The 115,343-nt window shown below is 72.3% G+C and carries 87 protein-coding genes, 1 tRNA gene and 2 pseudogenes (2 of these 90 only partly in view); 39 read left to right on the top strand and 51 right to left on the bottom strand.

The features are described from left to right. The 5 genes from ACFY3U_RS14500 to ACFY3U_RS14480 form a co-directional block, all read right to left on the bottom strand. On the bottom strand, positions 1–1,990 hold the 5' portion of the coding sequence (locus ACFY3U_RS14500) for a hypothetical protein (RefSeq protein ID WP_387200498.1). It extends 1,748 nt beyond the left edge of the window; only the first 1,990 of its 3,738 coding nucleotides appear in the window; the start codon lies at positions 1,988–1,990; its stop codon lies off the left edge, out of view. A 34-nt stretch (positions 1,991–2,024) separates the two neighbouring features. Further along, complete coding sequence (locus tag ACFY3U_RS14495; RefSeq protein ID WP_387200495.1) at positions 2,025–3,020, bottom strand: esterase/lipase family protein; 996 nt, start codon at positions 3,018–3,020, stop codon at positions 2,025–2,027. A gap of 167 nt (positions 3,021–3,187) precedes the next feature. Further along, entirely contained in the window at positions 3,188–3,583 is a 396-nt protein-coding gene (locus ACFY3U_RS14490; protein ID WP_387200492.1) for an SRPBCC domain-containing protein, read from the bottom strand. Beyond that, complete coding sequence (locus tag ACFY3U_RS14485) at positions 3,580–3,933, bottom strand: ArsR/SmtB family transcription factor (protein ID WP_387200489.1); 354 nt, start codon at positions 3,931–3,933, stop codon at positions 3,580–3,582. Before ACFY3U_RS14485 ends, ACFY3U_RS14490 begins: the two co-directional genes overlap by 4 nt. 12 nt (positions 3,934–3,945) lie before the next feature. Further along, positions 3,946–4,416, bottom strand: coding sequence for an SRPBCC domain-containing protein (locus ACFY3U_RS14480; RefSeq protein WP_387200486.1), 471 nt, complete (start codon positions 4,414–4,416; stop codon positions 3,946–3,948). 180 nt (positions 4,417–4,596) lie between these two features. Here ACFY3U_RS14480 and ACFY3U_RS14475 point away from each other — a divergent pair, with 180 nt between their 5' ends. Beyond that, positions 4,597–5,904, top strand: coding sequence for an aspartate aminotransferase family protein (locus tag ACFY3U_RS14475; protein ID WP_387200483.1), 1,308 nt, complete (start codon positions 4,597–4,599; stop codon positions 5,902–5,904). Between the two features lie 176 nt (positions 5,905–6,080). Then, entirely contained in the window at positions 6,081–7,571 is a 1,491-nt protein-coding gene (locus ACFY3U_RS14470) for a CoA-acylating methylmalonate-semialdehyde dehydrogenase (RefSeq protein ID WP_387200480.1), read from the top strand. Here ACFY3U_RS14470 and ACFY3U_RS14465 read toward each other — a convergent pair. Next, positions 7,543–8,940: an acyltransferase gene (locus ACFY3U_RS14465; RefSeq protein WP_387200478.1), complete on the bottom strand. Its 1,398-nt coding sequence runs from the start codon at positions 8,938–8,940 to the stop codon at positions 7,543–7,545. The two genes, ACFY3U_RS14470 and ACFY3U_RS14465, sit on opposite strands and share 29 nt — an antisense overlap. Positions 8,941–9,025: 85 nt before the next feature. Continuing rightward, positions 9,026–10,015, bottom strand: coding sequence for an N-acetylglucosamine kinase (locus ACFY3U_RS14460; protein ID WP_387200475.1), 990 nt, complete (start codon positions 10,013–10,015; stop codon positions 9,026–9,028). Between the two features lie 199 nt (positions 10,016–10,214). On the opposite strand from ACFY3U_RS14460, the gene ACFY3U_RS14455 reads away from it, so the two are divergent. Genes ACFY3U_RS14455 through ACFY3U_RS14435 form a run of 5 tightly spaced genes read left to right on the top strand, consistent with a single transcriptional unit; the run spans position 10,215 to position 15,210 of the window. Next, positions 10,215–11,162 carry a MurR/RpiR family transcriptional regulator gene (locus tag ACFY3U_RS14455; protein ID WP_387200472.1) on the top strand — a complete coding sequence of 316 codons (948 nt, stop codon included), beginning with the start codon at positions 10,215–10,217 and terminating at the stop codon, positions 11,160–11,162. Beyond that, positions 11,159–11,908 (top strand): sugar isomerase domain-containing protein, encoded by a 750-nt coding sequence (locus ACFY3U_RS14450; RefSeq protein ID WP_387200469.1) that lies wholly within the window; start codon positions 11,159–11,161, stop codon positions 11,906–11,908. The genes ACFY3U_RS14455 and ACFY3U_RS14450 overlap by 4 nt, the downstream gene beginning before the upstream one ends. Positions 11,909–11,934: 26 nt before the next feature. After that, the gene (gene ngcE / locus ACFY3U_RS14445; RefSeq protein WP_387200466.1) at positions 11,935–13,371 is read left to right on the top strand and encodes an N-acetylglucosamine/diacetylchitobiose ABC transporter substrate-binding protein; all 1,437 of its coding nucleotides are present in this window, start codon (positions 11,935–11,937) and stop codon (positions 13,369–13,371) included. Positions 13,372–13,391: 20 nt separating this feature from the next. Further along, positions 13,392–14,300 (top strand): carbohydrate ABC transporter permease, encoded by a 909-nt coding sequence (locus tag ACFY3U_RS14440; RefSeq protein ID WP_387200463.1) that lies wholly within the window; start codon positions 13,392–13,394, stop codon positions 14,298–14,300. A 1-nt stretch (position 14,301) separates the two neighbouring features. Further along, the gene (locus ACFY3U_RS14435; RefSeq protein WP_387200460.1) at positions 14,302–15,210 is read left to right on the top strand and encodes a carbohydrate ABC transporter permease; all 909 of its coding nucleotides are present in this window, start codon (positions 14,302–14,304) and stop codon (positions 15,208–15,210) included. 106 nt (positions 15,211–15,316) lie between these two features. Here ACFY3U_RS14435 and ACFY3U_RS14430 read toward each other — a convergent pair whose 3' ends face one another. Together ACFY3U_RS14430 and ACFY3U_RS14425 are read right to left on the bottom strand one after the other, a co-directional pair. Further along, positions 15,317–17,047 carry an ABC transporter ATP-binding protein gene (locus ACFY3U_RS14430; RefSeq protein WP_387200457.1) on the bottom strand — a complete coding sequence of 577 codons (1,731 nt, stop codon included), beginning with the start codon at positions 17,045–17,047 and terminating at the stop codon, positions 15,317–15,319. Continuing rightward, complete coding sequence (locus ACFY3U_RS14425) at positions 17,044–18,927, bottom strand: ABC transporter ATP-binding protein (RefSeq protein ID WP_387200454.1); 1,884 nt, start codon at positions 18,925–18,927, stop codon at positions 17,044–17,046. The genes ACFY3U_RS14430 and ACFY3U_RS14425 overlap by 4 nt, the downstream gene beginning before the upstream one ends. A gap of 136 nt (positions 18,928–19,063) precedes the next feature. Between ACFY3U_RS14425 and ACFY3U_RS14420 the strand changes: the two genes are divergently transcribed. After that, positions 19,064–20,740, top strand: a complete 1,677-nt coding sequence (locus ACFY3U_RS14420; RefSeq protein ID WP_387200451.1) for a bifunctional 3'-5' exonuclease/DNA polymerase — start codon at positions 19,064–19,066, stop codon at positions 20,738–20,740. 10 nt (positions 20,741–20,750) lie between these two features. Here ACFY3U_RS14420 and ACFY3U_RS14415 read toward each other — a convergent pair whose 3' ends face one another. Beyond that, complete coding sequence (locus ACFY3U_RS14415) at positions 20,751–21,488, bottom strand: L,D-transpeptidase family protein (protein WP_387200448.1); 738 nt, start codon at positions 21,486–21,488, stop codon at positions 20,751–20,753. Between the two features lie 217 nt (positions 21,489–21,705). On the opposite strand from ACFY3U_RS14415, the gene ACFY3U_RS14410 reads away from it, so the two are divergent. Both ACFY3U_RS14410 and ACFY3U_RS14405 read left to right on the top strand, forming a co-directional pair. After that, entirely contained in the window at positions 21,706–22,299 is a 594-nt protein-coding gene (locus ACFY3U_RS14410; protein WP_387200445.1) for an NTP transferase domain-containing protein, read from the top strand. Positions 22,300–22,376: 77 nt separating this feature from the next. Beyond that, on the top strand, positions 22,377–23,135 hold the full coding sequence (locus ACFY3U_RS14405; protein WP_387200442.1) for a hypothetical protein: 759 nt from the start codon (positions 22,377–22,379) through the stop codon (positions 23,133–23,135). Positions 23,136–23,202: 67 nt separating this feature from the next. Here ACFY3U_RS14405 and ACFY3U_RS14400 read toward each other — a convergent pair whose 3' ends face one another. The 5 genes from ACFY3U_RS14400 to ACFY3U_RS14380 all read right to left on the bottom strand — a co-directional run bounded on the left by ACFY3U_RS14400 (position 23,203) and on the right by ACFY3U_RS14380 (position 31,238). Then, on the bottom strand, positions 23,203–24,012 hold the full coding sequence (locus ACFY3U_RS14400; protein ID WP_387200439.1) for a metal-dependent hydrolase: 810 nt from the start codon (positions 24,010–24,012) through the stop codon (positions 23,203–23,205). A gap of 100 nt (positions 24,013–24,112) precedes the next feature. Beyond that, complete coding sequence (locus ACFY3U_RS14395; protein ID WP_387200436.1) at positions 24,113–25,774, bottom strand: serine/threonine-protein kinase; 1,662 nt, start codon at positions 25,772–25,774, stop codon at positions 24,113–24,115. A gap of 77 nt (positions 25,775–25,851) precedes the next feature. Further along, the gene (locus ACFY3U_RS14390; RefSeq protein WP_387200433.1) at positions 25,852–27,741 is read right to left on the bottom strand and encodes a serine/threonine-protein kinase; all 1,890 of its coding nucleotides are present in this window, start codon (positions 27,739–27,741) and stop codon (positions 25,852–25,854) included. Between the two features lie 78 nt (positions 27,742–27,819). Next, positions 27,820–29,151 carry a glycosyltransferase family 4 protein gene (locus tag ACFY3U_RS14385; RefSeq protein ID WP_387200430.1) on the bottom strand — a complete coding sequence of 444 codons (1,332 nt, stop codon included), beginning with the start codon at positions 29,149–29,151 and terminating at the stop codon, positions 27,820–27,822. 146 nt (positions 29,152–29,297) lie between these two features. Next, positions 29,298–31,238, bottom strand: coding sequence for an amylo-alpha-1,6-glucosidase (locus ACFY3U_RS14380; protein ID WP_387200428.1), 1,941 nt, complete (start codon positions 31,236–31,238; stop codon positions 29,298–29,300). A gap of 45 nt (positions 31,239–31,283) precedes the next feature. Between ACFY3U_RS14380 and ACFY3U_RS14375 the strand changes: the two genes are divergently transcribed. From ACFY3U_RS14375 to ACFY3U_RS14360, 4 genes are all read left to right on the top strand, one after another. After that, positions 31,284–34,043 (top strand): glucosidase, encoded by a 2,760-nt coding sequence (locus ACFY3U_RS14375; protein WP_387200425.1) that lies wholly within the window; start codon positions 31,284–31,286, stop codon positions 34,041–34,043. Between the two features lie 107 nt (positions 34,044–34,150). Next, positions 34,151–34,825, top strand: a complete 675-nt coding sequence (locus tag ACFY3U_RS14370; RefSeq protein ID WP_387200653.1) for an HAD family hydrolase — start codon at positions 34,151–34,153, stop codon at positions 34,823–34,825. Positions 34,826–34,847: 22 nt separating this feature from the next. After that, positions 34,848–35,636 carry a DUF4184 family protein gene (locus tag ACFY3U_RS14365; protein ID WP_387200422.1) on the top strand — a complete coding sequence of 263 codons (789 nt, stop codon included), beginning with the start codon at positions 34,848–34,850 and terminating at the stop codon, positions 35,634–35,636. A gap of 482 nt (positions 35,637–36,118) precedes the next feature. Next, the gene (locus ACFY3U_RS14360; protein WP_387200419.1) at positions 36,119–36,790 is read left to right on the top strand and encodes a L,D-transpeptidase; all 672 of its coding nucleotides are present in this window, start codon (positions 36,119–36,121) and stop codon (positions 36,788–36,790) included. 78 nt (positions 36,791–36,868) lie between these two features. Here the strand turns inward: ACFY3U_RS14360 and ACFY3U_RS14355 are convergent, their stop codons facing one another. The 3 genes from ACFY3U_RS14355 to ACFY3U_RS14345 all read right to left on the bottom strand — a co-directional run bounded on the left by ACFY3U_RS14355 (position 36,869) and on the right by ACFY3U_RS14345 (position 38,539). Beyond that, positions 36,869–37,144 carry a hypothetical protein gene (locus ACFY3U_RS14355; RefSeq protein WP_387200416.1) on the bottom strand — a complete coding sequence of 92 codons (276 nt, stop codon included), beginning with the start codon at positions 37,142–37,144 and terminating at the stop codon, positions 36,869–36,871. 47 nt (positions 37,145–37,191) lie between these two features. Beyond that, complete coding sequence (locus ACFY3U_RS14350) at positions 37,192–37,623, bottom strand: hypothetical protein (RefSeq protein WP_387200650.1); 432 nt, start codon at positions 37,621–37,623, stop codon at positions 37,192–37,194. Between the two features lie 337 nt (positions 37,624–37,960). Then, complete coding sequence (locus ACFY3U_RS14345; protein ID WP_387200413.1) at positions 37,961–38,539, bottom strand: DsbA family protein; 579 nt, start codon at positions 38,537–38,539, stop codon at positions 37,961–37,963. A gap of 235 nt (positions 38,540–38,774) precedes the next feature. Here ACFY3U_RS14345 and ACFY3U_RS14340 point away from each other — a divergent pair, with 235 nt between their 5' ends. From ACFY3U_RS14340 to ACFY3U_RS14325, 4 genes are read left to right on the top strand one after another with little or no spacing between them, the layout of a single operon-like run. Further along, on the top strand, positions 38,775–40,067 hold the full coding sequence (locus ACFY3U_RS14340) for an ABC transporter substrate-binding protein (RefSeq protein WP_387200410.1): 1,293 nt from the start codon (positions 38,775–38,777) through the stop codon (positions 40,065–40,067). Beyond that, on the top strand, positions 40,064–41,062 hold the full coding sequence (locus ACFY3U_RS14335; protein WP_387200407.1) for a carbohydrate ABC transporter permease: 999 nt from the start codon (positions 40,064–40,066) through the stop codon (positions 41,060–41,062). Before ACFY3U_RS14340 ends, ACFY3U_RS14335 begins: the two co-directional genes overlap by 4 nt. A 1-nt stretch (position 41,063) precedes the next feature. Next, entirely contained in the window at positions 41,064–41,900 is an 837-nt protein-coding gene (locus tag ACFY3U_RS14330; protein WP_387200404.1) for a carbohydrate ABC transporter permease, read from the top strand. Between the two features lie 9 nt (positions 41,901–41,909). Further along, entirely contained in the window at positions 41,910–43,115 is a 1,206-nt protein-coding gene (locus ACFY3U_RS14325; RefSeq protein ID WP_387200401.1) for an ABC transporter ATP-binding protein, read from the top strand. 77 nt (positions 43,116–43,192) lie between these two features. Here ACFY3U_RS14325 and ACFY3U_RS14320 read toward each other — a convergent pair whose 3' ends face one another. Continuing rightward, positions 43,193–44,290: a winged helix DNA-binding domain-containing protein gene (locus tag ACFY3U_RS14320; RefSeq protein WP_387200398.1), complete on the bottom strand. Its 1,098-nt coding sequence runs from the start codon at positions 44,288–44,290 to the stop codon at positions 43,193–43,195. A gap of 111 nt (positions 44,291–44,401) precedes the next feature. Between ACFY3U_RS14320 and ACFY3U_RS14315 the strand changes: the two genes are divergently transcribed. Both ACFY3U_RS14315 and wrbA read left to right on the top strand, forming a co-directional pair. Beyond that, positions 44,402–44,791, top strand: a complete 390-nt coding sequence (locus ACFY3U_RS14315; protein WP_387200395.1) for a hypothetical protein — start codon at positions 44,402–44,404, stop codon at positions 44,789–44,791. A gap of 254 nt (positions 44,792–45,045) precedes the next feature. Then, complete coding sequence (gene wrbA, locus ACFY3U_RS14310; protein ID WP_387200392.1) at positions 45,046–45,666, top strand: NAD(P)H:quinone oxidoreductase; 621 nt, start codon at positions 45,046–45,048, stop codon at positions 45,664–45,666. A 79-nt stretch (positions 45,667–45,745) separates the two neighbouring features. Here the strand turns inward: wrbA and ACFY3U_RS14305 are convergent, their stop codons facing one another. Further along, positions 45,746–47,662 carry a chorismate-binding protein gene (locus tag ACFY3U_RS14305; protein WP_387200389.1) on the bottom strand — a complete coding sequence of 639 codons (1,917 nt, stop codon included), beginning with the start codon at positions 47,660–47,662 and terminating at the stop codon, positions 45,746–45,748. A gap of 270 nt (positions 47,663–47,932) precedes the next feature. Between ACFY3U_RS14305 and ACFY3U_RS14300 the strand changes: the two genes are divergently transcribed. The 3 genes from ACFY3U_RS14300 to ACFY3U_RS14290 all read left to right on the top strand — a co-directional run bounded on the left by ACFY3U_RS14300 (position 47,933) and on the right by ACFY3U_RS14290 (position 52,383). Continuing rightward, positions 47,933–49,369, top strand: a complete 1,437-nt coding sequence (locus ACFY3U_RS14300; RefSeq protein ID WP_387200386.1) for an FGGY family carbohydrate kinase — start codon at positions 47,933–47,935, stop codon at positions 49,367–49,369. Between the two features lie 69 nt (positions 49,370–49,438). Beyond that, the gene (locus ACFY3U_RS14295; protein ID WP_387200384.1) at positions 49,439–51,964 is read left to right on the top strand and encodes a nitrate- and nitrite sensing domain-containing protein; all 2,526 of its coding nucleotides are present in this window, start codon (positions 49,439–49,441) and stop codon (positions 51,962–51,964) included. Positions 51,965–51,969: 5 nt separating this feature from the next. Then, positions 51,970–52,383, top strand: a complete 414-nt coding sequence (locus ACFY3U_RS14290) for a roadblock/LC7 domain-containing protein (RefSeq protein ID WP_387200647.1) — start codon at positions 51,970–51,972, stop codon at positions 52,381–52,383. 64 nt (positions 52,384–52,447) lie between these two features. Here the strand turns inward: ACFY3U_RS14290 and ACFY3U_RS14285 are convergent, their stop codons facing one another. Then, on the bottom strand, positions 52,448–53,935 hold the full coding sequence (locus ACFY3U_RS14285) for a GH1 family beta-glucosidase (RefSeq protein WP_387200381.1): 1,488 nt from the start codon (positions 53,933–53,935) through the stop codon (positions 52,448–52,450). 866 nt (positions 53,936–54,801) lie between these two features. On the opposite strand from ACFY3U_RS14285, the gene ACFY3U_RS14280 reads away from it, so the two are divergent. Continuing rightward, positions 54,802–57,699, top strand: coding sequence for a glycoside hydrolase family 48 protein (locus tag ACFY3U_RS14280; protein WP_387200644.1), 2,898 nt, complete (start codon positions 54,802–54,804; stop codon positions 57,697–57,699). Between the two features lie 375 nt (positions 57,700–58,074). Here the strand turns inward: ACFY3U_RS14280 and ACFY3U_RS14275 are convergent, their stop codons facing one another. Beyond that, positions 58,075–59,220 carry a polysaccharide lyase family 7 protein gene (locus ACFY3U_RS14275; RefSeq protein ID WP_387200378.1) on the bottom strand — a complete coding sequence of 382 codons (1,146 nt, stop codon included), beginning with the start codon at positions 59,218–59,220 and terminating at the stop codon, positions 58,075–58,077. 183 nt (positions 59,221–59,403) lie between these two features. On the opposite strand from ACFY3U_RS14275, the gene ACFY3U_RS14270 reads away from it, so the two are divergent. Continuing rightward, complete coding sequence (locus ACFY3U_RS14270) at positions 59,404–60,291, top strand: phosphatase PAP2 family protein (protein ID WP_387200375.1); 888 nt, start codon at positions 59,404–59,406, stop codon at positions 60,289–60,291. Between the two features lie 43 nt (positions 60,292–60,334). On the opposite strand, the gene ACFY3U_RS14265 is transcribed toward ACFY3U_RS14270, so the two are convergent. Next, the gene (locus ACFY3U_RS14265; protein ID WP_387200372.1) at positions 60,335–60,787 is read right to left on the bottom strand and encodes a YbhB/YbcL family Raf kinase inhibitor-like protein; all 453 of its coding nucleotides are present in this window, start codon (positions 60,785–60,787) and stop codon (positions 60,335–60,337) included. A 77-nt stretch (positions 60,788–60,864) separates the two neighbouring features. Between ACFY3U_RS14265 and ACFY3U_RS14260 the strand changes: the two genes are divergently transcribed. Then, entirely contained in the window at positions 60,865–61,560 is a 696-nt protein-coding gene (locus ACFY3U_RS14260; RefSeq protein ID WP_387200370.1) for a maleylpyruvate isomerase N-terminal domain-containing protein, read from the top strand. Between the two features lie 282 nt (positions 61,561–61,842). On the opposite strand, the gene ACFY3U_RS14255 is transcribed toward ACFY3U_RS14260, so the two are convergent. Together ACFY3U_RS14255 and ACFY3U_RS14250 are read right to left on the bottom strand one after the other, a co-directional pair. After that, positions 61,843–62,706, bottom strand: a complete 864-nt coding sequence (locus ACFY3U_RS14255) for a DUF1028 domain-containing protein (protein ID WP_387200367.1) — start codon at positions 62,704–62,706, stop codon at positions 61,843–61,845. Positions 62,707–62,776: 70 nt separating this feature from the next. After that, the gene (locus ACFY3U_RS14250) at positions 62,777–64,012 is read right to left on the bottom strand and encodes a low temperature requirement protein A (RefSeq protein WP_387200364.1); all 1,236 of its coding nucleotides are present in this window, start codon (positions 64,010–64,012) and stop codon (positions 62,777–62,779) included. A gap of 122 nt (positions 64,013–64,134) precedes the next feature. Here ACFY3U_RS14250 and ACFY3U_RS14245 point away from each other — a divergent pair, with 122 nt between their 5' ends. Further along, positions 64,135–65,109: an LLM class F420-dependent oxidoreductase gene (locus ACFY3U_RS14245; protein WP_387200641.1), complete on the top strand. Its 975-nt coding sequence runs from the start codon at positions 64,135–64,137 to the stop codon at positions 65,107–65,109. Then, a complete protein-coding gene (locus tag ACFY3U_RS14240; protein ID WP_387200361.1) occupies positions 65,106–65,912 on the top strand; it encodes an SDR family oxidoreductase in 807 nt (268 codons plus the stop codon). The genes ACFY3U_RS14245 and ACFY3U_RS14240 overlap by 4 nt, the downstream gene beginning before the upstream one ends. Positions 65,913–65,966: 54 nt before the next feature. Here ACFY3U_RS14240 and ACFY3U_RS14235 read toward each other — a convergent pair whose 3' ends face one another. The 5 genes from ACFY3U_RS14235 to ACFY3U_RS14215 are packed head-to-tail and all read right to left on the bottom strand — an operon-like array spanning position 65,967 to position 71,333. Beyond that, complete coding sequence (locus tag ACFY3U_RS14235) at positions 65,967–66,851, bottom strand: ABC transporter ATP-binding protein (RefSeq protein WP_387200358.1); 885 nt, start codon at positions 66,849–66,851, stop codon at positions 65,967–65,969. Then, the gene (locus tag ACFY3U_RS14230; RefSeq protein WP_387200355.1) at positions 66,848–67,711 is read right to left on the bottom strand and encodes an ABC transporter ATP-binding protein; all 864 of its coding nucleotides are present in this window, start codon (positions 67,709–67,711) and stop codon (positions 66,848–66,850) included. Before ACFY3U_RS14230 ends, ACFY3U_RS14235 begins: the two co-directional genes overlap by 4 nt. Beyond that, positions 67,708–68,655: an ABC transporter permease gene (locus ACFY3U_RS14225; RefSeq protein WP_387200352.1), complete on the bottom strand. Its 948-nt coding sequence runs from the start codon at positions 68,653–68,655 to the stop codon at positions 67,708–67,710. Before ACFY3U_RS14225 ends, ACFY3U_RS14230 begins: the two co-directional genes overlap by 4 nt. A 13-nt stretch (positions 68,656–68,668) precedes the next feature. Then, positions 68,669–69,658 carry an ABC transporter permease gene (locus ACFY3U_RS14220; RefSeq protein ID WP_387200349.1) on the bottom strand — a complete coding sequence of 330 codons (990 nt, stop codon included), beginning with the start codon at positions 69,656–69,658 and terminating at the stop codon, positions 68,669–68,671. Between the two features lie 52 nt (positions 69,659–69,710). Then, positions 69,711–71,333 (bottom strand): ABC transporter substrate-binding protein, encoded by a 1,623-nt coding sequence (locus ACFY3U_RS14215; RefSeq protein WP_387200346.1) that lies wholly within the window; start codon positions 71,331–71,333, stop codon positions 69,711–69,713. 266 nt (positions 71,334–71,599) lie between these two features. On the opposite strand from ACFY3U_RS14215, the gene ACFY3U_RS14210 reads away from it, so the two are divergent. Next, positions 71,600–72,907 (top strand): ROK family transcriptional regulator, encoded by a 1,308-nt coding sequence (locus ACFY3U_RS14210; protein ID WP_387200344.1) that lies wholly within the window; start codon positions 71,600–71,602, stop codon positions 72,905–72,907. 61 nt (positions 72,908–72,968) lie between these two features. Continuing rightward, complete coding sequence (locus tag ACFY3U_RS14205) at positions 72,969–75,428, top strand: glycoside hydrolase family 2 protein (RefSeq protein WP_387200341.1); 2,460 nt, start codon at positions 72,969–72,971, stop codon at positions 75,426–75,428. Between the two features lie 54 nt (positions 75,429–75,482). Here the strand turns inward: ACFY3U_RS14205 and ACFY3U_RS14200 are convergent, their stop codons facing one another. From ACFY3U_RS14200 to ACFY3U_RS14190, 3 genes and pseudogenes are all read right to left on the bottom strand, one after another. After that, the gene (locus tag ACFY3U_RS14200) at positions 75,483–76,481 is read right to left on the bottom strand and encodes an AAA family ATPase (RefSeq protein WP_387200339.1); all 999 of its coding nucleotides are present in this window, start codon (positions 76,479–76,481) and stop codon (positions 75,483–75,485) included. A 147-nt stretch (positions 76,482–76,628) separates the two neighbouring features. After that, positions 76,629–77,507, bottom strand: coding sequence for a hypothetical protein (locus ACFY3U_RS14195; protein WP_387200665.1), 879 nt, complete (start codon positions 77,505–77,507; stop codon positions 76,629–76,631). Positions 77,508–78,668: 1,161 nt separating this feature from the next. Beyond that, positions 78,669–79,055: pseudogene (locus ACFY3U_RS14190) on the bottom strand (tetratricopeptide repeat protein); the annotation flags it as partial. Positions 79,056–79,278: 223 nt separating this feature from the next. Here ACFY3U_RS14190 and ACFY3U_RS14185 point away from each other — a divergent pair. The 3 genes from ACFY3U_RS14185 (at position 79,279) to ACFY3U_RS14175 (ending at position 81,055) form a co-directional block, all read left to right on the top strand. Then, positions 79,279–79,365, top strand: a tRNA-Leu gene (locus tag ACFY3U_RS14185). A gap of 38 nt (positions 79,366–79,403) precedes the next feature. Further along, positions 79,404–79,979 carry a hypothetical protein gene (locus ACFY3U_RS14180; protein WP_387200336.1) on the top strand — a complete coding sequence of 192 codons (576 nt, stop codon included), beginning with the start codon at positions 79,404–79,406 and terminating at the stop codon, positions 79,977–79,979. After that, positions 79,976–81,055 carry a tyrosine-type recombinase/integrase gene (locus tag ACFY3U_RS14175; RefSeq protein ID WP_387200333.1) on the top strand — a complete coding sequence of 360 codons (1,080 nt, stop codon included), beginning with the start codon at positions 79,976–79,978 and terminating at the stop codon, positions 81,053–81,055. Before ACFY3U_RS14180 ends, ACFY3U_RS14175 begins: the two co-directional genes overlap by 4 nt. Here the strand turns inward: ACFY3U_RS14175 and ACFY3U_RS14170 are convergent. Continuing rightward, positions 81,052–81,903 carry a hypothetical protein gene (locus tag ACFY3U_RS14170; protein WP_387200330.1) on the bottom strand — a complete coding sequence of 284 codons (852 nt, stop codon included), beginning with the start codon at positions 81,901–81,903 and terminating at the stop codon, positions 81,052–81,054. The two genes, ACFY3U_RS14175 and ACFY3U_RS14170, sit on opposite strands and share 4 nt — an antisense overlap. A gap of 144 nt (positions 81,904–82,047) precedes the next feature. On the opposite strand from ACFY3U_RS14170, the gene ACFY3U_RS14165 reads away from it, so the two are divergent. After that, positions 82,048–82,509: a hypothetical protein gene (locus tag ACFY3U_RS14165; RefSeq protein ID WP_387200327.1), complete on the top strand. Its 462-nt coding sequence runs from the start codon at positions 82,048–82,050 to the stop codon at positions 82,507–82,509. Positions 82,510–82,592: 83 nt separating this feature from the next. Here the strand turns inward: ACFY3U_RS14165 and ACFY3U_RS14160 are convergent, their stop codons facing one another. From ACFY3U_RS14160 to ACFY3U_RS14125, 8 genes are all read right to left on the bottom strand, one after another. Continuing rightward, positions 82,593–83,807: a TIGR02679 domain-containing protein gene (locus tag ACFY3U_RS14160; protein WP_387200324.1), complete on the bottom strand. Its 1,215-nt coding sequence runs from the start codon at positions 83,805–83,807 to the stop codon at positions 82,593–82,595. After that, the gene (locus ACFY3U_RS14155; RefSeq protein ID WP_387200321.1) at positions 83,797–88,800 is read right to left on the bottom strand and encodes an SbcC/MukB-like Walker B domain-containing protein; all 5,004 of its coding nucleotides are present in this window, start codon (positions 88,798–88,800) and stop codon (positions 83,797–83,799) included. The genes ACFY3U_RS14160 and ACFY3U_RS14155 overlap by 11 nt, the downstream gene beginning before the upstream one ends. Next, positions 88,797–90,080 carry a DUF2398 family protein gene (locus tag ACFY3U_RS14150; protein WP_387200318.1) on the bottom strand — a complete coding sequence of 428 codons (1,284 nt, stop codon included), beginning with the start codon at positions 90,078–90,080 and terminating at the stop codon, positions 88,797–88,799. Before ACFY3U_RS14150 ends, ACFY3U_RS14155 begins: the two co-directional genes overlap by 4 nt. Next, positions 90,077–91,624: a DUF2397 family protein gene (locus ACFY3U_RS14145; protein ID WP_387200316.1), complete on the bottom strand. Its 1,548-nt coding sequence runs from the start codon at positions 91,622–91,624 to the stop codon at positions 90,077–90,079. The genes ACFY3U_RS14150 and ACFY3U_RS14145 overlap by 4 nt, the downstream gene beginning before the upstream one ends. A 319-nt stretch (positions 91,625–91,943) precedes the next feature. Next, the gene (locus ACFY3U_RS14140; RefSeq protein ID WP_387200313.1) at positions 91,944–92,858 is read right to left on the bottom strand and encodes an IS3 family transposase; all 915 of its coding nucleotides are present in this window, start codon (positions 92,856–92,858) and stop codon (positions 91,944–91,946) included. Further along, complete coding sequence (locus ACFY3U_RS14135; RefSeq protein ID WP_387200311.1) at positions 92,855–93,148, bottom strand: transposase; 294 nt, start codon at positions 93,146–93,148, stop codon at positions 92,855–92,857. Before ACFY3U_RS14135 ends, ACFY3U_RS14140 begins: the two co-directional genes overlap by 4 nt. A gap of 62 nt (positions 93,149–93,210) precedes the next feature. Continuing rightward, positions 93,211–93,729: a DUF6933 domain-containing protein gene (locus ACFY3U_RS14130; RefSeq protein ID WP_387200308.1), complete on the bottom strand. Its 519-nt coding sequence runs from the start codon at positions 93,727–93,729 to the stop codon at positions 93,211–93,213. 16 nt (positions 93,730–93,745) lie between these two features. Further along, entirely contained in the window at positions 93,746–95,542 is a 1,797-nt protein-coding gene (locus tag ACFY3U_RS14125; RefSeq protein ID WP_387200305.1) for a helicase-associated domain-containing protein, read from the bottom strand. A gap of 458 nt (positions 95,543–96,000) precedes the next feature. Here ACFY3U_RS14125 and ACFY3U_RS14120 point away from each other — a divergent pair, with 458 nt between their 5' ends. Together ACFY3U_RS14120 and ACFY3U_RS14115 are read left to right on the top strand one after the other, a co-directional pair. Continuing rightward, a complete protein-coding gene (locus ACFY3U_RS14120) occupies positions 96,001–98,142 on the top strand; it encodes an N-6 DNA methylase (RefSeq protein WP_387200302.1) in 2,142 nt (713 codons plus the stop codon). Further along, complete coding sequence (locus ACFY3U_RS14115; RefSeq protein ID WP_387200299.1) at positions 98,139–98,339, top strand: hypothetical protein; 201 nt, start codon at positions 98,139–98,141, stop codon at positions 98,337–98,339. The genes ACFY3U_RS14120 and ACFY3U_RS14115 overlap by 4 nt, the downstream gene beginning before the upstream one ends. 181 nt (positions 98,340–98,520) lie before the next feature. Here ACFY3U_RS14115 and ACFY3U_RS14110 read toward each other — a convergent pair whose 3' ends face one another. Both ACFY3U_RS14110 and ACFY3U_RS14105 read right to left on the bottom strand, forming a co-directional pair. Further along, a complete protein-coding gene (locus ACFY3U_RS14110) occupies positions 98,521–98,796 on the bottom strand; it encodes a hypothetical protein (RefSeq protein WP_387200296.1) in 276 nt (91 codons plus the stop codon). Between the two features lie 620 nt (positions 98,797–99,416). After that, complete coding sequence (locus tag ACFY3U_RS14105; protein WP_387200293.1) at positions 99,417–101,321, bottom strand: BTAD domain-containing putative transcriptional regulator; 1,905 nt, start codon at positions 101,319–101,321, stop codon at positions 99,417–99,419. Positions 101,322–101,616: 295 nt separating this feature from the next. Between ACFY3U_RS14105 and ACFY3U_RS14100 the strand changes: the two are divergent. Continuing rightward, a pseudogene (locus ACFY3U_RS14100) lies at positions 101,617–102,039 on the top strand (transposase); the annotation flags it as partial. A 79-nt stretch (positions 102,040–102,118) separates the two neighbouring features. On the opposite strand, the gene ACFY3U_RS14095 reads toward ACFY3U_RS14100, so the two are convergent. Then, positions 102,119–102,907 carry a hypothetical protein gene (locus tag ACFY3U_RS14095; RefSeq protein ID WP_387200290.1) on the bottom strand — a complete coding sequence of 263 codons (789 nt, stop codon included), beginning with the start codon at positions 102,905–102,907 and terminating at the stop codon, positions 102,119–102,121. 351 nt (positions 102,908–103,258) lie between these two features. On the opposite strand from ACFY3U_RS14095, the gene ACFY3U_RS14090 reads away from it, so the two are divergent. Together ACFY3U_RS14090 and ACFY3U_RS14085 are read left to right on the top strand one after the other, a co-directional pair. Then, positions 103,259–103,489, top strand: a complete 231-nt coding sequence (locus ACFY3U_RS14090) for a phosphopantetheine-binding protein (RefSeq protein ID WP_387200287.1) — start codon at positions 103,259–103,261, stop codon at positions 103,487–103,489. Beyond that, positions 103,486–104,178, top strand: a complete 693-nt coding sequence (locus ACFY3U_RS14085; RefSeq protein WP_387200284.1) for a response regulator — start codon at positions 103,486–103,488, stop codon at positions 104,176–104,178. Before ACFY3U_RS14090 ends, ACFY3U_RS14085 begins: the two co-directional genes overlap by 4 nt. On the opposite strand, the gene ACFY3U_RS14080 is transcribed toward ACFY3U_RS14085, so the two are convergent. The 6 genes from ACFY3U_RS14080 to ACFY3U_RS14055 form a co-directional block, all read right to left on the bottom strand. Further along, positions 104,107–106,056 carry an NB-ARC domain-containing protein gene (locus ACFY3U_RS14080; RefSeq protein ID WP_387200281.1) on the bottom strand — a complete coding sequence of 650 codons (1,950 nt, stop codon included), beginning with the start codon at positions 106,054–106,056 and terminating at the stop codon, positions 104,107–104,109. The genes ACFY3U_RS14085 and ACFY3U_RS14080 overlap by 72 nt on opposite strands. A 347-nt stretch (positions 106,057–106,403) precedes the next feature. After that, positions 106,404–107,717, bottom strand: coding sequence for an MFS transporter (locus tag ACFY3U_RS14075; protein ID WP_387200278.1), 1,314 nt, complete (start codon positions 107,715–107,717; stop codon positions 106,404–106,406). Positions 107,718–107,734: 17 nt separating this feature from the next. Further along, a complete protein-coding gene (locus ACFY3U_RS14070; RefSeq protein ID WP_387200275.1) occupies positions 107,735–108,301 on the bottom strand; it encodes a GNAT family N-acetyltransferase in 567 nt (188 codons plus the stop codon). A 43-nt stretch (positions 108,302–108,344) separates the two neighbouring features. Then, positions 108,345–109,559, bottom strand: coding sequence for a cytochrome P450 (locus ACFY3U_RS14065; protein WP_387200271.1), 1,215 nt, complete (start codon positions 109,557–109,559; stop codon positions 108,345–108,347). Next, positions 109,559–112,192 carry an acyl-CoA dehydrogenase family protein gene (locus ACFY3U_RS14060; protein ID WP_387200268.1) on the bottom strand — a complete coding sequence of 878 codons (2,634 nt, stop codon included), beginning with the start codon at positions 112,190–112,192 and terminating at the stop codon, positions 109,559–109,561. Before ACFY3U_RS14060 ends, ACFY3U_RS14065 begins: the two co-directional genes overlap by 1 nt. Before the next feature lie 6 nt (positions 112,193–112,198). Next, positions 112,199–115,343 carry the 3' portion of an amino acid adenylation domain-containing protein gene (locus ACFY3U_RS14055; protein ID WP_387200265.1) on the bottom strand. It continues 137 nt past the right edge of the window, so the window shows 3,145 of its 3,282 coding nt (coding positions 138–3,282); its start codon lies off the right edge, out of view — the gene reads right to left on this strand; the stop codon is at positions 112,199–112,201.

Raw genomic sequence — 115,343 nt, 5'->3', positions numbered from 1 at the left:
TGGCCGGCACCGCGGCCAGGAGGTCCACCCGGGGGGCGACGCGGGTGCCACCCAGCGGTTCGCCGGTCTCCGCGTACCAGATGGCGATGGTGCCGTCGTCGGCGCCGGCGGCCACCACCCGACCCTGGTCGATGACCGTGACCGCCCGGACCGCCACCTCCGCCAGCCGGTGCTGCCAGCGGATACCGCCGCCGGGTACCGCCCACGCCCTTACCATGCCGTCGCCGGCTGCGGTGACGGCCAGGCCGTCCGGGGTGAACACGACCCGATGGACGGACGTCCGCGGGTGAGGCAGCCGGTGCAGTCCGGGCAGGGCGCTGCGGCGACCCACCGTCCATACCGTGAACAAAGCGTCCATCTCCTGCCGGGTCAGCTCTGCGGCCAGCGTGTCCGCGAACGCCGTGGCCCCCGACAGCCGGGCCTGGAGGAGGAGTTGCTGCAACGGTCGACCGGGCACGGCGCTGAGCCCGGCGATGCCCAGGTGTCGCACCTGCAACCCGGTGATGAGGGTGACCTGGTCGATGTCCGGTTCGTTCTCGTCGCTTCCGTCGGCCAGCCGGTCCAGCTGGTGCAGGAGCCATTCTGCGCCCGCCCCGCGGATGACCCGGTCCAGGAAGGCCGGGTCGGTGGCCAGGCTGCGGGCGAGCGTACGGGCTGCCCGTGCGGGCAGGGCACCTGTGACATGGTCCAACAGGTGTCGCACCAGGTACGCCCGCTCCGTCGCCGGTTCGTCGGGCTGCGGCCGGCGCCAGCGCCGCGCGAGCGCAGTGGCGATGGCCAGATGGGACCGTTGCGGGTCGGTCGGTGGCTGCGCCAAGCCGTCCTGCTGCGGTAGTGGGGTGACGAGGAACTGGCGGAAGGAGTCGTGGTACGGGACGACCGCGCGGTCCGGGGACAGGGTCAGCAAGCCTCGGCACGCGTCGAGGGCGTCCTTGACGTCCCCCTCCGCCTGGTCGCGGGTAAGAGTCCTCAGCGCCTCTTCGACGATCCGCTGGGGTAGGCCTGCCGATCCCTGAGCCTGTGCCACCACGCCGAGCGCGTCCCAGAGTGCGCTGGCGAGCCGAGGGCGGTACTCGCTGCGCGCCTCGACGTACCGGCGGAGGCGGGTCTCGTACATCTCCGACAGAGAGACCGGGCGGCCGTCCGTGGGCGACGGCAACCCGTCGATGTCGTTGGCCGCGTAGTGGGCGACCAGTAGGTTGGTGCCGCTGAGCCGGGCCAGGTGCCGGATCCGTTCGGGGCTGTGGCCGTGCCGGGCCAGCCGTTGCCGCAGGTACTCCTCTACGTCGGCCCGCCCCGGCTCGCTATCCAGGTGAATCTGGTCCGCGTGGAGCAGCGGCCGGGTGATGCGCTGGCTGGTCACGATCAGCCGCAGTCCCGGCACATCGTGGATGCCTTCCAGGAGGATCTGGCTGAGGTCGACCCCGTTCCAGCCGGTAGCCTCGTCGATTCCGCTGAGCAGCAGGACCACTCCGTTCGAGGGCAGGGCACCGTGGGCGTCCAGCCACTTCAGCGGACGGACGAGGAGCCGGTCGAGGTACTCCTTCGGCTCGTCCAGCTGACTCATCCCCAGGCGGCCCACCATGGTGACGGTTGCCGCGTCCCCGACCGATCCGACCGACGGGTTGAGGTATGTGACGCGCGTTGTCTCCCGGCAGGCGAGCGTCGCGTCCGGGTAACCGTCCAGGCTGTTCAGCAACTGTTCGCTGAGTCGGCTCACGACGTCCTTGAACGACGCGCTCAAGCGGTCGGCACCGTAGAAGTGCGTGGCGTGGATCGGGACCGACGCAGCTCGGGGCGGGTCCTCGGTGCTCGCCAACTGCAGGGCGGCCCAGGTCTTGCCGGTGCCGGGCGGCCCGATCAGCGCCAGCAGCTTCGACGAGGTCTGCCACCAGGACTCGACGGCCGCGAAGAGCCACCGCCGGCTGACGAGCAGGCCAGCGTCCCGGTCGGTGCGTAGCGCCGCTCGGGCCGCCTCGACGGGAGCCAACCATTCGCGTGCACCCACGCTGCCGGGCAACGCGTCAGGCCTCCTCGATCACGATGATCTCGGTGCCGGGCCCCTCCGCCCGGCCGACATGGGCCTGGACGTCCTCCGCCCTGGTGATCTTGCGGATCAGTGTGGCGTGCGCGCCGTCAGCGACCACGTCCATCGTCGCGACGACCTTGAGCGTGGCGGCACCGGAACGGCCGCCGGCGGGACCGCCCTCTGCTGCTCTCGTCGTCGCGTGCCGCATGATGACGTACGAGATCCGGTCCAGCAGCCAGCGGTAGCCGACGTCGCTCGGATCCGTCGGCTGCACCAGCTCGCGGTGCGTCCGTTGGACGTGCTTGCTGCGGTCGCTGGGAACCGCCAGCGTCGCGCTGAGCGGGTCGACCACCCCGTCCGCCCCGCCCACCAGCGCATAGACCGGCAGCATTACCCGACCGTCGTCGCCCGGGTCGGTGGTCACCCGGTCCGCGAAGGTGGTGGCGATGCGGCGGGCGGTCGAGGAGTGGACATGCAGGACCTTGAAGTCGGGGGTCAGCCAGCTCAACCATCTCGGCACCTTGGTGCCGGCCTGCGGCGTGCCACAGTAGAACAATCCGGCAAGCTTCTCGTACGCCGGGCGGCCGTCCTGGGACTTCGTCTCCGAGTTGATCAGTTTCGTCACTGCCTCGCCGCACAGCAACCCGCCCATGCTGTGCGCGACCAGCACGACCTGACGGTACGGCAGGTCCCGGATCAGGTCGGCCAGATGCTGCGCCTCCAGGTCGATGCTGGTGCCCCGGCGTCGGTCGACCAGGCGCCGGACGCCGCTGGCGTAGTCGTAGAGGCCGAGGTCGGCCAGGGGAAGGTCGGCGAAGAGGTAGCCTGCCAGGCCCCAGGTGCCGTACCGGCTGCCGCCCCAACCGTGCACGAGGAGCACCAGGGTTGGCGGCGCGGCACCCGGACGGCCGTGTACGACCAGCGGATGCCGGGTCCGCTGGTCGGTGCGGGGCAGAGGTGCGAAGCTGTCCTGTTCCACCCTGTTGATCATCGATCGTCCGTCCTCATCCGTCCTGTGCGGCTGGTCGTGGTCGCTGAGCTGACGGTTGGCCGGCCGGCGAGAGCCGGGGTCGTCAAGGTGTCTGTCCACGGTAGATGCTGATGAGGGAGGCTGGTAGTCGGTTAGGTGACAGCCGATGGATCCCGCACCCCGCCGGGTCAGTGGACAGACGCGCCCAGCTGGCCGAGCCGGCGACCCCAGCCGGCGCGGTGGCTGTCCAGCCGGTCAGCCGGCAGGCCCCGGTGGGTGAGCACGACCAGGGTGTCGTCGCCGTCGGGGGTGAGCACCACCTCGACGGTCGAACCGCCGGCTGGCAACACCGCGTCGCCGGGGATGCCCCAGCTGAACACCAGCCGGTGTGGTGGTTCCACGACGAGGTAGGCGCCGTGGGCGGAGACCTTGCCCATGTCGAGCGCGAACACCCCGCCGGGGCGCGGGTCCAGCTCGGCCCGCTCGCACAGCCAGGTGGCGATCAGCGTCGGGTCGGTGAAGTACGGGAAGACGACCTCGGGCGGCGCCTTGATGTGCTCGGTCGCGACCACCGCGGGGTTCACGGGTTGCCCTCCGGGGGGCGGGGATGGGCCGTTTCGACGGCCTGCTTGAGCCGGTGCAGCGCGTCGGGCCAGAACTCGTGGAGGAGCTCGCGCACCGGGTCGAGCGCCTCCCGGCGCAGCGTGTAGAGGCGGCGGGTGCCCTCGCGGCGTTCGGCGAGCAGGCCGGCCTGCTTGAGTACGCCGAGGTGCTGGCTGACGGCCTGCTGGGTGAGGGGGAAGCTGGCCGCGATCCGGCCGGCGGGCAGCTCGGTGTGCCGGACCAGGCGCAGGATCTGCCGCCGGTGCGGGTCGGCGAGCGCCCGCAGCACCGCGTCGGGTGCCGCGGGCGTCGACTCGGTCCGCTCGGCCATGGCTCCAGTCTCTCAGGCGTCGCCGCCGCCCCACGGGGTGCCGGTGCCGGTCCGGGCGTACGACTCGATGCTGGCCATGAATTGTGCCCAGCCGTTGCTGCAGGCGTCCCAGCAGTCCAGGCGCGGGGTCAGCCCAGCGTGCCGGAAGCGCAGCCGAGTGCCCGTGTCGGTGGGCGCGATGTCGATCTCGATGGTGGTGCCGAGCCACTCCTGGGTGTCCTCGGTGGGCCTGGTCCCCGGCACGACGATCGGTTCCCAGACGACCCGGTCCGGACCGGCCTCCCGTACCCGTTGGGTGTGGACGCCGTACCTGCCGAAGTCCGAGACGAGGACGCCGCCGACGGTCGCGTCCCCCTCGGTCGGTCCCCACCAGCGGCTCACCCCCTCGGCGGAGGTGAACAGCTCCGCCACAGTTCGCGGGTCGGTGGGCAGGTCCAGGACGGCTTGGTAGTCGTGTGTGCCGGTGTCCGTGTTGCTGGTCATGCCGGTCTCCTCTCATCTACAAGCATTCGCCTGTACAACGTATCACTTGTGAAATGGATGGGAAGGGTCCTGACGCGCTGTCAGGTGCGACCGGTCAGCGGGCTACACAGTGACAGTTGTCCCTGCCGCGTCTCCGGTGAGAGCGTGCGGGAACGCCGACCGCCGCAGAAGGGTGCCCCGATGACCTCCGACGACCTGCTGGCCCGGCACCGGGCCGTGCTCCCCTCCTGGATGCCGCTGTACTACGCCGAGCCGATCGAGCTGGTCTCCGGCTCGGGGCGGCGGGTGACCGACGCGCAGGGCCGCAGCTACCTGGACTTCTTCGGCGGCGTGCTGACCAACATGATCGGCTACGACATCCCGGAGGTCCGGGAGGCGGTGCAGCGGCAGCTGGCCACCGGCCTGGTGCACACCTCCACCCTCTACCTGATCCGTCAGCAGGTGGAGCTGGCCGAGAAGATCGCCCGGCTCTCCGGCATCCCGGACGCCCGGGTCTTCTTCACCAACTCCGGCACCGAGGCCAACGAGGCGGCGCTGCTGGTGGCGACCAACTTCCGCCGCTCGCAGCAGATCCTCGCGGTGCGCAACAGCTACCACGGCCGGTCGTACGCGACGATGGGTGTCACCGGCAACCGCGGCTGGTCGGCCAGCGGCCTGAACCCGTTGCAGGTGGCCTGGTTGCACTCCGGTGAGCGGCTGCGCGGGCTGCTCGCCCGGCTGCCGGAGGCGGACCGGATCGACGCCGCGGTGGACGACCTGCGCGAGGTGCTCGACACCCAGACGGCCGGCGACGTGGCCTGCCTGATCGCCGAGCCGGTGCAGGGTGTCGGCGGCTTCGTCGCCCCGCCCGACGGGCTCTTCGCCGGCTGGAAGAAGGTGCTCGACGAGCACGGCATCCTGCTGATCTCCGACGAGGTGCAGACCGGCTGGGGTCGCACCGGCGAGCACTTCTGGGGCTACCAGGCGCACGGCGTGACGCCCGACCTGCTCACCTTCGCCAAGGGGGTGGGCAACGGCTTCGCGCTGGCCGGGGTGGTCGGCCGGGCCGACGTGCTGGAGTCGGTGCCGGCGATCAGCTTCTCCACCTTCGGCGGCAATCCGGTTTCCACCGCCGCCGGCAACGCCGTCCTGGACTACCTGCGCGACCACGACCTGCAGGCCAACGCCGCCCGGGTCGGCGCGATCCTCGCCGACGGCCTGCGGTCCGCGACGGCCGGCCTCGACGGCGTCGCCGAGGTACGCGGGAAGGGGCTGATGCTCGCCGTCGAGTTCGTCCGCCCGGGCACGACGGAGCCGGATCCGGCGCTGACCGCCCGGGTGTTCGAGGCGTGCCGGGCCGGCGGCCTGCTGGTCGGCAAGGGCGGCCTGTACGGCAACGTGCTGCGGATGGGCCCACCGCTGACCCTCACCGAGGAGGAGGCCCGCGAGGGGTTGGCCATCCTGGTCGACGCGATTCGGGCCGCGGCGGCGGCGGAGGTGGCGGCGTGAGCGCGAGGAGTGAGCCGGTTCTGCGAGCCCCGCAGTCGCGAATGGAAGGTGGCGGCGTGAGCGCGAGGAGTGAGCCGGTTTTGCGAGCCCCGCAGTCGCGAATGGAAGGTGGCGGCGTGAGCGCGAGGAGTGAGCCGGTTTTGCGAGCCCCGCAGTCGCGAATGGAAGGTGGCGCGGTGAACCGGATCGGGCACTTCGTCGACGGCAAGCGGATCACCGGCGGGTCGGAGCGGTTCGGGGAGGTCTTCGATCCGGCCACCGGGCGGCGTACCGGGAGCGTGGAGCTGGCCTCGGCGGCGGACGTCGCCCGGGCGGTGGAGGCCGCCGAGCGGGCCGCCCGGGCCTGGCGGGACACCTCGCTGGCCCGGCGGACGGCGGTGCTGTTCGCGTTCCGCGAGCTGGTGCACGCCCGCCGGGACCGGCTCGCCGAGGCGATCACCGCCGAGCACGGCAAGGTGCTCGCCGACGCCGCCGGCGAGGTGCAGCGCGGCCTGGAAGTGATCGAGTACGCCTGCGGCATCCCCTCGGCGCTGCGCGGCGGGTTCAGCGAGAACGTCTCGACCGAGGTCGACTCGTACAGCCTGCGGCAGGCGCTGGGTGTGGTGGCGGTGATCTCGCCGTTCAACTTCCCGGTGATGGTGCCGCTGTGGTTCGTGCCGGTAGCGGTGGCCTGCGGCAACGCGGTGGTGCTCAAGCCCAGCGAGAAGGATCCGAGCGCGGCGCTGCTGCTGGCCGAGTGGTTCACCGAGGCCGGCCTGCCCGACGGGGTGCTGAACGTGGTCAACGGCGACAAGGAGGCGGTCGACGCGCTGCTCGACCACCAGGCGGTGCGGGCGGTGTCGTTCGTCGGCTCCACCCCGGTGGCCCGGTACGTGCACCAGCGCGGGTCGCTGGCCGGCAAGCGGGTGCAGGCGCTCGGCGGCGCGAAGAACCACATGGTGGTGCTCCCGGACGCCGACCTGGACCTGGCCGCGGACGCGGCGGTGAACGCCGGGTTCGGCTCGGCGGGGGAGCGGTGCATGGCGATCTCCGCGCTGGTCGCGGTGGAGCCGGTCGCCGACGCCCTGGTGGCGCGGATCGCGGAGCGGATGGCGGCCCTGCGCACCGGCGACGGCCGGCGCGGCTGCGACATGGGCCCGCTGGTCACCGCCGCGCACGCGGACCGGGTCCGGTCGTACGTGGAGGCGGGCGTGGCGGCCGGCGCGGTGCCGGTGGTGGACGGGCGGGACGTCGTGCCGGACGGCGACGCCGACGGCTTCTGGCTCGGCCCGACCCTCTTCGACCGGGTCACCCCGGACATGTCGATCTACACCGACGAGATCTTCGGGCCGGTGCTGAGCGTGCTGCGGGTCGGCTCGTACGACGAGGCGGTGGAGCTGGTCAACGCCAACCCGTACGGCAACGGCACGGCGATCTTCACCAACGACGGCGGCGCCGCCCGGCGCTACCAGCACGAGGTCGAGGTGGGCATGGTCGGCATCAACGTGCCGATCCCGGTGCCGATGGCGTACTACTCGTTCGGCGGGTGGAAGGCGTCGCTCTTCGGCGATCTGCACGCGCACGGGGAGGACGGGGTGCGCTTCTGCACCCGCGGCAAGGTGGTCACCAGCCGCTGGCTCGACCCGCGGCACGGCGGGGTCAACCTCGGGTTCCCCACCCAGACCTGAGCAGCCGCAGCACGCCCGCCCCGGCCAGGTAGGCCACCAGCGCCGGGGCGGGCAGCCCCAGCGGCTCCGGCGCGGCCTTGCGGGTGAGGCTGTTCAGCAGCAGCCCGACGACCAGCCCGGTGTAGCCGGCGACGACGAGCACCAGGCGCGCCTGACCGTCTGGCTCGCCCGTCCGTGGTGTCCGGTTCCGATCAGCAGGCGGTGTGCCGTCGGCGGGCGGGTGGCCGCCCGGGCGCCGGGTGCGGGCCTCGATCGGGCCGAAGACCGCGACCAGGGCGGCGAGCAGCACCGTCAGGGCGAGCAGCCAGGGCACCCGCCACGCCCACCAGGCGCCCGTGCCGACCGTCGGCGTGGGCAGCACGCCGAGCCCGTCTAGCAGGCCTACCAGCAGCACGGCCGCGGTCAGGTGCCAGAGGAAGACGGTCAGCACCACCGCGTTGACCGCGATCACCGCCTGCCAGGGCCGCGTCCGTCGCAGCCACCGGGTGGCCGGCCCGCGCAGCAGCAGGATCAGGCCGAGCTGCGCGGTGGCAGCGGCGAGCAGCGCCACGCTCGGCGGGGCCGCGTTGTCGAGCCGCTCGCCGGGCACGTTCAACAGCGCCACCGGGTACGGCCCGACGACGGTCAGCAGCACCAGGGCGACCAGCCCGACGGCCAGCAGGGTCACCGCCGCGCGCCGGGACAGCGGCAGCCGCCGGCGTCGGGGCGTGGTCGGGGAGCGGGTGTCGTACCAGGCGAAGCCGAGCTGGTGCACGGCGAGCCAGCCGAACAGGTAGTTGCCGTCGGCCAGGCCGGCCGGCCCGAGCAGCCGGCCCAGGTCGCCGAGCGCGACCAGGCCGGCCAGCCCCAGCGGTACGGCCAGCCCGAACCGGCGGTGCAGCGCGTACATCGGTGGGGTGAGTGCCACGACGGCGAAGTAGGCGACCAGGAACCAGAGCGGGACGGTGGCGAACCAGACCACGGTGCGGACGGTGGCGGGATCGGCGCCCCGGAGGGTGGCGACCGCCGCGCCGCCGGCCAGCACCAGCACCAGCGCGGTGGTCGGCCGGACCAGCCGGGCGCTGCGCTCGACCAGCCAGCCGGTGGCGTTCCCGCCGCGGGCCCGGGCCGCGGCCAGCGAGGCGGCGTTGGCGTACCCGCCGACCAGGAAGAACACCGGCATGACCTGGGCCGCCCAGGTCAGCGGGTACGCCCACGGCAGGTCGCCCAGCGCGGAGTGCCCCGCCGGCCGCCCGGACGCGTCGTGGGTGATCACCGTGATGCCCCAGTGACCGAGAACGACCATGGTGATGGCGAGGGCGCGCAGCAGGTCGACGTACCGTTCCCGCCCGGCCGGGGTGCGCTCGGCGAGCTGGCGCAGGCGGCGCATGGGATCAGGCTATGCCAGCGCCGATCCGCAGGCGGCGACATCGGCGCCGTCGTCCGGTCGACTCACCGGGATGGCGCGGTGGCTCTCAGGCTGATCGCGGCACCAGCAGCGCGTGCGCGGCGGCGGGGTCGGCCAGCTCGGGCAGCTCCCGGGCGGCGAGCCAGGCTGCCGCGGCCGCCCCGTCGCCGGCGGGGCGCAGCGGCGCGTCCGGCCACCGCCGGGCCAGCTCCCGGCGGACGGCCACGGTCAGCGGGGTGCCGCCGGTGAGCAGGCCGCCGCCCAGGACCAGCGGCTCCGCGAGGCCGGCGGGTCGGATCCGGGCGGCGCTTGCGGCCAGGTGCCCGGCGGCCTGGTCGATCAACGCGACACCCACCGGCTCGCCCTCGACCGCGGCGGCCACCACCAGTGGCGCGAGCCGGGCCAGCTCGACCGGCTGGCGGCGGGTGACGACCTGGACGACCGCGTCCACCGTGTCGCGAGATCGGGTGGCGACTCCGGCGGAGCCGAGCAGCTCGGCGAGCATCCGGCGGCCCAGCGGCCCCGGCTCCTCGCCCGCGTCCAGGGCGGCCAGCAGCCGACGGACCGCCTGGCGGCCCAGCCAGTAGCCCGAGCCGGCATCGCCGAGCAGCCAGCCGTGCCCGTCCGCGACCCGGTCCAGCCGCAGGTCACGGACCTGGGCGGCGATCGCGCCCGTCCCGCTGATCAGCACGGTGCCGTTCGGGGCTGCGGTGCCCGAGACGTAGGCGATCAGGGCGTCACTGTGCACCGCGTACGGGCAGCGCAGGCCCGCCTCCTGCCAGGCCCGGTCGAACGCCGCCCGCCCGGCCGGGTCGGCCGACAGGCGAGCGGCCCCGGCCAGCCCGATCGCGCCGGCGCGTACCCGGGTGGGGTCGACCCCTGCGAGCGCCGCGCGCAGTGCGGTCAGCAGTTCGGCGGCGGCCGCGTCGGTGCCGTGGCTGGTCGGGTTGCCGCCGCCGGCCCGGCCGGTGCCGAGGCGTTCCCCGGCCAGGGTGAGCGCGACGGCCCGGGTGGACGTACCCCCGACGTCGAGACCGACCACGACGGTGTCGGACATCCGGTGCGCCCTCCCTGGTTCGGCATTGCGAGGCATTCATGCTGGTCGGCGCGGTGCCGCCGGGCAAGGCCGGCGGGGCGGGCGTGGGCGTGCGCCAGGTAACAGTTTGAAAACTTCACCCACACCCTTGACAGGAAGGGCCCTTCAGTAAGAACTTTTACCACTAACAGTTAACACTCTTTTCGGAAAGGCGTTCCCCATGGTTGATCACGAGGTGGACACCCCCGCGGGGACCGCGGTGGTCGACGCCGGACCGGTCGACCGGCGGGGCGCCGACGGGGTGCTGGCCCGGGTCCGGGCCGGGGCGGGGGAGCTGACCGGGGCGCTGCGCCGGGTCGCCGAGCACGTGCTCAGCGACCCGGAGGCGGCGGCCCGGGCCACCATCGTGGAGCTGGCCGAGCGCAGCGGCACCTCGCCGGCCACGATCACCCGGTTCTGCCGGGTGATGGGCTTCGACGGGTACGCCGACCTGCGGCTGGGCATCGCCGCGGAGACCGGCCGGGCCCGCTCGGCCGGCTGGACCGTCGACATCGGACGGGAGATCCAGCCCGGCGACCCGCTGGCGCGGGTGCTCGACCAGATCATGGCCGCCGACACCCGCGCCATGCACGACACCGCGGCCCTGCTCGACCTCGCCGAAGTGGAGCGGGCCGCCGTGGCGATCGCCGGCGCCAACCGGGTGAACATCTTCGGCGCCAGCGGCAGCGCGCTGGTCGGCGAGGAGATGCAGTTCAGCCTGCACCGGATCGGGGTGGCCGCCTGGGCCTGGAGCGACGTGCACGAGGGGCTGGCCAGCGCCGCCCTGCTCGGCGCCGGGGACGTGGCGCTCGGCATCTCGCACACCGGGCAGACCCGGGAGACCATCGAGCTGCTCGCCGAGGCCGGCAGCCGGGGCGCCACCACGGTCGCGCTCACCGGCTTCCCCCGCTCGCCGCTGGCCGAGCTCGCCGACATCGTGCTGGTCACCGCCAGCCAGGCCACCACCTTCCGGCCGGACGCGCTCTCCGCCCGGCACCCGCAGCTGGTCGTGCTCGACCTGCTCTACATCGCCGTCGCGCAGCGCACCCACGACCGCGCCCACGCGGCCTTCCGGCGTACCGCCCAGGCCGTCGACGGGCACAAGGCCGCGAAGGGGACCACGCCATGATCAGTGCCCGCGGGTACGCCGACGCCGTCCGGCCGGTCATCGACCGGCTGGTCGACGACCAGGCCGACGCCATCGCCCGGGCGGCCGACGCGATCGTGACCAGCCTGCGCTCCGGCGGGATGCTCCAGGCGTTCGGCGCCGGCCACTCCGAGGCGTTCGCCGCCGAGCTGGTGGCCCGCGCCGGCGGGCTGGTGCCGGCCAACCGGCTCTCCCTGCACGACCTGGTGCTGCACGGCGACGCCCCGCCCGACGTGCTCGCCGACCCCAAGCTGGAACGCGACCCCGCGGTGGCCCACCGGCTGTACGCGCTGGCCCGCCCGCAGCCGTCCGACGTGTTCCTGATCGCCTCCCAGTCCGGCATCAACGGCTCGGTGGTCGAGCTGGCGCTGCTGGTCCGGGAGCACGGCCACCCGCTGGTGGCGGTCACCTCGGTCGCGCACACCGCACGGGTCGCCCCCCGGCACCCGTCCGGGCACCGACTCGCCGATCTCGCCGACGTCGTGCTGGACAACGGCGCGCCGTACGGGGACGCACTGCTGCCGCTCTCCGGCGGCGGCGCGGTCTGCGCGGTCTCCTCGGTCACCGCCGCGCTGCTGGCGCAGCTGCTGACCGCGGAGGTCGTCCGGCGGTTCCACCAGGCCGGAGAGGTACCCCCTATCTATCTCTCCGCCAACGTCCCCGGTGGGGACGAGCACAACCTCGCCCTCGAGTCGCGGTACGCCGGGCGCCTCCGGCGCACCGCCTGACCCGCACACCACAAGGAGAGACGACGATGTCGATGACCCCTGAGAACCCCGGCGACCTGAGCCGCCGCACGCTGCTCCGCCGGGCCGCCGCGGTGGGGCTGCTCGCCACCCCCGCGGTCAGCCTGCTCGGCGCCTGCGCCACCAGCGGCTCCGACGAGGGCGCGAACAAGGCCGAGGAGGGCACCAAGAGCGCCACCAACCCGTTCGGCGTCAAGGAGGACGCCCAGCTGGAGGTGGTCATCTTCAACGGCGGCTACGGCGAGAAGTACGCCACCGACGTGCACGAGCCGCTGTACAAGAAGGCATTCCCGAAGGCGGAGATCAAGCACCAGTCCACCCAGGCGATCTCCACTGTGCTTCAGCCCCGGTTCGCCTCGGGCAACCCGCCGGAGTTCGTCAACAACTCCGGCGAGAAGCTGATCGACTTCGGCTCGCTGGTCGCCGACGGTCAGCTGATGGACCTCACCGAGCTGTGGGACGCCCCTTCGGTCGACGACCCGGCGAAGAAGGTCCGCGACACCGTCGTCCCGGGCACCGTCGAGGCCGGCTCGTTCAACGGCAAGCCGTACGTCCTCTACTACGTGTCGACGGTGTTCGGCATCTGGTACTCCGGCAAGTTGTTCAAGGACAACGGCTGGGCGCCGGCGAAGGACTGGTCGGAGTTCACCGCCCTGCTGGACAAGATCAAGGCCAAGGGCGTCACCCCGTACGGCTACGCCGGTGCGAACGCGGCCTACTACCAGTGGAACGTGATCCTCACCCACGCCGCCAAGATCGGTGGCACCGACGTGCTGAAGAACATCGACAACCTGGAGGACGGCGCCTGGCAGCAGGACGCGGTGAAGCAGGCCGCGCAGGCGTGGGAGGAGGTCGGCGCCAAGTACGTCGACAAGAGCTTCGAGGGGCTGAAGCACACCGACGTGCAGTTGCGGCAGAACCAGTACAAGCTGGCGCTCTACCCCAGCGGCGACTGGCTGGAGGGCGAGCAGAAGAAGGACACCCCGCCCGGCTTCGACTATCAGCTGATGCCGGTGCCGAGTCTGTCCGCCTCGGACAAGCTGCCGGGCACCGCGGTGCGGGCGACCGCGGGTGAGGGCTACTTCGTCTCGGCGAAGAGCAAGAACCCGCGGGGCGGCCTGGAGTACATGCGTCAGATGCTCTCGGTGGCCGGCGCCAAGGGCTTCACCGAGGTGGTCAAGGCGCCGACGGTGGTGACCGCCGGCAGCGAGGGCTACGCCTTCCCGCCGGGGGTCGCCAGCTCGCAGGCCGCGCTCAAGGCCGCCGGTCAGGACGTGTTCAACCTGTACTTCGACGGCTGGTACAAGGAGCTCGACACCGAGGCGCGAGCCGCCACCAACGAGCTGATGTTCGGACGGATCAAGGCGGATGCCTTCGTGGAGCGGATCCAGAAGCGGGCCGACGCCATCAAGAAGGACAGTTCCGTCGCCAAGTTCACGCGCTGACCGATCGGAGTAGCGGGATCATGCGGCACGGCAAGTATCCATTCGTGATCGGGTTCCTCCTCGCGCCCGTCACGCTGTACGTGGTCTTCGTCATCGCGCCGTACGCCCAGGCGTTCCAGATCTCGATGACCAACTGGCGGGGGCTGTCCGCCCCGCAGTGGGTGGGCTTCGACAACTACCGGCGGCTGCTCGACGACGGCAGCTTCTGGAAGGCCGTCCAGCACCACGGCGTACTGCTGCTTGCCCTGCCGCTGATCACCATCGTCATCGCCCTGTTCTTCGCCTTCCTGCTGAACGTCGGCGGGCGGAGCATCGGCGGCCAGCGGCAGGGGGTCCGGGGGGCGAAGTTCTACCGGGTGGTGTTCTTCCTACCCCAGGTCCTGGCCGTGGCCATCATCGCGGTGCTGTTCCAGATGGTCTACCGACCCAACGAGTCCGGTCTGATCAACGGCGTGCTGATGAAGCTCGGGCTTGACCCGGTGCTCTTCCTGATCCGGCCCAACCTGGCGCTCTGGTCGATCATCGCGGTGTTGGTCTGGCAGGCGGTCGGCTTCTACGTGGTGCTCTTCTCGGCCGGGATGGCCTCCATCCCGGGGGAGATCTACGAGGCGGCCGAGATGGACGGCGCGAGCAGGGTGACCCTCTTCTTCCGGGTCACCCTGCCGCTGCTCTGGGACACCCTCCAGGTGGCCTGGGTCTATCTCGGCATCGCCGCGTTCGACGCGTTCGCCATCGTCGCCGTCCTCTCGGTGGACAGCGGCGGCCCCGACGGCGCCACCACGGTGCTGGCCGTGGAGATCTACCGCAACGCCTTCGTCTACTCGAAGTACGGCTACGCCTCCGCGATGGGCGTGGCGCTCTTCTTCCTCACCATCACCTTCGCGGCGTTGACCTTGCGGCTGACCCGGCGGGAAAGCGTGGAGTACTGACATGACACAGACGACGCTGCCTCCGACGGGCGCCACCTCGCCGGCCACCCCGCCGACCGCCCGCCGCGGGCGCCAGCAGCACGAGGTACGCCTGCTCGCCCGCCTCGGGCACGTGGCGCTCGCCGTCTGGGCGGTGATCGTCATCGTGCCGATTCTGTGGACGTTCCTCGCCGCGTTCAAGAACACCAGCGAGATCTTCAGCAGCCCGTGGACACTCCCGGCCGAGCTGCGCTGGGAGAACTTCGGTCGGGCCTGGACCAAGGCGCACGTCGGCCGGTACTTCCTCAACAGCGTCCTCGTGGTGGGGTGCAGCACCTTCGGCACCATGCTGCTCGGCTCGATGGCCGCCTACGTGCTGGCCCGGTACCGGTTCTGGGGCAACCGGGCGATCTACTACCTGTTCGTTTCGGGGCTTGCCTTTCCGGTCTTTCTCGCCCTGGTGCCGCTCTTCTTCGTGGTGAAGAATCTGGGCCTGCTGGACACCCGCACCGGCGTGATCCTGGTCTACATCGCCTACTCACTGCCGTTCACGATCTTCTTCCTGACCGCGTTCTTCAAGACGCTGCCGAACTCGGTGGCCGAGGCCGGGATGATCGACGGCTGCTCGCACACCCGGCTCTTCTTCCAGGTGATGCTGCCGATGGCCAAGCCGGGCCTGATCAGCGTGGCGATCTTCAACATCATCGGGCAGTGGGCGCAGTACCAGCTGCCGCTGGTGCTGTTGTCGAACGCCAAGGACAAGTGGGTGCTCACCCAGGGCATCGCCGACATCTCGGTCAACGCCGGGTACGAGGCCGACTGGTCGGGCCTCTTCGCCGCGCTGACCATCGCCATCCTGCCGATGATCATCGTCTACGCCGTCTTCCAGCGGCAGATCCAGTCGGGCCTGACCTCCGGCGCGGTCAAGTGATCCGCCGTACCCGCCCAGCCCGATCCACGGGCTCGGCGCGGTGCGCCGGGCTCGGCCGGCGCGGGGGCGGCCGGGGGCTTCAGCGGTGCCAGGCCGCCGGAGGGCCTCAGTGGTGCCAGGAGCGCCAGAGGGCGGCGTAGGGACCGCCGGCGCGGACCAGCTCGTCGTGTGTGCCGATCTCGGTGACCCGGCCGTCGGCCAGCACCGCGACCCGGTCCGCATCGTGCGCGGTGTTGAGCCGGTGCGCGATCGCGATCACCGTCCGGCCGGTGACCAGGGCGGCCAGCGCCCGCTCGGTCCGCCGGGCGGTGGTCGGGTCCAGCGCCGCGGTCGCCTCGTCGAGGATCAGCGTGTGCGGGTCGGCGAGCACCAGCCGGGCCAGCGCGAGCTGCTGGGCCTCGGCGGCGCCGAGCTGGCGGGCGCCGTCGCCGAGCGGGGTGTCCAGTCCGTCGGGCAGTCTCGTGAACCAGTCGGCCCCCACCGCCACCAGGGCGGCGCGCATCCGGTCGTCGGTGGCGTCCGGGGCGGCGAAGGCGAGGTTGTCCCGGACCGAGCCGATGAAGACGTGGTGCTCCTGGGTGACCAGGGCGATCCGGCGACGACGCTCGGCCGGGTCGAGGTCGGTCACCGGGCAGCCGCCGATGCTGACCACTCCCTCGCGGGGCGCGTCGATCCCGGCGAGCAGCCGGGCCAGGGTGGACTTGCCGGCCCCCGACGGGCCCACCACGGCCAGCCGCTCGCCGGGGCGTACCTCCAGGTCGATGCCGTGCAGCACGTCGGGCCCGGCGGCGTACGCGAACCGCGCGCCGCGTACCACCAGTCGCTCGCCGGACGGCGCGGCGGCCCGGCCCGGCGGTTCGGTCGGCACCAGGCCCACCCCGAGCACCCGGGCGTACGACGCGAAACCCCGCTGCGCCTGCTCGGTCCACTGCAACAGCCGGTCCAGCGGCTCGATCGCCTGCTGTAGGTAGAGCGCGGCGGCGACGACCGCGCCGAGCGAGACCGACCCCCGGGTGAGCAGGTGACCCCCGACCAGCAGCACCGCCGCCACCGGCAGCGGGTAGCTGGCCTCCACCACGGAGAAGAAGACGGTACGCAGCCGCAGCGTCGCCCGGCGGGCCCGCCACACCCGGGCGATGTGCCCGGTGCCGTGGGCGACCCGCGTCTCGGCCAGCCGGAGCGCCTCGACCGTCCGAGCGCCCTCGGCGGTGGCGGTCAGCGCCCCGGTCAGCTCGGCGCTGGCGGCCCCCTCGGCCAGGTACGCGGGGCTGGCCCGCCGCAGGTACCACCGGGTCACCGCCGCGATCACCGGCAGCGCGGTCAGCGCGACCAGGCCGAGCAGCGGGTGCAGCAGGAAGACCGCCCCGAACAGCAGCGCCAGCTGCACCGAGGCGATCACGATGGTCGGCGCCACGTCCCGGACGGTCGTGCCGACGGTGGCGACGTCCACCGAGCTGCGGGTGGCCAGCTCGCCGGAGCCGACCCGCTCGACGACGGAGACCGGCAACCGTAGGGTCGCCCCGACGAAGTCCTCGCGCAGGTCGGCGACGGCCCGCTCACCGAACCGGTGGCCGGTGTACTGCGCGTACCGGGACAGCAGCGCCTGCACCAGCACGCAGCCGGCGATGGCCAGCGCCAGCCGGTCGACGGTCGCCACGTCGGTGCCTGCGGTGACCCGGTCGACGATCCGGCCCAGCAGCCACGGCGGGGCGAGCCCCGCGATCGCCGCGGCGCCCTGGAGCACCAGGACCACCGCGACCGACCCGCGGTGCCGGCCGATCAGTCCCCGCAGCGCCCCGCGGACGGCGGGCCGGTCGGCGACCGGCAGCCCGCTCACCGCAGCGCCCCCGCGGCGTCTCCGGGCCGTCCCGCGCCTGGCGACGGGCCGCCGGCCGTCGGGTCGGCTGCCGCTGTGCCACTGGCCGCGGGCGGTCCGCCGCTGGAAGTGCGGTCCGCCGGGTCGGCGCTGTCCCGGGACACCAGGCGTCGGTAGTCGGGGTCCCGGTTCAGCAGGTCGGCGTGCCGGCCGGTGGCGATGATCCGGCCGGCGCGCAGGTGGGCGACTGTGTCGGCCCGGCCCAGCAGCAGCGGAGACGTGGCCAGCACCAGCGTGGTGCGCCCGGTCCGCGCCGCGCGCAGCCGCTGCGCGATCCGGGCCTCGGTGTGCGCGTCCACCGCCGACGTCGGTTCCATCAGGATCAGCACCTCGGGGTCGGCCAGCAGGGCCCGCGCCAGCCGCACCCGTTGCCGTTGGCCGCCGGAGAGGGACCGGGCCCGGGTGTCGAGCAGGGTGTCCAGCCCGGCCGGGAGAGCGTCCACCACGTCCTCGGCGGCCGCGGCGTGCAGAGCGGCAGCGATCCGCTCGTCGTCGCCGGGCCGGGCGGCCTCGCCGGGCGGCCGGGGGAGCAGGACCTCGCGCAGCGGGCCGGCGAACAGGTACGAGTCGTGCTCGGCGACCAGGATGCGGGCCCGCACCTGCGTCAGCGGGATCCCGGCCATCGGCAGGCCGCCCCAGGTGACGTCGCCCGGGACGTACCGGCCGAGCCGGTCGGCCAGCGCCTCGGCGTCGGCCGGGTCGTCGGCGGCCACCACGGTCAGTCGGCCGGCACGGACGGTCAGTCCGGTGACCGGGTCGTGCAGCGCGGCGTCGGCGGATGGGACGGCCGGTGCCGGCCGCCGGGCCACCGGCACCGGCCCTGCGATGGGGGTGCCGCCCACGTCGTCCGGGGTCAACTCGAGCAGCGCGACGATCCGGCGGGCCGCGACCCGCCCGCGGATCAGCTCGTGGCCGCCCTCCAGCAGGAACCAGACCGGCACCACGAGGGTCGCCACGTAGCCGTAGACCGCGACCAGCTCGCCAATGCTGATCTCGCCGCCCACCGCCATCCGGGCGGCCAACCAGACCACCGCGGCGAGGAACAGCCCGGGGATGGCGACCGTCGCCGCGTCGATCCAGCTGTTCACGGCGCCGACCCGGTAGCCCTCGGCCAGCAGGTCCCGGGACCGGGCGGCGTACCGGCGGGCGAACAGGGCCCGCCCGCCGACGCCGGCGAGCACCCGCAACCCGGCCACGATGTCACCGGAGCGGGCGGTGAGGGCGCCCTGCTGCTGCCGGTAGACCGACTCGGCCCGGTCGAGGCGGCGCAGCAGCGGCGCGACGATCAGGCCGACCGCCGGGACGCCGATCAGCACGCAGAGCGCCAAAAACGGGGAGATCGACCAGAGCACGACGGCGATCACCCCGTACGCGGCGACCGCGCCGACCCCGGGCCCGGTCAGCGTGAGCACCTGGGCCGACCAGTCGATGTCGGAGCCGCCGACCGTGGCCACCTCGCCCGCCGCGACCCGACGGGGCAGCACCGCGCCGAGCCGGGACACCTGCCGCAGGACGAGGGTGGCCGAGCGGGCCTTGGCGTCCTCCCGGATGTAGGTCATCGTGCGGTGGCGCATGATGCCCAGGTACGACAGGGCCACGCCGGCCAGCACGATCGCCGTGACCCAGAGCCACAGGGCGCGGCCGTTACCGGTGCGCAGCCCCTGGTCGACCGCGCGGGAGATCAGCCAGGGCCGGGCCGACAGGCCGACCATCCAGGCGGTGCCCAGAAGACTCCCGCGCAGCACCCGCCCGGGCTGGCGGCGGACCAGCCAGCAGATGTACCGCAGTGGCCCGCGGAGGTCCGGAGTGCCGGGCTCGGCGTGGGGGATCTGCGGTGGCATCCGGTCACGCTACCGATCCGGCCGTCGACCCACCGCCCCGTTACTCGCCGGGCGGTGGGCGCCGCGCACGTCGCCGCGCTCTGGTCCTGACCCGGGCGCGGATTGGTTGTCGCACGGGCGAGGCAGAATCACGTCCGTGCTGGTGGCGGTGGTGGCGGACGAGCGGGGCGGGGGAGTGTTGCAGCCCCTCGACCCCGCCGGTCGCCCGACCGCGCCCGCCGAGCCGGTCACCGACCTCACCGCCGCGGTCGCCGCCCGGGAGGCCGCCGACCACCCACGCTGGGTCTGGGCCACCGGCGCGACGCTCTACCCGGCGCTGCTGCGCGCCGGGGTCCGGCTGGACCGCTGCCACGACGTCGAGCTGACCGAGGCGCTGCTGCTCGGCCACGCCGGTCGCTGGGGCGAGCCGCGGTCGCTCGCGGCGGCCTGGGCCCGGCTCACCGGCGCCCCGGTGCCGGCGGATCCGCCGCCCCGCCAGCCCGATCCGCCCGGGCACGCCCAGGGCGCCCTCTTCGACACCCCGTCCGGGCCGCCCGGTCCGGGCATCACGGCGTTGACCCGGGTGTACGCCGACCAGCTCGCCCGGATCGCGGCGACCACCCACCCCGGCCGATTCCGGCTGCTGGTCGCCGCGGAGTCGGCCGGCGCGCTGATCGGCGCCGAGATGGGCGCGGTCGGCCTGCCCTGGCGGGTCGACGTGCACGACGCCATCCTGACCGGGCTGCTCGGCGAGGCGTCCCCGGTCGGCGGCCCGCCGCGCCGGCTGGCCGAGCTCGCCGCCCGGATCGCCGAGCTGCTCGGCGTGCCCGGGCTGCACGCCGACTCGCCGGCGGAGCTGATCAGGGCGTTCGCCCGGGCCGGGGTGGAGCTGCCGAACACCCGGGCCTGGGTGCTGCGCGGCGTCGACCATCCGGCCGTGCCGCTGGTCCTGGAGTACAAGGAGCTCTACCGGATCTGGACGGCGCACGGCTGGGCCTGGCGCGACGCCTGGGTCTCCGGCGGCCGGTTCCGCCCGGAGTACGTGCCCGGCGGGGTGGTCTCCGGCCGATGGGCCACCCGGGGCGGGGGCGCGTTGCAGATCCCCAAGGTGATCCGCCGGGCGGTGGTCGCCGACCCGGGCCACCGGTTCGTGGTGGCCGACGCCGGCCAGCTCGAGCCCCGGGTGCTCGCCGCGGTCTCCGGGGACGCCCGGCTGGCCGCGGCCGGCGGGGCCGGTGACCTGTACGCGGCATTGGCCCGGGACGCGTTCGGCGGTGACCGGGCCCGGGCCAAGGTGGCCCTGCTCGGCGCGATGTACGGCCAGACCGGTGGGGCGGCGCTGCCCGCGCTGGCGGTGCTGCGGCACAGCTACCCGACCGCGTTCGGGTACGTCGAGGCGGCCGCCCGCACCGGCGAGGCGGGCGGCCTGGTCCGCTCGTGGTTGGGGCGTACCTGCCCGCCGGGTGGGGTGGCCGCCGGTGGTGACGACGGTGCTCCCGACCCGGACCTCGACGGTGGCCCGCAGTCGCCCCGGGCCCGGGCCGCCCGGTCACGCGGCCGGTTCACCCGCAACTTCGTCATCCAGGCCACCGCGGCGGAGTGGGCGTCGACGCTGCTCGCCACGCTCCGCGCCGAGCTGGCCGGCACCGCGGCGGAGCTGGTCTTCTTTCAGCACGACGAGGTGGTCGTACACTGCCCGGTCGAGCAGGCGGAGGCGGTGGCCGAGGGGGTGGCCCGCGCCGGGGCACGCGCCTCGGCGTTGCTGTTCAAGGACACCCCCGTCCGCTTCCCGCTGGACCTGTCCATCGTGGAGTGCTACGCCGACGCGGCCTGAGTGACCGGTGTCAGCGGTAGATGTGCACCGGCATGCCGACGCCGATCACCGACCACAGGCGGTTCATCGCCGGGATCGGCACCCGTACACAGCCGTGGCTGGCCGGGAAGTTCGGCACCGAGGTGGCGCCGTGCACCGCGTACCCGTTGTGGAAGTAGTTGGGCCGCCAGAGCAGGCCGAGTGAGCTCTGCCGCCACCCGTCGATCCGCCGCTGGATGGTGAAGTTCCCGGTCGGCGTGGGCGTACTGGACTTTCCGCTGGACGCGTCGAGGATGCGGACCACCGCGCCCTTGCGGGCCAGGTAGAGCACCTGGCGGTCGAGATTCGCCTCGACCGAGTAGCCGGTGTGGGTGTAGCGCGGCCGGGGGACCACCGGATGGGCCAGCGCCGCCCAGGTCCGCGGGCCGACGATGCCGTCGCGGCCGAGGCCGTTCACCTTCTGGAAGGCGACCACGGCGTGGAACGTGGAGCCGCCGAAGACCCCGTCGGCGGCGCCCACGTCGTAGTGCAGGGCGGCGAGCCGGCGCTGCAGGCTGGTCACCGCGGCGCCGCGGGAACCCTGCCGCAGCACCGGCTGGGACGTGGCCAGCGCCTGGCCGGCGAGGGGCGTGGCCGCCGCAGTCCACGCGGGTGCGGCGGACGCCGGCTGGGCGGGGGCGAACAGGCCGGTGGCGACCAGCACGGCCGCCCCGAGCGCCGCGCCGGCGCGGGGGTGTCGCCGGTGGGTGGTGGGTGGGACGGGAATCATCGCTTCTCCCTCCGAACTCCGAGATCTGAGCGTAGTTCGCGAAGGTGTCGCGCCGCTGCCCCGCCGAGGGTCCCGTCCGGGGCCAATTATCCGTTTCGCCCCGACACTCATCGTGCTGGTGCTCGTTGCATGGGGTGTGCGTACCAGGGGACGGAAGCGGCGTGCCGCCGCGGCGCGTGTCGACAGTGGAGGTGGCCCGCTGAGCCGGATCGCAGGGATGATCATCGCGGCCGGCGGGGGGCGTCGGATCGGCGGACCCGAGGCGTTGCTGCACCAGGGCGAGAAGCCGCTGGTGGACCAGATGATCGACACGATGACCGAGGCGGGCTGCGAGCACATCGTGGTCGTCCTGGGCGCCGCCGCCGACCAGGTCCGGGAGACCGCCGACCTGTCCCGGGCCACCGTGGTGGTCAACCGGGCGTGGGGCACCGGGGTCGGCTCCTCCATCCGGGCCGGGCTGGCCGCCCTCACCGACGAGGGGATCGAGGCGGTGGTGGTGGTGCCGGTGGACATGCCCGGCCTGACCGCCGGGGCGGTACGCCGCGTCGCCGCGCTGCCGTACCCGGACGTGCTGGTCTGCGCCACCTACGACGGGCTGCGCGGCTACCCGATGCTCTTCGGCCGCCGGCACTGGGCCGGCATCGCCACCCTGGCCAGCGCGGACGTCGGCGCCCGACCGTACCTGCTGGCGCACAAGGACCAGATCGTGGACATCTCCTGCGACTCGGTGGCCGACGGCAGCCGGGTCGACACGCCGGAGCTGATGGCGCTCTACGGGCTGACCGTCCCCCCGCAACGGGTCGGGGTCTGACCCGGCGAGTCAGTCCCGCGCCGTCCGCCGCGGTCGGGGGGCGCCACCAAGGCGGCCGAGCGGCGATACTCGTCGTCATGTGCCGACTCGCTGCCGCCCTGCTGTTCCTGGCCGCCCTGGCCGGCTGCGCCGAGCCGGGGAGCATCCCCGAGTCGGCCATCTCCACCGGTCAGCCCGAGTGGACCACCTCCCAGGCGGAGGTCACCGGGGTACGCGTCGCCGCGGACCCGCGCTCGCTGGTGCTCACCCTGGCGCTGCCCGGCGGCGCCGACGGCTGCTCCCGAGGCCCCCGGGTCACCACCGTCACCGAGGAGAACGGCCGGATCTACGCCAACGTGGTGCACGAGTCCCGCCTGACGCAGGTGGTCGGCGCCTGCCCCACGCACACGCCCGGCGAGGTGACGCTGACCGTCCCCGGTCCCGTCGGCGGCCGGACCCTGGTGCTCAACCAGGAGCCCTGGAAGCGCACGGGCGACACGTACGGGCGCTGCGACGCGACGTTCGGCTGCGACCCGATGCCGGCCGACCACTGTGACCCGGCCTGGATCAGCGTCGCGGTGGGCCACATGGACGTGTCCCGGCACTCCACCGGCTCCGTCGAGGGCTGCGACGGCAGGTGGTTGGTGATGACGGTGCCGTTCGATCCGGTGCCGTGCGGTGTCGAGGCGCGACCGAGCTGCGCCCCCACGGTCGACGTGCGCCGGTACTTCCTGCGCTGGAGGGGCGGCGACGGCTGGGTCACCGTCGCCGGCTCGACGCAGGTCGGCTGCGGCACCATCCGTACTGTGGAACCGGCCTTCCCTGCCGCGCTCTGCGCCCGGTTGCCACGACCCTGACCACCGGCCCCCACGGTCCCGGCCCGCGCGCCGGCGGCCCGGCCGCCGCAACGGAGCCGGTGCCCGGTCAGACCTCGATGTTGAAGCGGTGCAGCACCGACGGCGCGACCAGGCCCAGGGTGGCCAGCACCGACAGCACGGTGAGCGCGAGGCGCAGCCCCACCACCTCCGCCTTGCTGCCGGTACGCAGCGCGATGCTGTTCGGCAGGCCGATCATCGTCCACATCCGGCGCTTGATCGGGATCGGCCACAGCAGTGGCACCCCGGCCTTGGTGATCATGTCGCCGAGGATGTGGGTGAGGCAGCCGACCGCGACGGCGAGCCCGATCATCGGATAACCCCGGTCGCCGGGCAGCGTGGCGAACGTGTACCAGGCGGCCGCCGCCGAGGTCAGCGTGACGATCACCCAGCCGGCCCGTTCGGCCCACTCGTCGAACAGCCCGCGCAGCGCCAGCCCGATCATGAAGAACAGGATGCTCACCACCGCCCACTTGCCGTACGCGGCGCAGAGCGTGGTGGTGCCCCAGCCGACCAGGGCGGTGAACGGCAGGGTGTGGGTCAGCGTGCGGTGGCCGTTGTTGCGGCGCGGGTCCCGGCTGAGCTTGGTGGCGTAGTAGACGCCGAGCGAGATCTTCTCGATCACCTCGGCCACGAAGAGCGAGAAGACGCCGAACGTCCGGGCGACCGTCGCGCCACCCTGGTTGCGGGTGACCTTGCCGGACAGGTCCAGGTCGGGGAAGAGCGCGCCGCCCGCGCAGACCGCGGTGCCTACCGCCAGCGCCAGCGGTGACTGGTGGTAGTCGGCGAAGTGGTCCAGCGCCCACGACCCGGTGAGCCACACCGCCGCGCCGGACAGCGCGTGGGACGGTCCCATCATCTCGCTCGCCCCTCCCCAGGTTCTTGATCCACAAAAACTACGCCACTGTCTCAGAGGCGCCGGCGAGGGGCAATCACCCGGCCCTCCACTGCGGACGGAGTCAGGGCGTCGGGGGCCGGAAGCTCTGCCGGATCATCAAGAAGTATTCCCGGTTGACCTGCCAGTCGAATTGGTTTGTCAGCCATGAGACGGTGTACGCCCGGCCCGGCGCGACCGTCATGATCAGTCGGGCGGTCTGCACCCGGGTGCCCGCCGCGGTGGTCCACGCGCACTCCCACAGCGCCCCGCCGGCGAACATGTCCAGCGGGGTGATCGCCACCTGCTGGTACCCGGTCAGCTTCCCGTTGCCGGTCAGCCGCCGCTCCTCGCTCTTCCAGTAGCGCACCGGGTCGGCCGGCGCCGCTCCCGGCGTCACGCTGAGCACCCGCGACCCGCCCGGCTCGCGGAAACAGGTCGCCGCGCCGTCGGTGTAGCGCAGCCACCGCGTCGGGGCGGCGATCCGGAAGCCGGTCGGGTCCGTGTACCAGGTCCAGCCGTCGATCAGGCCGTAGCGCTCGTCGGGCGGAGGCGGCGCGGTCGGCACCGGGACGGCCTGCGGCGGAGCGGCGGCCGAGCACGCGAACGCGCCCGGACGCGGTGAGGGGGTGCCGGAGCCGGCGCCCGGCGAGGACGTGCCGCCACCGACGCCGGGTGAGGGCGGCAACGCCCGCTCCTCGCCCCGCTGGCTGAGCACGGCGCCACCGGCCGCCAGCAGTGCGACGGTGACGCCGGCCGCGACGAGGACTGCTCGCCGACGACCGGTCGAGCGTCGCACCGGAGCCGCCGGCAGGGCGGGTGGAGTCGGCCCGGTGTCCGGGTCCGCCGGGCCGCCGAGCGCCGGGCGGGTGATCCCACCGGGCCGCGGCGCCAGGTGCTCCGGCGGCCGCCCGGCCACCGGGACGGCGTCCCCCGCCGCGAGCGCGGCGCGCAGCAGCGACTCGGTCTGGGCGCCGTCGAGCCGCTGCGCCGGGTCGCGCCGTAGCAGGCCGGTCAGCACCGGGCCGAGCGGGCCGGCCCGGCGGACCGGGTCGGGCGGTTCGGTGGCCAGCGCGCTCAGTGTCGCCATCGAGCTGCCCCGGGCGTACGGGGACTGCCCCTCGACGGCGGCGTAGAGCGTGGCGCCCAGCGACCACATGTCGGTACGCGGGTTCGAGACGCCCTCGCGGGCCCGCTCCGGTGCGACGAACTGGGGCGAGCCGAGCACCATGCCGGGGCCGGTCATCAACCCGTCGCCGCCGTCGAAGGTGGCCAGCCCGAAGTCGGTCAGCACCACCCGGCCGTCCGTGGCGACCAGCACGTTGTGCGGCTTGACGTCCCGGTGCAGCACCCCGGCGGCGTGCGCGGCGCGCAGCGCGGCCAGCACCGACAGCCCGATCTCAGCGACCCGGGACGGGGCCAGCGGCCCGTCGGTGGTGAGGATCTGCTGCACCGAGCGGGACGGCACGTACTCCATGACGATCCACGGGCTGTCCTGGAAGTGCACCACGTCGTAGATGCGGACCACGTTCGGGTGGTTGAGCCGGGCGGCCGTACGCGCCTCGCGCAGTGTCCGCAGCCGCAGCTCCTCCCGCTCGGACTCGGCCAGCCAGTTCGGCGGGACGACCTCCTTCACCGCGACGTCGCGGTGCAGCATCTCGTCCCGGGCCAGCCAGACCCGGCCCATCCCTCCGGTGCCCACCAGATCGAGCAGCCGGTACCGCCCGGCGACCAGCAGCTGCTCCACGCGCTCCCCCTCGACTACCCCTGGTACACGATATCCAGGGCCGCCGGGCTTTTCATCCGCAGCGCACCCGGGGCGGGTCAGCTCGGGCCGACCCGCTCCGGGTCGGGGCCGCGCAGGCTCTCCCGTACCACGGCGAGCCGGTCCGTCGTGGCGGCCCACTGCGCGTCAGCGGTGGTCCAGCCGATCAGCAGGTCACCGAGGTCGCCGCCGGGCAGCAGCCGCAACGCCCGGTCCCGCTCACCGAACGGGGTCAGCCAGCTGCACTCCCACCGGACGCCGCCGGCGCCGGCCGGGCCGAGGGCGAGTTCGCGGTACTCGGGCAGGGTTCCGGCGGCCCGCTGCCGCTGCTCCTCGGCCCGCAGGTAGCCGGTCGGGTCGCCGCCGACGGCGGCCGGCTCGACGGTGAGCGTCAGACGGGAGGCCGGGTCCCGGAAGCAGTCCACCTCGTCCTCGCGGAAGCGCAGCCAGCCGACCGGCACGGCCAGCCGGTAGCCGGTGCCCGCGTACCAGGTCCAGCCCGGCGGGGGCCGGAACCCGTCGTCGTTGGTGGCCGGCGCGGCGGCGACCGGCTCGCCGGCCGGGTCGGGCCGCAGACAGGGGAACGGCGGCGGGGTCATCGGCCGGCCACCCTCCGGCGGCGGTGGCCGGTCCCGGTCGGGTTCGTGCCGGTCGGCCTGCTCCCACGGCTCGGCCTCGGCCGCGCCGGCCGTCGCGGCCGGCCGCTCGTCGGTGACCGCGAGCGCGGTGCCCACCCCCGCCGCGGCGGCGACCAGCAGCGCCAGGCCGACCAGCGCCCACCGCCGGACGGTCGCGCGGATGGTCCCGACGCCGCCCGCCCCCGCGCCGGCCGTGCCCGCCGTCATCGCCACGCCCGCCGCGCTCGTCGCGTTCGCCAGGCCGGCCGGTCCCGCCGTCGTTGCCGAGCCGGCCGCGCTCCTCGCGTTCGCCAGGCCGGGCATGCTGGCCGGGGCCGCCGGGGCGTGGCCGGCCCACCGGGGGTCCGCGGTGCCCGCGCCGTCTGGGCGGTTCGCGGGCCCGCTTAACGGGCTCACCGCCCCCGCGCCGGGGGACCGGTCGGCCGGGGCGGGAGCGCCGGGCCAGCGCGGTGGCGGCGGCACCGACAGCAGCACGGTCGGCGGGTCGGTGTCGGGCGCCGGCCGGGCGACCGCCGTCAGCCGTCGGGCCGCCTCGTCGTGGCCGATCCGCCGCCCCGGCTCCCGGCAGAGCAGGCCGGCCAGGACCGGTTCCAGCGGGCCGGCGTGCGGGGCCGGGTCCGGTGGCCCGGAGGCCAGCGCCGCCAGGGTGGCCATCGCGGTGCTGCGGGCGTACGGGGACCGCCCCTCGACCGCCGCGTGCAGGGTGGCGCCGAGCGACCAGAGGTCGGCCTCCACACTGGACACACCCTCGGCGGCGCGCTCGGGGGCGACGAACTGCGGTGAGCCGAGCACCATCCCGGGCCGGGTCATCAGCCCGTCGCCGCCGTCGAAGACGGCCAGCCCGAAGTCGGTGAGCATCACCCGGCCGTCGTCGGCGACCAGCACGTTCTGCGGCTTGACGTCGCGGTGCAGCACCCCGGCGGCGTGCGCGGCACGCAGCGCGGCCAGCAGCGCCAGGCCGATCTCGGCCGCCCGCACCGGGTCGAGGGGGCCGGTGGTGTCCAGCACGGTCTGCAGCGACCGGGAGGGGACGTACTCCATCACGATCCAGGGTTGGTCGTCGACCCGGATCACGTCGTAGAGGCGTACCACGTTGGGGTGGTTGAGCCGGGCGGCGGTGCGGGCCTCGCGCAGCGCGCGCAGCCGCAGCTCGTCGCGTTCCGACTCGGCCAGCCAGCGGGGCGGCACGACCTCCTTCACCGCCACCTCGCGGTGCAGCACCTCGTCCCGGGCCCGCCACACCCGGCCCATCCCACCGGTTCCGACCAGCTCGACCAGTCGGTACCGACCGGCCACCGTCACCTGCTGCACTGTGCTCCTCACCGTCGGCCGACCCACACGGTAGCCAACGGATCGAGCCGCACCCATCGGTCGTCAGGTCGGCCCCGGTCAGCAGGCGGCCCCGTCGAGCGCCAACAGGTTGCCCTCCGGAATGGTGATCCCCGCCCGGCCGCCGGCCAGTTGGGCGGCGGCGCGGCGGGCCTGGAACGCGCCGTGCTCCCGGCGGGCGGCCGCGTACACCCCGGCGGTACGGGCGGCGATGGTCGGCCAGCCGTAGCGCTCGCCGACCACGGCCCGGGCCCGGCGGGCCACCCGGCGGGCGAACACCTCGTCGCCCAGCAACTGGCCGACCGCTCCGGCCAGCGCGTCCGGATCGCTGTGCGGGAAGGTGACCCCGGTGACGCCGGGCTCGACGATCTCGGCCAGCCCACCGGTCCGCGCCACCGCCAGCGGCGCCCCGGCCGCCGCCGCCTCCAGGGCGATCATGCCGAACGGCTCGTAGAGGCTGGGCACCACCGTCGCGTCGGTGGCGCCGAGCAGCGCCGGCAGCTCGGTGGCGCCGAGGAAACCGGCGAACCGGACGGTGTCGTCGAGGCGCAGCCGGCGCGCCTGCGCCTGCAGCTCCTCCCGGTACGGCCCGTCCCCGGCGATCACCACCCGCAGTCCCGGGTGCCGGTCGCGCACCTGCGGCACGGCGTCCACCAGGTGCTGGACGCCCTTCTCGTAGACCAGCCGGCCGGCGTACCCGACCAGCGGCCCGTCCCCGGCGAACCGGGCGCGGGCCGCCGCGACCGCGCGCGGCCGGGCGCGCCAGGCCCGCTCGTCGACGCCGTTGGGCACCACGTCCACCCGGCCCGCCGGCACGTCGAACAGCCGGGCGACCTGCTCGCGCATGTACCCGGAGCAGGCGATCACCCGGGCCGACGCGTTGCTGATCCAATGCTCGACGCCGTGGATGGTGCGATTCATCTCGCCGGGCAGCCAGCCCTGGTGCCGGCCCGCCTCGGTGGCGTGGATCGTGGTGACCAGCGGCAGGTCCAGGTGCTCGGCCAGGGTGACCGCGGTGTGCGCGACCAGCCAGTCGTGGGCGTGGATCACGTCGTAGTCACCGGACTCGGCGGCCCGCAGCGCGGTCCGGGTCAGGGTGTGGTTGAACGCCATCGTCCAGGCCAGCAGCGACCCGGTGGCCAGCGGGAAGGCCACCGGGTCCTCCGGCGCGCGGAGCACCCGAACGCCGTCGGCGTACTCCTCCAGCGGTGCGCCGTCGGCGTGCCGGGTGACCACGGTGACCTCGTGGCCGGCCGCGGCCAGGGCGACCGAGAGGGCGTGCACGTGCCGGCCGAGCCCACCCACCAGCACGGGCGGGTACTCCCAGGACAGGATCAGCACCCGCTGGTGCCGGCCGGGGTGGATGTCGATCACGTCGGCGTCAGGTGACATGCGGCCCCCTTTTCAGTAGTCGCCCCGGGCGCGCGGCGAGGGGACACCGTGAGGGGTGTCAGGCGTGTCGTCCGGGGTCGCCGCCCATCCTGCTCCGGGCCGGATAACCAGCGGAGACGCCGTCGTTGCCGGTGTGTAACGCCCGCCTAGCGGATCCGCCGGACGCGCAGCAGCTCGGCCACCGACCAGGCCTGGAACGGGCAGCCGGTGGCGCCGTGCGGCGCGGCGCCGTCGGCGGTCTCGCTCACCGACCCCAGCCCGTGCTCACCCAAGTGGCCCTCCAGCCCGACCAGCAGGTCGTCGGCGGGCAGCCCGGCTTTCCGGTACGCCTCGACCAGCGGCCCGACCAGCCACGGCCAGACGGTGCCCTGGTGGTAGGCGGTGTCCCGCTCGGCCGGCCCGCCCCGGTGCCGGGGGGCGTAGCCGGGCGAGTCGGGGGAGAGGCTGCGCGGCCCGAGCGGGGTGAGCAGCCCGGCGGCCACCCGGCGCAGCGCCGCCGGGTCCGGCTCCAGCGGGGCGTACGGCAGCGACCAGGCGAGCAGCTGGTTGGGGCGCAGCAGGTCGTCGTCGTGGTGCGCCTCGCCGCCCAGCGGGTACGCCGGCGCCGGCCCGTCCACCACGTCGTGCAGCCAGCCCGTGGGGGCGGGGAACCGCTTGCGGAACGCGTCCCGGGCCCGGTCGTGCAGCCGCCACAGCTCGGCGGCGTCCTGCCCGGCCAGCTCGGTCAGCTCGGCGAGACCGGCCAGCCCGTTGATCCACAGCGCGTTGACCTCGACCGGCTTGCCGGTACGCGGCGTCACCGGCACCCCGTACACCCGGGCGTCCATCCAGGTCAGTGCGGTGCCCGGGGTGCCGCCCTGGTGGATCAGCCCGTCCGCCGGGTCGACCCCGATGCCGTACCGGGTGCCGGCCAGGTGCGCCTCGACCACCCCGTGCAGCGCCGGCAGCAGCTCGTCGCCGAGGTCGGTGTCCCCGGTGACCGTGACGTGCCGGCTCACCGCGTGCAGGAACCACAGCGTCGCGTCGACGGTGTTGTACTCCACCCGACCGGTGTCGGCGGTGTTCGCCAGCATCCCCTCGGACAGCGTCGCCGCGTACGAGCGCAGCAGCTCGCGCCCCTCGTCGGCCCGGTTGGTGCAGAGGAACAGCCCCTCGTACGCGGTCATCGTGTCCCGCGACCAGGCGCCGAACCACGGGTAGCCGGCCACCACGTCCGGGCCGGCCGGGGTGCGCACCACGAACGCGTCCGCGGCCAGCGCCAGCGTCGCCTCGACCGGGTCGGCCGGCTTCGCCGTGGCCACGACCGCCCGGTGCCGCCGCCGCGCGGCCGCCACCACCTCGGTCGCCGGCGGCGGCTCCTGCGCCAGGTCACCGGCCCAGGCCAGCACCGACACCGTGTCGCCCGGCCGGTCCAGCGCGCCGGCGAACCGGCCGGCGTGCCACAGGTCCTCCTCCGGGTGCAGCCCGCGGGCGGCCTCCTCCCGGTGGTACGCGCCGAGCCACCAGCCGCCCTCGGGGCGCCAGTCCGGCCCGGCGAGCCGGAACGCGCCGTCGACCACCGCGCCGCCGTCCACCGGCTCGAGCCGGGGCGCCGGCCCGTCGGCCCGCCGCTCGCCGTGCGCGTCCCGCCAGGTGCACGCGGCGGCCAGCTCCAGCCGGACCGGCCCGCCGGCGACCAGCCGGTGCACCACCGCCACCGCCGACCGGCCGTACGTCATGGCCAGCTCGCGCTCGATCACCACGTCGCCGATCCGCCACCGCCAGCGCGGCAGGCCGTCGACCAGGTCGAAGCGCTCCAGCAGCTCGAAGCCGCGCGGGTCGACCACGCCCGAGGACCACTCGTGCGCGCCGAGCCGCACGGTGGCCCCCGAGGGCAGGGTCACCGCCGGGTCCAGGCTCACCAGGCCCACCGTCCGGGCGGCCGGCGTCTCGCCGGGCACCACCAGCAGGCCGTGGTAGCGCCGGGTGCGCAGGCCGCTGACGGTGCCCGTGGCGTACCCGCCGAGCCCGTCGGTGACCAGCCACTCCCGGGTCGCCCCGGCGGCCAGGTCGGTGCAGACCTGCGGACCGAAACCGATCTCGATCAACTACTTTCCTTCCACGGCGGCGAGGTGTAACACGCCACGACGACAATGGCCGCTGTGGTGAAGTACCGCGGCGGCGTCGAAGATGTGCAGGTGTTCACCGACAGTTCGCCCTCCGACGCACCGTCTCCCGACGCCGAGCGGCTCCGGCTCGCCCAGGCCGATGCCGGGGAGCAGGACTGGCGCGCATGGGGTCCCTATCTGTCCGAGCGGGCGTGGGGGACGGTACGGGAGGACTACAGCGAGCACGGTACGGCGTGGGACTACTTCCCCCACGACCACGCGCGGTCCAGAGCCTACCGGTGGAACGAGGACGGCATGGCGGGCGTCTGCGACGACCGGCAGACCTTCTGTTTCGCGCTGGCGCTGTGGAACGGCTACGACCCGATCCTCAAGGAGCGGATGTTCGGCCTGGGCGGCGACGGCGGCAACCACGGCGAGGACGTCAAGGAGTACTGGTGGTACGAGGACTCCACCCCGACCCACTCCTGGATGCGCTGGCGCTACCACTACCCGCAGGCCGCCTTCCCGTACGACGAGCTGGTCGCGGTGAACGCGCTGCGCGGCCGGGACGACACCGAGTACGAGCTGGTGGACACCGGCATCTTCGACGACGACCGGTACTGGGCGGTGACCGTCGACTACGCCAAGGCCACCCCGACCGACCTGTGCGTGGTGGTGACCGTGGCGAACCGGGGCGACGAGGCGGCCACCCTGCACGTGCTGCCGACGCTGTGGTTCCGCAACACCTGGGCGTGGGGGCTGCCCGGCGCCGACCGGGTGCCCCGGCTGGCCGGCTCGGCCGCCGACGGCGGGGCGGGCGCCCGGCTGGTCGGCGAGCACGGGGTGCTCGGTCAGCTGCTGCTCGAAGGTGACGGCGACCCGACGCCGTTGCTGTGCGACAACGAGAGCAACGCCGAGCGGCTGTGGGGGCTGCCCGGGCGGTCGGCGTACCCGAAGGACGGCATCAACGACCACGTGGTGTCCGGCGCGGACACCGTCAACCCGGCGCGGGAGGGCACCAAGGGCGCGCTGCACTACGTCCTCGACGTGCCGGCCGGGGGGAAGCGGCAGATCCGGTTGCGGCTGACCCGCACCGCGCCGCCGCCCGGCGGGGCCGCGCCGCCGCCGGCCGACCTCGGCGCCGGCTTCGACGCGGTGGTGTGGGCCCGGCGGGCCGAGGCGAACCGGTTCTTCGCCGGGGTGATCCCGGCCGCGGCGAGCGCCGACGAGGCGCTGGTCGCCCGGACGGCCATCGCCGGCCTGATGTGGGGCAAGCAGTTCTACCACTTCGACGTCAAGCGGTGGCTGGAGGGCGACCCGGGCTCGACGCCACCGCCGGCCGGGCGCCGGCACGGGCGCAACAGCGCCTGGTGGCACATGACCAGCTTCGACGTGATCTCCATGCCGGATCCCTGGGAGTATCCCTGGTACGCGGCCTGGGACCTGGCCTTCCACTGCGTCACCATCGCCCGGGTGGACCCGGGCTTCGCCAAGGCGCAGCTGCTGCTCCTGCTGCGCGAGTGGTACCTGCACCCCAACGGGCAGATCCCGGCGTACGAGTGGGCGTTCGGCGACGTGAACCCGCCGGTGCACGCCTGGGCCGCGCTGAAGGTGTTCGAGATCGACGGCTCCCGGGACCACGAGTTCCTCGCCCGGGTGATGCACAAGCTGCTGCTCAACTTCACCTGGTGGGTCAACCGCAAGGACACCGGCGGCAACAACGTCTTCGAGGGTGGGTTCCTCGGGCTGGACAACGTCGGCCCGTTCGACCGCTCGGCCGCGCTGCCGGTGGCCGGCGTGCTGGAGCAGTCCGACGGCACCGGCTGGATGGCGATGTACGCGCTGAACATGCTGGACATGGCGATCCTGCTGGCCGAGCACGACCGGGCGTACGTGGACACCGCGACGAAGTTCTTCGAGCACTTCGCGTACATCGCGGCGGCCGGCTACTCCCAGGGACTCTGGGACGACGAGGACGCGTTCTTCTATGACGTGCTGCGGTTGGCCGACGGCAGCCAGGTGCCACTGAAGGTGCGCTCGGTGGTCGGGCTGCTGCCGCTGGCCGCCACCACCCGGATCACCGCGCACACCCTGCACCGGCTGCCCGAGCTGAACGCCCGGCTGCGCTGGTTCCTCAGCCAGCGCCCCGAGTACGCGGACGTGATCGGCGCCCGCCGGCTCGGCCCGGACGGCCGGCAGCAGCGGCTGCTGACCATGGTCGGCCCCGACCGGCTGGTCCGGTTGCTGGCCCGGATGCTGGACACCGACGAGTTCCTCTCCGAGTACGGCCTGCGCACGCTCAGCCGGGCGCACCTGGACAAGCCCTTCGCGGTGACCCTCGGCGGGCAGGAGTTCTGCGTCGGCTACGAGCCGGCCGAGTCGACCAGCGGGCTGTTCGGCGGCAACTCCAACTGGCGCGGTCCGATCTGGATGCCGACCAACTTCCTGCTGATCAGCGCGCTGCGCGACTACGCCGCGTTCTTCGGCGACGACCTGCAGGTGGAGTACCCGACCCGGTCCGGCCGCAAGTGCACCCTGGACCAGGTCGCCGACGACCTCTCCGTCCGGCTGATCTCGCTGTTCACCCAGGACGGCTGGGGTCGGCGCCCGATCTACGGCGCCGCCCAGCTCTTCCAGACCCACCCGGACTGGCGCGACCTGATCGCCTTCCCCGAGTACTTCCACGGCGACAACGGCGCCGGCCTGGGCGCCTGGCACCAGACCGGCTGGACAGCCCTGGTCGCCGACCTGATCCTCACCCTCCGCCGCCCCTCCGGCCCGCCGCCCCCCGCCGCGTCGATCTAGGGGTAAGTGCTGCTTGTCGATCTCTGGGCACAGCACTTGGCCCTAGATCGACGCGGGTGGGGGTGGGGGGTAACGTGCCGCGGGTGGGGGAGCGTGGGGATACGACGGTGTTGGTGTTCGACGCGGACGACACGCTGTGGGAGAACAACGTCGTCTTCGAGCGGGTGATCGACGACTTCCTGGCCTGGCTGGCCCATCCCACGCTGGACCGCACCGAGATCCGGGCGGTGCTGGACGACATCGAGCGGGCCAACGCCGCCGCCCACGGGTACGGCAGCAAGGTGTTCCTGCGCAGCCTGGCCGATTGCCTGGAGCGGCTGCGGGCGCGCCCGGCCACCGAGCGGGAACGCCGGGAGATCGACGAGCTGGCGGCGGCGCTGGTCGCCCACCGGGTCGAGCTGATGCCCGACGTGGCGGACACCCTCGACACCCTCGCCGGCCGGTACGAGCTGCTGCTGCTGACCAAGGGCGACCGGGAGGAGCAGCAGCGCAAGCTCGACGCCTGCGGCCTGCTGCACCACTTCGCGGCGGCGCACATCGTGCCGGAGAAGGACGCCTCGACGTACCGCTGGCTGGCCCGGGAGCACGGCTTCGACCCGGTCACCGCCTGGATGATCGGCAACTCCCCGCGGTCGGACATCCTGCCGGCCCGGGCCGCCGGGATGCGCGCGGTGTTCATCCCCAACGACAACACCTGGGTGCTGGAGCACGACGAGCTGGACCCGGCCGACGACGGGGTGCTGCGACTGGCCGGGTTCGGCGACCTGCTCCGGCACTTCTGAGCGGGACGGTAACGTCCGCTTCGTGCCCCTGACGTTCCCCTCCCACCTGGCGCCGGTGCTGCCGCTCAAGCTGTGGCGGCCGCACTGGTTCGACGGGGTGGCGCTGGTCACCGGGGCGGTGGCGCCGGACGTCGCGTACCTGCTCACCGGCACCCGGCTCCAGTTCGGCGTCCGGGCCCACACGGTCGGGGCGCTGCTGTGGTGGAGCCTGCCGGTGGCGCTCTGCTACGCCTGGATCGTGCGGCGCACGATCGCCGGGATCGCCGTGCACCTGCCCGGCCGGCGGGCGTTCGGCTGGTCGGACTACGCCGCGCTGGGCGCGGTCCGGCATCCGTGGCAGGTCACCGTCTGCTCCGCGTTGATCGGCGCCGCCAGCCACGTCGCCGCGGACCGGGTGACCCACAGCGAGCGGTGGTTGCTGGCCCTGGGCGTTGACTTCCACGCGGTCACCGGCATCTACTGGTGGTCCTTCGCCGACGTGGTCAGCAGCGCGCTCGGCGGGGTGTTCGTGGTGGGCCTCGCGCTGCGGGCCGCCCGCCGGGGGCAGATCTTCGCCGGCGTACGACCGCCGGCGCCGCCGGCCCGGCCGGTCGTCTTCTGGGCGACGGCCCTGGCGGTGACCGGGGTCGGGGCGACGGTGCTGCCGGTCCTGCCGGCGGCGACCGTCCCGGGCGCGGCCGGGGTGCGCCTGCTGCACCTGATGGCGCTCGCGTTGCTCGCCGGCGGATGGGCGGCGAGCCCACCGCCGCCGATGCCGCCCGCGGTCGCGGACACCGGGAGCCTCGACCACGAACAGCGCCGGGCCGGCTGACCGCGTTACGCCGAACCGCCGTTTTTCAGGATAGTCGTCAATCACATTCTCCGGGCGGCGGAAGTGCTTGTCCGACCAGTTCCCGGCTGCCTAACCTGATCGGGCGTTCACGGCTCTTCGGGGTGAGCCGGAACGTGCCGAAGTCCGGTAGTGGGCACCGTGGAGCTGAGTGCGGGCGGGTCGTACCGCTGCGCTGGGCCCGGCGTCGGCGTCGTGCCGCGCCCGCCGTGCCCGTGCAGGCGAATGCCGCTACCACGCCGGACGGCTGGTGGTCAGGGCCGGGGAGTTGCGGCCTCGGTCCTGACCCGCCGCCGATCATTCTCGCCGCCCCTCGAATTGGTGCGGCGTCCCGCGCTTGCGACGCGTTACACCGTCGCGCGGCAATTGCCGGTGGAGATCCGTCACCATTTCCGGGGCACCGGGAAACCATCCACAGTGCGATCATGCTCGGGTTGGAGTCCACACCTTTCACAGGGAGCGCCGTGCAAGCGTCGACGGGCCGTACCGGGCCGATCCCACCGCCGAACCGGGCCTCCCGGCTGACCACCCTGCCCGCCGCCACCCGGCAGGTCGTTCTCGTGACCGGCGCCAGCTACACCACCACGTACGCCACGCTGGAGACGTTCCACCGGGCCGGCGGCCACTGGGTGCCGGTGTCGGCCCCGCTGCCCGCCCGGGTGGGGTCGAAGGGCTTCAGCGACAACCACGTCGAGGGCGTGGCGACCACCCCCACCGGGGTCTTCTCGTTCGGCCCGACCATGTACGGCATCGCGGCCGACCCGGGCGTCCGCTTCCCCTACCACCAGCTGGTCCCCAACGACTGGTGGAACGAGAACCCGAACTCGACCGCATACAACGCCTTCCAGCACAGCACCAGCAACCCGGGCGGCTACAGCGAGGCGCTGTGGCAGGAGGTCCCGGCGTACACCCACTTCGGCGTGATCACGTACAACATGCCGCCGAACGTGGCGAAGCCGGTGCCCGACGCGGGCAGCGGCATCTTCCTGCACGAGTTCAGCACCGCCGCCGGCAACCCGACCGCTGGCTGCGTCAGCCTGTCGCACACCAACCTGGTGAGCGTGCTGCGCTGGCTGGACCCGGCGCTCTCGCCGCGGATCGTGATCTGCCCCGCGCAGAACCTCGGCCGCTACTGACCCCGCGCCGCCCGGCGGAACGCACGGACACGGCTCGACCGCGCCGGCACGGGCCGGCGCGGTCGAAAGGCGTACGGCTCAGGAGCCCCCGCCGCGGACGATCGCCACCGCCACCCGGCAGAACTCGTCCATGTCCGGGTTGAAGCCGGCGGCGATGTCCGGGTGCAGCCCGGATCGGGTCTCGTCCAGCAGTCGCTGGCAGACCTGCTCGACCGGCTCGCCCGCGTAGCTGGCGCGGACCCGTTCGGTGGCCGCCTGCAGGGCCGAGGTCAGCTGATCCTCCAGCGGCCCGCGCAGTTTCTGCTGCACGGGATCGAGCCCGCTCGGGTCGAGCGTGACATGTGGCTCCGACATCGGCGCTCCCTTCGTCGGCGTCCGCGATACCCCACCGCGGGCGTCGGTCAAACCCCGGCCGGCAGGGCGGCCACCCTTACCTGGTACGAGAAATCGTCCGCCGGCTGCTCCGCGTACGACAGCTTGCGGATCTGCCGGTCGTCGTCGTACAGCGCGACGTCGACGAGCACGCCGAGGTGCGCCAGCCCGATGCTGGTCACCCGCTTCTTGTCCTGCAACACCGCGCACACCCCGCCGAGCAGGCTGCTCGCGTCGGAGGTGCGGTGCCCCGGCGGGCAGTGCAGGGTGACGTCCACCTCGACCGGCCCGCCCAGGGGCGTCCAGCCGGTGCGCTGGGCGGCGGCGCAGGCCGCCTGCAGCAGGGCGCGGACCCTCGTCGCCTGCCGGTGGCCGGCGGCGAAGATGGACAGCGCCTCGGTCTTGACCGGTGGCAGGCCGCTCACCTGGAACGTCAGGGCGAGAGTGCGGGTGTCCTGCACCACGACGGCACCTCCTCGTGGGGACGATCCTGCCCAACCGGTGGACCGGCAGAGGGGTGTTCCCGCGAGAACCAACCGATCGGGCGGACTGTGGTCGGCCGGAGGCGGATCGACGTCGACGGCGACGCGCCGGCTGGCAGAGCACCCCAGAGGCTAGTGGACGTGGCAGTCCGTGACCAGACCGCCACGCTCACCAGATGGGAAGGTCAGGCCCGCCGGCGCCGGCTCGGCCAGAACCGGGCCAGCGAGCCGGCGTCCGCGGCGTCCATGCACAGATCCTTGAAGCGCGCGATCATCCGCCATCATGCCGGCCCGGTCCGACAGGATGGCGCCCTCGTCAGCGCCGGCCGCGCTTGATCTCGTGGAAGGTCGGCATCCGCAGCAGCGGCACCAACGAGTCCCAGAGGACCAGCGCGTCGTCGGTGCCCGGCACGTCGGTGACGATCGGCCCGTGGATGCCGCGCTCGGCGTCCGGCACCATCAGCACCGGCGAGCCGATGTCCGGCCCGGCGGAGGCGTACGACAGGGCGTGCGACTCGCGTACCGCCTGGTCCCAGCGCTCGTCGTCGAGCGCCGCCGCCGCGTCGCCCAGGCCGGCCGCCTCGGCCGCCGCGGCGACCAGGTCGGCGGAGAGCGGGTTGCCGGCGTCGTGGGTGCGGGTGCCGAGCTCGGTGTAGAAGCGGCCGGCATCCTCGGCGCGGCCCTCCGCGCGCAGCGCCTCCACCAGCCGCAGCGCCCGGTTCGACGCGGCCATCGCGTCGGCGAACTGCGGTGGGACGTTGCCGTCGTTGAGGATCGACAGGCTGAAGGCCCGCCACTCGACAATCAGCCCGCGGGCCTCGGCGACGGCGACCAGCCAGCGGGAGGTGCGCCAGGTCCACGGGCAGGCGGGGTCGAAGAAGAAGGTGGCATCCATCGGGCGAGCGTAGGCGGTGCCGGTCCGCGCCGCAGGGTGTGATCCAGCCCACGCAGCCGGCCGGCCGTTGCGTGTTTGACATGTTGCCGAAGGTTTCGTGACTTGGCAGGTCGGGCACTGTTCGCCGCACGAAACGTCCGGGCGGGGCGGATTTTCGCCGTTCCCGGGTCCGTCTCGCCGCGCGCCGGGGCGCGGGTGGCCTCCCCCGGTTCTCGCCGACGAAAGGGGGAGGGCGATGACGACAGACCCCGAAGCGGTCCGACATCGGCGCCGGCCCGGCGTCCGGCTGGGTGCGGCGGCCGCCGCGCTGGCCCTGGTCGCGCCGCTGGCCGCCTGCGGCTCCGATGGCGCCGGCGGTGGTACGCCGACGATCAACCTGTACTACCCGCCGGAGCAGAACCTGCAGAAGGTGGTGGACGACTGCAACGCCCAGGCTCAGGGGCGTTACAAGATCGCCTACCGGGTGCTGCCCCGGCAGGCCGACGACCAGCGGGTGCAGCTGGTCCGTCGGCTCGCCGCGCAGGACAGCGGCATGGACGTCCTCGGGCTCGACGTGACCTGGACCCAGGAGTTTGCCAGCGCGGACTGGATCCGGGAGTGGACCGGCCAGGACAAGGCCGAGGCGGAGCAGGGCACCCTGCCGGGGCCGCTGGAGACCGCCCGGTACGAGGACAAGCTCTACGCGGCGCCGAAGAACACCAACGTGCAGCTGCTGTGGTACCGCAGCGACCTGGTGCAGCAGGCGCCGAAGACCTGGGACGACATGATCAAGGTCGCCCAGGGGCTGAAGGGCGAGGGCAAGCCGTACCAGGTGCTCACCATGGGCGCCCAGTACGAGGGCCTGGTCGTCCTCTACAACACGCTGGCCGAGAGCGCCGGCGGCAAGATCCTCAGCGACGACGGCAAGCAGGCCGTGATGGACGCCGGCACCGTCAAGGCGCTCGACCAGCTGCAGCGCTTCGCCACGTCGGGCGTGACGTCGCCGTCGTTCAGCAACGCCACCGAGGACCCGGTACGCCTGGAGTTCCAGTCCGGCGCCGGCGCGTTCCAGGTCAACTGGCCCTTCGTCTACCCGGCGCTGCAGGAGGCCGACCCGGAGCTGGCGAAGAAGGTCAAGTGGGCGCGGGTCCCGGGGATCGACGCGAACACCCCGAGCAAGGTCACCATCGGCGGGGTCAACATGGCGGTCAGCGCCTACTCGAAGCACCCGACGGAGTCCTTCGAGGCCGCCCGGTGCATCCGTAACGAGAAGAACCAGAAGTTCTCCGCGATCAACGACGGCGTGCCGCCGACCATCGAGAAGGTCTACGACGACCCGGAGATGGACAAGGCGTACCCGATGAAGGACACCATCCTCGAGGAGCTGCAGGAGCCGGCGGTCCGGCCGACGACTCCCGCGTACCAGAGCATCTCCACGGTGATGTCGGCGATCCTGTCGCCGCCGTCGGGGATCAAGCCGCAGCAGACCGCGGACGAGCTGCGCAAGGCGATCGCCGACGCGCTGGAGTCGAAGGGAGTCTTGCCATGAGTGTGAACGCGACTCCCACCGGCGCGGACGTGGCGGCCGAGGAGACCGAACGGTCCTCCGGGCGGCACGCGGCGGTGCCGACGCAGCGCTCGTCCCGCCGGGCGAAGGCGCCGCTGAGCGAGAACAAGAAGGCCGAACGCCGGCTCGGCTGGCTGCTCTGCGCCCCCGCCGCGCTGGTGATGGTGCTGGTCACCGCGTACCCGATCCTCTACTCGATCTGGCTGTCGCTGCAGCGCTTCGACCTGCGCTTCCCCGACCAGCGCGAGTTCATCGGGCTGGACAACTACGTGACGGTGCTGAGCAACCAGTTCTGGTGGACGGCGTTCGGCGTCACCATGCTGATCACGTTGGTCACCGTGGCGATCGAGCTGGTGCTCGGCATGGGGCTGGCGATGATCATGCACCGGACGCTGGTCGGCCGCGGCATCGTCCGGACGGCGGCGCTGATCCCGTACGGCATCGTCACGGTCGTGGCCGCGTTCTCCTGGCGGTACGCCTGGACGCCCGGTACCGGCTACCTGGCCAACCTGTTCGACGGCAGCGCGCCGCTGACCGAGCGGGCCAGCTCGCTGGCGATCATCATGCTGGCGGAGATCTGGAAGACCACGCCGTTCATGGCGCTGCTGCTGATGGCCGGGCTGGCGCTGGTGCCCGAGGACCTGCTCAAGGCGGCGTCCACCGACGGCGCGACGGCCTGGCAGCGGTTCACCAAGGTGATGCTGCCGGTGATGAAGCCGGCCATCCTGGTCGCCCTGCTGTTCCGCACCCTGGACGCGTTCCGGGTGTTCGACAACATCTTCGTGCTCACCAACGGCGGCAACGAGACCTCGTCGGTGTCGATGCTCGCCTACAACAACCTGATCCGGGGTCTGAACCTCGGCATCGGCTCCACGATGTCGGTGCTGATCTTCATCACCGTGGCGATCATCGCCTTCATCTTCGTGAAGCTGTTCGGCACCGCTGCCCCGGGCAGCGACGACGGGGAGAGGCGCTGAGATGGCCGTCGAAACCACCACCCGGGCGAAGCTGCGCTGGGGCCTGCTGGACGTCATCGTCGTCGTCTTCGCGCTGATCCCGGTGCTCTGGATCGCCTCGCTGTCGTTCAAGACCCCGGCCACCCTCACCGACGGGAAGTTCTGGCCGCGGGAGTGGACGCTCGACAACTACCGGACCATCTTCGACACCGACCAGTTCGTCCGGGCCCTGGTCAACTCGATCGGCATCGCGCTGATCGCCACCCTGATCGCGGTGGTGCTCGGCGCGATGGCCGCGTACGCGATCAGCCGGCTGGACTTCCCCGGCAAGAAGCTGCTGGTCGGGGTCTCCCTGCTGATCGCGATGTTCCCGCAGGTGTCGCTGGTGTCCCCGCTGTTCGAGATCGAGCGGCAGCTCGGCCTCTTCGACACCTGGCCGGGGCTGATCCTGCCGTACATCACCTTCGCGCTGCCGCTGGCGATCTACACGCTGTCGGCGTTCTTCAAGCAGATCCCGTGGGACCTGGAGAAGGCCGCGAAAATGGACGGCGCCACCCAGGGGCAGGCGTTCCGGCGGGTCATCGCCCCGCTGGCCGCGCCCGGGCTGTTCACCACGGCGATCCTGGTCTTCATCTTCTGCTGGAACGACTTCCTGTTCGCCATCACGCTCACCTCGACCGAGCGGGCCCGGACGGTCCCGGTGGCGCTGTCGTTCTTCACCGGCGAGTCGCAGTTCGAGGACCCCACCGGGGCGATCTGCGCCGCCGCCGTGGTGATCACCATTCCGATCATCCTGTTCGTGCTCTTCTTCCAGCGCCGCATCGTCTCCGGCCTGACCTCCGGCGCAGTCAAGGGATAGGTGGTAACAGTGGCTGACATCGTGCTGGACAAGGTGAGCAAGTCCTTCCCGGACGGCACCGTCGCGGTGCAGGACGTCGACCTGGAGATCGCCGACGGCGAGTTCGTCATCCTGGTCGGCCCGTCGGGCTGCGGGAAGTCCACCACCCTCAACATGATCGCCGGGCTGGAGGACATCAGCTCCGGTGAGCTGCGCATCGCGGGGGAGCGGGTCAACGACAAGGCCCCCCGCGACCGGGACATCGCCATGGTGTTCCAGTCGTACGCGCTCTATCCGAACATGACGGTGCGGGAGAACATGGCCTTCCCGCTGCGGTTGGCCAAGCTGGACAAGGCCGAGATCGACCGGAAGGTCGACGAGGCGGCCAAGGTGCTGGAGCTGACCCCGCTGCTGGACCGCAAGCCGGCGAACCTCTCCGGCGGCCAGCGCCAGCGGGTGGCGATGGGTCGGGCGATCGTCCGGCAGCCCAAGGCGTTCCTGATGGACGAGCCGCTGTCCAACCTGGACGCCAAGCTGCGGGTGCAGATGCGCACCGTGGTGTCCCGGCTGCAGAAGCAGCTCGGCACCACCACCGTGTACGTCACCCACGACCAGACCGAGGCGATGACCCTCGGCGACCGGGTGGTGATCATGCGGGGCGGCGCGATCCAGCAGGTCGGCCCGCCGCAGGAGCTGTACGACCACCCGCGCAACCTGTTCGTGGCCGGATTCATCGGCTCACCGTCGATGAACTTCCTGCACGCCGCCGTGCAGGACGGCACGCTGCGCACCGCGCTCGGCGACGTGCCGATCGGCGACCGGATCCGCCGCGAGCTGGAGGCCGGCGACGCGCCGCGCGAGCTGATCCTCGGCGTACGCCCCGAGCACTTCGAGGACGCCGAGCTGGTCGACGAGGAGACCCGCCGGCGTGGCCTGGAGTTCGAGGCGCCGGTGGACATCGTCGAGTCGATGGGGTCGGACAAGTACGTCTACTTCACCATCGAGGGGGAGCGGGCCAGCGCCGCCGAGCTGGAGGAGCTGGCCGCCGACGCCGGTGCCGACTTCAGCGGTGGCGGCAGCAGCCTGGTGACCCGGCTGTCGGCCGAGTCGCCGGTGGTCGAGGGCCAGAACCGGCGGGTCTGGTTCAACCTGGAGAAGATCCACCTGTTCGACCCGACCACCGGGCGGAACCTGACCCTGCACGAGGGCCGCTCGGCGGGCGCGTTGGCTGACTGAGCACGAATTCCCGCGGAAGGGCCGGTGACGGTGGCGTCACCGGCCCTTCGCGCGGGTGCGGCCGGGGCGCCGCCGTCTCACCAGGAGTGGCGCAGCGGCAGGCCGAGGAAGTGGGCGTACCCCTCGAACGCCGCCTCGACCCGGGTGCGCAGCGCGGCGTCGATCGGGGCCAGCGGCTGCACCGTCGCGGTCACCCGGGTCTTGCCGAGCGTTCGTGTCCAGGTGCCGATCACCCGCCCGGAGCGCACCACGGTGGCCCGGAACATGCCGTTGTTGCCCGGCACCACCACCCGCATGGCCTGCGGGTCGAGCATCAGCGCGCGGTCCTTGAAGCCGAGCAGGTACTCGTCGAAGCCGGGCAGCACGAGCAGGTCGTCGACGGGGGCGCGCGGCGCGTCGAGCAGGGCCGGGTCGAGGTACGCCGGCACGCCGTCCACCCGCACCTCGGCGAGGTCGTCGCCGGCCACCGCGATGGCCCGCTTCGCGTCGGTGGCGGTCAGCCCCGTCCAGCCGGTGAAGTCCTGCCGGGTGGTGGGCCCGTGGCTGCGGAAGTATCGCCGGGCCAGGGTGCCCAGCGCCTCGTCGCGCTCCGGCCGGTGCGGGTCGGGCGCCCACTCGTCCAGCAGGGCGAAGGTCTGCTCGGTGCCGACGTGCGGGGCGATGCAGGTGACCCCACGCTGGCTCGCGTACCACAGCAGGTGGTAGCCGCGCTGGCCGGCGCTGTCGACGCCGGCGGCGGCGATCGTGGCCAGGCACTCGGCGCGGGTCAGCCGGCCGCCGCCGGCCAGCGCCGCGCCCAGCGCGTCGGCCGCCCTGTCGACGTCGGCCTCGGTCAGCCCGAGCAGGGCCCGGCGGGACGCCACCCCGGCGAGCGCGCGGACCCCGGTCAGCTCCAGCATCCAGCGGGCGTCGCGCGGCGGCACCAGGTGCACGGTGCCGCGCATCGGCCAGGTGCGCAGCGCCTCCCGCCGCTCCAGCGCGGCCTGCACGTCGGCCACGGTGTGCCCGGGCAGTCTGGCGCCGAGCGACCACAGCCCGCTGGCCGCGTCCTGCGCCTGCATCGCGCCGAACCACTCCACCACCCCGGCCACGGTCTCCGGCCGGCCCCGGGGATGGGCCCGCAGCAGCAGGCTGGTCATCCGTAGGGCGAGCGCCTCGGCGCCGGTCAGCTCCATGCCGCCATCCCCTCGTCGCGCACCCGGCGAGCATAGGAGCCGCCGCCGACAATCCGTACGCATGACGGCGCGAGCAGCGGGGAAGCGGCGCGGGACGAACGGAGGTTCTCCATGACCGCGTCCAGCGAACCGGCCCGCGGGGCCGGCATGGCCACCGGCCGGCGTACCGCCGCGCCCGCGGCCAAGACCAGCGCCGCCGCCACCTTCGCCCTGGTGTTCGGGGTGGCCGGGCTGCTCAGCGTGCTGACCGCCATCCTGGCCTGGATCGGCCTGGTGCTCGGCATCGTCGGGATCGTGCTCGGCATCGTCGGCCTGCGGATGGCCGCCCGCCCGGGCGTCACCGGCCGGGGCGTGGCGATCGGCGGCCTGGTGCTCAGCGTGCTCGCCGTCCTGCTCGGGCTGGCGCTGGCCGCCGGGATCACCACGTTCGTCAACAACCAGGGCGCGGTGGACCGGATCCAGAGCGGCGTCGACGACCTGCGCGACAAGCTCGGCAAGTGAGCCGGCGGCCGGTGCCCTGATCGCGCCACGCCGGCCGCCTCGCCGGCGTCGCGCGATCCCCCCGTGCGGGTTCCCCCCGGAGCCGGCGGTGGCCTCGTTCCCCCCGACGCCGTGCGACCAGGATCCCGGTCGCGGTCCGCCGACGGGATCGTCGCGTCCGGAACTTGCGCAAATCTTGAGCCGGACAGTGAGATGTTTGACGACGCAAGCAATGGGTAGTCGCGAGTTGATCCCGATCGAGAGGAATACGTCTGATGGACGGCCAGGTCAAGGTAGCGATCATCTACTACAGCGCCACCGGCATCACGTACCAGATGGCGCAGGCGGCCGCCGAGGCCGCCGGCGAGGCGGGCGCCGAGGTGCGCCTGCGCAAGGTACGCGAGCTGGCGCCGGAGGAGGCCATCCGGTCGAACTCCGGTTGGCAGGCGCACCGCCTGGAGACCCAGGACGTGATGGAGGTCGAGCTCGACGACCTGTCCTGGGCCGACGTGGTGATCTTCGGATCCCCCACCCGTTACGGCATGATCGCCGCGCAGCTCAAGCAGTTCATCGACACCACCGGGCCACTCTGGGCGCAGGGCGCGCTGGCGAACAAGGTCTACTCGGCCTTCACCTCGACGGCCACCGCGCACGGCGGCCAGGAGACGACGCTGACCTCGCTGTTCACCGTCTTCTACCACTGGGGTGGCATCGTGGTGACCCCCGGCTATACCGACCCCAGCCAGTTCACCGCCGGCAACCCGTACGGCGCCTCGCACACCAGCAACAACGGTGAGACGGCCCCGGACGACGTCGCCCGCAACGCCAGCGCGCTGACCGCGCGCCGTGCGGTGCAGATCGCCGGCATCGTCAAGAAGGGCATGGCGGCCGGCTGAGGTAGCCGACCCGCCGCCGGGGCGACCGGTGGCCGGGCGAGAGCACTCGGACCCGCCCGGGCCGCCGGTCGCCTCCGCGCTACCCGCGATCCGCCGCGGCCTGCGCGCCGACCGGCCGGGCCAGCAGGTGCCCGAGCAGCTCGGCCAGCACCACCATCCCGTCCCGGCTGAGCACCGACTCCGGGTGGAACTGCACCCCGGCGACGCCCGGCCCGCGCAGCGCGTGCACCGCCCCGTCCGCCGGGTCCCGGGACAGCTGCACCGGGCCGTACGGGGTGCCGATCCGGTCGGTGTCGGCGCGGGCGGTGAACGTCGAGTAGAAGCCGACCCGGCGGGGCGTGCCGAACACGTCGACGTCCCGGGGCAGCCCCTGGTAGGGCGCCCCCCGGCGGTGCAGCGGCAGCCCCAGCAGCCCGCAGAGCAGCTGGTGCCCCAGGCAGACCGCCAGCGTCGGCAGGCCGGCGTCGAGCCGCCCGGCCAGCAGCGTCCGCAGCGCCGCCATCTTCGGCTCGTCGACCCGCCCCGGGTCGCCCGGCCCCGGGCCGGCAACCACCAGGTCGTACCCGTCGAGCGGGCCGGGCCGGTGCCACGGCCGGACGGCCACCGCCAGGCCCAGCGCGGTGAGCTGGTGGGCGAGCATCCCGGTGAAGGTGTCCTCGCCGTCCACGATCAGCGCCCGCCGGCCGGCCAGCCCGGGCAGCACGGTCGCCCCCGGCTCCCGCTGCTCCAGCCAGAACCGGGCCAGCGAGGTGTTGCGCGCGGCGAGCACGGCCCGCACCTCGGGGTCGTCGGCGAGGGAGCGCTCGGGTTCACTGCCCGGCTCACGTGCGGCCGGTCCCAGGCCGAGCGCGGCCAGCACCCCGGCGGCCTTCGCGTGCGTCTCGGCCACCTCGCCGGCCGCGGTGGAGTGCCGCACCAGGGTCGCCCCGACCGGGACCCGCAGGTCGCCGTCCGGGGAGATCTCCGCGGTGCGGATCAGGATCGGCGCGTCGAGCGTCTGCCGCCCGGCGTCGTCCCGGCCGAGCAGGGCCAGCACGCCGGAGTAGTAGCGGCGGCCGGTGCGCTCGTGCCGGGCGATCACCCGGCAGGCGTTCTCCATCGGGCTGCCGGTCACCGTCGGCGCGAACATGGTCTCCCGCAGCACGTCCCGGACGTCCCGGGTGCCCCGCCCGGCCAGCAGGTACTCGGTGTGGGTCAGGTGCGCCATCTCCTTCAGATACGGCCCGACGACCTGCCCGCCCCGCTCGGCGACGCATGCCATCATCTTCAGCTCCTCGTCGAGCACCATGTACAGCTCCTCCACCTCCTTGGGGTCGCGGAGGAAGCGCAGCAGGGCGTCCCGGTCCGGGGCCGCCCCGGCGTGCCGGAAGGTGCCGCTGATCGGGTTCATCATCACCAGCCCGTCGGCCACGCTGACGTGCCGCTCCGGGCTGGCCCCGACCAGGATCCGGGTGCCGGTGTGCACCAGGAACGTCCAGTAGGCGCCCCGCTCGTCGTGCAGCAGCCGGCGCAGCGCGGACAGCGCCGCGCGCAGCGGGTCACCCTGCACCCGGGCCCGCAGCGTGCGGTGGATGACGAAGTTCGCGCCCTCGCCGCGGCCGATCTCCTCGGCCAGCACCCGCTGCACGATCCGGGCGTACGCCTCGTCGTCGACGTCGAACGCGGCGCCGGTGGTGACCACCGGGTCGGCCGGCAGCGCGGCGACGGCGTCGGCCAGGCCGATCCGGGCCCGCTCGGCGATGCGCAGGTACTGCAGCGGGGTGCCGTCGTCGCGGCACTCGAAGCCCCGCTCGGTGATCTGTCGGTACGGCACCAGGGCCAGCGTGGCCGGGCTGGTCGTGTCGTCCGGCACGGGCAGGTCGGCGAGGCGGGCGGCCACGCCGACGGTGCCGGTGAACAGCTCGAGCTGGTCGGTGCCGGCGCGGCGCACCAGCGCGAACGGGCCGACGTCGGCGCCGCCGGCGGCGGCGGTGAGCAGGTCGTACGGGCGGGTCATCGGTCTTCTCCTCCGGCCTGGGCGGCGCCCGTCGGGGCGGCCGGAGGAACCGGGGAGGACCGGCGGCCGCCTCGTCGGGCGGCCGCGTGGGTGAGAGCTACGCGTGGACGGTGGCCGCCGGGTCGGCGGGCCACCAGCAGGACGGGTACGCGAGCATGCGCCGAGCGTACGCGAGGCGGTTCGGGCGCGGAAGCCGTCGCCGGATCCGGGCGACCGGTCCGGCGTCGATGGACGCTTCGCCGACCCCGCCGCCGGGTACCGTGACCGGCGATGAACACTCTCGCGCTCGACCTGGGGACCTCCTCGGTACGCGGTCTCGTGCTGGACGGCGACGCCGAGCCGTTGCCCGGCGCGCTGGCCCGCCGCAAGGTGCGCCTGAGCGTCGGCGACGACGGCGCGGGCACCCTGGACGCCGCCGGCTACCTGGCCTGCCTGGTGGAGTGCCTGGACGAGCTGGCCGAGGGCGGTCACCTGACCGACGTGCGGCTGGTCGCGGTCTCCGCCCAGTGGCACTCGGTGGTGCCGCTGGACCGCGCCGGCGACCCGCTGGGGCCGGTGCTGACCTGGTTGGACACTCGGCCGGAGCCGCCGGCCGGCGCGGCCGGCCCGGCCGATCCGGAGGCCTTCCACCTGCGCACCGGCGCGTGGTGGCACCGGTGCTACTGGTCGGTCCGGCTGCCCTGGCTGCGGGACCGGGTCGGCGCCCCGGTCGCCCGGTTCGCCGGCCTGGTCGAGTACGCGCTGGGCCGGCTGCTCGACTCGGCGCCGATGTCGGTCTCGATGGCCTCCGGCACCGGCCTGCTCGACCTGCGCACGCTGGACTGGGACGCGGAGGCCGCCGAGCTGGCCGGGGCCCGTCCCGGCGAGCTGCCCGAGCTGGCGCCGATGGACTGGCGGGGGCGGCTGAGCCCCGAGCACGCCCGGCGCTGGCCGCAGCTGGCCGAGGCACGCTGGGCCGCGCCGGTGGGCGACGGGGCGGCGTCCAACGTCGGCTCGGGGTGCGTGGACGAGCGGCGGGCCGCGGTGACCGTGGGGACGTCGGCCGCGGTGCGCTTGGTGCAGCGGGTTCCTGCCGGGACGCCGTTGCCGCCGTTGCCGTACGAGCTCTGGCGGTACCGGGTCGACCACGAGCACGTGGTGACCGGGGCGGCGTACTCCTGCGGTGGGAACCTGTTCGCCTGGGCGAACCGGGAGCTGCGGTTGCCCGAGGGGCCGCAGCTGGAGGCCGCCCTGGCCCGGATCCCGCCGGACGGTGGCGTACCGGCCAATCCGCGGCTGGGCGGGGACCGGCCGCCGGGCCTCGCGCCGGCCGGCACCGGCGAGCTGAGCGGGCTGCGTTTCACCACCACCTCGGTGCAGCTGCTGGCCGGCCTGATGAACGGGTTGTGCCGGATGGTGGCCGACGACCTCGCCGTGCTGGAGTCCGCGGTCGGCGCGCCGGTGGACGTGGTGCTCGGCGGGGGAGCGGTGACCGCCTCGGCCTGGTGGCGCGGCGCCTTCGCGGCGGCGCTCGCGCCCCGGCAGGTGCGGCACCGCGCCGAGCCGGAGATCGGCGCCACCGGCGCGGCGCTGGTGGCGCTCGGCCGGGTAGCGGAGGCGGGCCGGCTCGCCGAGGCGGACGGCACCGAGCGTGACCCGGCGCCGGCGTCCTCGGCCACGGGGAGCGCCGGCCGGCCCGCCGAGGACCGGCGGCCGCCGGCCCGTTGACACCGCTGGCCCGCCTGGTTGGATGGACCCCGCTCCCCGGCGTGGGGAACGGGGACCGAGGAGGCCGGGGTGGACGCAGCTGGCGAGGACGGCCGGGATGCCGAGTCGACCCGTCGCCACCCGTACGACGACGGGGTGTTGGTGCACCGGCGGCGCTCGCCGCTGCGGCTGCGCGACTGGCGGGTGCGGACCAAGCTCGCCACCGTGCTGGTGATCCCCTCGGTGGCGTTCCTGGTGCTGGCCGGGGTGCAGACCGCGGGCTTGGTCGGGCGGACCACCGCGCTGGGCGACTTCGCCGCTCAGGTCGGCATCGGCCGGCAGATCAGCACCGCCGTCGACCGTCTCCAGCAGGAGCGGGACCGCTCGGCGGGTGAGCTGGCCGGGCTGCGCCGCGGCGAGGGCGCCGCCGCCCGGACCGCGGCCACGGCGGCCCTGCAGCCCTTGCAGGCCGCCACCGACCAGGCCTTCGCCGAGTTGCGGACGGCGGCCGGCCCGCTCGCCGACGCCGACGCCGCCTGGCGGGTGGCGTACGCCGAGGCGTTGGAGGCGTACGACCAGGTGGTCTACATCCGGTCGGCGATCATGCCGGCCGTGCTGAGCAGCGACACCATCCTCAGCAACTACCACCGGTCGGTCGACGCGCTGCTCACCCTGCTGGCGGAGCCGACGCCCGGGCAGGAGCACCCGGAGCTGAACGACGCGGTGCTGCGCTACGTGCAGCTGGCCCGGGTGAAGGAGCTGTCCTCCCGGGTCCGGGCCCAGCTGTACCAGGCCGCCCGCGCCGGCCGGTACGAGCTGGACGACCAGGTCGCCCTGACCGACCTGCGGGCGCAGCAGCTGGCCGCCCTGGGAGCCTTCCGGGTGGCCGCCACCGGCGATCAGATCGCCCGCTACGACCGGACCTCGCGGGACCCGGCCTTCGTCACCGCCTCCGGCCTGGAGGAGAAGAGCCTGCCCGGCGGCACGACCCAGCCGGCGGTGCTGCCGGCCGCGCAGTGGTGGGCGGCCAGCGAACAGCGGCAGGAGCTGCTGCGGCAGCTGGAGAGCGAGGTGCTCGACGACGCCGTGGCGCAGGCCGACGAGGTCAGCGCCGACCAGCTGCGCACCACGCTGCTGGTGGTGGGCGGCATCGTGGTGGTGCTCGGGCTCGCGGTGCTGCTCGCCCTGCTGATCGGCCGGTCGATCGCCAACTCGCTGCAGGCGCTGCGCGGTCAGGCCCTGCGCATCGCGCAGATAGAGCTGCCGCACGCGCTGGAGCGGCTGCGGGCGATCGACCGGGGCACCCCGACGATCGATGTGCCGCCGCCGCTGGTGCGGTCGCTGGACGAGATCGGCGAGCTGGCCGAGGCGTTCGTGGCCGTGCACCGCAGCGCGGTCAGCGTGGCGGTGGAGCAGGCGGAGACCCGCCGTACCGTCAACGCCATGTTCGTCAACCTGGCCCGGCGCAGTCAGGTGCTGGTGGAGCGGCAGCTGGAGCTGCTGGACGACCTGGAACGCGAGGAGGCCGACCCGGACCAGCTGGAGAACCTGTTCAAGCTGGACCATCTGGCCGCCCGGATGCGCCGTAACGACGAGAGTCTGCTGGTGCTGGCCGGCACCGAGTCGACCCGGCGCTGGAACCGCCCGGTCGGGTTGGGCGCGGTGCTGCTGGCCGCCAGCGCCGAGATCGAGCAGTACCAGCGGGTGCGCCACGAGTCGGTGGCCGACCTCTTTGTGGTCGGGCACGCCGTCGGGGAGTTGGTGCACATGCTGGCCGAGCTGTTGGAGAACGCGACCGCGTTCTCCAGGCCGGAGACGGTGGTCCGGGTGACCGCGTGGGCCGAGGGCGGCGGGGCGGTGGTGGAGATCCTCGACCAGGGGCTGGGGATGAGCCCGGCGGCGCTGGCGGAGGCCAACGGTGTCCTGGCCGCCCCGCCCGCGGCCGACGTCGGCGCCGTCGAGCGGATGGGCCTGTTCGTGGTCAGCCACCTCGCCGCCCGGCACGGCGTGCGGGTGCGCCTGGCCGCCGCAGGGGACGGCCTCGCCGCCCGGGTGCTGCTGCCGGCCACCCTGTTGGCGGCGGCGCCCCCGGCCGAGCTGGACCAGCCGGCGGAGCCCCGGATGCTCACCGCCGCGGTGGCCGCCCGGGCCGGGGACGCGGCGCGGCCGCGGGTGCCGACCCGGCGCGCGGAGCTGCCGGTGGCGGGGCGGCGACCCGAGCCGGCGGCGACCCGGCCGGTGCCGATGCGGGCGGAGGACGTGCTGGCACCGGCGTCGGCGCCGCCGGCCACCGGCTCCGGCTGGTGGTCGCGGCAGGGGCCGGCCGCGGGCTCGCCGGCGGTGGCCGGCGGGTCGACGCCCGCCCCGCCGGCCACCCCGGTGACGGCCGGGACCAACGAGCGCGGTCTGCCGGTACGGGTGCCGATGGCGCAGCTGTCGGCCGTCACCGAGCCGGCCCGGCCCACCGCCGGCCCGGCCCGGTCGGACCCGGACCCGGAGGCGGTGGGCGGGATGTTGTCGCGTCTCTACAGCGGCGTACGCCGGGCGGAGGCCGAGGAGACCACGGAGATAGCGCTGCCGCCGGACGGTGGCCGCGGTGAGGGGGGACGACAGTGATGACACTGAGCCAGGAGGCACGGGACCTGAGCTGGCTGGTCAACGCGTTCGCGGAGCGGGTGCCGGGGGTGGCGCACGCGGTGGTGGTCTCGTCGGACGGGCTGCTCGTGGCGATCTCGGCGCACCTGCCCCGCGACAACGCGGACAAGCTGGCCGCGGTCACCTCGGGGTTGATGAGCATCACCGCCGGGGCGGCGCAGATGTTCGACGGCGACATCGTGAAGCAGACGGTCGTCGAGATGGGGCGCGGCTACTTCCTCGTCATGCAGATCCGCGACGGGTCGATCCTGGCCACCCTGGCCGGCGCCGACGCGGACATCGGCGTGGTCGGCTACGAGATGGCGCGGCTGGCCAAGCAGGCCGGCGAGATGCTCACCCCGGCGCTGCGCGCGGAGCTGCAGCAGGCCCTGCCCCGCTGAGCCGCCGGGCCGGACCGCCCCCACGCGGTCCGGCCGGGCCGGCCGGTTGCCCCGGCCGCTGGCGTCACATTCCGTTGGCGCCGATCACCTCGCGGTACCAGTGCGCGCTGCGCTTGAGGACGCGCCGCTGCGTCGGATAGTCCACATAGATCAGTCCCCAGCGCTGCTCGTACCCCTCGGCCCACTCGAAGTTGTCCAGCAGCGACCACACGTGGTAGCTCTCCAGCGGCACCCCGTCGGCGATCGCCCGGTGGGCGGCGGCGAAGTGGTCGCGCAGGAACGCGATCCGGCCGGCGTCGTCGACGGTGCCGTCGGCGTCGAGGGTGTCCGGGCAGGGCAGGCCGTTCTCGGTGACGGTGAGCGGGACCGGCCCGTAGTCGCGGGTGACCCGGGTGAGGATGTCGTACATCCCCTGCGGGTAGATCTGCTGCCACTCGGCCTCGGAGGTGGGCCAGCGCTCGACGGTGCCGCCGTCGGCGGTGACGTAGATCGGCGTGTAGTACTGCACGGCGACCAGGTCGACCGGGCTGGAGATGAGCGCCAGGTCGCCGTCGCGGACCCCGCGGACCATCCGGCTGTCCGGCCCGAGGTCGGCCAGCACGTCGGCGGGGTAGGCGCCGGTGAGCACCGGGTCGAGGTAGAGCCGGTTCTCGTACCCGTCGTAGAGGCGGCTGGCGGCGGCGGCCGCGGCGCTGTCGTCGGCGGGGTAGCAGGGGTGCAGGTTGAACGCGGGGCCGATCCGGGCGGTCGAGCCGGTGGCGCGCAGCGCGCGGACCGCCAGCCCGTGGGCGAGCTGCAGGTGGTGGGCGACCAGGTACGCCGCGTCCGGGTCCTGCCGGCCGGGCGCGTGATGCCCCAAGAGGTAGCCGTTCTGCACCACGGTCTTGGGCTCATTGACGGTCAGCCAGACCGGGACCTGCTCGCCGAGGCCGCGGAAGACCGCGTCGGCGTAGTCGGCGAAGCGGTAGGCGGTGTCCCGGTTCTCCCAGCCGCCGGCGTCCTGCAGGGCCTGCGGCAGGTCCCAGTGGAAGAGGGTGACCATCGGGGTGATGCCGCGCTCGTGCAGGCCGTTCACCAGGCGGCGGTAGAAGTCCAGGCCGCGCTGGTTGGCCGGGCCGGTGCCGTCGGGCTGGATCCGGGGCCAGGAGATCGAGAACCGGTAGCTGCGCAGCCCCAGGTCACGCATCAGGTCCAGGTCCTCGGCCCAGCGGTGGTAGTGGTCGGCGGCCACGTCGCCGGTGTCGCCGTTGCGGACCCGCCCGGGCGTGCGGCTGAAGGTGTCCCAGATCGACTCGCCCCGGCCGTCCTCCTTGGCGGCGCCCTCGATCTGGTACGCCGAGGTGGCCGCGCCCCAGCCGAAGTTCCGCGGGAAGCGCAGCCGGTCGGTGGCGGGGCCGGCGGTCGGCTCGGCGTCCGGCGACGCGGTGGGGTCGGCGGCTGTGGCGCCGGCGGGGACCGGTGTGCCGCCACCGGCGGGGGCGGGGCGGCCGGCCCGGGCGGTGGCGGAGAGCGCGGCGCGGCGCAGCAGCCGCCGTTGGGTGAGCATCGACATGGGCGTTTCTCCTCAGGGTGCGGGTCCACCCCGACGGACCGGGAGCGCTCCCAGCGCAGGTCTGCGGCGCTCCGCCCGCCATGGGGGTGGAACCGTCAGCCTAGAGGGCCGCGGCGGGCGGCCGGGATGGGGGAAGTGGCGGTGCGACGGCGCGGCCGGGGCGGGGCCGTCGGCGGGGGCCGGATAGTCGGCGAGGCCGGCCGGGACGACGGCGCATGCCGGTCCGGTCGGCCTCTTTTCCCGTCGGGTACGACGGGTTTAGTGTGGGGACGGGGGAGGGCAACCCCCGTCCCCAACCGTGTTGCACACACGCACGTCTGGATTGGCGTCCGGCCGTGCGTGTCGCGCGGGAGCCGGGCCACGCGAGTGGCTCTGGTTCCACCTCCCTCCAGCGCTGGGGGTGTGACTGGCGGCGGCGTCCGGGCTGGCCCGCCGTCAGTCTTCCGGGTCGGATCCGCAGCCGGGCGGGCTACGGTCGTCATTTCTCACATCGGTCGATGGAAGCGCTCCCATCGACCGATGCAGCGACTGTAACGCCCGTCACGCCTTTGTGAAAGCCCCTACACGAGATCGAAACATGGATCTGCATTCGACGAGTGGGCATTGCCGTGGGAGCGCTTCCATGGCAGACTGTCGAACCAACGCGTGGAGCCAAGCGAGCGCGAGCCGCGGGTCGCCGAGGGCATCCGGTCCACCGGACGGCACCCCAGGACACGGCGACCGAGCTGCCCCGCAGCCGGCCGGTCCCCGACCACCTTCCCGGCGCCTCCGTCCCCCGCGCACCCCCTGATCCGCGCGTGGAGGCGCCCCTGCCGGGGCCTACCGGCCCCGGCCCGGTTCGAGGAGACACCGCCTTCATGAGAATCCTGGCCAGACGTCGCCGCACGGCGATGCTCGCCGCCACCGCACTGGCGATCGGCGGGATCACCCTGCCCGCCGGCGCCGCCCAGGCCGCCCCGGCCTGCGACGTGGTGTACGCGACCAACGACTGGAACACCGGCTTCACCGCCAACGTCACCGTGAAGAACCTGGGTGACGCGGTGAACGCCTGGACGCTGAAGTTCTCCTTCCCGAACAGCTCCCAGCGGCTCACCCAGGGCTGGTCGGCGAAGTGGAGCCAGACCGGCAGCGAGGTCACCGCGACCAACGAGTCGTACAACGGCAGCCTCGGCACCGGCGCGTCCACCACCATCGGCTTCAACGGCTCCTACAGCGGCAGCAACCCGAAGCCCACCGCGTTCACCCTCAACGGGGTGCCCTGCAACGGCACCCCGGCCAACCAGCCGCCGACGGTCTCCCTCGGCCTGCCGGCCGGGCCGTTCACCGCCCCGGCCGACGTGCCGCTGACCGCCACCGCCAGCGACCCGGACGGCACCATCAGCAAGGTCGAGTTCTACCGCGACGGCCTGCTGGTCAACACCGACACCACCGCCCCGTACGGCTACACCCTCGCCGGTCTGCCGGCCGGCAGCTACACCGTGCAGGCCAAGGCGTACGACAACGCCAACGGCATCGGGGTGGCGGAGAAGTCGTTCACCGTCAGCCCGGCCACCGGCCCGACCCTGGTCGCCACCCCGTCGGCGGTCAGCGTGGCCGAGGGCGGCAGCTCGGCGGTCAACCTCAAGCTCAGCGCCGCGCCGACCGGCAACGTGCCGGTCACGCTCACCCGCACCGGCGATGCCGACATCACGGTCTCGCCGACCACCGTGACGTTGACGCCGACCAACTGGAACACCGGCGCGACCCTCACGGTCGCCGCGGCCGAGGACGCCGACACGCTCGGCGGTACCGCCACCATCACCGCCTCGGCCACCGGCCTCGCCCCGCTGGCGATCACCGCCACCGAGATCGACAACGACACCCCGGGCGGGGACAACGCGTACATCAAGAAGTTCCTCGACCAGTACGGCAAGATCAAGAACTCGGGGTACTTCAGCCCCGAGGGCGTGCCGTACCACTCGGTGGAGACGCTGATCGTCGAGGCCCCCGACTACGGCCACGAGACCACCAGCGAGGCGTTCAGCTTCTGGCTCTGGCTGGAGGCGCAGTACGGCCGGGTCACCCAGAACTGGGCCCCGTTCAACAACGCCTGGACGGTGATGGAGAAATATATAATTCCGAATCATTCAGACCAGCCCACCGCCGGCGCGCCGGGGACGGCGCAGTACGCCGCCGAGTACAACCTGCCCAACCAGTACCCGTCCCAGCTGCAACCGTCGGTGCCGGTCGGGCAGGACCCGCTGCGCGCCGAGCTGCAGAGCACCTACGGCACCGGCGACATCTACGGCATGCACTGGCTGCTGGACGTCGACAACACCTACGGCTTCGGCCACTGCGGTGACGGCACCACCAAGCCGGCGTACATCAACACCTTCCAGCGCGGCACCCAGGAGTCGGTCTGGGAGACCGTCCCGCAGCCGTCCTGCGACACCTTCAAGCACGGCGGCCAGTACGGCTACCTCGACCTGTTCGTCAAGGAGGGCAACGCGCCCGCCAAACAGTGGAAGTACACCGACGCCCCGGACGCCGACGCGCGCGCCGTGCAGGCCGCGTACTGGGCGCTGACCTGGGCCAAGGCGCAGGGCAAGGAGGCCGACGTGGCGGCCACCGTGGCCAAGGCCGCCAAGATGGGCGACTATCTGCGGTACGCGATGTTCGACAAGTACTTCAAGAAGATCGGCAACTGTGTCGGCGCGAGCACCTGCCCGGCCGGCAGCGGCAAGGACTCGGCGCACTACCTGATGTCCTGGTACTACGCCTGGGGTGGCGCGTACGACCCGCAGCAGAACTGGTCCTGGCGGATCGGCTCCAGCCACAACCACTTCGGCTACCAGAACCCGCTCGCGGCCTGGGCGCTGACCAACGTGCCGGAGCTCAAGCCGAAGTCGCCGACCGCGGTCGCCGACTGGCAGAAGAGCTTCGACCGGCAGCTGGAGTTCTACACCTGGCTGCAGTCCGCCGAGGGCGGCATCGCCGGTGGCGCCACCAACAGCTGGGACGGCAGCTACGCCCAGCCGCCGGCCGGCACCGCCACCTTCTACGGCATGTTCTACGACGTCGACCCGGTCTACAACGACCCGCCGTCGAACCAGTGGTTCGGCATGCAGGCCTGGTCGATGCAGCGGATCGCGGAGCTGTACCTGCAGACCGGCAACGCCAAGGCCAAGGCGCTGCTCGACAAGTGGGTGCCGTGGGCCGTCGCCAACACCACGCTGGGCGCCAACTGGTCCATCCCCTCGGACATGAAGTGGACCGGCCAGCCCGCCAACTGGAACCCGACCAGCCCGCAGCCGAACAGCAACCTGCACGTCGAGGTCACCGTCAAGGGCCAGGACGTCGGCGTCGCCGCCGCCTACGCCCGGACCCTGATCGCGTACGCGGCCAAGTCCGGTGACGTGTCGGCGAAGAACACCGCCAAGGGGCTGCTCGACGCCCTCTCCGCGGCGGCCGACGCCAAGGGCGTGTCGACCACCGAGAAGCGCGGCGACTACAAGCGCTTCGACGACGTCTACAACGCGGCCGACGGCCAGGGTCTCTACGTCCCCGCCGGCTGGACCGGGAAGATGCCCAACGGCGACGCCATCGCCGCGGGCAAGAGCTTCCTCGACATCCGGTCGTTCTACAAGAACGACCCCGACTGGCCGAAGGTGCAGGCCTACCTGAACGGCGGCGCCGAGCCGGCGTTCAACTACCACCGGTTCTGGGCGCAGGCCGACGTGGCCATGGCGTACGCCGACTACGGCAACCTGTTCCCCAACGGGTGAGGTGACCCTCCCGGGTGGGTGGCGCGGCGTCACCCACCCGGAGGCCGACCGGGTCCGGGGGAGCGGATCGCCCGGTCGGCGGGCGGCCTGACACCCACGGTCAGGCCGGGGGTGGGCCGGTCGTCCGGCCGACGCAGCGGACCGCTCGGCCCACCCCACCGTCCGCCGTTCGCGCCGTCGCGAAAGGCGGCGGAAAAAAGGGGGCGTCCTGGGATCACACGACCCCGTGCGACGGAGTACCGTATTGCTCGGAGAGGCCGCTCCCCCCGTGGCGGCCTCTCCCTTAATTTTTCCCAGGGCCGCCCTGAAGCCGCCCCGCGAATCGCATGCCGGTGGGGCCGACCCGCGAAGGGCCGGCCCCACCGGCGTCGGCGCTCAGGAGTGGGTGACCGTCAGGCCGTAGATCTGGGTCTGGCCGTAGTTCGTGTCGGCGCACGGCGCGGAGTTGCCGCAGTTCGCCTGGGTGTACGCGCCGGCCTTGAAGTACGCCCCGGAGAAGCCGCGGGTGATGGTCGTCTGCAGCACGTCGTTGTAGTAGACCTTCACCTGCCCGCCGCCGACCACGAACCGACCCTTGTATCGGGTGCCCAGCTGGTACCCGCTGGTGACGAGCTTGTGGTGGGCGTTGTCGCCGTTGGTGACGTACAGGTTCGTGCCCTCCAGCCGGAACACCGTGATGTCGTCGTTCGCGTCGTGGATCTGCGCGCCGACCAGGTGCGGCTTGCCCGCCGGCAGGGCGGTGAACGCCTCGTCGAAGGACATGGTGTGGGTGCCGGAGGTGGAGGACCAGCTGGCGTTGGCCGTACCGTTGGCGGTCATCTCCCGCAGCTCGGAGCGCGGGTACCCGGAGCCGCTGGTGGTGGTGCCGTTGACCGGTGCCCGGAACTGCACCGCGGTGCAGGAGGCCGCGGTGACGAACCAGGGCGCGGACCGGTAGCCGGCCAGCGTGGGCTGGGTGACGGTGGTGGGGTCCTCGGCCGGGCCGGTCGGCAGGGTGACCTTCCAGTTGGTCAGGTTCAGCACGTCGGCCGGCGCGGCGCAGCCGGTGGCGTCGGCCCCGTACACCCGGGCCTCGGTGATGCTGGTCCAGTCGTTGACGGTGTTGCCGTAGCCGACCACCCGCACGTACCGGGCCGCCCGGTCGGTGAAGCCGTACGTCTCCTGTTGGACGGTGCTGCCGCTGCTGTTCCGCTGGCTGATCACGGTGTTCCAGGAGACCGCGTCGGCGGAGGTCTGCACCGCGAAGCTGCTGGTGCGCTCGTCGCCGCGGTGCCAGGCGATGCCGATCGAGCCGACCGTGGTGGCGGCGCCGAGGTCGAAGCGGATCCAGGCGCCGCTGCCCTGGGCCGACCAGCGGGTGGCCAGATCCCCGTCGAGGGTGTTGCCGGGCACGTTCCCGTCGTCGGCGCTGGCGGTCACGCCGGCGACGGGCAGGGCGGTGGCGGCCTGGGCGGCGGGCACGGCGGTGAGGCCCGCGGCGAGCAGCGCCAGCGGAACGGCGACAGCGAGGGTACGTCGCATTGAGGGGTCCTTTGCGGGGGTGAAGGCCGGTATGGGGGAGCTACCCCGCACCAGTGCCGGGTGACCATAAGATGCGGGTTTATGGCAGTCAATGGCTCGGCCGGAAAATCCTGAGCCACCACTCAGTCCGCCGCGGAATTCGCCCGGGCCGCCGCTGCGGCGGTGGTCGCCCACCGCTACGGTGTGCGGGTGCGAGCGACGGCAAGGGGTTGGACCGCGGTCTGGTTGGTCGTACTGGCTCTGGCCCAGGCGGCCGCGCTCGTCGTGGTGTGGCGGTTCGCCGTGCACACCGGGACCGGGCAGTGGCTGGACACGGTCGCCCTGACCGGCAACCGGATCGGGCAGGACCGGATCGACGGACTGGTCAACCGGATCCTCAACGCGATGTCGGTGCTGTCGCTGCTGATCGCCACCGTGGTGATCGGGTTCATCGCGCTGATCCGCGGCCGCAAGGCGCTCGCCCTCGCGGCGACCCTGCTGATCGCCGGCGCGAACGTCACCACCCAACTGCTCAAGTACGCGATCGACCGGCCGGCGCTCGGCATCGACCCAGAGCGGGACGCGGTCGGCAACAGCCTGCCCAGCGGGCACGCCACCATCGCCGCCTCGGTGGCGCTCGCCCTGATCCTGGTGCTGCCGGCGAAGGTGCGGGTGGTCGGGGCGTTCATCGGGGTGGCGTACGCGGCCAGCGCCGGCGTGGCCACCCTCTCCGCCGGCTGGCACCGGCCCAGCGACGCGCTGGCCGCGTACCTGATCGTCGGGGTGTGGGCGGCCGCCGCCGGGTTCCTGCTGTTGATGTTCCAGCACGAGCAGGCGCTGGTCGCGTCGGAGGACGCGCACCGGGTGGCCGCCGCCGTGCTCGGCATCGGTGGGCTGGCCGCGATGCTCGCCTCCGGCCTCGCGCTGTCGTCGCTGCTCCACCAGCAGCACGTGCCGGTGGACGAGCTGGGCCGCCGCTCGCTGTTCATCGGGTACGCCGGCAGCGCCGCCGGCATCGTCGGCGCGATGGGCGTGGTCGCGGCGCTGGTGCTGCTCTCGGTGCACCGCCTGGTGCCCCGGGTCAAGGGCTGACTCTCACCCGGCTCCCGCTCGCCCGCCGGCCCCGGCCCGCGCGTCAGCGGCGGTACGTGCCGACCATGGTGCCGCTGGCCACGTCCCGCCCGGCCAGCGCCGCGTGCACGTCGGCGGCCTGCGGCTCGTCGGGCAGGTCGATCGGGCGTTCCAGCGCGTAGAGCCGGAAGAAGTACCGGTGCGCCTCCTCGGCCTGCGGCGGGTGCGGCCCGTCCCAGCCGGTGGTGCCGAAGCCGTTGGGCCACTCCCGCCCGCCATCGGGCACGGCGCCCTCGGCCACCCCGGTCGAGGCCGGGGAGATGCCGGTGACCAACCAGTGCAGGAACGGGCTCCGGCCGGCGTCCGGATCCTCCACCAACAACAGCAGCTCCCGGGCCGACTCCGGCACGTCGGCCCACTGCAACGGCGGCGATGCGTTCCCGCCCTCCCGGGAGAAGCGCCCCGGCAGCAGGTCGTGGTCGTTGAACGCGGTGCTGCGCAACATGATCCCGGCCATCGTCTCGTCCGCCCCTCTCGTCGGCCCGGCGCGTACCCGGCCCCGGCCGCCCGAAACCGGGTGAGAGGCTGACGACCATGGACCGGGTACGAGCGGCGTTCCGGCACGAGTGCGCCCGACTGGAGCGGATCCTCGGCGCGCTGACCGACGCGGACCTTGACCTGCCCACCCCCTGCCCGCCCTGGCTGGTCCGCGACCTGGTCGCGCACGTCAGCACCGGTGCCGGGCGGCTGGCGGGCATGTTCGCCGCGCCCGCCCCACCGCGCGCCGAGGTGGACGCGGCCGGATACTTCGGCCCGGCCAAGTTCGCCCCGGAGGTGGACGCGGCCCGAGTGACGGCGGCCCAGGCCGAGGCCGCCCGGCTGGCGGCGCCGCGGGTCCACGAGGCTGCCAGGTTGGCGGCGGCCCGGGCGGCGTTCGGGGACGCCTGGCGAGCCACCGACGCCGCCGTCGGCGCTTACCCGGTGGGTCGGCTGGTGCGCACCCGGCACGGGGAGGCGATGACCGCAGCCGACTTCCTGGTGACCCGGGTGGTGGAGGTGGGCGTCCACGGGCTCGACCTCGCGGCCGCGGTGGGCCGGCAGCCGTGGCTGACGCCGGCCGCCGCGGCGGTGATCGGCGACCTGATCACCGGAGGGGCGCCGGCGCCGGACGCACTCGGCTGGGATCCGCTCACCCTGGTCCTGAAGACCACCGGCAGAGCCCCGCTCGACCAGGCGGAGCGGGCTGTCGTGGCCACCGCCGGATTCCGCCGGCTCTCCTTCGCCGGCTGACCTCGTCGGGCGGCCCGCTCATGAAACGGGCGGAGCAACCATGATCGTCTGAGGAGTAGCCAGTCTCCCGTCGGCGTGTCGACTGGCTGACGGTCAGACGATCATGGGCCGCTGAGCGGTGGCGGTGGCGGTGGCGGTGGCGGTGGCGGTGGCGGCGAGCGGCGCGTCGGGACGAGTCGCCGCGCAGGTCGAGGGCGCCCGCCGGGTGGGCCGAGGGCGCCGGCTGGGCGCTGGGTGTGCCGGGCGCGAGGGGCGGCACGGGGCCGGGTGGGCGTGGGGTAGTCAGGGGGCGGTGCGGGGGGCGGGGACGTGCGGGACGCTGCCGCGCAGGTGGGCCAGCACGATCGGGTCGATCCGGCCGGCGACGAGGCGCTCCTCGAGGTTCTCCACGCCCGCCCAGGAGGCGAGCGCGTCGTCGAGCCCGGCCTCGCCGACGGGGTGCCCGGCCGTCGCGAGCAGCCCGGCCACCTCCTCGGCGAGCAGGCCGGTGAGGTCGAGCAGGGTGGTCGGGTCCGGCTTGCCGAACAGCAGCGTGTGCATGTCGAGCAGCCGTTCCAGCTCGGTCAGCGGCTCGGGGTGATCGTCCACCCGCAGGTCGACCAGGTTGTCGCCGGTGCCCGCGTACCCTCCCCGGCGCTGGACCACCAGGATGCCGGCGCTCTGCCGACCGCGCCGGTCGCCGCCGGCCCGGTCCCCGGCGCGGAGCGCGGCGAGCAGCCGCTGCGGGAACGGCAGCGCCGACCCGGCCAGCCAGGCATCGCGTACCGCGTCGACGACGTGCGGGCCGGCCAGGATGTTGCCCTGCACCGCCCAGCCGTCGCCGGCCTGGCCGCCGGCCCAGTCGTGGCAGCGCGGGCCGGTCCAGCTGGCGCCCACGCCGGTCGCCCCGACGATCCCCAGCTGGCGGTCGTCCCGGCCCGGGTCGGCGGCGACCAGCCCGGCCAGCGTGTCGGCCGCGGTCACGCCGGAGCGCAGCAGGGCCAGCCCCTGCGGGCCGTAGGCGAGGTTGACGTGCGCCTGGGTGGCGATCGCACCCACCTCGGCCTCGGTGGCCGGCACCAGCGCGCCGGCGGCGAGGAACTTGCTGGCCACGGCGACGCCGTGCAGGAGCCCGTCGTCGGAGCGGGCGACGATGGAGAAGGTCACCCGTGGAGGTTAGCGCCGGGTGGCGCCCCGCGCCCCGCCCCGACCCACCGGGCGGGTCGGAACGGGCGGGTCAGAACGGCGGCGCGGCCGGTTCGGGCGGTACGCCGCGGGCCCGTCGGGCGTCGGCCACCGCCACCCCCGCCAGGACGAGCGCCGCCACCACCGAGGCGTACAGCGAGCTCTGGTGCCGCAGCACCGGGGCGGCGGCCAGCAGCACCAGGATGCCGATCCAGCGGGACCGGGACACCCGGCCGAACACCTCGTACTCGAACCGGGCCCGGCCGGCCAGGAAGAGCGCCGGGCCGCCGACGCACATGGCCAGCCAGGGCAGCCTGGTGTGCCCGAGGGGATGGTCGATCACCAGCTCGTAGCCGATCGCGGTGGCCACGATGCCGATCACCATCACCAGGTGGGTGTCGGCGGCGGACCGGCCGATGAGGGCCGGCTCCTTCGCCCTGGTCACCGCCTCGCCGAGGATCTGCCCGGCGCGCTGGACGTAGATCCGCCAGAGCAGCACCGAGGTCACGATCGCGGCGGCGAACGCGCCGGTCCGGGCCACGCCGAACGGGCCGTCGCTGTACGACAGGCCGGTCACCAGGATCGTCTCGCCCAGCGCGACGAGGAAGAACTGCTGGTACCGCTCGGCCAGGTGCTCGCCGGCGACCTGCCACTTGCTCACCGTCGAGCGGCCCAGCCCGGGCACCGGCCAACCGAACCGGCCGGCGAGATACTCGATCAGCAGCGCCAGGCCCCAGAGCACCACCTGGGCGTTCGTCGGCAGGAACGCGCCGGTCAACCAGAACACCCCGGTGAAGCAGAACGTGATCAGCATCCGTAGCTTCAGCGGCCGGTACTGGTGCGGGCCGAGCGCGACCAGCAGGACCAGCGGCCGGGTGACCTGGGCGACGACGTACGCCACGGCGAACGCGACACCGGTGGTGCTGAACGCGCGGGGGATCGCCACCCCCATCACCATGGTGCCGACCAGGGCGGTGATCACCACGGTCTGCAATCCGATGTGGTACGGGTCGTACCGGCTGGTCGTCCAGGCGGTGCCCTGCCAGACCGCCCAGAGCGCGAGCAGCAGCAGCAACGTCTTGCCACCGCCGGTGAACGGCGCCCACCCCGTGGTGCCGCCGACGTCGATGGCCAGGTCCTCGAAGGCGCGCGCCGAGACGCGGGTGAGCGCGAAGACGAACACCAGGTCGAAGAAGAGCTCCAGGAACGTGGCCCGCTCCGGCGCGACGCCGAGCGGCAGGAACCCGTCGGTTCCGCCGTGATCTCGTCCGTCGTCCGCCCGGTTCACCTGGCAGTCGTAACACCTCCGACCGGCGGTACGGCCGGCAATCGGAGTTATCCGGGTCCGCGCACGTCTTGTCCGGCCCCCGCCGAGCGGGCACCATCGACCGGATGACGAACCGATGGGGCATGACCGTTCCGCTCGGCGGGGTGCCGCTCGCCGAGCACGCCGCGGTCTACGCGGCCCTCGACCGAGCCGGTTTCACCGACGTGTGGTCGTCGGAGGTCAACGGCGCGGACGCGTTCACCCCGCTGGCCCTGGCCGCCGCCTGGCAGCCGGGGCTGCGGCTGGGCACCGCGATCACCCCGGTCTTCACCCGCGGGCCGGGGCTGCTGGCGATGAGCGCCGCCGCGCTCGCCGAGGCCGCCCCCGGGAGGTTCGCGCTCGGTATCGGCGCCTCCTCGCCGGTGCTGGTGCGGGACTGGAACGCGGTGCCGTTCGAGGAGCCGTTCCGGCGTACCCGGGACGTGCTGCGCTTCCTCAAGGCGGCGCTGGCCGGGGAGACCGTGGACGGGGCGTTCGACACCTTCGGCGTCCGCCGGTTCACGCTGGAGCGGCCGCCCGCGGTGCCGCCGCCGGTGCTGCTCGCGGCGCTGCGCCCGGGCATGCTGCGGCTCGCCGCCGCGGAGGCCGACGGGGTGATCCTGAACTGGCTCGCCGCCGACGACGTGCCCAAGGCGCTCGCCGAGCTGGGTGGCCGGGGCTCAGACTTCGAGGTGGTCGCCCGGATCTTCGTCTGCCCGACCGAGGACGCCGGCTACGCCCGTAAGCTCGGTCGGCGGTTGATCACCAGCTACCTGACGGTGCCCGCGTACGCCGAGTTCCACCGCTGGTTGGGGCGGGAGAGCGCGCTGGGCCCGATGTGGGCGGCCTGGGCGGCCGGCGACCGCCGGGGCGCCGGCGCGGCCGTGCCCGACGAGGTGGTCGACGCGCTGGTGCTGCACGGTTCGCCGGAGCACTGCGTGGCGCGGGTGCGCCGGTACGCCGAGGCGGGGGTGGACGTGCCGGTGTTGGCGCTGCTGCCCACCCCGGAACTGACCGCCGGCGGCGCCGCGGCGCTCGGCGAGCTGATCGGCCGGCTCGGGGCGGGGGAGCGGGCATGAACCTGACCGATCGGATCGCGGTGGTCACCGGGGGAGCGGGCGGCATCGGCGCCGCGCTGGCCCGGCGCTTCGTCGCCGAGGGCGCCGCCGCCGTGGTGCTGGCCGACCGGGACACCGCCGGGGTCACCGCGGTGGCCGATGCGATCGGCCCGGTCGCCCGGGCGGTGACCGTGGACGTCACCGACGAGGAGCAGGTCCGTGAGCTGGCCGCCGACACCGAGCGACGGTACGGCCGGATCGACCTGTTCTGCGCCAACGCGGGCGTGGCCACCGGCGCCGGGGTGGAGGCCGACGACGCCGAGTGGGACCGGGCCTGGCGGGTCAACGTGCTGTCCCACGTGTACGCCGCCCGGGCGGTGCTGCCGGCGATGCTGGAGCGGGGCGAGGGCTACCTGCTGAACACCTGCTCGGCGGCGGGCGTGCTGACCGCGGTGGGGGACGCCCCGTACACCGCGACGAAGCACGCGGCGGTCGGCTTCGCCGAGTGGCTGGCGATCACCTACCGGGACCGGGGCGTGCGGGTCAGTGCGCTCTGCCCGCAGGGCGTGGACACGCCGATGCTCTCCGGCGGGCTCACCGAGGGGCGCCTTGCCGCGCGGGTGATCGCGGCCTCCGGCGCGGTGCTCACCCCCGACCAGGTCGCCGAGGCGACGGTGGCCGGGCTGGCCGAGGAGCGCTTCCTGATCCTGCCGCACCCGGAGGTGGCCGGGTACGCGGTGCGCCGCGCCGAGGACCCGGACGGGTGGCAGGCCGGGCTGCGCAAGCTGGTCCGCAAGCTGCGCGCGGCCGGCGCGACGGACTGAACCCACCGCGCCCGGCCCGACCGGGGCGCCGCGCCGGCCGCCCGCCACCGGTCGTCATAGCGCGCCGGGGCCGGTCCAGGAGTGGGTGCGGTGGTCGTAGGTGGCGGTGTTGTCGAGCGCGGCGCGGTCGGTGTCGGGGCCGCCGGAGAGCACCTTGCCGGGCCGCTCGGGGTCGGGCGCGGCCAGCGCGAGCAGCCGGGTGTAGTCGTGCCGCGGGTCGAGGATCACCTCGTCGGCCGGCCCGCGCTCGACGATCCGTCCCCGGTACATCACCAGGATGTCGTCGGAGAAGTGCCGGGCCGTGGCCAGGTCGTGGGTGATGTAGAGGACGGCGAGGTTGTCCTCCCGCTGCAGCCGGGCCAGCAGGTTCAGCACGTCCAGCCGGATCGACACGTCCAGCATGGACACCGGCTCGTCGGCGATGAGCACCTGGGCGCCGGGCGCCAGCGCCCGGGCGATCGCCACCCGCTGGCGCTGGCCGCCGGAGAGCTCGTGCGGCCGGCGGGCGGCGATCTCCTCGGCCGGGTTCAGGTTCACCCGGGCGAGCATCTCCAGCACCCGCTCCCGGGTCTGCCGGCGCCCCCGGGTGCGCTGGTGCAGCAGCAGCGGCCGGGCGATGTGGTGCTCGACGGTGTGGAACGGGTTCAACGACGCGAACGGGTCCTGGAACACCATCTGCACCTGCCGGTGGTACAGCGAGCCGACGACGGGCGTCTGGTCGTCGAGGCGTACGTCGATCCGGCCGGCGCTGGGGCGCTCCAGCCGGGTCAGCATCCGGGCCACCGTCGACTTGCCCGACCCGGATTCGCCGACCAGCGCCACCGTGCGACCGGGCAGCAGGTCGAAGGAGACGTCGTCCACCGCGGTGAGCGTCGTGCGCCGCCAGCCCCGCCGGAGCGCGAACCGCTTGGTCAGGTTGCTGACCTCCACCCGGCTCATCGGGTCGCCTCCTCGTCGCGCACGCCGGTACGGACGAACCCGCCGCGCGCCCCGGTGAGGCTGGGGAATGACGCCAGCAACTTGCGGGTGTACGCGTGCCGGGGTGACCGGTAGAGCTCCCGGGCCGCGCCGAGCTCCACGATCTCGCCGGCCAGCATGACGGCGATCCGGTCGCTGATCTCCAGCAGCAGCGGCAGGTCGTGGGTGATGAAGACGACCGAGAAGGTCAGCTCGTCGCGGAGCCGGACGATCTCGCGCAGGATGTCCCGCTGGACCACCACGTCCAGCGCGGTGGTCGGCTCGTCCATGATGATCATCTGGGGTTCCAGGATCAGCGCCATCGCGATCATCACCCGCTGGCGCATCCCGCCGGAGAACTCGTGCGGGTACGACCGCAGCCGGTCGGGGTCGACGCCCACCCGGGCCAGCGCGTCGCCGGCGCGCCGGTGCCGCTCGGCCCGGCTCAGCCCGGGCCGGTGGGTGGTCAGCACGTCGTCGAGCTGGGCCCGGATGGAGATCACCGGGTTGAGGGAGTTCATCGCGCCCTGGAACACCATCGACAGCTTCGACCAACGGAACGCCCGCAGCTGCCGGTCCGGCAGGTTGAGCAGGTCGATGGTGCTGCCGTCGGCGTCGTGAAAGAGCACCGAGCCGCCGGTGATCCGGGCCGGCGGCCGGTGCAGCCGGTTGATCGCGTACGCGAGGGTGGTCTTGCCGCAGCCCGACTCGCCGGCCAGGCCGAGGATCTCCCCGGCGGCCACGGTGAGGCTCACGTCGCGTACCGCTCGCACCGGTGGGCTGGTCGCGTACTCGACCGACAGGTTCCGGACGGTGAGCCGGGGTGGTGCGGTCGTCGTCATCGGGCGCTCCTGTCCGCGCGGAGGGACCGGGCGTACGCGCGGGCGTTGCGCAGCCGCGGGTTGATGACCTCGTCGATGCTGAAGTTGATCAGCGCCAGTCCGCAGCCGAACAGGGCGATGATCAGGCCGGGCGGGATGAACCACCACCAGGCGCGCAACTGCACCGCGAAGCCGTTCTGGGCGTAGAACAGCATGGTGCCCAGCGTCGCGGAGTTGGACGCGCCGAGGCCGAGGAATGACAGTCCGGCCTCGCCGAGGATGGCGGCGATCACCGCGAAGACGAACTGGGCGGCCAGCACCGGCAGCAGGTTGGGCAGGATCTCCACCCCGATCACCCGCCAGAAGCGCTCACCGGTGACCCGGGCCGCGGCCACGTAGTCGCGGTTGCGGATGGACAGCGTCTGCGCCCGCAGCACCCGGGAGGCCGCCGCCCAGCTGGTCAGCGCGAGCACCAGGGCGATGGTGGACAGGCCGCGCTGCTCGGGCGGGACGAACCCGGAGATCACGATCACCAGCGGCAGGCCGGGGATGACCAGCATGACGTTGGAGAACAGCGAGAACGCCTCGTCGGCGAACCCGCCCAGGTACGCCCCGAGCACGCCGAAGAAGGCCGACAGCACGGTGGCCAGCACCCCGACGAGCAGGCCGATCTGCAGCGAGCCGCGGGTGGCGTAGGCGAGCTGGGCGAAGACGTCCTGGCCGGTCTGGGTGGTGCCGAGCAGGTGCGCGCCGCTCGGTGGGGTGAGCCCGTCGTTGCTGATCACGTTCGGGTCCTGGACGAGCAGTGGGCCGAGCACCCCGAAGAGGGTGACCAGGCCGACCAGGACGAAGCCGGTGATCAGCAGCGGGGTGGGGGTGGGGAGCATCAGCCGCCAGCCGGCCCGGCCCGGTGTGCCGGGCGCCGGCGCGGCGACCGCGGGTTCGGAGAGTTCCACGTTGGTCATCGCCGCACCCCCGTCAGCCGCCGGCCCGCGTGCGCGGGTCGATCACGCCGTAGAGCAGGTCGACCAGCAGGTTCGCGCCGAGCACCGCGAGGGTGATGAACAGGAAGATGCCCTGCATCAGCGCGTAGTCGTTGTTCTGCACCGCCTGCAGCAGCTTGAACCCGATGCCGGGGTAGGAGAACACCTGCTCGGTGACGATCGACCCGGCGACCACGAAGCCGAGTGAGATGGCGAAGCTGGCCACCGATGGCAGCACCGCGTTGCGGGCGGCGTACGCGGTGAGGATCCGCCGGCCGCGCAGGCCCTTGGCGCGGGCGGTGAGGATGTAGTCCTCGGAGTGGGTGGAGACCATCATGTTCCGCATGCCCAGCAGCCAGCCGCCGATCGACGAGATCACGATGGTCAGCGCGGGCAGGGTGCCGTACTGGACGGCCGAGGCGAGGAAGGGGCCGTTCCAGCCCGGGTCCAGCGTCACGTCGTAGCCGCCCTGTACGGGCAGCCAGCCCAGCACCGACGAGAAGATCAGCACCAGCAGCAGCGCCAGCCAGAAGTAGGGCACGGCGGCGAACAGGGTGGTCACCGGGACCAGACCGTCCAGCCAGGAGCCGGGCCGCCACCCGACGATCGCCCCCAAGCCGACGCCGAGCACGAACGAGAACAGGGTGGCGAGTCCGATCAGAACGACGGTCCAGGGCAGCGACACGGCGATGACGTCACTGACCTTCGCCGGGTACTGGCTGATCGACGTGCCCAGGTCGCCGTGCGCGAGGTTGCCGAGGTAGTCGAGGTACTGCCGCCAGATCGGCTCGCCCGTGGGGGCGCCGAGCAGCAGCTCGTACGACCGTCGGGTGGCCGCGTCCGCCTGGCCGCCGCGTCGTTCCAGCTTGGCGAGCAGGATGTCCACCGGGTTGCCCGGCATCAGCCGGGGGATGAGGAAGTTGAGGGTGACCGCTGCCCAGAGGGCGACGAGATAGAAGCCGACCTTACGGATGAAGTACGTCATGGTCGCCCACCGCCTGGCGCCGGCCGTCGGCCCGTCGTTGTGGCCGCCATGGTCAGCTGCCCGCAGGTGTCAGGCTGAGCAGGACCTGCGAGCTGTCCGGGGTGGCCCAGGACGCGGCGAAGGCGTACGGCTGGTCGGCCGTCGGCCAGCCGGAGAACTTCTTGGTGTTGTACTCGATGATCGTGCCGCCGGTCAGCACCGGGATGTACGGCATGTTCTCCTCGACGGCCTGCTGGATGACGTCGAACTGCGGCTGCCGGGCGGCGGCGTCGGTCGGTGCGAGCCGGCGCAGCCGGCCGAGCGCGGCGTCCACCTTCGGGTCGCTGAACCGGGCGTAGTTCTGCGAGGCGCCCTTGCCGACCGGCTTGGTGTTCGCGGTGAGGAAGTGGTTGGTGTAGAGGTAGTACGGGTCGGGTGCCGGGCCGGAGCCGAGGCTGTCGATGAGCAGCTGGAACTTCCCGTTGGCGCGGTTCTCGGTCCACTCGTTCCAGGACGTCTGCACCACCGTGGTCTTGATCCCGGCCGCCTTGAGCTGCGCGCCGAGGGTGTCGACGGCGGTGATGTAGTCGGTCCAGCCGCTCACCACGTTGATGCTCAGGGTCAGCGGCTTGCCGCCCTTGGCGTAGCTGCCGTCGGCGCCCTTGACCCAGCCGGCGCCCTCCAGCAGCGCGGTCGCCTTCTCCGGCTGGGCGGTGGTCGGGGCGAGCGGCTCGGTCAGCTTGGCGGAGAGGACGGCCTTGTCCCGCTCCGGCAGGGCGAAGCCGGGGGAGATGTCCGAGCTGGTGTCCTGGAAGGCCAGCTTGTTGATCTGCTTGCGGTCCATCGCGTAGTAGATCGCCTTGCGGACCGCCACCTCGGTCTGCGGGCCGGCGCAGCCGAGCGCCGCGTTCGAGCAGGTCATCAGCACCGTCTGGCTGAGCGGGACGGTGATCAGCTGGTACCCGGGATGGGACTTCTCGAAGTTCTGCACGTCGGGTACGGGGCCGGTGAACCAGTCGATGGTGCCGTTGGCCAGCCCGTTCGCGCCGGCCTGGTTGCCGGAGAGCGCGACGGTGCGGATCGCCTTGACCTTGGGCTCGCCGCCGTAGTACTTCGGGTTGGCCTTGAGCGTGTAGGCCTGCGGCTTGAACGAGTCGAGCAGGTACGGCCCGGTGCCGACCGGCTTCTCCATCACCGAGGTGGTGGGGTCGACGCCCTTCCAGAGGTGCTCCGGCACGATGAACGTCTTGCCCAGGATGTTCGGGGTGTCCACGAAGGTGGGCTCCGGGAACGTCATGGTCAGGTGGGTGTCGTCGACGACGGCGACCGTGCCGTCGAAGCCGTACGCGTTCAGCGACTGGTTCTTCTTCAGCATGTCGAAGGTGAAGGCGACGTCCTTCGCGCTGAACGGCTGCCCGTCGGACCAGGTCGCACCGTCGCGGGTGGTGAGCGACAGCACCGTGCCGGTGTCGTTCCACTTGTACTCGGTGCCGAGCCGGGGGACGACCTCCTTGGTCACCGGGGTGACGAAGAACAGCGGCTCGTAGATGGTGCCGACGCCGCCGATCGACGACGGCGCGTACGGATTGAAGTTGATCTGGTAGTCGGTGGACGCCCCGGTGAAGGCGACCAGTGTGGCGTCCTTACCGTCGGTGCTCTTGCCGCCCGACGAACAACCGGTTGCCAGCAGAGCCACGGCGGCGACCGCCGCGACGGCCGACCTCGTCCTGTGCACACCTGAGTGGAGCATCGGTGGTTCCTCCTCGCCCGAAGCGCCTCGTGGACGGCGTCGAACGCCTTCGGGTGCGGCGTCGGACGCCTCGCCGGCGGCCTCGGACCCGATCGACCGTGGAGGTCGGTCCCGGTGCCCCGCACCGTCCCGAACGCCCGCCAAAAACATTCTTATTGAGTTTCACAAATAAAGTCAATCGATTACCATGAGGTTTCCTCGAAGGGAGCCGCATGGCCAACGCCGCAGGTCAGTCCGGTCGTCCGCAGACCCGGGGGGTGGTGCTCGATCTGATCCGCTCGGCCGGCACGATCAGCCGGGTGGAGCTGGCGGCCGGCTCCGGGCTCGCCGGCCCGACCATCACCCAGGTGGTCCGCGAGCTGATCGACGACGGCCTGGTGATCGAGGCGGGCCGGGGCGAGTCGACCGGCGGCAAGCCGCGTACGCTGCTGCGCCTCGACCCCGCGTCCCGCTACGCCGTGGGCGTCCAACTCGACCGGTGCACCTCGGCACTCGTGGTGGTCGACCTGGCCGGCCGCCCGGTGGCCCGCACCTCGTTCGGCGGGTCCGGCATGTCCCCGCCGACGCGGCTGCTGCCGCTGCTCGCCCGACACGTGGAGTCCCTGTTGGACGGCGCCGGCATCGACCGCCGGGCGGTGCTCGGCGTCGGCCTGGTCAGCCACGGGCCGCAGGACCGGCTGGCGGGCGTGCTGCGCACCGCGCAGCCGACCCCGGAGTGGCAGGACTACCCGGTCGCCACCCGGCTCGGGGAGCTGCTCGGGCTGCCGGTGCTGCTCGACCACGACGCCACCGCGGCGGCCGTCGGCGAGTTCTGGGTCGGCGGGGTCGACCCGGCGAGCACCTACGGCTGCATCTACCTGGCCAGTGGCATCGGCGGCGGCGTGGTCGTGGAGGGCGAGGTCTACCGGGGCGGCTCGGCCAACGGCGTCGAGATCGGCCACCTCTCCCTCGACGTGCACGGCAAGCGCTGCGGCTGCGGCAACCCGGGCTGCCTGGAGGCCTTCGCCGGCCCGCAGACGGTGATCGACCGGGCCCGGGCCGACGCCGACCTCGCCACCCGGCTCGCGCTCACCGACGGCCCGGCCGACACCGTGGCCAACTTCGGGCGGATCGCCGAGGCCGCAGCCCACGGCGACCACGCGGCACGCACGCTGATCGAGGACTCGGCCCGCTACTTCGGGCACGCGGCGGTCGCCATGTGCGGCATGTTCGATCTTGACCTGATCGTCCTCGCCGGCCCCAGCTTCGCCGCGGCCGGCCCCCTCTACCGCGCCGGGATCCAGGCCCAGCTGGACCGCTCGATGTTCGGCCGCCAGATCCACCCGGTCCGAGCCGTGCTGTCGGCCAGCGGCTCCGACGCGGCGGCCGTCGGCGGCGCCGTGCTGGTGCTGCGCAGCGAGCTCACCCCGCCCGGTCCCCACCAGCGCGACGGCCGGGCGCTGCGCTACGCCTACCCCGCCCGCACCGCCGCACCGGCCACCCCCGGCGCCGCCGCGGGCTCGCTGGAGGCCGTGACCTGACCCACCGGTCCGGGCGCACCCGTGCCCGGACGTCCCTGTCCCGCAGACGAGAGAGAGCGTCATGCAGCATCTCGTGCCATCCGGTCCCTGGAACCTGCGACTCGCCGCCCCACCGACAGCCACCGAGGCGCCCGCCCCGCCGGACGCCGTCGCCACCGCCACCGTGCCGGCCCAGGTGCCCGGCTGCGTGCACACCGACCTGCTCGCCGCCGGGCTGATCCCCGACCCGTACGTCGAGGACAACGAGCGGGAACTGACCTGGATCGGCCACTGCGCCTGGGAGTACACCACCAGCCTCGACCCGGGCGAGCCGCTCGGCGCCGACGAACGGCTCGACCTCGTCTTCGACGGCCTCGACACGTTCGCCACCGTCAGCCTCGGCGGGGTCCGCCTCGGCGAGACCCGCAACATGCACCGCAGCTACCGCTTCGACGTGGCCGACGCGCTGCGCGACGGGCCGCGCGAGCTGTCCGTCCACTTCGCCGCCACCCGCGACGAGACGCTGCGGGCCAGCCAGGAGAACGGGCCGCGCACCCACTGCAACGCCCACCCGTACAACGCCGTCCGCCGGATGGCCTGCGGCTACGGCTGGGACTGGGGACCGGATCTGGTCACCGCCGGGATCTGGCGCGGGGTTCGGCTGGAGCGGTGGCGGACCGCCCGGCTGGCCACCGTACGCCCCGCCGCGACGGTCGAGGCCGGCAACGGCGTCGTCCGGCTGCACGTCGACCTCGAACGCGCCACCGCCGTCGCGCTGACCCTGACCGCCACGGTCGGCGGCGTACGGGCGCAGGCGTCGGTCGACGCCGGGGCGGACACCGCCGAGCTGGAGCTCGTGGTGCCCGACCCCGCCCTGTGGTGGCCGCGTGGCTACGGCGACGCGCCGCTGCACGAGCTGACGGTCGAGCTGACCGACGGCGACGCGGCCGTGCTCGACACCTGGTCGCGGCGGATCGGCTTCCGCACCGTGGAGCTCGACACCGCCCCCGACGAGGCGGGCATCCCGTTCCACCTGAAGGTCAACGGCAAGCTGGTGCTGGTACGCGGGGTGAACTGGATCCCCGACGACGCGTTCCCCTCCCGGGTGGACCGCTCCCGCTACGCCGACCGGCTCGCGCAGGCCGCCGACGCCGGGGTCAACCTGCTGCGGGTCTGGGGCGGCGGCACCTACGAGTCGGCGGACTTCTACGAGCTCTGCGACGAGCGGGGGCTGCTGGTCCAGCAGGACTTCCTCTTCGCCTGCGCCGCCTACGCCGAGGAGGAGCCGCTACGCGGCGAGGTGGTCGCCGAGGCCCGGGAGGCGGTCACCCGGCTCGCCCCGTACCCGTCCCTGGTGCTCTGGTGCGGCGGCAACGAAACCATCGTCGGCTTCGCCGAGTGGCACGGCTGGCGGCAACGCCTCGCCGGGCAGACCTGGGGCGAGGGGTACTACCTCGACGTGCTGCCCGGCATCGTCGCCGAGCTCGACCCGACCCGCCCGTACGCGCCGAACAGCCCCTACTCGTTCGGGCCGTTCGCCAGCCCGAACGAGCAGGCCCTCGGCACCGTGCACATCTGGGACGTGTGGAACAACCGCGACTACACCCACTACGCCGACTGGAAGCCCCGCTTCGTCGCCGAGTTCGGCTTCCAGGGGCCGCCGACCTGGTCCACCCTGACCGCCGCCGTGCACGACGAGCCGCTGACCCCCGACGGCCCGCAGATGCTGGTGCACCAGAAGGCCGAGGAGGGCAACGACAAGCTGGCCCGCGGGCTCGCCCCGCACCTGCCCGCGCCCACCGACATCCGCGACTGGCACTGGGCCACCCAGCTCAACCAGGCCCGGGCCATCCGGTTCGGCATCGAGCACTTCCGGTCCCTGGCGCCCTACTGCACCGGGACCATCCTCTGGCAGCTCAACGACTGCTGGCCGGTGGTGTCCTGGGCGGTGGTCGACGGCTACGGACGGCGCAAGCCCGCCTGGTACGCGCTGCGCGCCGCGTACGCCGATCGGGTCCTGACCTTCCAACCGCGCGACGGCGGCCTGGCCCTCGTCGCGGTCAACGACACCGACGAGGTGTGGCAGGGCAGCGTGCTGGTGGAGGCCAGGACCGCCGCCGGTGAGGTGCGGGCGCGCGAGAAGGTCGACCTGGACGCCGCCGCGCGCCACGCCACCGTGGTCGAGCTGCCCACCGCCCTGTCCGGCGGCGCGGACCTGCTGACGGCAACCGCCGACGGCCCGTCCCGGGCCTTCTGGTACGCGGCCGAGGACGTCGCCGCGGGCCTGCCGCCGGCCAGGACGAGCACCCGGGTGGAGCGCACCGACACCGGCTACCGGGTGCACGTGCGGGCCGAGTCGCTGGTGAAGGACCTGGCGTTGCTGGTCGACCTGCTCGACCCGGCCGCCGTCGCGGACACCATGCTGGAGACCCTGCTGCCCGGCGAGTCGACCGTCGTCGAGGTGCGCACCCCCGAGCTGGCCGACCCGGAGGCGTTGACCCGTCATCCGGTGCTGCGCACGGCGAACGACCTGTTCCGCTGAGCGTTGCGGGGCGGAGGCGGCACGGCGCCGCCTCCGCCCCGGCGGGACGGGCGGTCAGCGGTGCAGCGCGGCCGGCCGGCCCGAGGGGTGCGGCACAGGCACCGTCGCGACCGCCTGGCGCAGCACCTCCGCGGCGGTCACCCCGCGCAGCTGCGCGTCCGGGGTGAGCAGCAGCCGATGCCCGAAGACCGGCTCGACCAGCGCCCGCAGGTCCTCCGGCATGATCCAGCCCCGGCCGTCGATCAGCGCGTACGCGCACGCCGCCCGGGTCAGCGCGATCACGCCCCGGGGGCTGACACCGACGCGTACCTGGGGATGGGTGCGGGTGGCGGCGGCAAGCCGGACCGCGTACCCGTAGAGGGGTTCGGCGATGTGCACCCGCTGGGCCATCCGCACCATCTCGCCGACCGTCCCGACGTCGGTCACCGCTGACAGCGCGTCCGGGGTGCGGACGGTGGCGCCGCGCAGCACCTCCACCTCGGCGGCCTCGTCCGGATAGCCGACGGCCAGCCGCACCAGGAACCGGTCCAGCTGCGCCTCGGGCAACCGGTGCGTGCCGTCCGTCTCGATGGTGTTCTGCGTGGCCATCACCAGGAACGGCTGCGGCACCCGATGCCGCACCCCGTCGACCGTGACGCAGTACTCCGCCATCACCTCCAGCAGCGCCGACTGCGTCTTCGGCGCCGCCCGGTTGATCTCGTCGGCGATGACGATGTTGGCGAACACCGGCCCGGGGTGGAACACGAAGCCCCGGTGGGCCTGGTCGAAGACGGTCGTCCCGGTGACGTCCGCGGGAAGCAGGTCCGGAGTGCACGAGATCCGCCGCCAGTCGCCCTCGACCACCGCCGCCACGGCCCGGGCCAGGGTGGTCTTACCCACTCCCGGCACGTCCTCCAGCAGCACGTGCCCCTGGGCGAAGAGCGCGGTCAGCACCAGCCGGACGACCTGGGGCTTGCCCAGCAGCACCGAGTCGACGCTCGCCGCGAGCCGGGCGGCGAGCGCGGCGAAGCCCCGCACCTCCGGCTGGGTGAGCGGTTCCCGGGGCCTGTTCACGGTGCTGCTCCTCGGCTGCGGGCGGCGCGGCGGGGCGAGGTTCTGCCGCCCACCCTTTCCCGAGCCGTGGCACATCATATGGGCCGGTGGCCGGCGGGGAAACCCGCAGCGTTCCCCCGTGGACACCCGCCGTGTCCGGGTGCTTGGTCAGCCGCCCGAACGGGTCGTGGCCCGGGCGGTGCAGACCTGCCCGGACCGGGCGGCGGTGTCGATCGAGTAGACCGCCAGCACGGTGAAGCAGTAGTCCAACCGGGCGTCGAGCCCGTTCATCGTGTAGCTGGTCTGTCCAGGCTCGACGGTCGCCATCACCTCGAGGGCCTTCCCGGCCCGACCGCCGGCGACCATGAACGGCACCCTGCCCCCGGACGGATCCGTCCAGCTGAGCGTGATGACCGTTTCGTCGTCGCGCAGCCGCAATTCGGTGGGCGGGGGGCTGGCCGGCGTCGTCGAGACGGCCTTCGCGGCGGCGGTCGGCGCCCCCGACGTCGACCCGTCCCGGCCGAGCGTCGCCGCGCCGGCCGCGCCGGCCACGGCCACCAGCACGACGCCGGTCACCGCGACCGCGACCGTCCGGCCACGCCTGCCGGGCCCATCCTCCCCGGGGTACGTCGGGGCGTCCTCCCGCGCCGGCGGTGTCTCCCGTGCCGGCGGTGTCTCCCGCGCCGGCGGTGTCTCCCGCGCCCGCGGTGCCTCCCGTGGGGACAGGGCTTCCCGCGACGACGGGGCGGGGACGCCGCGCGTCACCGGGGCGACGGTGCCGGCGGCGGCCCGGTGCTCCGCGCCCGGCGCGGCGACGATCGCCTGCTCCGCCGTGGGAACGTCGAGTGCCGTCCGGCCCTCCTCCCACGCCGGGGTGGCCGGTCGCGACCGGTCGACCGGGGGCGTGCCGATCGGCAGCGGTGGAGAGTCCCGGTCGTCGACCGAGCTGTGCCGCGCCGGCGGCACGGAAACCGGACCCTGCGTACCGTCCGGGTCGGTACGCGGCCGCGGCGGGAAGGCCCGGCTCTCGGCCGGGCGGGTGGACACCGGCGGTACGGAAACGGGGGAGTCAGCGTCGTCCGGGCCGGGCCGCGGCGCCGCCTCCTCCTTGGCAAGCGGCGCGGCGATCTGCCGGACCTGGACGGTAGGCCGGTCCCAGCCGAGTGCCCATGGATCGGGCGCCTCCCGCCGGGCCGGCGCGGCTGGAGCAGGTGCGGCCGGCGCCGGTGCGGTCGGCCCCGAGGCGGACGACAGGGCCCCCGGTGACACGTCGACGGCCGGGTCTGGCCGGTCCTGCGCGTCCGTCGTGGGCCCGGGCCGCGCGGGCACGTCGACGGACGGGTCGGGCCTGGCCGGCGCCTCCGTCGTCGGACCGGGTCGCGCGGGCATGTCGACGGACGGGTCGGGCCGGTCTTGCCCGTCCGGGGCGGTGCGCGGGTGTGGTGGCGCGGTGGGGCCGGACAGGGGCGCGGCCGGCCACGCCGCGGGACGTCCCGTTGGCCACTGCGCGGTGGTCGGGTGCTGCTGCGTGGGCGACTCCACCGGGCCGAGCGCGGGCGGGGCCGACCGGGGCATCGGGACGTGCGGGCCAGGGCGCTCCCGCCGGGGCGGCACATGGACCGTTGGTTCCGGCGCGGTCCGCTCGGATCGCACGGCGTCCGGCGGTGCCGAGGCGACTGGCCGGTGCGGCGCGGAGGCGGGTGGCGCGGAGGCGGGTGGCGCGGAGGCGGGTGGCGCGGAGACGGGTGGCGCGGAGGCCGGTGGCGCGGAGGTGGGGAACGCGGACGTGGGTGGTCGGCGCAGGTCGGAACCTGGCGGCTCGGGTTCCGGCGGGGACGACTGCTGATCACGAGGGGCTCGCCGTGGCCAGGGCGACGGAGTAGGCACGGTCGGCGCAGCCCATCCCGGAACCTGCGCCGTCGGCGGCACCGATCCCGGTCGCGGCGCTGAGGTCGGCGGGGCCGAGATCGGCGCGGCTGAGGCGGGTGGGGCTGAGGTTGGTGGCGCTGAGGTCGGTGCCGCCGGGAGTGGCACGGGGGGCGACCCGGGGGTGTGCCAGGGCGGGGCGGAGGACCGGGCCGCCGCAGGCGCGGAGGCCGGCGTCTCCCGCTCGGGCTCGACAGCCCGGGCAGACGGAACGGCCGGTGGGGCCGTAGCGGCGGGTATACCGAGGTACGCCCGAGCGGCGCGTACCGCTGGATGGTCCTCGCCGAGCACGGCGGGCCCGGCGGTGGCCACCCGGCGGTAGTTGCGTCGGGCCTCGTGCCGGTTGCCCAACTCGTCGGCCACGTCGGCGAGATCCGACGCGAGGGCGAGCATCAGGGGCTCCGCGGCGCTCCACCGGCGCTCACCCGCCGCGTACGCCTCCTCCAGCACCCGGCGGGCAGCCGCCGGGTCGTCGGCCTCCCGGTGCAGCCGAGCCAGCAGGTGGGCCGTGCCGATCAGCTCGGGATGATCCTCGCCGTACGTGGAGCGGGCCGAGTTGATCGTGTCGGAGAGCAGCCGCCGGGCGGCCGACAGGTCACCGGCGGAGCGGAGCGCGGCCGCCCGCTGCCGGACGGCCAAGAGGGGAGAGGGCTGCGACACATCAGCCATGCTGCCCGCCGGCCGGGCCCGCACGCTACCCGCCGACCGGGTCCGGCTCCGCCGACTTCCGCAACAAGGCCGCTGAGCTGCGGTGTTGTGCCGCAGATGGAAGCCGCTAACGGCAATTAGCAAGATCCATCCGGGCCGTGTACAGTAATGCCCCGTGCGGCCCGCCAGGGCGGCTGACCGGTGAGCGACTCGCCGGCGCCGGCAGGGTAGGCTGAACGAGCAGGTCCGGGTGGCGGAATGGCAGACGCGCTAGCTTGAGGTGCTAGTGCCCGTATAGGGCGTGGGGGTTCAAGTCCCCCCTCGGACACCACTACGTGTGGAGATCCACGCGAGATCAACTCCCCTCGCGTGGAGACGCGAAACGCTACGTTTCATCTGTGCATCCAGGCGTCGGGAGTGGCTTCCGCCTGCGCTGACACCGTTGCGTCCGTACTGGTGGTGGCCTCGGTGAGTCTTTGCCGCTCGCGTCCCCGCCAGTCCGATGAGCAGCTCGTCGAGGCGCTCGTACCCACCCCGCTGCCGGTCGCATCGCCGGAGCCGGCGCCGCTGCCGACATTGCCCGCGCCTGCGGCCCGTAGTGACGATGGTGTGCTGTTCGACGTGGGCCGGCCCGACGCCGCCGGCCGGGTCACCGCTCGTGGGCTGCTGCGGGCCTTGGGCTGGACGCCAGGCCTGACGCTGCACGTCAACGTCGTGACCGGCGCAATCCTGATCACCCCGGCCGTCGACGGCGCGCACGCCGTGGGCACCCGCGAGGAACTGCCCCTACCGGCGGCCGCCCGACACTTGTGCGGCATCGCCACCGGCGAGCCTGTCCTCCTGGCCGCCCTGCCCCGCCAGAGCCGCATCCTCGTGCACCCCTCACACACCATCACCGCGGTCCTGGCCGACCTGCACATCCGCATCCTCGGAGAGCCCTCATGACCACGGATCCCGATCGTGTCGCCACCGCCCGAGCCCTCCTTGCGCACCTTGGCCTCACCGCCGCCGACCTCACCGGCAGTAGCGCGCCTGCCGTGCCGACGGTCGCCGAGTACCTTCCTGCTGTTGTCGCCGCGGCGAGCCAGGGCGCCCGACGCACCTACGGCAGCTCCTGGAGACGTATGGTCGCCGCCCTCGGCGACGTGCGTATCGACGCGGTGCGCGCCAGTCACCTCGAAGCCCTCATGCGACAGGCCGCCGCCGGCGCCCGCCCTCGGCGCAACTCCCGCAACGGCCGGCACGCCGGCGAGCATCTCGTCGCCGCAGCCCGTGCCTTCTACAACCGCGCCGTCGCCGACGGCCACCTCACCGCCGTGGACAGCCCCGCCCACCGGATCCGCAAACCCCGCCGGCTGCCCAACACCCGCCGTGCTCTTACCCCCGACGAGGTGTCCGACATCAACACCGCCGCCCGCAGCGGCGGCAACGACATCGTGCTCGACGCGCTGCTGCTGCGCCTGCACACTGAAACGGCCTGCCGACGCGCCGGCGCCCTCGCGCTGCGTTTGATCGACCTGGACACCGACCACGCGCTGATCCGTCTGTCCGAGAAGGGCGGCACGCAACGCTGGCAGCCCATCACCCCCATGCTCGCCGGCCGGCTGAACGACCACGCCCGAGCCCGCGGCGCCGTCGCACCGACCGATGCGCTGCTGCGCTACCGCAACGGCCGACCCGCCACATACCGTCGCTACGACCTGCTCTGGGCCCGTATTGGCCGGCAGCTACCGTGGGTCGCCGTGCACGGCATCTCCACCCACTGGCTGCGCCACACCACCCTCACCTGGGTCGAGCGGCACTTCGGCTACGCCGTGGCCCGCGCTTACGCCGGACACACCGACTGCCGTGGACCGGCCACCACCACTTACATCAAGGCGGACCTGCCCGCGGTCGCCACCGCACTCGTGGCCCTCACCGGTCAGCCACACCCGCTGGCCGTAGCCGAGAGCGAGCAGCGGTTCCCCGCCCATGACGCGGAGGCTGGGGCGGCCGCATACCGCAGTGGAACCCACCGCTAGCCGGGTCGTGAAGCGCCGCCCCCGACGTCGGTACTGGCGTGCAACGGTGCCATGGGAGGCAGCAGGTGGCCGATCCCCGCAGCGACGACCCACTGGGCAGCTGGCTGGTCCAAAAGCCACGGCGAGCGCAGTAGGAGTTTCCGTAACCCGCTGCGGTCTTGCACCTGCACAGGTTCCTGCCGCAGCCCGCGACGCCACTGGCCGTCAGGACCCCAGTGCCGATGAGACGGCTCGTCTAGGACCGTAACGAAGGCGTGGACAAGGTCGGGCCAACTCGGCGTGCCCCACCAATGGCGGCACGCCAGCCCCCCGTGGGTTGCGGCGCGCCAAGCCGCGTACCGCCCACCGCGCTTCTCCGCTGTGGTCGCCCAGGCACCCAACGTGCCCGCAACTTGCTCGTTATAGTCCGCCAGATCGTCACCGGCGAACTCGATGAGCCGGAAGCCACCCGGCAGTAGACGCTGAGGATTGACCAACCAGCGCCAGAACCGCACGGCCAGCCAGTCCCAATCGTCCACGCTGACGTCGTCGAGCTGGCCGGCGTCGGCGTCTGCCGGTAGACCCACCTCATAACGCCAGCGCCGAATGATCTGTCGAATCCGCCAACTCGTATGCGCGTTGATACGGAGCATGTCACCGTCGTTGAGCGGGCCATCCCCGGCATGCCAGTCCTCAACAGGGCCATTGCGCCACGCGTTGTTGACTACACCGACCGCCGCGAGATCGAGAACCGCTGCCGCACGATCGGGCTCGATCCCCACCTGATGGGCGAGCATGCCGCGCAGGAGCTCGTCCTCGCGCTGCGGTGTCATCGCGTCGTCGTCGCTACGGCCAGCGGCCTTCTCCATGAACGCCGAGAATGCCAGGCCGTAGGCGGCGGGGCCATCCTCCTAGGACGCTGTACACGCTGCGCCAGGAAGAACGATCACCGCACGGTGCCTTGTTGCCGCGTCGCGAGTCCCGTCTCGTTGCTGCCCGTACTCTGTGCCAGCATGGGAACGAACGCGGCGTGGTGGAGCTTGGAGGCGTTGAACGCTGAGGTGCCTGACCACCATCACGACTCGACGGTGGAGAACCTCGCCGGGATCTTTGATGCCAGCGACGAACTGCGCTGCTTCCACAAGGAGCACGTCCCCGTTGCCGAGGTCGAGAAATGGCAGCTCCACGATGACCCCGACGACACCGGAGGGATCGCCAAGATTGAAGACCTCCGCCGTGCGATCCGGGCTAGGGTTTGGCTGCCGGCGATCGTTCTGGTTCATGTACCCGGCGGGCCTCGATTCGAGCAGTTCAGTGACCCTCGATATGCAGGCGCTTACCACCTTCTCGAAGGTCGTCACCGCTACAACGCCGCTTACCAGGAGCGGACGCCGACGATTTTCGCGTGGGTCGCTCACATCGGCTGCTGCGGCGGGCCCGGCGCTGACCTTGTGGCGGCGGAATCTGGCGGGTAGGCGTGGCTCCATCTGAGCTGCCCTGCAAGAGACAGCGAGGGCGGCACGATCATTGCCGACCCGGGACGCCGGGCCATGCGGGTTCAGAGCCGGTGAGCACCGAGGATTCGCGCGAGAAGGATGTCGTGTTCCTGGTAGACGGCGGCCGTTGCGGCAGTGAGCGCGTGGGACTGTTCACCGTCGCGCGGCCTGGGCCGGGGTATGGCCGGCGGGTGATGTCGAGCTTCGGAGGCGGTGTCGTCGTCCATCGCGACCAGTTCGGCCCCATACGTCGATGCGACGACCGCTGCGATCTGTCTGCCCGCGGCGTCGATGTCGCCTGCATAGCGCAGGCGCACGCCGTGCGCGACAGCGAGTTGAAATAGCACATGATCGATCGCACGCAACTGGCCGCTGGTGCAGGCGATTGGTTGCCGCACCCCGGCAATGAAGGCGATCTCCACGACCGACGGGTTCTCAACGACCGTCAGGGTTTGCGGCGCGAGAATGGGCGGATGGTGTACGAGGTCGAGCAGGGTGAGCGCCATCGGGGCCGGTGAATCGCGCAGTCGCCGGTCGATCGGTCCGTCGCCGACAGCCTCGACGTTGAAGAGCAGGACGGTCGCCGAGAGCCGGTCGGCGATGACACCGACGGTGGCCAGCAGCGCGCGTACAAGATCCGGACGGTTTGGCTCGGTCTGGCCGACGCGTTCGGCGATTGCGGCCACGAGGCGGATGCCGTTGAGGGTGGTCAGGTCGAAGTAGTGCGGGTCGCCGGTGATGTCGTGGGCGAGCTTCGCCAGCGGTACCGGTGGCCGGGCTGGAATGCGTCGCAGGGCTGCGGCGAGCGCAGCGATGCTGTGCCGGATCGCGGTGTCGTCCTCGCCGACGCCGGTTACCCGCATTCGGGCGACGAGCTGCGGTAGGTCAGGAAGCTCTTCGGTCGCGTACTGCCACAGCTGCGCACGACGGTCCGCCGCGGCCAGCGTGGCGGCGCTACGGTCGATGACCGGTTCTCCCACCGCTTTCTCGACCAGTGCGATGAGCGTTTCTCGATCGATGTGGAGCACGGCGAGGAGTTCTCGCAGCGGGACCGTGGCGGTATCGCCGGACACGGTGACGGCGGATGTGCCGCGGCGCCGGCGTGTGGAGGTGTCGAGCCAGGTCCGCAGTTGCGCGATACCGGCTGTGCTCAGTGCCAGGACTCGAACCGTGTTGATCGTCTCGGGGCGGGTGCCGGCGCAGAGACGTCCGTGGACGGCGCGCCACAGAGGATGCAGGTCGACGTCTTCTGCCAGGTAGGTGAGGTCAGCCGGCATGGTTCAGTGTCCGGCCGGGGGGCGTGTCTGCGGTAGGTGCGGCGAGGGGTAGGGGTGTCGGTTCCCCGCTGCCCTTCCACAGCCACGGGACGGTCACGCGGTGCCGGCCGTCGGTGATGACTTCGTGGACGACGACGTGCTGAGCTTCGCGTTTGATCAGCGGGGCGATCGTGGGTGTGGTCGCGAGGACGTCGAAATCCCAGGTTCGCAGCAGGGTGAGTATCTGGCGCAGGTTGCGGTCGTCGAAGGCGGCGTCGATCTCGTCGATGGACAGCAGGCGAGGCCCCTGGTAGGTGTCGCCGGAGTACATCGACCAGGCGGCGGCCAGCAGCGGGAGCATCGTGGCGAGTCGGGATTCGCCGGTGGACAGGCCTTTGAGCGGGTTGGATCGGGTGTTCACCGGCTTGAACTGGTCGGCGCCGAAGCTGCTGTGGGTAACGCTGATCTCCCACTGGTGCCAGGAGCGGTAGTCGAAGGTGTGGGCGACCCGGTCGGCCCAGGTTTCCTCGCCGGCGTCCTCCATCCGTTCCCGCAGGATCTCGTACATCTGGTCGAAGACCTCGTCGGACGGTGGCGCTTTGAGTAGGGCGACCATTTGCTGGGAGTTGCCGTCGTCGCGGACCTTCCAGTCGACCTGCACGCCGACGCGGGCCACGCCGGTCCGGACGTTCTCGAGGGTGGCCCGGATCTGTCGGACAAGTTCCCTTGCCGCTTCGCGGCGGGTCTGGATGTCACGCCGCAGCTGGGTGAACATCGACGTCTTGAGAGTCGCTTTGACGTCCTGGCGCAGATCTCGTTCGAGGCCCTCGGCTGTGGCGCGGAGTGTCTCGGCGGCTTGCCGCAGATCCTCGCCGACGGCGGCGTTGGGTGCGGCGAGCGTGATGCGTCGCCACTCGGTGCCCTCGAGGGTGGTGCTGTCGAGCTGCTGATCGAACTCTGCGAGGGCCTGGTTGACGGACCGCATCGTGCTCTCGAGCTGCTTTTGCACGCGTTCCCGGGCGATCCTCAGGGTGTCCAGCCGGGCGCTGGTGGTGGGTTTGCCGGCGAGTAGCTGACGCGACCAGGTGAGCGCGGCGGTCAGGTTGGCAGGCCGGTTGTCGCTGTCACGCGGCAAGGTTTCCGGCACTTCGGCGAAGCCGTGGGTGATCAGCAGGCACATTCGATCGAAGCAGTCGGTGCGGTGCTGGTCGGCCTCTCGACGACGCGGCGCGATCTTGTCGAGCGTGGTGGTGGCGGCGACCGCAGCATTGTCGTGCGTGCGGAACTCGGCCTCGCCTCGCTCGACCTCGGCCAGTTTGTCGGTCAGTTCGTCGGCGAGCCGGTCTTTCGTCTGGCGTAGCTCGGCGTATTCCGCCCCGTACAGCGCTCGGGTCTGCTCCATTCGGGCGTCCAGTTCCTCGGCGGTGAGCCGGATCTGGTCCGCGGCGACAACTGCCTTCTGGAACCGGCCGGCGACCCGGTCCGCGGTCCGCTGCTCGCGCTGGGCCGTTGCGAGCAAGTCGAGGGTTCGCTGCCCGGCGCTCTGCCAGGCTTCGATCTGCTGTAGCAGGGTAGCGACCAGGTCCCGGTGTCGTCGTAGCACTTGTCGGTCGGTTGGCAGGATGGCGCCGTCGGGCAGCGTCGCGGCGGTATGCAGTGCGCGCAGCGCCGTGCGAACGCGGTCGCTGGCTTGCTGGTGCCTGTGGCGGTGCTCGTCGACCGAGGCGCGGGCGGCGGCCTGGTCCCGTTCGGCGGCGTCCTCATCACGGGTGGTGCGGCGCAGGTGCTCCAGGTCGGGGAATCGCTGTTCCTCGGCGGCGCACAGTTGCTGAGCCGTTCGGGCCTCGTTGCGCCGCTCGGTGGCTTCCGCCAGCTCCTCCCGCGCGGTGGTCAGGGCGTCACTGGCGTCGGACTCGGATTGCCGGGATCGTCCTAGTGCGCCGGCCGCCTCTTCGCGTCGCCGGCGGGCAGTCTCCACTGTCCGGTCTATGGCGGTGCGGGCATCGTTGAACTCGGCGAGCAGGCCGGTGAGCTGCGCTGCGGCGGTGGCCAGTGCCTGCGTGGTGTGCTGCTGAGCTTTCGCGACGCCGAGCCGCAGTTGGTTGACCTGCTCGCGTGCCGTGGCAACCACCTCGGCGGGCGGGAAGTCATCCCGCTCCCGGCGGGACGCGCGGACAGCGGCTTCAAGGTGTTCAACGCGTTGCTTCTCAGCATCGAGATCTCGGCGCGCGGTGGCCAGTCGCTGTTCGAGGTCGGCGACGAGCGCGAGCCGGGCGCGTTCGCGGGCGGTTCGGCCGATGAACGTGGCTCGGTAATTGGGTGGAGCCGACGCGATCACGTTGCCGGTGCGCAGGTGCCCGATGCTGAGGTCGCTGCCGGCCAGGTCGATGGCGACGGCCTGCAGCAGCCATTCGACGTGCCGCGGGTCGGCGCCCGAGCCGTTCTCCGCAACGAGAATGTCGGCGAGACTCTGCCCGACCACGGGACGGTCGCCAGCGAGCACCAGGTCACCGTCGCCGACCAGGCGGTCTCCGGCGATCAGCGCATCGAGCAGCCCCGCGGTCAGCAGGGCACCTTCGATACGGTCGGCCTGTTCGGCGCTGACGTGCTCGGCGAAAGCAACGGCGGCCCACAACGGCACGCCACGGCCCGGATCGCGCGGCGACCGCCACGGTGGCGCTGGCGGCACCGGCAGCTGTCGCCGGGCCTGATCGAGCTCGTCCTCGATCCCGCTGACTCGTTGCCTCGCCTCATCGACGGCACGCCCTGCCTCGGCGATCGCGCGTTGCAGACCGCTGACGGCCGCCGAGTGGGCCCGTTCCAGATCGAGGAACGGCTGCCGCAGGTCGATGACATCCGGATCGTCGGGCAGGTTCACCGTGCGGCCGTCGAGGTGGACGAGCCCGGCGCGCCACTCGGCCACCTGGCGGCTCCACTCGGTTGCTGCCAGGGTGGCGTCCACGCGGCCGTCCGCCAGAGCTCGCTCAGCTGTGGCGGTGATGGCGTGGGCGGCGTCCACGGCGGCGTCATGGACGGCTCGAGCTTGGTGTGCTTGTTCGTCGAAGGCCGTACGGTCGAGGTCGGCCTGCGCCTGCGCGTCCTCCAGGTCACGGTGGGCCTGATCGGCGACTTGTTCGGCCCTATCCCGAGCTTGCGCGGCCCGGTGTGCCGCACCCTCGGCGACGTGCACGAGGCGGGTGCTGTGCACGACGTCCTGTTCCCGGGCTGCCAGGGCGATGCGTTCCCGGGTGGCGGTCCCGGCCTCGTGCAGCCAGGCAACCAGCCGGTCGGGGTCGATTCGGTCCTCGGCATCAGTCGTCAGGTCCGCCGGTACGGACGGAAGCTGGGCCCGTCGGCTGTCCCACCGGTCCAATTCGTCGAGTAGGGCCTGCTCGGCGGCACGGCGTTCGGCGCGGGCATCCCCGGCGCGGTCGGCGGCACGGTCCCGGGTCTCCTCGGCGGTGCGGAGATACCCGGCCTCGGTGCGTTGTTCGATCTCTGCCATGTCGTGTTCGTGCAGCATCGTGTCGATGCCGTTGAGGGTTGTCGTGCGCGTCTCGATCCAGCCGCGGGGTGTTTCGGCGATCTGGGCGAGGTCAATCTTGGGTGGGTCCTGGTTGAGGCTGTTGGCTGCCGTGAGGTGTTCGGTGACCTCGGCGAGACGATCGACGAATGCGTGCGCCCCGACGTCGGCGGCTGTCGCGCGTAGCCGCGAGCCGATCCCGGTCAGATGGCGCTGACTGTTGCGGCACTGATCCGCGGACTCCATTGCCTGCTGGGCGGCGTGTTGCGACTCTTCCTGCAGGTCCAGGCCGGCTGCTTCCAGCTCGGATTGCTGCTTGCGTAGATCAGTGAGGCGTTCTTCGAGATGTGGAAGCTCGGCGCCGGCATGGTCTCGCAGCGCATCCTCGGCGGCTTGGAGCCGGCCGCGGACACCGGCGATCTCGCCGCGCAGTTCTTCGCGCCGGGCCTGCACCCGCGCAGCGTGTGCCTGCGCGTCCGCCAGCTGCTGCTCGGCGGTGCGCGCTTCACGGGCGTGGTCGTCGAAGACCGTCTGGGCATTCGCCAGTCGGGCGGCTTCCTCGGCGATGATGGCGTCGATGTAACGCTGGTATTGCTGCTCCGATTGTTCCAGCTGTCGAATCTCGGCGCGGGCTTGCTTCAGTTGCGCTTCAAGATCGGCGATGCGTTCCATGGTGTCGGCGATGAACTGCAACGCGCGAGGATCTAGCGCCGGAAGCGCCTCGGTCAGCACCGCGCGCATCTGATTCGGGGAGATCGCCTCTGCGGTGCGGACGCTGCGCAGGCTGCGCAACACTCCGACGAGAGCGTCGAACTGCACCGAGTCCAACGGCGCGAACAACGTCGTGCGGATCGCGTCGCGGTACTGGTTCTCCTCGGCAAGGTTCACATAGTCCCGGACCTTCATGGTGAGACGGTCGTGGGAGGTGAACAGTCGGCCGTTCGCGGCGGCAACCTGCTCGGCGAGCCCTTCGATCGGTACCGGGTCTCGCTGTCGGGCGAGGAAGAGGTCGGTGCCGACGCGGCCCGGCGTGATGAAAAACGCCTTCTGCAAGCCGCTGCTCTGCGAGCGCAGCCACAACCCGGTCGTCAGGTAGCGAACGTCACCGGTGCCGCTGTCGCGGTAGCCGTACTCCAGCCACCACGCTCCGGTGCGGTCCTCCTTGGCGTTGCGGTCGGTGTGCCGGTCGATCAGCGTGCCGACGGCCTCACCAGACACCGACAGCGCCTTCTGCGACACCTCGCCGTCGAGCAGTACGGTGACCAGCATCGAGGCGGTCAAGGACTTGCCGGATCCGTTCGGCCCGGCCAGCGCCAGCCAGCCGTTGGCGAACATGAGCGTCTCGTCGGTCCACGCCCACGAGTTCACCGCACCGGCCCGGGTCGGCTGCCACCTGTCGGCAGCGATCGGTCCGTCGTTCCAATCCGACACCGGGCCGGCGGTGTCGTGGCTTCCGGTTGGCTGTCGGCCCGGGTGCGCGATGAGAGTCACGCTGGCTCCTCCCTCGTGTCCGAGTCGGCTTCTGTGCGGTGCCGGCCCGGGCGAGCGGGCTGGCCATGCCGTGCCCGCACGCGCCACAGGTGCACGCCCGGTGTGATCTGCCACCGGTCTTCGTCGCCGGTGACCCGGAGCAGGCCGGCGGTGACCAGTTCCCCGGCAGCGGCCCGGGCCAGGACGGGCAGTCGTTCGGCATAGCCGGCCGCCCACCGCGGCATGTCTCGACGGATCTCTTCGAACAATGTCGTGACCTCACCGGCGGTTACCTCGGACGCGCCGTGGTGCGGCAGGTGTGACAGCAGGGCTAGCGCACCCTGCCGCTCTGTCTTGCGACCCTGCGGGAAGTCGAAGTCAGAGGCGGTTCCCGTCGGGTCGGTGATCTCCCACCAGTCGCGGCGCACGCTGGCGACAAGCCCCAGCGCGGCGGCGATGTTCAACGCGCGTTCCCGGCCGGTCGAGGTGGCGAGGTAGCCGACCGGGTTCGGGTCGTCCTGCGGGTCAGCGGCGGGGTCGTCCGCCACCCGCCGTAGCGCGGTCAGCCGGCGCCCCTCCACGCTGGCCTGCCGTTGCGCGATGGCGTCCGGCTCGGCGTCCGGAAGCGAAGCCGCTGTCAGCGTGGCGACGTGCTGGCTGGGGGCTCGGCTGCTCAACGACAACAGCGTCGGCGACAACGAGGCGAACTTGTTGGCGAGGCTGTCGCGGTCAGCGGTGATGAACACCTCCGCGTTCTCGTCTTGCACCGCCCGGTCCAGGTCCGCGTCAACGCTGATCTCCCCGTCGATCTGCAGCAGCTTGATCGCATCTACGATGTTCGCCCGTGCGGCCTGTGCTTCACGCTTGCTGATCCCGTCCGCTGCCACGATCTGGAAAGCCGGTAGCCGACCCGTGGCCGTCTCGGCGGCGCACACCTGAGCCACTGACTGCAACAGCTCGCGCAGGCTGATCCGCGGACGCCGCCACAACTGTTCACAGACCAGCGCGGCCAGCACCAGCACCTGAGCGGGAGCCAACTCGCCTCGTCCGCTTCGCCGCTGCAGCCGCGGTCCGCGATCCCCGGGAACATCGTCACGGCGCTTATGCAGGCGCACCATCCCACCAACGTCGTGAATGTGCAGGGTCCACCCTAATTCCGTACGGAAGAAGTCGGTGATCTCCCGCCGGCCGCGCAGCACCGCCCGGTAGCGAACCGGATCTTCGGCCGAAGAGATCCGGCAGGTGAGGATCAGGTGGCGTGCCGCGTCGGCGAGATCCGGGTCGAGAAGCCGCTGGGTCATGCGGCGCCCTTCGTCATCACGACCTGCGGATCCTGGGCGGCTTCGGTCGGGGTCACGGTGATCAAGAGTTCCGGCGCCACCAGGGTCCCTTCGGCAAGCCGGACCGGCAGGTGGGTCTCGGGGCGGCCCAACCGGACCCGGACGACCACGCTGGCACCCTCGGCATGGACCTCGCCGTATCCGGTGGCGGCATCGATCGTGTTGCGCGCAGCTTCGATCGCGCCGAGCAGGATCACCAACGCCGGTGTCTCCAGACCGGTGAAATAGCTCAGCGGCACTTCGCCGTCGGTGGCCAGCAACGCGCTGAAGCGCCGCCGGTTCGCCGCAGTGGCGGCGGCCTTCTCCAGAGCGGCAGCCCGGGCAGCACCGGCGTCCGGGACCTTGCGGGGACGGCCGCTGGAGCGACCGACGCGTTCGTGCTCGCGCAGGATCACATCCACCTGGTGCCGGCTGATCCCGCCGGCTGCCGGGGTGGCGTAGGCGACGTCTTCTTCGGCCGTCCCGACGACCGCGTGCACGGCAGGCCATTGGCCGAACGCGGCCGCGTACACCCGGCGGGCAGCCTCGTCGTCCGGCTGGGCGTACAAGCTGTAGGCGAGTTCCCGGAAGTCGGCGGCCAGATCCGAGCCACGCCGCAGGGCTGTGTAGCGTCGATCGATGGCCACCAGGAGGGTGTGCACGGCGCCGGCCGCCGAGGAGATCAGCCGCTGCACCGAACCCGAAGGGGCGAACCAGGCGGCAAGGTCGGACAGCCGACGCACCCGCTCGTCGATCCAGTCCTGCTGATCGCGAGCGTCGAGCAGGCCCGCGTGCATGGCGGCGGTCTCGACCAGCGGCCGGTGCCCGGCCGACTCCAAGTCGGTCAGGGCCGCCTCGACCCGGCGCAGCGCTCGCCCATACTCGCGCGGGAACTGCCGCAGGGCCTCGATGACACGATCACGGTTCTCCCCGAACAGCAAATCATCGGTGACGTCGGACTGCACCATCTGCGCCAGCGCAGCGTAGAAGTCGGCGGTGACACGCTGCATCTCGTCCAGCCTCGTCCGGACGTCATCCAGGTCGGTTGGCAGCAGCCCAGCGTCGGAAGAGAGATGCTCGATCAGATCACGGACCGTGCGTTCGACGCTGTCGAGAAGACGGCTCGGCAGTTGCAGCGCCCGCCGCGAGTCGACGACAGCCGTGCGCACCGCGGCCACCACGGCCCGGCCGATCTTGGTCAGCGCCCACGCCTCCTGCCGGCGGACCACCGCATCCAAACCCGCATTGAGCGCCGCATAGTCCCGGAATGGCTCGACGAGATGCGCGCTCGTCAGGTAGTCGAGCACCGTACGCAGCTCGAATTCGGTCACCTGGTCGCGGAAGCCGACGTCGCGCATCTGCGCGGCGATGTCGGCCGGCGTCGACATCGGGGCGCGTGTCGCCAACTCCTCCAGGGCTGCCAACACTGCCGTGTTGCGCTCGCGCGCCAGGTCCTCGGGTTGGCCGAAGCACCGCCACACGACCGGATCGATGTCCTGCCACCACAGCCGTGGCGGGTTTGGCACGCAGTTCCTCCCAGACGACCGTTACCTACCGCGCCCTCGTCGCGGCACTCACCAACACTTCCTCGCTACTCTCCGAGACGCACCAGTGACCGACGCCGTAAGATTACGGTCTTCAGGGGCCGAAGCGTAGCCCTGGGCACAGGAATCGACAGCCGGACTACGACTACTGGGCCGTCCTCATCGAACGTCACCCGAACCAACTTCCGACAGGTTGGGTCAACCTGTCTTCAGGCACGTTGCAATCAAGGACGCGCTATCGACTCAAGCACCGCCTCACCGTCATCGACGGCTTAGCCCAACACGCCTGATGAAGTGACCCCTATCGGCCGGACACCTCGATGTGTGTCAGGGACTCTCGGTGGATCTTCTCGTAGGTGTCGGGGCTGACGTTACCCAGACGGCTGTGCCGTCGGCGAGGGTTGTAGAAGCCCTCGATATAGGAGAAGACCTCCATCTCCAGTTCGTGCCGTGATGGCCAGGCGCGGGTGTAGACCAGTTCGGTTTTGAGGGTGGCGAAGAACGTCTCCGCCATGGCGTTGTCGTAGCAGTCGGCGACCGAGCCCATCGAGGCCAGGACGCCGCAGGAGCGCAGGGTGCGGCCGAACTCGAACGACGTGTACTGCGTCCCTCGATCCGAGTGATGAATGAGCTGGTCTCGGGCCGGCCGGCGATGCTGGATGGCCATGCCGACGGCGTCGAGGATCAGCTCGGTGCGCAGGTGGTCGGCCATCGCCCAGCCGACGACTCGGCGGGAGTAGGCGTCGACCACGACGGCGAGGTAGAGGAATCCTTCCCAGGTGCGCAGGTAAGAGATGTCGGCGACCCACAGCCGGTCTGGTGCGGTGGCAGTGAACTGCCGCTGAACCAGGTCCGGCGCGGTGGCCGTGGACGCGGCCTTGCGGCGGGGCTTGCCCCGCCGCCGGCGGTGGGCGCCTTCGATCCTGGCCAGCCGCATCAGTCGGGCCACCGCCTTGCGATTCCACCGGTGGCCGCGATCGTGCAGCTCCGCGGTGAGTCGTCGGGCTCCGTAGACGCCGCGGTGCTCTGACCATGCCTGCTGGGTGATCTCGACGCGCTGCTGGTCGTGGCGTTCCCGCTCAGCAGCGCGCTGACGTCCCTGCCGAAGCCAGTCGTAGAAGGCACTGTGGCCCACGCCGAGCAGGCGGCAGAGCAGACGGACCGGATAGGTGGTCTTCTCCGCGACGATGAACCGGTACACCTCGGTCCGGTTCACCGCTCCGTCTCGCGTGCGAAGAAGACCGCGGCTTTTTTCAAGATCTCTTTCTCCAGCTCCAGCTGGGCGACCTGACGCCGCAACCGCACCAGCTCGGCCCGCTCATCGGCGGCCAGATCGCTGGGCCGGCCGCCGTCGCGTTCCTGCCGCAGCCGGTCGACCCAGTTGCGCAGCGTCTCGTGGTTGACGCCCAACTCCCGGCCGACGTCCCGAATGGTACGTCCGGAGTCGAGCACCAGGGCCGCTGCCTGGCGCCGGAACTCCTCGGGGTACTTGCTCTGTCGAGCCACAGCGGTTTCCTCCTCCTCGGCAGGATGCCAAGTCAGGAGGTGTCCGGTCTCAGGGGGTCACTTCACACGCCGTCGACCCCCTTCCCTGATCCGGCAGCGCCCACCAGTGCTGCCAGTTCGCGGTCGGGGTTGACGTTCGTGGCGTACAGGGGGCTGCAGGGCGTCGTGGCCAGCCGCAGCGAGAGTGTGACGAGGTTGGGGTGAGCGGAATCGTCGGTGTAGATCTCGGCGAGCTTGGTGAATTCGTTCATGATCCCGACGACGCTGTGGTTGGCCGTCGTGGCGAATCGGCAGTCCTGCATGTGCCGTAGCTCGTCGGCGATGAAGGCCCCGGGCACCTGGTGGGCGTCGAGGACCGTCGCGATCTCGTCGGGGACGCGGGCGGGAAGGCTGCGCGCTGGTGCCAGGGGCAGCAGGACCGGTAGCAGGGTTCGCTCGTTGACCAGCAGCGCCAGCCGGGGCCGCCAGAACAGCGCGGTGGCGTACCACGGGCCCAGCAGGGTCGTGTCGTGGTCTCCTTCGACAGCCCGAGGCGGGTGGGTGTGATCGAGGAGTTTCTTGGTCGCGCGTACGATCAGCATGGCGCTCTCCAGCCCGTCAGGCGCGGTGGCGGCGGGCCTTCTCGATGACGTCGCGGCCGTCGGCGTTCTGCTGGCGGGGCGCGTAGCCGGCCTTGCGCAGGGCAGACATCGTGTAGGCCGTGGTGGCTTGGCTGGCGAGCACGGTCGGGGCGAGCAGACGCAGGTTGAGCTTGTCCAGCCGCTTGTCGGCGCAGATCTGCGCCAGCAGCGCGGTGTCGTCGCTGACCAGGGTGCTTGCCACGGGCGCGACCCGTACTGACCCGTGTTGGCGGGCGACGTCGGCCAGCAGGTAGACCAGTGGTTGCGGCAGTCCGCCTTCGGCGATCTTCGTCAGGGCCTTGGACAAGCGCTGCTCGGTCCAGCCTGCGTCGTACGCACCGCGTACCGCCGCGGGGCTGAAGCGCCAGGTCGTGGCCGTGCCGCGGGACTCGACGACGGCGGTCGCACCGAGGAGCTCAGCTAGATCCGGGCTCGGTGTTCCGGCCACGACCGCGGTCAGGTCGGCCTGCAGCCGGGCGGTACAGGCGACCTCACCCAGATCGCCGACTGCCTCGGCGATGTCCGCGTCGGCCAGCAGCGCCTGCCCAGCAGGGCTGACAGCGCCCGCGCCGAGGATCCCCAGGGTTGAGGCCTCGTCCAGCAGGCCCCTCACGGTCGTGGTGCCGCCGAAGGTCAGCGGCTGCTGCCACCACATCCACTGGGCGGCCTGCTCGAGGTTCGTCGTCGCCCGGTCGCCCAACGCCCGCAGCGCGGCGATCCGGGCTTGCGCAGACCAGCTGTGGCGGTGCTCCGGAACCCACGGCCCAGTCTGCGACGACGGCAGATAGTCCAGCTCGCGCCACGCCTTCAGCATCACCGCGAGCCGTCGGCCCAGACCGAGCTGGAGCCAGCGGTCGTACGCGGCCGTCGGGACCACGCGATCGTCGAGGTTGGCCAGCCTGGCCCCCTGGGCGACCGCTAGCAGCAGCCGCACGGTCGGAACCGTCACTCCCAGCGTCTTCGCCGTCCGGGTCAGCTCGCGCACGCCCACGCCGCCGGCCTTGACCGTGACCAGCGGCTCACGTCCAGCCCCGTCCAGCAGCGCCGACAGCAGCCCGACCACGGCGATGCCCTGGGCCTGGGCGTCGCGGCGCACTGCCGGGGGATTCGGCGTACGCCAGGTGACCGGTGGTTCCTGCGGCTGGAACGGCACCCGGTAGTCCGCTCCTCGCACAGCGAGCGCAACCTGACCCGCCAGCTGATAGTCCTCCCAGGTCACCCGGTAGACCAGCCCGTGCTCCTCGGCCCAGTCCAGCGGATGCACCTGCCGATAGCGGCTCTTGTACCGACTTCGATGTGCGATGCCGCTTCCGCCACGGCGACGGATCCGTCCACCGTCGCGGTCAGCCTCCTCCAACACCGTCCGCGTCGCAGCCGGCATCCGCTTGACCAGAGCGTGCACGTTGTCCGTGTCGAGGAAGAACTCCGCCACTGCCTCCAGCAGGTCCGCCTTGCGGCCCTTCGTGGGCAGCCCCAGGTTGCGTGCCACGACCTTCAGATCATCGACGTTCAACACGGCGGCGAGCTGCGCGGCGGCCGGGCCGACACCCAGCGGACGGGCGAAGACCTCCCGCAGTTCGCCGCTCACCGTGAGCCGGCCCCGCAGCCGCGCGACAAGCCCCGCATCGGCGGCACGCTGCAGGTACGGCGTCGCGTCGGCGCCGACCAACGCCGACACCTCCACCTCGGTGACCAGGCCACCCAGCGCCAGAGCCCCCTCCAACACCTGAAGGGTCGGCAGGTCAAGGCCAGCAAGCTGATCATACGGATTCACGGCGGCGCTCCCAGACACGGCGACGCCCTGAATCCAACCCCACGAAACCGTCTCCGCGTGACGCGACTCGCCAGCCGCCAACCTGAGCCCGGCGACCTGGCTCGCCGCCGGTGGTTCCAAGCCGAGGCCGTACCTCCGACAGCCGGATGTCGAGCGGCCGGAACGGTCTCCAGCCGCTCCGCATGGGCGGGGCCGGCCGGCCCACTTCGACGAAGCGGGCTGAATGCGGCGAAGCTTCACCTATCGTTTCAGCCACCCCGTCCTTTGGCGGTTAACACCTAGAGAGTTAACGAAGTTTATTCGGTGCCCGTTCTCTGCGGTCAATGCCCAACGAAGCCCCTGGTCGGGGCTTTCCGTTCACCAGGAGGCAGGTGAGCATCTCCGGGTGCTCACGGTTGTCGGTGTCCCCGGTGTCCTCTACCTTCGATCAAGTCCACTAGCGACGGCCGGGGAGAGAGATGCAGCAAGTCACACGTTCGGAGATTGCCAGGCTGGCCGGGGTCAGCCGCGCGGCGGTGACCTCATGGGCCAAGCGCCGCGACTTCCCACGTCCCGTCGGAGAGGGCCGCTTTGCGCTTCCCGAGGTGCTGGAGTGGCTCGAGTCCCGCCAGGTACATGGCTCGATTCGCGCGGCCGACGACGGAACCGAGTGCAGCTACGCCGACCGGATCCGGCGGAGCCTCGCCGCGGCGAAGCCCAGCCACATGCCTGGCATGAACCTGCCCGGCGATCCCACGACCGTCGAGATCGACAACCTCATTCTGCGCCTCACGTTGATCTTTCTGCGCGAGCGCGACCCGCAGGGTTGGGCCGGGCTGAACGATCTGATCACACCGAATGCAGGGGCCGAAGGGGCGCGATGGCTCATCGACCGCATCGCGACAACCGCCGGGAAGGCGGCGCGGCGTCACAGCGTCTCGCCCGAGGTCTTCGCCGCATTGCGGCGGCTGACCCCGGAAAGCGTCCCTGAGGTCCGGGGACTCATGTCCGGCCGCTCGGAACTCGGCGCTGCGAACGTGCACACCCTCGTTGACGCGTACGACGCCGCCCTGCCCCCGGGCGGCTTCCTCACCCCGCGCACGGTTGCGGCCCTCCTTGCCAAGGCGGTGATCGACGATTCTGCCGAGTCCGTTTACGACCCGTACTTGCGAGCTGGCGAGCTGCTCATCGCTGCGGCCGACGTGGCGGCCCGGCCGGGGAGCCTACGGTTACACGGGCTCGGCCCCGATGCCGCTGCTCTGAGCCTCTCTGGACTCACCCTGCTGGCCCTAGGCGAGCCAGCCGACCTGCGTCCGGCGGAACAAGCTCGGCGCGCAACGGTCACGCACGTCCTTGCCAATCCGCCGTTCGGGAGCGATTCGTGGCTCGACCGGCGCCCCAACACCGACTGGCAACCATTCCCACCACCGCCAGCCCGATCCGCCTTCCGCTGGCTCCTGCACTGCATCGAACAGTTGAGCGACGATGGCCGGGCCGCAATCATCATGCCACGGATAGCCGCCGTCTCGACCAACGCCCGCGAGCGGGAAATCCGTCGCCGACTGGTCGACGATTCCATGGTGGAAGCGGTCATTGCCCTCCCACCCGGCCTGTACGCCGGCACGTCCATTGCCACCAGCGTCTGGATCGTCCGGCGGGCACCCGGGTCGGACCAGCCGATCCTGTTCGTCGACGCGGTGAACCTCGGTGTGTCAAGCGGTGGCCGCACGCTGCTCGATGAGGGAGGCCAGGCCGACATCCTGAGAGCATGGCGATCGTTCCTTGCCGACCGTGCGGCCGGTCGGCCACACCCGGGCATCGAGGGTCTGAGTGCCGCCGTCACCAAGGCCGTCATCCGGCCGGAGTCCTACTCGCTCAACCCTGCGGAGTACTTACCAGGCCCGATGGGGCTCCGTGCCCCCGACGCCGAAGCCGCCCGCGCCGGCCTGGGCGCGACTTACTCGCGGGCCTTCCACTGCCGCAGGGCGGCCGAGGATGCAGCGGTCGTTGCTTCCCAGCCGCTCGGCGCGCAGATCGTCCGTCTTGGCGACGTCTGCGACGTCAAAGCGGGCTATTCATACTCGCGGCTGCGAGCTGAAGAGCGATCCGACGAGCAGGGAGTCCCCATCGTCCTGCCGCGGCACCTGCGTGACGGGAGAATCGTGGCGGACAAACCGCCGCGAGCACCACGAGCAACCGCTAAGGCATTGAAGGACTACTGGCTACGCACCGACGATGTGCTCTGCGTGCGGACCGGGGCACTTACGGCACCCGCCCTCGTGCGACCGACCGAGTCGGATTGGCTCCTGAGCACAAACCTGCTGCGTCTGCGAGTCTCAGACCCCGACGTCCTCAACCCCTACTACCTGTACGCATATCTGCGCTCCGCAGCGGGCAAGGATGGGATGAAGGCGTTCGTACGGGCCACCGTAACCGCATACGTGACCGCAGCGGACGTCGCGGCGATGGAGATCCCGTTGCCGCCGCAGGCTCGGCAGCAGTCGCTGGTCGCAGCGCTACGCGCACTTGACGAGGAGGTCGTGGCGGCGCGCGACTTGGCCGCCCGGGTCGCCGAGACCCGCGATGTGGTAGTCCGCCGGCTGTTCGGCGGTGCCCGATGACGAGACGCAAGCTCTCCCGCGAGCACCGATCCGTCGCGGCCGCCGTAATGATCTCCGGCGGTGTCGGGGTCGTCGCAGCCGTGCTGTTCCACCACAGCGGAGCTGACCCTTCCACGGCGGTGATCGCGGGCGGCGCAGCCTTCGGCGCGACCATGACACTCGTCCTGGAAGTCCTCAAATACCTTCGCGGCCTATGAGCTCGGCGACCGCCGAGATCAGTCCCCTACGAATCCGTACACATCCCAGGAGCTGTACACGGCGAAAGCGGTCCTTGGCCAGTGACGCCCTGCTTCTCCGCCGGCCGGCTTCGCCTCGGTACGGCGGGGCGGCGCTGGTGAACGCTGTCCAGCCGTCGCCTGCGCAATTTGCGTTACACGCTCAGGCCACGGCATCCAGGGCCGCAGTCAGGCCGGGGTAGGTGTAGAAGCTTCCCGGCTCTTCGTGGGCCTGGACTGCGGTGACGAAGTCGCGGAAGAGTCGGTTGCGTTCCGGGCCGAGGTGGGCGGTGAGCTGGTAGAGGCGGATGGCGAGTTCCGGCATCGGGTTCGCGGTGCGGCATTCATGATTCTCTGCCCATTCCGTTAGTCCAGCCTGCAGCGTTTCGAGGGTGAGGAACGTGGCGTGCTGTACGAACAGTTGGCCGGGGCTGCCCACCCATGACCCAGCTACCGGCATCGTGCATGAACTGGATGGTCATCGGTACGAAGTACTGGTTAGGGTAGATGGCGATGACCTGCATTTTGTGATGCATGGGAAGCTCCGCGACAGACGCCTCGACTTTCGGCATCTGCTCGCGAACGTAGGGGCTGCGCACGATCGCGAGACTGTGTCGCCATGCTGCCGGCCGCGAGGTAGGCCAGCGGTGCGAGGACACGCCCGGGGAACCCTGCCAGTCGTCGCCGGACGGCAGAACCCGCACCAGGGCGGTCGGGGCGCTTCGACCGCCCGACGGTCTCTGGAGACCGCGTAGGGTCGCCTCCCCCGCCCTGACAGTCGCCGGCGTCGTCCTCGGCAACCGGAGCGGAGCCCGCGCCGGGCGAGCCGACAGCCGGGCCCGCCAGCGATCCCGACGCCGTGGCAGGGACGGGCCGTGCGACCCTTTCCGCATCGCGCAGCAACTCCCGGTCGGGGCGACGGGCCCGGGCGGCGAGCGCGGCCCGCCGCAACGCGGACAGGCCAGCCGCCGGCCCATACGTGCGGTCAAACACGGCGAGCACGTCTTCGGCGGGTCCGCGCCGGCCCTGCTCGTACTCCAGCACTTGCCGGACGCGCGGTCATCCCGGCTCGGGCGCTGACTTCGATGTGCTGAGGCGGCTGCGATCCCCGCGGACGTCGTCGCGGCTGTCGCCGGGCCGCTCCGCCGCGCGGCCGGTGTCGACGAAGGACGGCTCCTCGGCCGCTGGTCGCCGGGCGAACGCCCGCAGCAGGCCTCGCAGCTGGAACACGATGTGGCCGTCCTGTCGCTCGATGTCCAGGAGCCCGGCGTCCAGCACTTCGGTGAGCGCGTCCTGCGCGTCCTGCTCGGCGGCGTCCAGCAGGGGAGCGCACATCCAGCCCTGGAAGGGCAGGTCGTCCAGCCGGCTGACGCGCCGCAGCAAACGCCGGGCCAGCGGGCTGAGCCCCTGCCAGATCTCGTTGACCATCGCCACCAGGTCCAGGCCGCCGTAGGACAGTTCGGTCAGCCGGCGGCGGTCGTCGTACAGGCGGACGATCAGGTCACGTACCGGCCAGTGCGGTTGGCTCTTCAGTCGACCGGCGGCCAGCCGTAGCGCCAGCGGCTCACCGGCGCACAGGTCGGCCAGCAGAGCGAGGTCGGCCGCCTCCGTGTCGACCCGCTCCTGGCCGACCGCCCTGGCGAGCAGTTCGACCGATTCCCGGGCATCCAGCGGGCCGATGGCCAGCGTCGTCGCGCCGCCGAGCGCGGCCAGCCGGGCGCGGCTGGTCACGATAACCGAGCATGTCGGACCGCCGGGCAGCAGCGGCGCCACCTGCTGCCCGCTGGCCGCGTCGTCGAGGACCACGAGAACCTGGCGGTCGCTGAGCAGGTTGCGGTACATGTCCGTCCGTTCCTCCAGGGCGTCGGGTACGGCGTGGCCCGGTACGCCGAGTGCGGCGAGGAAACGGGCCAGCACTCCACCGGCGTCGGCCGGGCGGGCGGTTCCGCCGAGCCGGGCGAACAGCTGGCCGTCGGGGTACTCCTTGTCGAGGGCGTGGGCGACGTGCACAGCCAGGGTGGTCTTGCCCAGCCAGGGCCGGCCGGCGACAGCCACGATGGGCATGGCACGGGACCCGGCGTCGCGCGGTCCGCGCAGCGCCGTGCGCACCCGTTCGATCAGGTCCCGCCGGCCGGTGAAGTCGCCGATGTCGGCCGGCAACAGGCGGGGCACGGCGGGCCGCACCGGTACCGGACGGGACGCGTCCTCCGGCTCCAGCAGGTCGGCCAGCTCTCCGGCGAGAATCGCCCGCTCCAACCGGTGCAGCTCGGCTCCGGGCTCCAGGCCGAGCTGCTCCACGAACAACTGCCGGCCGACCCGGTAGGTGTGCAGCGCCTCGGCCTGCCGTCCGCTCCGGTACAGCGCGATCATCAGGCGTGCCCGCAGTCGCTCACGGAACGGGTTCGCCGCGACCAGTTCGGCCAGCCCGCTGGCCAGCTCCTGGTGCTGGCCGAGCCGCAGTCGCACGTCGACGTACTCCTCGATCACGGCCAGTCGCCGTTCGGCCAGCCGGGTGCCGATCGACTGGACGAGTTGGCTGCGTACGCCGACCAGCGGGACAGTGCCCCGCCACAGCCGCAGGGCGTCACCGAGCGCGTCGGCCGCGTCGTGCGGCCGGCCCTGACCCAGTAGGCGCCGGCCCTTCGCGACCAGTTCGTTGAACTCCAGCAGGTCCAGTTCCCGGTCCGTGCACTGGATCGAGTAGCCCGGTGGGCGGGTCGCGATCGCGTCGGGCCGGCCGCTGGCGGTCATGGCTCGCCGAATGGCCGAGACGCAGATCCGGACCTGCTCCTTCGCGGTCCGCGGTGGCGTGTTGTCCCAGACGGCGTCCACGAGGCGCTCGACGGTCACCACGCGGTTGGGTTCGAGGAGCAGCATGGCGAGAACGGTCCGCTGCCGAGGCGGGAACGACAGGTGGCCGGTCGTGCCGACGACCTCCAGTGGACCGAGAACGCGTAACCGCACGAGTATGCTCCCTCTTCGATATGAGGTGGCTTCAGCGCGTCCGTCGCAAAATCGGCGATATCGCGCTGGATGGTCCCCGTGTCGGCGGCATCGCGGGCTTCAGCCGTCTGCAGGAATCGTCGCTCGCCGATAGACTGATTCCCATTCACTCCGGACGCGCCGCGGACGCCTGGACCGTAACCGCAGGTCATACCGGAGTGTCCAGCAAATCTTGTGGACAGCAATGGACGCGGTGGGAATCCCGCGCGGCGGTCGGCGCACCGCGTGCGCGGATATTCGGTGAACCACGGATGCGGTGACGTTAGTGCTCCAGCCGCACTCGCACCTGCCCGCCGATGCTTTCGTGCGATGGGTCGGGTGGTCGCACCGCCTGCCTGTGGTGGTCACTCACCGGGCGGGGCTCGCCGTCGCGCTTGTGTTTGATCTGTGCGACCGCGGGCGGGCGGGTCCGGATGATCTGTTGGTGCGATTCGCGCACCGGTTCGGACGGGCAGAGCCGCGCCGGCGAGCGTCCGGCCCGCACGCTGTCCGCGGCGGCCTGTCCGACTGCGTGTCCGAGCACCTCGCCCACGACGACGGGGTGCTGAGCGTCGACGCCACCGGCCTCCTGAAGAAGGGCACCAGGTCCGTTGGCGTGCGGCGTCAGTATTCGGGCACGGCCGGCCCGCCGGAGAACTGCCAGCTGAGGTTCTTCCTGGCGTATGCCGCTGTCACCGCCGGCCTGCAGGCGACCGTTCGACCACACCCATCCATGGTCACTCTGGCGACACCGGCACCTGGAACGGCGCGGTCCCGGATCACGGCCGCTGTTCGCCCAGTACGCTGGCGACGACCTTCCACACGTCGGCGTCGCCCAGCAGCCCCTCGCGGTCGACCCCGAACGACGTGCCGCGCGCCGGATCCACCGGCAGCGGGTGATCCCGCGAGGACAGGAACAGCGGAGTGCCGACCCGCAGATCCAGCCCGCCCTGGGCGGCCAGGAGCAGGTAGGCCAGGTACGCGGCGAATCCGTCGGTGAGCTCCCGGCGGATGGCCTCGCCCAGGGACAGCCGGTCGGCGATACCTGACATGAGTTGGTCATACCGGTCGATCAACGCCGTGGCGACCCGCGGCAGGTCGTCCCGGCCGGTGGCGAGCAGCTCCCGCGACCACCGTCGGGCATCCTCCAGCTCGCCCTCGGCCAGGTAGGCGGCGGAGGCCTGGACCGACGACACGAACTGGTCGCGGAGCGCGTCGTCATGAACGGCGGCCGCGTCGAACAGCAGGACCGTGGGCGGTGTCGCGCCGGCCGTGGCGCTGACCGCGTCCGCGACCCGTGTCGCCAGCGCAGTTCCGGCGCAGAAGCCCAGCACGGCCCGCACCGGGCGACGGGTCCCGAGCGCCTCGCCCACCCACTGTGCGACGTGCGCGTCCAGCCGCGAATCCGGGTGGAGGCCCGACTGGGCGATATGGAGGAAGCACAGCTCGACGGGTGCCCCGGCGGCCAGGTCGGAGAAGCCGGCGGCGGCCCGCCCGCCCGGGAAGTCCAGGCACAGGACAAGGTCACGTCCCCGATCGCACAGCTCACGCCACGTCGTCAGCTCCACCGCCAACCCCTCCACTCGTTCGCCAGCGCCCAGGCAACCCGGGGACGATATCGATGGGGTATCGCCTGACGATCGCCTCGGCGCCTTCTGGGACTGGCCACGGTGTACCACCGGACGGCGGCGGGCCCCCGCCAGCCGGGCAACCGGGCGAAAGGCCCGTGACTCGTCAATCCGGGAGGGCCGACCGGCGCGCATTCTCCGGCACCGATATCTAATGGATAGCCCACCAATACCCGCGCGCAGAACAACAGACAGATGGCTGATGTCTCGCAGAGAACGAACACGGCGGATCTCCCGCCTCACGAGGGCGTCGATGACCTGACCCAACCCGGTAGGACGACCAAAGAGGGGGTGGCCGCGCTGTTCACCGCGTTGCTAGGCCAGGAACGGGTCGGTGTCGAAGACAACTTCTTCGCCCTCGGCGGTCATTCGCTGCTCGCCGCGCGACTGGTCGCGTTGGTGCGCACGAAATTTCAAGTAGAGATGACGCTTCTCGATCTCTTCGACGACCCGACCGTGACCGGTGTCGCGGCCTTCGTCGACCGGGTCTCCGGTGACCCGTCCGGAGGCGAGACGCGATGACCATCCGCGCGCTCATCTGCGATGAACTGCCGGTCGTCCGGGACGGCATGCGGACGCTGCTCGACGCGGTGCCGGACATCGACGTGATCGGGACGACCGACAACGGCATGGAGGCGATCATGCTGGCGCGCACCGCACGGCCCGATGTCGTGGTCACCGACCTGAACCTGCGGATCATCTCCGGCCTCGAGATGATCCGCAGGCTCGGCAAGGAAGACCCGGCGCCCAACATCGTCGTGTTCACCGCGTCCGACGCCGACAAGACCGTCAGCGACGTCCTGCTCGCTGGCGCGAGCTGCCTGCTCGGCAAGGACGCGAGCCCGCAGGAGCTCGTCGCCGCGATCCGGGCAGCGGCCGCGGGTCGGGCCATGCTCGCCCCGAACGTCGCGCAGCGCCTGGTCACGTGGTTCCGCGAGCAACCGGACACCACGGCCCCGCCGCAGTATCCGGAGGTGACCGACCTGACCCCGCGTGAGCGGGAGGTGACGCAGATGGTGGCCCGGGGAATGTCGACCGAGGACGTGGCCCGTGAGCTGATCATCGGCGTGGCCACCGTGCGCACCCATCTCTACCGGGTGCGCACCAAGCTCGGCGTCCGCGACCGCGCGCAGCTCGTGTCACTGGCCTACCGGTCCGGTCTCATTCAGTCGGATGGGCGAAGTACTGACCTGGAGAAGCGGGCGAGCTGACCTCGCCGTCGAGGGCGGCCCACCGCGACGCCGGTGGGACACCATGGCGCGCTCGTTGTGGGCGAGGAGCTCGACCGTCCGGTCCAGCCGGAGGGAGGCGTCGGCCAGCCGGCGGCAGGCCATCGTCCGGGCGTCCGGGTTGTCGAGTCGCTCCGCGGCGCGCAGCGCGACCTGCCAGACGTCCACGCGGTCGGGCCGGTGGCCGCCATGGGTCAGGTACGCGTCCAGGCTCCGGGCCAGATGCCAGGCGTGGGCGGCGAACCCGGCGTTGATCGCGTGGTGCAGCACGGCACGGAGCACGGGGCGCCGCTCGTCGAACCAGGCCGTCGCCGGCGACCGGTCGGTGTGCCGCGGCTCAGCGGTGACCCCGGCGGCCGGCGGGGCGAGCGGCACCGGGTCCGGGTCGTCGCCGGGATCCAGGAGGGTCGAGGCGGCCCGCGCGCTGTACACGTAATGGTCGAGCAGTCGGACCGTCGCGGCGCGCCGGGCGTCTTCGAGATCGGTGTGCGCGGCGAGGTCGCCGGCGTAGGCGCCGACCAGGCCATGCAGCGCGTACCGGCCCGGCCCGCGCTCGGTGACCAGGGCTGCCTCGCTGAGTTCGGACAGCCGGAGGGTCGCCTCCGCCAGCGGGAGGGCAGCCAGACTGGCCGCCGCGGCCGCGCTGACGTCCCGTCCCGGGTGCAGGCTCAGCAACCGGAACAGCCGGGCGGTCGGCGGGTCGAGCGTCCGGTACGACCAGGAGAACGCCGCCTCGAGGTCGGTGGCCGGATCGCCGGCGAGCGCGTTCGGTTCGCGGCCGCCATCGAACAGTCGAACAGCCAGCGTGTCGAGGGCCACGGCGGGGTGGGTCAGCGACCGGGCGGCGACGAGGACCAGCGCCAGCGGCAGTCCTCCACACCGCTCGACGACGTCGCGGACCGCGCTCGGCTCGGCGGCCACCCGGTGTGGCCCCAGGCGGCGCGCCAGCAGCTCGCCGGCCGCCTCGTCGGCCAGGACGTCCAGCCTCACCGAGCGGGCGCCGTCGGCGGCGATCAGACCAGCCATCCGGCTCCGGCTGGTCACCAGGACCAGGCAGCCCGAACTCGCCGGCAGGAGGGGCCGCACCTGCTCGACCGCGTGGGCGTTGTCCAGCACCACCAGCATCCGGCGGGCGTAGAGGAGGGAACGGTAGAGGGCGATGCGCGCCGCGGCGGTCGCGGGAATCCGTTCGGCCGACACGCCCAGGGCGGTCAGGAAGTCCCGCACGACAGCGTCGGGGGACATCGGCGCCCCGTCCGGACCGCACCCGCGGAGGTTGGCGTACAGCTGCCCGTCGGGGAAGCGACCGGCGACCTGGTGGGCCCAGTGCACGGCCAGCGCGGTCTTGCCCACGCCGGCCATGCCGCGGACGACCGCGATCACCGCGCAGCCGGCCGGCACGTCCTGCGTGATCAACGCGTCCAACGCGGCCAGCTCGGGGGATCGGCCGATGATGTGGGACACGGCGGGCGGCAGCTGGTGCGGTACGACCGGCGGGTACGGCTCGGGCGGAACCGGTTCGGGGATCCGCAGTGGCTCGGAAGGCTGGATCTGCCGGCAGCTGAAGGCGTGTTCGACCGCTGTGTAACGGGGCCGCCAGAACTCGTCCACCCCGGTGGTCAACGACAGCCGGGCCAACTGCCCGCGGTCGGCGCTGTATTTTCGGACGGCTTCCACCAGCCCCTTGACCACGTCCCAGTCGGGCAGCCGGCGAACCCGTCCGGACAGGATCGCCCCCAGCTGACTCTTGCTGATGCCCACCCGGGTGGCCAGGTCACGCAGGCTGGGGCCGCCCGCTTGGAGTCGGAGTTGTCGTAGGTCCAGGCATAGGTGCTCTAGCGACTGAAGCGCCAAGTCCATGGCATCGCGGCCTCCTATGTCCGGTGCTGTAGAAAGCTCGGGGCGACTGACCCGCGCGATCGCCTGCGTGTGCGAACGTCGATGTCCGGCGCCTGTCCGGACATCGAATCACACGTGCGTGCCCATCGTGAATGTTTGTACGGGTGAAGTCTTCCCACACACGGTGGGCGGTTCCGACCTGAAGGCGAGTACCCGACCCCCACCGGCGGCTGTGCGCGCGCCGGTCGGAGGACATCCCGCAGCCGGCCGCCACCCGGGCCGGTTCTCTCTCCCGCGAAGGGACGCTTGCCCCGGACACACGGAAGCTGACCCCGAAAGCGTTTCAGGGTCAGCTCCGTACGCCGTGGTCAGGTCTGCCGGGCGACGGGCTCGACGTCCGCGAGCTCGCCCGGGCCGGATCCGTTCTGGTCGGGCTCGGGCGACGACGCGGTCGTCGCGTGGCCGGCCTGCTCGGCCTCGCGGAGCCCTCGCGTCGTCACCCGCGAGGCGAACACGAGTGCGGCGAGCGTCAACCCGATGCTGGCGCCGATGAACGTGGCCGACGTTCCCCGCCAGTGGGCCAGCGCCCCGCCCAGCAACGCACCCAGCGGTACGACGCCGAGCACGATCAGGCGGTAGGCGGCGGTGACCCGGCCCAGCAGCTCGTCGGGTACCGAGGCCTGCCGCAGCGTACTGACCACGATCTGGTTCATCGCGGTCGCCACCGAGCTGCAGAACAGGAAGATCTCGACGAGGACGACACTGGTGCTGAGGCCGAACGCGGCGTAGGTGGCCGCGGGCACCAGGGCCGCCAGCCAGGTCACTGGCCCACCGCCGATCGCCCGGACCAGCTTCGAGGCGATCAGTGAGCCGGCGATGGAGCCCACAGCCGGTACCGCGATGAAGACGCCCCACCACGCCGGTGTGACGCCGAGCGGCCCGGTCGCCACGAGCACGATCAGACTGCCGGTGGCGGCTCCGAAACCGTTGATCGAGGCGGAGATGAATGCCACCCGACGCAGCAACTTGTGGTTCCAGAAGTAGGACCAGCCGGCCCGGATGCTGCGCGCGATGGAGCCGGGGGTGGGCCGGGAGTTGCTGACGTTGCTCGCCGTCGGCAGCAGACGGGGCAGCGTGATCAGGGCCAGCGCGGCGATCGCGAACAGCCCGGCGCCGGTGGTGAACACCAACCATGCCGACACCGCGAACAGCAGGGCACCCACCGGCGGACCGACGAACGTGTTGATGGCCGACTGGACGGCGAACAGGCGTCCATTCGCCCGCTCGAGGTCCTTGCGCTCGACCAGGCGCGGCGGAACCGTCAACGCCGCGTTGTCGACCATCGTTTCGGCTGCGCCGGAGAGGAACACCGCCAGGTAGAGGATGACGATGCTCTGCAGGTGGGCGAGCAGCGCGAGGACGAGCAGACCGAACGCGACCGCTCGGAACACGTTACCGACGACCATGATGAGGCGTCGATCAATGCGGTCGGCGAGCTCACCGGACGGCAGGGTGAACAGCAGCCACGGTAGGAAGTTCGCCACGGTCATCCCGCTGATCAGCAGCGGGTCCCGGGTGATCGCCACGGCGAGCAGCGGCATGGCCGCCGACACCAGGCCGTCGGCCGTGTTCGACAAGCCTTGCGACAACCACAGGCGGTTGAAACTACGCCCCAGGCCCATGTGCACTCCTCAACAGGTTATCGAAGGTCTTTGCGAATCAGCGCCCGGTGTTTCAACCTGGGCTCGACGACGGTGAATCCGCAGGCCTCGAACGTGGTGACCCGGCCGCGGAAGCTGCGCGGGTCGATACGGGTCGCCGGGTCCCGGTCGTCCTCGGGATAGGCCTCGATCAGGTCTGCCTTCTCGTCCCGGGCCCATTCGACGGCCCGGTTGATCAGTATCTGGAGCAGGCCCTGGTGCCGGTGCTCACGCGCCAGGTAGACGCAGACGATGGACCAGATGCGTGCCGGGTCGTCCCCGGGGAGAAGCTTGGCCGCGCGGGAGGTGCGCAGTCGCGCGAAGCCCAGGCGGGGACCGACCCCGATCCAGCCCACCGGTACCTCGTCGATCGAACCGAGGACTCCGACCCGCTCGCCAGTGGTGATCAGCTCGGCGAGGCGGTCCCGCCGCGCCGCGGAACGGCATGCGGAGTAGTCCTTGCGCTCCAGTCGGAAGTACTGGCAGAAGCAGTGTTCGACGAGCCCCTTCGGGCCGAAGAACCGGTCCACCCTGGGCCAGTCGCCCGGGCCGACCACGGTTGCCATGAGGTCACTCACGCGTCCTTCTCTCCGCGGCGTCGGTGCCGCCCTATCTCCAGCTGACTGATAGCGGCAGGCTCACGACGCCGTTCAGGAAGTTCGACACGAGATGCCTGGGCTCACCAGCAAGGGAAACGGATCGGACGCTCTCGCGCCAGAGATCGAAGAATGTTTTCAGGCCGGCGATGGCAACATGCTGGCCGATGCACCGGTGCACACCGAACCCGAACGCGGTGTGCTGGTTGGGGGATCGGTCGGGGACGAACCGGAACGGCTCCGGGAACACCTCTTCGTCGCGGTTCGCCGAGCCGAGCCACGCGGTGACCAACGACCCGGCCGGGAGTTCGGTTCCGGCGAGCGTCACGTCGGCGGTCGTACGCCGCAGCACGTGGTTGATCGGGCTGGCCCACCGCAGCGCCTCGTCGACGAACCTCTGTTCCGTGCGTTCCTGGCGGGTGAACCACGACCACAGGTCGTCGTCGCCGGCCAGCAGGATCAGCATCTGATTGATCGTCTGGGGTATGGTCGGGTTCGCCCCCATCAGGAACGCGTACGCGTTCAGCAAGGCGACGTCCCGGCCCGGGTCGTCGACCACGACCGTGGTGGTCCGCGGACACCGGCCGAGCACCGAGTCACCCGCCGGAGGGTCTTCCAGGACGTCCCCGAGCACGGTCATGATCGTCGTGTGTGCCTCGAAGAGGTTGAGGCGACGTTGGTACTCCGATTCGCCGACGTCCGTTCCGCCCATCGCGCGCACGGTCGCCCGGCCGGTGACCGGCCACTCACTCGTGGGAATGCCCATCAGCGCGCCGGTGATCGTCATCGGCAGAGTGACCATGTCCGCACAGAAGTCGAACGATTCGCGGCCCCTGATGGCGTCGAACAACTCTCGCATGCGCTCTTCGATTCCCTGCGCGAGCCGCTGCGTCGCCGGCACCGTCATCAGCGGGGTGAAGATGCGCTTGAGTTCGGAGTGGACCGGCGGGTCGGTGAGGTGTATCGCCGCCCCGGCCGCGACGTCCCCGTCCCCGCGCACGCTGAGCATCGTGCTGTACGCCGAGGAGAACGCCGTGTGGTTGCTCAGCACCTCCCGGACGTCGGCGTGGCGCATGGCCGCGAAGAACTCCTGCCCGTCGGGGGTGACCTGGCGGTGGAGTCCGCCGCGCGCACGCATCTCCCGCCACACCGCGTGCATGCCCTGGTCCGAATACCGCGACTCGTCGTAGAGTTCCCCGGCTCCGGGAGCGTCGAGATCGACTCGCATCAGCACATCTCCTTGCCTGACAGGGGGTCGAGCAGCCCGATGTTCTCCGCGCACCGCATGTAGAAGCACGAGGCCACCGACCACTCCGTGATGCCTCGGGCGCCCATGACCTGCATCCCGGCGCGTACGAGGCGGACCATCGCGTCCTGCTGGACCAGCTCGAACCGCCGGAGCGCGCTCTCGTCCAGTTGCGCCGTGGTGTGCGCGATCTCGTACAGGCGCGTGCCCACCGCGTGCAGCTCGGCGTAGGACCGCACGAGCGGGAACATCAACGCGTCGAGGTCGACGAGGCGCCGGCCGAACTGTTCGCGGTCGGCCGCGTGCTCCCAGGCCGTGCGGAACAGCCCGACGCCGAGGCCCAGCACGTACGCCGCGTGGCGTACGCGGTCCTCGGGAGACCCGATCGGACCGGGCCGGTAGGCATTCTCGTAACCGAGGTACCCGAGGCTCAGGCTGATCGCGCACCCGGCGGTGAGGCCGAGCCCGAGACCGCCCTCGTCCTCGGCGCGCTCCATGCGGTCGAATCCCAGCTCGGCCAGGGTGTCCGCCAGCGCCGTGCGGCGGGTCGGCGAGTAGGCGAACAAGGGCTGCGCCCGGACGCCGGCGCCGACCGGTTCGAGGACCTCCACCAGGGTGTCGACCAGCTCGGGCCCGAAGCGTCGGGGAATCTCGCGACAGCGGCGGGAGTACTCCTCGCCGAGGTCCACCTTGATGGTGGACAGCATGATCTCCGACGAGCCGGCCGACAGGGTGAGCCCGGGCGACTCGGTGAGTCCGGAATACAGCTCCTCGCGGACGAGGTCGTCGAGGTCGGTCCGGTCCGCGAGCGTCCGCCAGCGGCGGAGTACCTCGTGTCCCACCTGCTGGCAGGTCTCACTCGTGTAGAGCTTGGCCACGGCGGTGTCGGTCGCCGCGACGTCGGGGCGCAGGAACACCTCGGTCGCCGCGCGCGCCACCGTGGTGGCGCACTCGACCTGTCCCTCGAGCAGCTGGAGGTCGTCGGGTCGGCCGGTCGCCGCACGGAGCGCGGTCAGCCATCGGGCCGCCCGGACGACGTGGTCGATGCCGGTGCGTTCGATGGCCAGGGCACCGTCGAGCAGCCCCCACCCGCGGCCGTCCTCACCGACCCGGCGCCAACTTTCGACCTCGACGTCGCGGAGCGTGACCCGGCACATGCGCTCCGGCTGGATCGTGTCGACGAGCTCGACGGTCACGCCGGATGCGGCCAGGTCGACGACGAAGAGGGTGATGCCGTCGTACTTGTTGCCGTCCGCCCCGGTGCGCGCGGCCACCAGCGCGGAACCCGAGATGTCACTGTAGATGCTGAACACCTTGACGCCGGTGATGACATACCGATCGCCGCGGCGCTCGGCCCGCGTGCGGAGCGAGGCGAGGTCGCTGCCCGCGCCGGGCTCGCTGTAGAGCACGGTGGCGAACTCCTCGCCCCGGCTGATGCGCGGGAGCAGCTCGCGTTTCAGCCGGTCGGAGCCGGACTTCAGGACGAAGTAGCCGACGATCTGCACGGTGAGCGCGTACACGAGGTCGGGCAGACCGGTCGCGATGAACCGCTCGAACAGCTCGACGCTCACCCGCGTCGACGTGCCCGAGCCGCCGAACTCGCGCGGCCAGTCCGGGGTGAGCAGGCCGCGTCGACCGAGTTCCCGGTACGCCTCGGCGATGGCCCGCCCGTCCATCCGCCGGGACCGGATCACGAGGTCGCGCCACCGGGGCGTGTCGATCAGCTCGGCCAGCGACGCGAACAGATCGGGCGCGGCGTTTCCGTGGCCCGTGCCCGTGCCCGTGCCTGCGATGGTGCCCGTGCCCGTGTCTGCGGCGGTGCCCGTAGCCGCGAGAGCGGATCGGATGACCTTCTCGATGGCGGCCAGGTTCTCGGGATCGGTGAGCAGGTCGTAGTGGCCGCCGGCCAGGTCCTGGAACTCGACGTCACCCGAGCTCATCTCCCGCCAGTCCGACCTGGAGGACTCCGCGGCGCGCATCGAGACGACGTCGAGATCGCCGGACGTGGGCCACCAGGTGCCGATGAGACGGGAGTTCCGCGCGAAGATCTCGAAGCGCTCCGAGAACGTCTCCATGTCCATGCCCAGGGCCTCGGCGGCCGCGGTCGGCGAGTCGGACAGCCACGCGCCGTCCTGGCCGCACGACCTCAGCGCGTCGCCGACGAACTCCTGCAGCCGCCTGCTCGGCGTGGGCTCCTCGTATTCTCTGAACCGCCACGTCGAGTCGAGCAGGACCACCTTCGGGCGGACGCCCTGTCGCGCGAGCAGGCAGGCGATCTCCCAGGCGAGAGCGCCGCCGAACGACCAGCCGCACACCACGTCGACGTCGGGACAGCGGTCGCCGAAGCCGGCCACGTACCGCCGCGCGAGTTCCTGTATCGACGGGGCGGGCTCCCCGTCGACGAGGACCTCCAGCGACGCCTCCAGTCCGATGCACCGGTAGTCGCGGAATCTCCGCACCAGCGGCTGGAGCGCGAGGAGGCTGCCGCCGACCGGATGGGCGAACAGGAGGACCCGCTCGGCCTGTTCGGGCTGACTCATCTCGACGATGCCGGGTACGCCGGTCGCCGTCGACCTCGCACCGAGGTAGGTGCTGAGGCGCTTGCCGTCATCCATGCCGGCCTACTCGCTGGCCAGGAGTCGGGCGACGTCTTCTTCACTCATCTGCTCGATGGCCTCCTCGAGCTCCGCGGGCGACAGGCTGGCCAACCGGGCCCGCTCGACCTCGAGAGCCATGCTCTGCACGCTCGAGTCGTTGAAGAACACGACCAGGGAGATGGTCGTGGAGAACAGCTTCTTGATCTTTGACATCAGCTGCACGGCCTGGAGGCTCGTCCCGCCCAGGTCGAAGAAGCTGGCCGTCTTGGAGAAGTCGACCCGCCCCAGGATCGGCCCGAACGCCTCGGTGAGCATCGTGCGTTCGATGTCGTTGAGCTGCTCCACGGGCGTGGACTCGACCCCGGCGGCGTCGACGCCGGCGGCGGGCAGCGCCCGCTCGTCGATCTTCCCGCTCGCGTTGATCGGCAGCTCCTCCATGATCACGAAGTTGCTGGGCCGCATCGTGGACACCAGGCGCTTGCGGCAGTGTTCCCGCAGCGCCGCCTCGGAGACGGTGCCGCCCACCCCGGTCGCGCAGTACGCCACCACCCGCTTCTGATCCCCGTCCGCCCGGACCTGTACGTACACGTTCTTGATCCCGTCGGCCGCGCGGATCACGCTCTCGATCTCGCCGATCTCGATCCGTACACCATTGATCTTGACCTGTCGGTCGCGTCGCCCGACGTACACGAGTTCACCGCTGCCGTTGAGCCGCGCCAGATCGCCGGACAGGTAGACCCGGGCCGTCGGATCGGGACCGATCGGGTCCGAGATGAACTTCTTCCGGTTGTCCTCGTCCCGGCGCCAGTAGCCCGCCGTCAGTCCGACTCCGCCGAGCGCCAGCTGGCCGATGGCCCCCTGGGGTAGCGGCCGGTGGTGGTCGTCCAGCACGTACGCCGTGTGGTTGTCCATCGGGCCGCCCATGGGCAGGGCGCCCGGCGAAAGCGGCTCCCGCAGTTCCTTCACGATGCTGGTGACGGTGCACTCGGTCACGCCGTACCCGTTGAAGATCCGGCGGCCCTGGCCCCACGCCCGGACGAGCTCGTGGGAGAACGCCTCGCCGCCGACGAACACGATGCGCAGGTCGCGCAGCGGTGCCGGATCGAGCAGCTTCATCACCGACGGCGGCAGGTCGGTCACGGTGATCCGGCGCTCCTGCAGGAACTGCTGGACATCCGGCATGCTCAGCCGCTGGCCGGACGGTACGAGGTGGAGCGACGCGCCGCTGAGCAACGCACCGAACATCTCGAAGATCGAGACGTCGAACCCGCAGGACGCGTAGCCGAGGACCCGATCGTCGGGGGAGAGCTCGAACAGCGTCCGTACGTTGCGGATGAAGCCGAGGATGTTGTCGTGGCTGATGAGCACGCCCTTGGGCGTTCCCGTGCTGCCCGAGGTGTACATCAGGTAGGCGGCCGCGTCCTCGCCGCGGGCCACCTCCGGCCGGTCGGCGGGGGGCTCGGCGTCGGCCGGCAACCGCCGTTCCAGCGCCGGTGAGATCCCGGCCGTGGTCGCGTCGCAGATCACCTGGGACAGGTCGGCGTCGTTGATGATGGCCTCGATCCGGCCGCGTGGGTTCATCGCGTCGATCGGGACGTAGACCGCACCCAGCGACATGAGGGCCAGCACGGCGGCCGGGAAGTCGGGCGACGGTTCGAGCGCGACGCCCACCCGGCTGCCGGCGCCGACCCCGGCCGCGCTCAGGTGGGCGCGTAGTTGGTCGACCCGGCGCAGGAGCTGCCCGTAGGTCAGCTGCGCCGTGGGCGTGCTGACCGCCACGCGGTGCTCGTGCTCGTCGACGACGTCGCGGAAGTGTGCGAAGACGCTGCCGGTGGGCACCGGCGCCCGGGTGCCGACGCCGAGGTGGCCCTGCAGCGCCCGGGTCTCCTCGTCGGAATCCCAGAGTCGCTGCATGCTGACGTCCGGCGCGGCCAGCGCCCGGCGGAGGAACCCGACGAACACCCGCTGCATGGTCTGGATCGTGGCCAGGTCGAAGATGTCGGTGTTGTAGACGGTGTTGACGTCCAGGTCCTCGTCGGCCTGGTTGAGCGTCCACTGCTGGAAGAACTTCGCGCGCGTCGTCCTGGGCAGGATGCCGGTCAGCGAGACGCCGTCGAGGAGTTGGAGCTGGTCGGTCCATTCGTTGATCGTCAGCGTGTACTGCAGCAACGTCGACCGGGAGGAGTCCCGCTGGACGTTCGTGTGCGCGACGATCTCCTCGAGCGGAAGGTATCCGTGCGCCTGGGCGCCGCGTAGTCGCTGCTGGATCCGCACCAGGCATTCCTGGAACGTCTCGTCCGGTGCGACCGGGCAACGCAGCGGCATCATGTTGATGAAGAAGCCGATGGTCCGCTCGGTCTCGATCTCGCCGCGGTTCGCGTTGGGCATTCCGAAGATGACGTCCTCGGATCCCGAGTACCGGTGGTACACGCAGGCCATGGCCGTCGCGTACACCGTCGCGGGCGTGGTGGACAGGGCCAGGGCGAGGCGCTTGACGTCGGCCGCGACCCCCTTCCAACTGCTCGTCTCCGAGCTGCCGGCGTAGGTCGCCTCCGGTGGCAGCGGACGATCGCCGGGAATGTCCATGACCTCGACGTCGCGCAGGGTCTCCGTCCAGTAGTCGACGCTGGCCTGCCACGCCCCGGCCTGCAGACGCCTGCGCTGCCACGCGCTGAAGTCGGCGAACTGGACGGCCGGTGGTTCGATCTCCGGCACGGCACCGACCCGACGGGTGTTGTACTCCCGCACGAGTTCGTCGAAGAAGACCGCCGATGACACGCCGTCGAAGATGATGTGATGGAAGACCACGCTGAGGAAGTGAAGGTCACCACGCACGGTGATCAGATCGAATTTCCACAGCGGAAACGCCGTCAACGTGAAGCGGGTCTCCGCGCGTTCGGCGAGGATCCGGTTCGCTTCGGTCTCGGAGTCCACGTGCGACCGCTCGACGGCGACCTCGGGATGCTCGACGATGCCCTGGAAGTACTGGTCGTTCTCGACGAGGACGTACGTCCGGAGCGCCTCGTGGCGCGCGACGATGCCGGCGAGCGCCGCGGTGAGGGCGTCGGCGTTCAGCTCGCCGTCGAGCCGGAACGCGAACGCGACGTTGTAGGTCGTTTCCCCGGGTTGCAGCTGGTCGACGAACCACAACGTGTTCTGGGAATGGGAC

It is taken from the genome of Micromonospora sp. NPDC000089 (assembly GCF_042899365.1).
In the GTDB taxonomy this organism is placed as follows: Bacteria; Actinomycetota; Actinomycetes; order Mycobacteriales; family Micromonosporaceae; genus Micromonospora.
The sequence above is the reverse complement of the archived record's forward strand: the minus strand, read 5'-3'. Positions and strand labels throughout refer to the sequence as shown.

Excerpts from the sequence above, each read along its gene's own strand:
- ACFY3U_RS14495 (WP_387200495.1), bottom strand. The coding sequence starts at position 3,020 with ATGATCAACAGGGTGGAACAGGACAGCTTCGCACCTCTGCCCCGCACC.
- ACFY3U_RS14485 (WP_387200489.1), bottom strand. The coding sequence starts at position 3,933 with ATGGCCGAGCGGACCGAGTCGACGCCCGCGGCACCCGACGCGGTGCTG.
- ACFY3U_RS14480 (WP_387200486.1), bottom strand. The coding sequence starts at position 4,416 with ATGACCAGCAACACGGACACCGGCACACACGACTACCAAGCCGTCCTG.
- ACFY3U_RS14475 (WP_387200483.1), top strand. The coding sequence starts at position 4,597 with ATGACCTCCGACGACCTGCTGGCCCGGCACCGGGCCGTGCTCCCCTCC.
- ACFY3U_RS14465 (WP_387200478.1), bottom strand. The coding sequence starts at position 8,940 with ATGCGCCGCCTGCGCCAGCTCGCCGAGCGCACCCCGGCCGGGCGGGAA.
- ACFY3U_RS14460 (WP_387200475.1), bottom strand. The coding sequence starts at position 10,015 with ATGTCCGACACCGTCGTGGTCGGTCTCGACGTCGGGGGTACGTCCACC.
- ACFY3U_RS14455 (WP_387200472.1), top strand. The coding sequence starts at position 10,215 with ATGGTTGATCACGAGGTGGACACCCCCGCGGGGACCGCGGTGGTCGAC.
- ACFY3U_RS14450 (WP_387200469.1), top strand. The coding sequence starts at position 11,159 with ATGATCAGTGCCCGCGGGTACGCCGACGCCGTCCGGCCGGTCATCGAC.
- ngcE (WP_387200466.1), top strand. The coding sequence starts at position 11,935 with ATGTCGATGACCCCTGAGAACCCCGGCGACCTGAGCCGCCGCACGCTG.
- ACFY3U_RS14440 (WP_387200463.1), top strand. The coding sequence starts at position 13,392 with ATGCGGCACGGCAAGTATCCATTCGTGATCGGGTTCCTCCTCGCGCCC.
- ACFY3U_RS14435 (WP_387200460.1), top strand. The coding sequence starts at position 14,302 with ATGACACAGACGACGCTGCCTCCGACGGGCGCCACCTCGCCGGCCACC.
- ACFY3U_RS14425 (WP_387200454.1), bottom strand. The coding sequence starts at position 18,927 with ATGCCACCGCAGATCCCCCACGCCGAGCCCGGCACTCCGGACCTCCGC.
- ACFY3U_RS14415 (WP_387200448.1), bottom strand. The coding sequence starts at position 21,488 with ATGATTCCCGTCCCACCCACCACCCACCGGCGACACCCCCGCGCCGGC.
- ACFY3U_RS14410 (WP_387200445.1), top strand. The coding sequence starts at position 21,706 with ATGATCATCGCGGCCGGCGGGGGGCGTCGGATCGGCGGACCCGAGGCG.
- ACFY3U_RS14405 (WP_387200442.1), top strand. The coding sequence starts at position 22,377 with ATGTGCCGACTCGCTGCCGCCCTGCTGTTCCTGGCCGCCCTGGCCGGC.
- ACFY3U_RS14400 (WP_387200439.1), bottom strand. The coding sequence starts at position 24,012 with ATGATGGGACCGTCCCACGCGCTGTCCGGCGCGGCGGTGTGGCTCACC.
- ACFY3U_RS14385 (WP_387200430.1), bottom strand. The coding sequence starts at position 29,151 with ATGTCACCTGACGCCGACGTGATCGACATCCACCCCGGCCGGCACCAG.
- ACFY3U_RS14375 (WP_387200425.1), top strand. The coding sequence starts at position 31,284 with ATGGCCGCTGTGGTGAAGTACCGCGGCGGCGTCGAAGATGTGCAGGTG.
- ACFY3U_RS14355 (WP_387200416.1), bottom strand. The coding sequence starts at position 37,144 with ATGTCGGAGCCACATGTCACGCTCGACCCGAGCGGGCTCGATCCCGTG.
- ACFY3U_RS14345 (WP_387200413.1), bottom strand. The coding sequence starts at position 38,539 with ATGGATGCCACCTTCTTCTTCGACCCCGCCTGCCCGTGGACCTGGCGC.
- ACFY3U_RS14340 (WP_387200410.1), top strand. The coding sequence starts at position 38,775 with ATGACGACAGACCCCGAAGCGGTCCGACATCGGCGCCGGCCCGGCGTC.
- ACFY3U_RS14335 (WP_387200407.1), top strand. The coding sequence starts at position 40,064 with ATGAGTGTGAACGCGACTCCCACCGGCGCGGACGTGGCGGCCGAGGAG.
- ACFY3U_RS14330 (WP_387200404.1), top strand. The coding sequence starts at position 41,064 with ATGGCCGTCGAAACCACCACCCGGGCGAAGCTGCGCTGGGGCCTGCTG.
- ACFY3U_RS14320 (WP_387200398.1), bottom strand. The coding sequence starts at position 44,290 with ATGGAGCTGACCGGCGCCGAGGCGCTCGCCCTACGGATGACCAGCCTG.
- ACFY3U_RS14315 (WP_387200395.1), top strand. The coding sequence starts at position 44,402 with ATGACCGCGTCCAGCGAACCGGCCCGCGGGGCCGGCATGGCCACCGGC.
- wrbA (WP_387200392.1), top strand. The coding sequence starts at position 45,046 with ATGGACGGCCAGGTCAAGGTAGCGATCATCTACTACAGCGCCACCGGC.
- ACFY3U_RS14305 (WP_387200389.1), bottom strand. The coding sequence starts at position 47,662 with ATGACCCGCCCGTACGACCTGCTCACCGCCGCCGCCGGCGGCGCCGAC.
- ACFY3U_RS14300 (WP_387200386.1), top strand. The coding sequence starts at position 47,933 with ATGAACACTCTCGCGCTCGACCTGGGGACCTCCTCGGTACGCGGTCTC.
- ACFY3U_RS14285 (WP_387200381.1), bottom strand. The coding sequence starts at position 53,935 with ATGTCGATGCTCACCCAACGGCGGCTGCTGCGCCGCGCCGCGCTCTCC.
- ACFY3U_RS14275 (WP_387200378.1), bottom strand. The coding sequence starts at position 59,220 with ATGCGACGTACCCTCGCTGTCGCCGTTCCGCTGGCGCTGCTCGCCGCG.
- ACFY3U_RS14265 (WP_387200372.1), bottom strand. The coding sequence starts at position 60,787 with ATGGCCGGGATCATGTTGCGCAGCACCGCGTTCAACGACCACGACCTG.
- ACFY3U_RS14260 (WP_387200370.1), top strand. The coding sequence starts at position 60,865 with ATGGACCGGGTACGAGCGGCGTTCCGGCACGAGTGCGCCCGACTGGAG.
- ACFY3U_RS14245 (WP_387200641.1), top strand. The coding sequence starts at position 64,135 with ATGACCGTTCCGCTCGGCGGGGTGCCGCTCGCCGAGCACGCCGCGGTC.
- ACFY3U_RS14240 (WP_387200361.1), top strand. The coding sequence starts at position 65,106 with ATGAACCTGACCGATCGGATCGCGGTGGTCACCGGGGGAGCGGGCGGC.
- ACFY3U_RS14235 (WP_387200358.1), bottom strand. The coding sequence starts at position 66,851 with ATGAGCCGGGTGGAGGTCAGCAACCTGACCAAGCGGTTCGCGCTCCGG.
- ACFY3U_RS14230 (WP_387200355.1), bottom strand. The coding sequence starts at position 67,711 with ATGACGACGACCGCACCACCCCGGCTCACCGTCCGGAACCTGTCGGTC.
- ACFY3U_RS14225 (WP_387200352.1), bottom strand. The coding sequence starts at position 68,655 with ATGACCAACGTGGAACTCTCCGAACCCGCGGTCGCCGCGCCGGCGCCC.
- ACFY3U_RS14220 (WP_387200349.1), bottom strand. The coding sequence starts at position 69,658 with ATGACGTACTTCATCCGTAAGGTCGGCTTCTATCTCGTCGCCCTCTGG.
- ACFY3U_RS14210 (WP_387200344.1), top strand. The coding sequence starts at position 71,600 with ATGGCCAACGCCGCAGGTCAGTCCGGTCGTCCGCAGACCCGGGGGGTG.
- ACFY3U_RS14205 (WP_387200341.1), top strand. The coding sequence starts at position 72,969 with ATGCAGCATCTCGTGCCATCCGGTCCCTGGAACCTGCGACTCGCCGCC.
- ACFY3U_RS14175 (WP_387200333.1), top strand. The coding sequence starts at position 79,976 with ATGACCACGGATCCCGATCGTGTCGCCACCGCCCGAGCCCTCCTTGCG.
- ACFY3U_RS14170 (WP_387200330.1), bottom strand. The coding sequence starts at position 81,903 with ATGGAGAAGGCCGCTGGCCGTAGCGACGACGACGCGATGACACCGCAG.
- ACFY3U_RS14165 (WP_387200327.1), top strand. The coding sequence starts at position 82,048 with ATGGGAACGAACGCGGCGTGGTGGAGCTTGGAGGCGTTGAACGCTGAG.
- ACFY3U_RS14160 (WP_387200324.1), bottom strand. The coding sequence starts at position 83,807 with ATGCCGGCTGACCTCACCTACCTGGCAGAAGACGTCGACCTGCATCCT.
- ACFY3U_RS14150 (WP_387200318.1), bottom strand. The coding sequence starts at position 90,080 with ATGACCCAGCGGCTTCTCGACCCGGATCTCGCCGACGCGGCACGCCAC.
- ACFY3U_RS14130 (WP_387200308.1), bottom strand. The coding sequence starts at position 93,729 with ATGCTGATCGTACGCGCGACCAAGAAACTCCTCGATCACACCCACCCG.
- ACFY3U_RS14120 (WP_387200302.1), top strand. The coding sequence starts at position 96,001 with ATGCAGCAAGTCACACGTTCGGAGATTGCCAGGCTGGCCGGGGTCAGC.
- ACFY3U_RS14115 (WP_387200299.1), top strand. The coding sequence starts at position 98,139 with ATGACGAGACGCAAGCTCTCCCGCGAGCACCGATCCGTCGCGGCCGCC.
- ACFY3U_RS14085 (WP_387200284.1), top strand. The coding sequence starts at position 103,486 with ATGACCATCCGCGCGCTCATCTGCGATGAACTGCCGGTCGTCCGGGAC.
- ACFY3U_RS14080 (WP_387200281.1), bottom strand. The coding sequence starts at position 106,056 with ATGGACTTGGCGCTTCAGTCGCTAGAGCACCTATGCCTGGACCTACGA.
- ACFY3U_RS14075 (WP_387200278.1), bottom strand. The coding sequence starts at position 107,717 with ATGGGCCTGGGGCGTAGTTTCAACCGCCTGTGGTTGTCGCAAGGCTTG.
- ACFY3U_RS14070 (WP_387200275.1), bottom strand. The coding sequence starts at position 108,301 with ATGGCAACCGTGGTCGGCCCGGGCGACTGGCCCAGGGTGGACCGGTTC.
- ACFY3U_RS14065 (WP_387200271.1), bottom strand. The coding sequence starts at position 109,559 with ATGCGAGTCGATCTCGACGCTCCCGGAGCCGGGGAACTCTACGACGAG.
- ACFY3U_RS14060 (WP_387200268.1), bottom strand. The coding sequence starts at position 112,192 with ATGGATGACGGCAAGCGCCTCAGCACCTACCTCGGTGCGAGGTCGACG.